The organism is Microbacterium sp., from assembly GCF_047602155.1.
Classification (GTDB): domain Bacteria; phylum Actinomycetota; class Actinomycetes; order Actinomycetales; family Microbacteriaceae; genus Microbacterium.
Genome location: NZ_JASGHZ010000001.1, coordinates 170,569 through 283,230, shown reverse-complemented (window position 1 = coordinate 283,230; position 112,662 = coordinate 170,569). Strand labels below are relative to the sequence as shown.

Genomic DNA, 112,662 nt, shown 5'->3' with positions numbered 1-112,662 from the left:
CACCGTCGTCGCCAAGAGCGGCGCGAACGTCGACATGATCGTGCAGAACGTGTCGGCCGCCGCCACCGGACGCACCGACATCTCCTTCACCCTGCCCAAGCCGGATGCCGCCACAGCCCTGCGCGCCCTCGCCGGGGAACAGGCGGTCATCGGTTTCGAGAGCCTCGTGCACGACGACCAGATCGGCAAGCTATCGGTCGTCGGCGCCGGCATGCGCACCCACTCCGGCGTCTCGGCGACCCTGTTCGAGGCGCTGTCGACGGCGGGCGTGAACATCGAGATGATCTCCACCTCCGAGATCCGCATCTCGGTCGTCGTCCGCGGCGACGAGCTCGCCGAGGCGGCCCGCCTGGTGCACACCGCCTTCGGCCTCGACGCCGAGACCGACGCCGTCGTGCACGCCGGCACCGGCCGCTGACGCCGCATCCGCCACCGCCGGCGTCCGCCACACCCGGCATCCCCACCACCGCCGGTATCCACACCCCGCTCCGCTCGCCGCGAAAAACGGAAATGACGCGAAAAACGGATGTCGCAGCCCCACCGCGTCCGTATCTCGCGATATCTCCGTGTTTCGCGGCGCCGGTAGAATCACCCGAAACCCCAACGCAAGGAAAAGTCATGACCCGCATCTCCGAATCCGGACTCTCCGTCGCCGTCGTCGGCGCCACCGGCCAGGTCGGCACCGTCATGCGCGAGATCCTCGCCGAGCGGTCGTTTCCGGTCCGCGAGCTGCGCCTGTTCGCGACGGCCCGCAGCGCCGGCACGGCGGTGGAGTTCGGCGGCCAGACCGTCATCGTCGAGGACGTCGCCACGGCCGACCCCTCCGGTATCGACATCGCGCTGTTCAGCGCCGGGGCGACCGGCTCGCGCGCGCACGCGCCGCGCTTCGCCGCGGCCGGCGCCGTCGTCATCGACAACTCCAGCGCCTGGCGCATGGACCCCGAGGTGCCGCTCGTCGTCAGCGAGGTCAACCCGCACGCCGCGGTCAACCCGCCGAAGGGCATCATCGCGAACCCGAACTGCACGACGATGGCCGCCATGCCGGTGCTGAAGCCGCTCGACGCCGAGGCGGGCCTGGAGCGCCTCATCGTCAGCACGTACCAGGCGGTCTCGGGCTCGGGCCTGGCGGGCGCCCAGGAGCTGCTCGGCCAGGTCGAGGGCGTGCTCGCCCAGGGCCACACGCTCGACCTCGTGCACGACGGGTCGGCGGTCGAGTTCCCGCAGCCGGAGAAGTACGTCGCGCCGATCGCGTTCGATGTCATCCCGTTCGCCGGCAGCCTCGTCGACGACGGTGACAACGAGACCGACGAGGAGAAGAAGCTCCGGGGCGAGAGCCGCAAGATCCTCGAACTGCCGGATCTGCGCGTGGCCGGAACGTGCGTGCGCGTGCCGGTGTTCACCGGGCACTCGCTGTCGATCCACGCCGAGTTCGCCCGCGACCTCACCCCCGAGCGCGCCCGTGAGATCCTCGCCGCCGCCCCCGGCGTGACCCTCGAGGAGGTGCCGACGCCGCTGCAGGCGGCCGGCAACGACCCGAGCTACGTCGGCCGCATCCGCGCCGACCAGTCGGCGCCGGAGGGTAAAGGTCTCGTGCTGTTCATCTCGAACGACAACCTGCGCAAGGGCGCGGCGCTGAACGCCGTGCAGATCGCCGAACTCGTCGCCGCACGGCTCGGCGCTCCCGCCGTCTGACCGGGGAGGGTCCGGTCGGGGAAGGATGCCGCGGCATCCGCCCGTAGACTGAGACACTGTGAGCGAACCCGTCGACGTCGTCCTGATCGGCGGTGGCATCATGAGTGCCACCCTGGGAACCCTGCTGAAGCAGTTGCAGCCGGACTGGAAGATCGTCGTGATCGAGCGACTGAGCGAGGTCGCCCAGGAGTCGTCGAACGCGTGGAACAACGCCGGCACCGGCCACGCCGCGCTGTGCGAGCTGAACTACATGCCCGACCCCGACGACCCGTCGAAGGCGATCTCGATCAACGAGCAGTTCCAGCAGAGCCGCCAGCTGTGGGCGAGTCTCGTCGAGCGCGGCGTGCTGGACGCGCCGTCGACGTTCATCAACGCGACCCCGCACATGACCTTCGTGCGCGGCGAGGGCGACGTGGCCTACCTGCGGGACCGCTACGAGACGCTGAAGGACCAGCCACTGTTCGCGGGCATCGAGTTCTCCGACGACTCGCGCGTCATCAACCAGTGGGCGCCGCTGCTCATGCAGAAGCGCCGGGCGGGCGAGCCGTTCGCCGCGACCCGGATGCCGGCCGGCACCGACGTCGACTTCGGCGCGCTGACCCGTCAGCTGTTCGACCATCTGCGCGGCACCGGGGTCAAGGTCGTCACCAACCGCGAGGTGCGGAGCCTGAAGCGCCGCCCCGACGGCACGTGGCGCCTGTCGTACCGCAACACCCTGGGCCGCACGCCCGGCAGCATCGACGCGCGCTTCGTGTTCGTGGGCGCCGGAGGCTGGGCGATCAAGCTGCTGCAGTCGGCCGGCATCCCGGAGATCTCGGGCTACGGCGTCTTCCCCATCGGCGGACAGTTCCTCAAGACCACGAACCCCGCGCTCGTCGCCCAGCACCAGGCGAAGGTGTACTCGCAGGCGTCGGTCGGCGCGCCGCCGATGTCGGTGCCGCACCTCGACGCCCGCGTCGTCGACGGGGAGCAGTCGCTGCTGTTCGGCCCGTTCGCGACGTTCAGCCCGAAGTTCCTCAAGCAGGGGCGCCTCACCGACATCGTCGCGCAGGTGCGGTTCGGCAACATCGGCACGATGCTGAAGGTCGGCGTCACGAACCTCGACCTCGTGAGGTACCTCGTCGGCGAGCTGATGAAGACGCACAAGAAGAAGGTGGCATCGCTGCGCGAGTTCATGCCGACGGCGAAGGACGAGGACTGGGAGCTCATCCAGGCCGGTCAGCGCGCGCAGGTCATGAAGCGCGACCCGCAGAAGGGTGCCGTGCTGCAGCTGGGCACCGAGGTCGTCACCTCGGCCGACGGGTCGCTCGCGGGGCTGCTCGGCGCCTCGCCGGGCGCGTCGACGGCGGCATCCATCATGCTGGGCCTGCTGAAAACCTGCTTCCCCGACCGCATCGAGGGGTGGAACCCGGCGCTGCGCGCGCTCATCCCGAGCTACGGCGCGACTCTCAACGACCGCCCCGAGGCCGCCGCGAAGGAGCTCGCCGCGACCGCGGACGCGCTCGCCATCGGCCGCTGAGCACCATCGCCCGGCAGGCCCGGAGAACAGACCCGTAGACTCTGTCGGTGGCCAAACTGTACTTCCGCTACGGAGCGATGAACTCGGGCAAGTCGACGGCGCTGCTGCAGGCGGCGTTCAACTACGAGGAGCGCGGGCAGCGCGTGCTGCTGGCCAAGCCCGCCGTCGACACGAAGGGCGCCGACCGCATCTCCAGCCGGCTCGGCGTGGAGCGCACGGTCGACTTCCTCATCACGCCGGATGCCGACGTGCGTGCGCTCGTCGCCGAACACGTTGCGCGTGAGCCCGGGCACGTCGCGTGCCTGCTGATCGACGAGTCGCAGTTTCTCACCCCGCACCAGGTCGACGACCTGCTGCGGATCGTCGTGGACGACGGCATCCCGGTTCTGGCCTACGGCATCCGCACCGACTTCCAGACGCGCGCCTTCCCCGGGTCGGCGCGGCTGCTCGAACTCGCGCACAGCCTGGAGGAGCTCAAGACGATCTGCCGCTGCGGCAGCAAGGCGCTGTTCAACGCGCGCCTGGTCGGCGGGCGGTTCGTGTTCGACGGCGACCAGGTCGCGATCGACGAGCTGTCGCACGAGCGGGTGACCTACGAGTCGATGTGCGCCGACTGCTACCTCCGCGCCTCCGGCGGACGGCTGTCCTAGATCCGCGCGAAGGTGCTACTGTGGTCTGACCACAATCCATCAAGGACACCGATGACCGATACCACCCCCGCGCGCGCCTGGCGGGTCGTGCTGGAGAAGATCGAGGGCGATCTGCTGAACGGCACGCTCGGCCCGGGCGACCGGCTGCCGCCCGAGCGGGAGCTCGCCGCGGACCTCGGCGTCGGGCGGTCGAGCGTGCGCGAAGCGCTGCGGGTGCTGGAGGTCATGGGCCTCATCCGCACCGCGACCGGCTCGGGCCCGACCGCCGGCGCGATCGTCACGGCGACCCCGCGAGGCGGGCTGGCGCAGCTGCTGCGCCTGCAGGTGGCGGCCCAGGGCTTCCCGATCGCCGACGTCTACGAGACCCGCCTGCTGCTGGAGGAATGGGCCGTCGCCCACCTCGCCGCCCGGGGCGATGCCGACCTCACCGACGCCCGCGCCGCCCTCGCCGCGATGGATGCCGGCGCCCTCGCCCCGGGCGACTTCCTCGCCCTCGACGCCCAGTTCCACCTGCGGCTCGCCGAGGCGAGCGGCAACGCCGTCGTCGCGGCCACGATGGCGGGGCTGCGGACGGCGATCGAGGGCTACATCCGCACCGGAGCCCAGCGGCTGCCCGACTGGGCGGCCACCGCCGACCGGCTGCGGCACGAGCACGCCGCCGTGCTGCACGCCATCGAGACGGGCGACGCCGCCGCCGCGCAGGCGCTCGTGCGCGCGCACATCACCGGGTACTACGCCGACGCGGGCATGCGGGCCCCGTCGGAACGCATCTGAACGAGAACGGAAGACACATGGTCCAGCGCCAACTGCCGAAGATCCCCGAACTGCTCGAGCTCATGCAGTTCAAGAAGCCCGAACTCGACGGCACGAAGCGGCGCCTGGACGCCGCGCTGACCATCGCCGACCTGCGGACCATCGCGAAGCGCCGCACCCCGAAAGCCGCGTTCGACTACACCGACGGCGCCGCCGAGGGCGAGCTGTCGCTGGCGCGGGCCCGCCAGGCGTTCGAGGACATCGAGTTCCACCCCGACATCCTGCGCCCCGCCGAGCGGGTCGACACGTCGGTCGAGATCCTCGGCGGCCGGTCGGCGCTGCCGTTCGGCATCGCGCCGACCGGGTTCACCCGCCTCATGCAGACCGAGGGCGAGATCGCGGGTGCGTCGGCCGCGGGGGATGCCGGCATCCCGTTCACCCTCTCCACCCTCGGCACGACCTCGATCGAAGACGTGCGCGCCGCGAACCCGTACGGGCGCAACTGGTTCCAGCTGTACGTCATGCGCGAGCGCGAGATCTCGTACGGGCTCGTGCAGCGGGCCGCTGAGGCGGGCTTCGACACGCTGATGTTCACGGTCGACACCCCGGTCGCGGGCGCCCGCCTGCGCGACAAGCGCAACGGCTTCTCCATTCCGCCGCAGCTGACCCTGGGCACGATCGTCAATGCGATTCCGCGGCCGTGGTGGTGGTACGACTTCCTCACGACGCCCAAGCTCGAGTTCGCGTCGCTGTCGACGACCGGCGGCACGGTCGGCGAGCTGCTGAACGCGGCGATGGATCCGACGATCAGCTACGACGACCTCGACGTCATCCGCGGCATGTGGCCGGGGAAGATCGTCGTGAAGGGCGTGCAGAACGTCGCCGACAGCGTGCGCCTGATCGACGCCGGCGTCGACGGGATCGTGCTCTCCAACCACGGCGGACGCCAGCTCGATCGCGCCCCGATCCCGTTCCGCCTGCTGCCGCAGGTCGTGCGCGAGGTCGGCCGGGATGCGACGGTGATGGTCGACACCGGGATCATGAACGGTGCCGACGTCGTCGCCTCCCTGGCGCTCGGCGCGAAGTTCACCCTCATCGGGCGGGCGTACCTGTACGGGCTCATGGCCGGCGGCCGGCGCGGCGTCGACCGCACGATCGCGATCCTGCGCACCGAGATCGAGCGCACGATGCAGCTGTTGGGCGTGTCGAACATCGCCGAGCTCGAGCCCCGGCACGTGACCCAGCTCGCGCGGCTGACGCCCGTCGCGCCCGTCGCGCCCGCCACGTCCGTCGCGGCCGCCGCGCCCCGTACCGCCCCGCCCCGCCCCCGCGCGAACGCGTAGCCCCGTCGCCCCGCCGTCCGCCTGCTCGCCCCGGCTTTCGTCCCGCCGCTCGCTCGCTCGCCCGCCCGCCCCGGCTTTCGCCCCGCCGCCCGCCCCGCCTCGCCGCCCGCCGTCGAAACAGCATCCGTGCACCGAGACAGCGGTTGCCAGCTGCAGTCTCGGTGCACCGATGCAGTCTCGCCGAGAGAAGTGGGGAGACGGGGCCGGGAGAAGCGGGGAGACGGGGGAGAGAGGCGGGGTCAGCGCGGGGGGAGAGTGGGGATGAGGGCGTCGAGGTAGGCGGCGGTGTCCTCCCAGCCGTCCACCGCGTGGCAGGCGACGCCCAGGGCGAGCACGGGGTAGTCGTTGCCGTGCTCGTCGAGGCGGTCGCCGACGAACAGCATGTCGTCGAGCGGGATGCCGGTCACCTCCGCGAGCCGCCGCATTCCGTACGCCTTGTCGATGCCGCGGTGGGTGATGTCGACCGACGTCGATCCGCCGGAGCGCACCTCGAGGTCGGGGAGGCGGGCGGCGACCGCGTCGCGCAGCGCGTTCTTCTTCGCCCCGGTCGGATCCCACGCCGTCTTGGCGGCCAGGGGAGCGGACTGCCCGAGCGCCGAGAAGGTGATCTGCGACCCGCGATCCTCCAGGATCTCGCCCCACGGCTCCGGCTCCCACAGGCCCAGGCGCCGGGCCTCCTCCTCGACCGCGGCCAGCGCGCGCCGCTTCTCGTCGTCGGTGAGGGAGTGGGCGTACACCGTGACGGTCGCGCCGTCCTGCACGCGGTAGTACTGGGTGCCGCACGTGGGCATGAGGTGCAGGCGGTCGAGGGTGGCGGCATCCGCCGCCGGCAGCCGGTCGACGACCTGCGTCTGGAACTGCTGCAGCTGGCCGCCGGAGATGATCGCGACCTCGACACGGGCGGCGAGATCGAGCAGCAGCGCGCCGATGCGCGGATCGATGGGGCTCTTCGACGGTGCGAGCGTGTCGTCGAGGTCGAACGCGACGAGGCGGGGCGTGGGCATGCGGGCTCCAATCCGGGGCTGTGTGCCGAAGGGCTCCGCCGGTGTGATTGACCGGCGGAGCCCTTCATGGTCGGGGTGACAGGATTTGAACCTGCGGCCTCGTCGTCCCGAACGACGCGCGCTACCAAGCTGCGCCACACCCCGGTGGCAACCCTCCGAGTCTACCCCGTCGGGCCGCCGCGCGACGAATCGACCGCGCGCAGGGTGATGACCGATGCCTCGGGGCGGCAGCCGAAGCGCACGGGCGCGTAGATCGAGTGGCCGAGCCCCGCCGACACGTTCAGCGGCACCGTGCGGCCGTCGTGCGTCCAGGTGCTGAGACCCCGCGCCTGGTCGAGCGGGATGTCACAGTTGGCGACGAGCGCCGACGGCGAGAACGGGATGCGCACCTGCCCGCCGTGCGTGTGCCCGGCCAGCAGCGCGTCGGCACCGAGCTCGACGAAGCGATCGAGGACGCGTCGGTAGGGCGCGTGCGTGACGCCCAGCGTGAGCGCGGCGGGAACCGTCCGGCGGAACAGCCTCGGCCGGCGGATGCGCGCGATCGCCGCGGGAAGGGCATCGAGGTCGTCCCAGTCGCGGTGGGCGTCGCTGACCCCGAAGGCGTCGAACCGGATGCCGGCGGCCTCGACGACGGCGGCGGTGTTGTTCAGGTCGGTCCAGCCGAGCTCGTCGGCGAAGTAGGCGTTCATCGCCGCCGTGTCGAGCAGGGGCGCCGCGTGCGCGCGTTCGGAAGGCGCCCGGAAGTAGAGCAGCGGATTGCGCGGCGACGGCGCCACGATGTCGTTCGACCCGTGCACGAACACGCCGGCGACACCCCGCAGCGGCGCGAAGGCGCGGCGGATGCCGGCGAGCCCGTCGGCGTGCCCCAGGTTGTCGCCGGTGTTCACGACGAGGTCGGGCTGCACGCGTTCGGCGAGTGCCGCGATCCAGTGCTGCTTGCGGTGCTGCCACGGCGCCATGTGCGCATCGGACAGGTGCAGCACCGTCACGGGCGGCGACCCGGCCGGCAGGATCGCCAGCGCGTGCCGGCGCACCGTGAACAGGTACCGTTCGATGCCGATCCCCCACGCGGCGGCCACCCCGCCCACGGCGACCGCCGCCCAGACGGCGGTGCGGCCGCCGGAGCCTACCCGCGGCACGTCTTTGCGAGGTAGTTGACCGTGATCTGCGTCGTGCGACTCACGACCGTCCCCGCCGCGGGGCTGGTCCCGGTGACGTCGCCGTCGTCCGAGGCGCTGTCCGACTGCGTACACGACGTGGTGACGCTGCTGAAGCCGGCGTTGCGCAGTGTGGACGCCGCCTGGTTCGGCTTGCCGCTGACGGCGGGCACGGTCACGCCGGAGCCGTTGCTCGGGCTGATCGTGACCGTCGTGCCCGCGGCGGCCTTGCCGGCGCTCGGATCCTGCGCGATGACGGTGCCGGCGGCCTCGACGCCGTCGACGGCGTCGCCGACGGTGACGCTGAACCCGGCCGTCTCCAGCGTCGTCTTGGCCTGGTCGACCGTCATCCCGATCACCGACGGCAGGTCGGTCAGGACGCTCTTGGTGAGAGCCGGATCCGGGTCGGGGAACGCGTCGCCGCCGTACTTGGAGTTGGCCGCCCCCTGCATCGCCGGCCAGATCGAGTTGCGGATGCGCGAGAGCACCCACCCGTTCTCGTAGTACTCGTTGAGCAGCGCCTGGCCCTCGACGTTGCCGACCCAGACCACCGTCGTGACCTTCGACGACGAGCCGTCCATCCAGGTGTGGAAGTACTCGTGGATGCCGGTCTTGCCGAACACCGGCACGCCGTCGCCGATGCGGGCGCCGCTGGCGGTGCCGCTCATGACGCCCTGCAGCGTGTACGCGGCGGTCGAGGCGACGCTCTCGCTCATGACCCGTTCGCACGTCGTCGTCGGCGTGATGTCCTCGCCCTCGGAATTGAGCGCCTTGTCGATCGACTTCGGCTGGCACAGGATGCCGTTGGCCGCGATCGACGCGTACGCCTCGGCCATGTCGAGGGGTGCGACGGCCTGGTCGCCCAGCACGTTGTAGGGATAGTTGTCCTGGTCGAGCGCGGTGCCGTCACCGCGCATGACGCCGAGCTTCATCGCGACCTGGTTGGTGCTGCAGACCGAGATCTTCTCGGCCATCGCCATGAAGCCCGAGTTGAGCGAGTCGCGGGTGAAGTTGTAGATCGTGCCGGTGTAGCCGGCGTTGTTCTCGAAATTGCCGACGCCGGTGCCGTCGTTGGAGAGCCGCACGCTCTCGGTGGAGGTGCCGCAGGTGATGACCTTCTTCGTGCCGATGCGGCCGTTGATCGACTCGTTGACCGAGTGGCCCTGCTCGAGCCAGTTGATGAGGCTGAACACCTTGTACGTCGAACCGGCGCTATGGCCGCCGCCGCCCCCGTTGGCGGCACGCACGTTGTAGTTGACCTGCGTCGTCGCGCCGTTCACGTCGGAGTCCTCGATGGAGTACGGGCGATTCTGCACCATCGACAGGATGCGCCCGGTGCCGACTTCGACCTGGATGCCGGAGGAGCCGAGGTTCATGTAGTCCACGCGCGCGGGGACGATCGAGATCGCGCTGTTCGCCGCCCATTGCAGGTCGGCATCCAGCGTCGTGTAGATCTTCATGCCGCCGCGGCGCAGGTTCAGCAGGCGCGCGTCGTCGTCTTCGCCGAACGCCGGGTCGTCGAGCAGGATCGACCGGACGTACTCGCAGAAGAATTCGGCGCCGGTGGCGGTCTGACAGCCCTGCGTGCGCTCGGAGATGTGCGGCTCGATCGGCGTCGCCTTGGCCTCTTCGTACTCGGCCTTCGTGATCTTGCCGTCCTCGTACATGCGCCCCAACACGTAGTTGCGGCGCTCGAGGGTGTTGGCGTAGCCGTCGGCCTCACCGTTGACGGGATTGCCGTCCTTGTCGGTCGAGGTGCCGCCCGGCAGGTCGATGCGCAGCGCGTTGGGCTCTTTGACCATGCCGGCGATCGTCGCGGCCTGCGCGATCGTGAGATCGGCCGCCGACACGCTGAAGTAGCGCTCCGCGGCGGCGCCGATGCCGTAGACCGTGCCGCCGAAGTTCGTGATGTTGAGGTAGCCGATCAGGATGTCCTGCTTGGAGTACTCCTTCTCCAGCTGGATCGCGTACCGCATCTCCTGGAGCTTGCGCTGGTAGCCCTCCGAGCCCTTCGAGACGGTCGTCGTCGTGTAGCAGTCTTCGACCTCGTCCTGGCTCTTCGCCTTCGACTCGCAGTTCTGCTGCAGCACGTTCTTCACGTACTGCTGCGTGATCGACGAGCCACCGCGGTTCGAGCCGCTGGAGGAGTTGTCCAGAAGCGCCTTGACGGTGCCGAGCAGGTCGACGCCGCCGTGCGTGAAGAAGTTCTTGTCCTCGCTGGAGACGATCGCGTCGAGCATGGCGGGGTTCACCTGGTCGAACGTCACCGGGATGCGGTTCTGGTCGTAGAACTCCGCCATCAGGATGTCGTTGCCGGAGCTGTCCTTGCGGTACAGCTCGGTCGGCAGCATGAGCGGATCGATCTGCAGCCAGCTGGGCATGGCCTCGAACGAGTCGAGTGCGCTGGATGCCGCGTAGCCGGAGACGGCGATGGCGGGGGTGACGGTCGCCGTCACGAGGATGCCGGCGATGGCGCTGAGGCCGACCAATCCCGCGAGGCCGCCGAGCACGCCGGTGGCCGTCCGTTTGTTCTGGGGCATATCGTTGATCGTAGGGGAGAACCCTGGGCGAACCCTTGAGAACGCCTGGTGTGCCCCCGCGCGCACCACATCTCGAACGGAGTCCCGATGACCACGTGGGAATACCTCACCACCCCTCTCCTGATCCACAACACGGCCGCGATCCTCAACAACTGGGGCAAGCAGGGCTGGGAGCTGGTGCAGGTGGTGACCGGGCCCGAGGGCGGGCTCGTCGCCTACTTCAAGCGCCCCGCCGGGGCGAGCGGGGCGGCGAACGCGGGCCTCGGGGCGGCGGCGGTCGCCGCGCAGCAGTTCGAGGAGGGGCGGGCATGAGCGTCTCGGCACGTCTGAGCGAGCTCGGCATCGCGCTGCCGGCGGTCGTGCCGCCGGTGGCGGCCTACGTCCCTGCCGTCGTGCACGGCGACCTCGTCTACACTGCCGGCCAGCTGCCGATGGTCGCGGGCGCGCTGCCCGCCACCGGCAAGGTGGGCGAGGGCGCCGGGCTGGTCCCGGCATCCGACGCGTACGGCTATGCCCGTCAGTGCGCCCTCAACGCGATCGCCGCGGCCGCCGCCGCGGTGGGCGGCGTCGACCGCCTCGCCGGGGTGCTCAAGGTGACGGGCTTCGTCGCCTCGGTGCCGGAGTTCACCGGGCAGCCCGGCGTCGTCAACGGCGCGAGCGAGCTGCTCGGCGAGGTGTTCGGCGAGGCCGGGCGCCACGCACGCTCGGCCGTCGGGGCGCCCGTGCTGCCCCTCGACAGCCCCGTCGAGGTCGAGGTCGTCTTCCGCTTCGTGTGACCGCCGCCCCGGGCTACTTCACCTGCGCGCTGATGACGCTCATGACGGCGGTGTCGGCGAGGGTCGTCGTGTCGCCGACCTCGCGGCCCTCGGCGACGTCGCGCAGCAGCCGCCGCATGATCTTGCCCGAGCGGGTCTTGGGCAGCTCTCCCACGATGTAGACGTCGCGGGGGCGCGCGATCGGGCCGATCTGCTCGCCGACCCACCGGCGCAGCTGCGCCGCGAGGCCGTCGGGGGTGTGCTCGGCGAGATACGACTCCTTGATGATGACGAACGCGACGACGGCCTGACCGGTCGTCTCGTCCGACGCGCCCACGACGGCGGCCTCGGCGACCGCCTCGTTGCCGACGAGCGCCGACTCGATCTCGGTGGTCGACAGCCGGTGGCCCGACACGTTCATGACGTCGTCGACGCGACCGAGGAACCACACGTCGCCGTCGTCGTCGAGGCGGGCGCCGTCGCCGGCGAAGTAGAAGCCCTGCTTCTGGAACTTCTCCCAGTACGTCTCCACGAACCGCTCCGGGTCGCCCCAGATGCCGCGCAGCATGCTCGGCCACGGCTTCGTGATGACGAGCAGCCCGCCGTTGCCGTTGCCGACGTGCGTGCCGTCCTCGTCGACGACGTCGACCGAGATGCCCGGCAGCGGCACCTGGGCCGACCCGGGCTTGGTCTCGGTGACGCCGGGCAGCGCCGACACCATGATCGCGCCGGTCTCGGTCTGCCACCAGGTGTCGACGATCGGTGCGGTCTTGCCGCCGATGATCTTGCGGTACCACATCCATGCCTCGGGGTTGATGGGCTCGCCGACCGAGCCGAGCAGCCGCAGCGACGACAGGTCGAACTGCTTCGGGATGCTGCGCCCGAGCTTCATGAAGGATCGGATCGCCGTCGGCGCCGTGTACAGCACGGTCACGCCGTACTTCTGCACGATCTCCCACCAGCGGCCGGGGTGCGGCGTGTCGGGCGTGCCCTCGTAGAGCACCTGGGTCGCGCCGTTGGCGAGGGGACCGTACGTGACATACGAGTGGCCGGTCACCCAGCCGATGTCGGCCGTGCACCAGAACACGTCGGATGCCGGGTGGATGTCGTGCACGACCTTGTTCGTGAACGCAGCCTGCGTGAGGTATCCGCCCGAGGTGTGCAGAATGCCCTTGGGCTTTCCGGTCGTGCCCGACGTGTACAGGATGAACAGCGGGTTCTCGGCCGGGAACGGTGGGGCCACGTGCTCTGCGGATGCCGCGGGCACGACGTCGTGCCACCACAGATCGCGGCCCTCGCGCCACGACACCTCGTTGCCGCCGCGCCGCACGACGAGCACGTGCTCCACGGTCTCCTGCGGGCCGGCGCCGCGGTCGCCGAGCGCCTGGTCGACGGCGGGCTTGAGCGGCGAGACCTTGCCCTTGCGGTAGCCGCCGTCGGCGGTGATGACGACCTTCGCGCCGGCGTCGTCGATGCGCGCGCGCAGGCTGTCCGCCGAGAACCCGCCGAACACGACGGAATGGATCGCGCCGATGCGGGCGCAGGCGAGCATCGCGGCGATGGCCTCGGGGATCATCGGCATGTAGATGGCGACGCGGTCGCCGTGGGCGACGCCGAGCCCTTCCAGCACGTTCGCGACGCGCTTGACCTCGTCGGTCAGCTCGCCATAGGTGACGCGACGCTCGTCGCCGGCCGGCTCGCCCTCCCACAGCAGGGCGACGCGATCGCCGAGGCCCGCCTCGACATGACGGTCGAGGCAGTTGTAGGCGACGTTGAGCTCGCCGTCGGCGAACCACTGCGCGAACGGTGGGTTCGACCAGTCGAGCACCTGCGTGAACGGCGTGTGCCAGTGCAGCGCGCGCGCCTGCTCGGCCCAGAATCCGTCGCGGTCGGCGTCGGCCTGCGCGTACAGCTCGGCGGTCGCGACGGCATTCGCCGCGAACTCGGGCGACGGGGCGAACCGGCGGTTCTCGTTCAGCAGGTGGTCGATCTGGCTGCTCATGCGCGCTCCTTTGCGAGCCCCTCGCGGGGAGAGACGGGGAATCCCCGACGATTCAGGAAATCTAGTGCGCCGCGCGCCGTCGCGCCACCTCCGAAAGTGGGTGGTGCGGGGCCGGCCGGCCGCCGCCCCGATATATCGCTGGCGACACGCGAGAATGCCTGGATTGCGGATCGCCTGGCACGTAGGCTCGGTCGCGCCGAACTCAGATTCTGGCGTCACGGTGCCCCGGCCACCCCCGACTGCGGGGCCCCGTGGGGCGGCATCCCATTTCTCCCCAAAGTGGGATGCCGCCCTCTCCCTGATGGGGGCGCTTCGGGCTGGTGGGAGCGCTCCGGGCTGGTGGGAGCGTTCCGGGGCCGCCGCGTTGTTGCCGGCATCCCGCGCGCAGCGCGTAGTTGGCGCAATCCGGGCTCATTTCCCGGGATGACCCCGGATACCGCCAACTCCGTCGTGCGCTCTGGCGCGTTGTTGGCGCAATTCGGGCCGAAACGGTGGGTTGACCCCGGATGCTGCCAACTCTGTCGTGCCCCGGCATCCCACGCCGGTCTCCCGGGCGCCGGCATCCCGTGCGTGGCGCGTTGTTGGCGCAAGTTGGGCTTATCTCCCGGGATGACCCCGGATGCTGCCAACTCTGTCGTGTGCTCTGGCGCGTTGTTGGCGCAATTCGGGCTCATCTCCCGGGGTGACCCCGGATGCTGCCAACTCTCTCGTGCCCCGGCATCCCGCGCCGGTCTCCCGGGCGTCGGTATCCCGCGCGCAGCGCGTAGTTGGCGCAATCCGGGCTCATTTCCCGGGATGACCCCGGATACCGCCAACTCTGTCGTGCGCTCTCGCGCGTTGTTGGCGCAATTCGGGCCGAAACGGTGGGATGGGCCCGGATGCTGCCAACTCTGTGGTGCGCCGGCATCCCGCGCCGGTCTCCCGGGCGTCGGTATCCCGCGCGCAGCGCGTTGTTGGCGCAAGTTGGGCTTATCTCGCGGGATGACCCCGGATGCTGCCAACTCTGCCGTGCGCTCTGGCGCGTTGTTGGCGCAATTCGGGCCGAAGCGGTGGGATGGGCCCGGATGCTGCCAACTCTGTGGTGCGCCGGCATCCCGCGCGCGGCGCGTTGTTGGCGGAAACTGGGCTCATCTCCCGGGATGAGCCTGTCGTCATTTCCTCCTGCACAGGTGGGCAATTTCGCGATCTGTCCACGGATCGGCACTTTCGGCCGCCACGCGCCGCCGCCGCGCTCTAGCGTCGTGGCATGTCTCAGCCGTTCGTCGTCCACCCCCGCCGCCACGTGGAAGCCGTGCGCCGCGATGCCGCGGCATCCGTCGACGCGGCACCGCGCCGGCTGCCGGATCATCCCGCACTCGAGCCGCTGCGGTCGGTGCTGAGCGATCCGCAGGTCACGGATGTGGTCATCAACGGCGCCGACGGGATGTTCGTCGATCGCGGGCGGGGCATGGAACCCGTGCCGGGTTGGCGCGCCGGGGCCGACGAGCTGCGGGCGCTCGCCGTCGCGCTGATCGGCATCGGCGGGCGACACCTCGACGATGCCGCGCCCCTCGTCGACGTGCGCTGGGAGCACGGCGCGCGCGTGCACGCGGTGCTGCCGCCGGTCGCCTGCTCGGGCCCCGCCATCTCGATCCGCCTGCCGCCCCGCGACCTGCCCGACCTCGACGAGCTCGCCCGTCGCGGGATGTGCGATGCGCCCACGCTCGCCCGCCTCGACGGGCTCGTCGCCGCCCGCGCGAACCTGCTCGTGTCCGGCGCGACCGGCGCCGGCAAGACGACACTGCTCTCGGCGCTGCTCGCCCGGGTCGGCCCGCACGAGCGCATCGTCACGATCGAAGACGTCGCCGAGCTGCGCATCCGCCACCCGCACCACGTGCGCCTCGAGGCGCGTCAGCCCAATCTCGAGGGCGCCGGGGCGGTGTCGCTCGCGCGGCTCGTGCGCGAAGCACTGCGGATGCGTCCCGATCGACTCGTCGTCGGCGAATGCCGCGGCGAGGAGGTGCGCGAGCTGCTGACGGCGCTCAACACCGGCCACGACGGGGGAGCGGGCACCGTGCACGTCGGCAGCATCCGCGACCTCCCGGCCCGGCTCGAGGCGCTCGGCGCGCTCGCGGGCCTCGACGATCACGCCGTCGCACGCCAGGTCGTCAGTGCCATCGGCGCCGTCGTCCACGTCGAACGCGGGGCCGACGGCATCCGTCGCGTCACCGGGTTCGCGCGGCCGACGCTCCACGACGGGCGGCTCGCGATGGAGGCGCTGCCATGAGGGCGACCGATGCCACGGATGCCACGGATGCCACGGATGCCGCAGCGACGGTGCAGCGGCTGGCCGTGCTGCTGGAGGCGGGCATCGCCCCGCCGCGCGCATGGCGGCTGCTCGCCGAGTCGGGGGACGCGGTCGCCGTGGAGGTCGCCGCGGATCCGACGCGAGGGGCGGGAGAGGTGCTCGCCGCGCGCGGCGGCGCCTGGTGCGACGTGGCGACGGCCTGGCGCGTCGCCGAGGCCGTCGGCGCTCCGCTCGCGGCGAGCCTGCGCGGCTTCGCCGAGGCATTGCGTGAGGCGCAGGCGACCCGCGACGACATCGCGGTGGCGCTCGCCGACCCCGCCGCGACGGCGCGGCTGATCGCGTGGCTGCCGCTGGTCGCCATCGGGCTGAGCCTGATGCTCGGCTTCGACGTCGTCGCGGTGGTGACGCAGCCCGTCGGCATCGCACTGGTGGCGGCCGGGCTCACCCTGATGCTCGTCGCGCGACACTGGACCGCCCGGCTCGTCGCCCGCGCACAGCCCGACGGGCGCCTCGCCGGCGTACAAGCCGACGTCGTCGCGATCGCCCTGTCGGGCGGTGTGTCGATCGAGCGGGCGCTCGCCGTCGTCGGCGCGGCCGGGGGCGGCCCGCTCGAGACCGACACCGCCGCCGTGCTCGACCTGTCTGCACGTGCCGGAGCCCCGGCCGCCGATCTCCTGCGTGCGTCGGCGGCCGAAGCGCGCCGGGTCGCGCGTGCCGACGGCCGACTGCACGCGGCGCGACTGGGCGCGCGGTTGCTGGTGCCGATGGGCCTGTGCACGCTGCCCGCCTTCCTGATGCTCGGCGTCGGGCCGGTGCTGCTCTCGGTGCTCGCCGGCTCCGCCTCCCTGATCACCTGATTGTGCCGAACACCCACCGGCCCTGTCTCGCGCAGCGCCATCCATCCCAAAGGAGCACCTCATGTCCGACCCGCATCTTCCCTCCCCGCACGGCGCCGTGAATCCGCACGACCCGGGGAATCTGCACGCCCGGCTGCCGCGACTGACCCGTCGCCGCGCCGCCGCACTCTTCGACGACGACACCGGCTCCGCCACCGCCGAATACGCCGTCGCCACGATGGCGGCGGTGGCCTTCGCGGGCCTGCTCGTCCTGATCATGCGCAGCGACGAGGTGCGCGGCATCCTCACCGATCTGGTCCGCCGCGCGCTGACCGTCGCGTGACGGGACGCCCGACATGATCCGCCGGGGCGACGACGCCGGCACGGCCACGGCCGAGTTCGCCGTCGTGGTGCCCGCCGTCATCCTCGTGATCGTCCTGACGGCCGGCACGCTTGTGGCCGCGGGGCGCCAGGTCCGGCTGGAGCACGCCGTCGCCCAGGCGGCGCGCCTGGCCGCTCGCGGCGAGGGCGACGACCGGCTCGTCGTCGTCGTCGACGCCATCGCGGGCGGGCGCGTCGAGGCGGTCACGGCCGCGGGCGACCTCGTCTGCGTCGAGGCCTCGGCCGCCGCGCCGCCGCTGCCCGCGTTGCGGGCGCGGTCGTGCGCGCTCGCCGGAGGCCGCTGATGGCCGCGGTCGCGCTCGCCGCCGGCGCCCTCGCGGTGGCGGCCGCAGTCGCCGTGGGCTGCGGGGCGTCGGGGGCCGCGGCCATCCTGTCGGCCCGCGCGGCCGGGGCCGCCGATGCCGCAGCCCTCGCCGCCGCCGACGCGGCCACGGGCGCGGTGCCGGGCATCCCGTGCGATCGCGCGGCAGAGGTGGCGGCATCCGTCGGGGCGGAGATCACGACGTGCGACGTCGACGGCGCCGTCGCGACGGTCGCGGTGCGGATCGGTTCCGGAGCGCTCGTCGCCCATGCCCGCGCCCGCGCCGGACCGCCGTAGCGCCACGATCCCGCGGCTTTCAGCTTTCTCTGTATGAGGCGGTGTGTATGGTGTGCATCGAAGGAAGGATGCCAGTGGCACAGGGCACGCAGGGCAAGAAGCTCGTCATCGTCGAGTCTCCGACGAAGATGAAGTCGATCCAGGGATACCTGGGCGACGGGTACGAGGTTCTCAGTTCGGTCGGTCACATCCGTGATCTCGCCGAGAAGAAGGACATCCCGGCCGAGTTGAAGAAGACCTCGGTCGGCAAGTACTCGATCGACATCGAGAACGGGTTCACTCCTCTCTATGTGGAGAGCGAGCGCGGCAAGAAGACCGTCGCCGAGCTCAAGCGCGCCCTGCGGGGCGCCGACGAACTGCTCCTGGCCACGGATGAAGACCGCGAGGGCGAGGCCATCGCCTGGCACCTGCTCGAGGCGCTCAAGCCGAAGGTTCCGGTGCGGCGCATGGTGTTCCACGAGATCACGAAGGATGCCATCCGCGCCGCCGTCGACAACACCCGCGAGCTCGACCTCGCGCTCGTCGACGCGCAGGAGACCCGCCGCATCCTCGATCGTCTCTACGGCTGGGACGTCTCCGACGTCACCCGCCGCAAGGTGGGCCAGGGCACGTCGGCCGGTCGGGTGCAGTCGGCCGCGACGCGTCTGGTGGTCGATCGTGAGCGCGAGCGCATGGCGTTCGTGTCGGCGTCGTACTGGGACGTCGAGGCCGTCGCGGCCGCCGTTGGACAGGCAGCCCGGGGACAGGCGGCGGGGTCGTTCGACACGCGTCTGGCGCGTCTCGACGGCGCACCGCTCGCGCGCGGCACCGACTTCGACGACGCCGGTCAGCTGCGCAAGGCCGTCGTCGTCCTCACCGAGGACCGGGCGCGCGAACTGGCCGCCGCGATCGAGCAGCGCGGCCAGGCGTCGGTCACCGCGATCGAGGCCAAGCCCGGCACCCGCAGCCCCAAGCCGCCTTTCACGACGTCGACGATGCAGCAGGAGGCCGGACGCAAGCTCTCGATGAGCGCCAAGCACGCCATGGGCGTCGCGCAGCGGCTGTACGAAAAGGGCTACATCACCTATATGCGCACCGACTCGACGGCGCTGTCGACGCAGGCCGTCGCCGCCGCGCGGGCGCAGGCGGTCGCCCTCTACGGTGACCGCGCGGTGCCGGCGAACCCGCGCAGCTACCGCAACAACGCCAAGAACGCGCAGGAGGCGCACGAGGCGATCCGCCCGTCGGGCGACGCGTTCCGCACGCCGTCGTCGGTGGCATCCGCGCTCGACCGCGACGAGCTGCGGCTGTACGACCTCATCTGGACGCGCACCGTCGCGTCGCAGATGTCCGACGCGAAGTACGAGACGACGACGGTGACCCTGGAGGCGGATGCCGGCGGCCACACCGCCGCATTCACGGCATCCGGAACCGTCTACACCTTCAAAGGCTTCCTCGAGGCGTACGAGGAGGGGCGCGACGAGAAGCGCAGCGATGCCGACAAGGCCGACGACCAGTCGCTGCCGCAGCTGACGGTCGGCGAGGTCGTGAGCCTGCGCGACGTGGAGCCCAAGGGCCACGCCACGAGCCCCAAGCCGCGCTACACCGAGGCGTCGCTCGTGAAGGCGCTGGAGGAGAAGGGCATCGGCCGGCCCTCGACGTTCGCGTCGATCATCGACGTCATCATCAACCGCGAATACGTCAGCAAGCGCGGCCAGGCGCTCGTGCCGAGCTGGCTCGCGTTCAGCGTCGTGCGGCTGCTGGAGCAGCACTTCGCCGACCTCGTCGACTACGACTTCACCGCCGCGCTCGAAGACGACCTCGACGCCATCGCCCGCGGCGAGCAGCAGCGGGTGGCGTGGCTGAACGACTTCTATTTCGGGTCCGACAGTCACGTGGGGCTGCGCAACATCGTCGACAATCTCGGCGACATCGACGCGCGCGAGATCAACTCGACCCCGATCGGCGACGTCGCGGTGCTGCGGTTCGGCCGCTACGGGCCGTATCTCGAAGTCCCGGGCGAGGAGGGGGCGACGCGCATCGTCAACGTGCCGAGCGACCTCGCGCCCGACGAGCTCACGCCCGAGAAGGCACGGGAGCTGATCGACGCGCCCGTCGGCGGTGCCCGCATCCTCGGTCAGAACCCCGAGAACGGCCGCGATATCGTCGTGAAAGACGGCCGCTTCGGGCCGTACCTCGAAGAGGCGCTGCCGCCCGAGCCGGTCGCCGAGGCCGGGGCGCCCACCGAGGGCGCGCCGGCGCCGAAGAAGCGCGCGGCGAAGAAGGTCGAGGCGCCCAAGCCCCGCCGCGCGTCGCTGTTCAAGAGCATGTCGCCCGACACGATCGACCTCGACACCGCGCTGAAGCTGTTCGCGCTGCCGCGCGTCGTGGGCGTCGACCCCGAGACCGAGGTGCCGATCACGGCGCAGAACGGTCCGTACGGTCCCTACCTCAAAAAGGGCACCGACTCGCGGTCGATCGGCAGCGAGAAGCAGATCTTCGACATCACGCTCGAGCAGGCGCTGGAGATCTACTCCCAGCCGAAGTACGCGAACCGCGCGGCGTCGTCGCTGAAGGAGTTCGAGGCCGACCCGGTCAGCGGCAAGCCGATCCGCATCAAAGACGGCCGTTTCGGAGCCTACGTCACCGACGGCACGACGAACGTGACGATCCCGCGCGGGCAGACCGCCGACGACATCACGTTCGATATCGCCGTGCAGATGCTCGCCGACAAGCGCGCGAAGGGCTCCGCTCCCACGCGCACGACCCGGCGGGCGCCGGCGCGCAAGCCGGCCGCGAAGAAGAAGTGATGGCCGCCCCCGTCCCCGAGCCGGGGGTCTGGATCACCTTCGAGGGCGGCGACGGCTCGGGCAAGACGACGCAGGCGACCCTGCTCGAGCAGTGGCTGCGCGAACGGGGCCGCACCGTCGTGCGCACGCGCGAGCCCGGCGGCACCGAGGTGGGGCGGCTCATCCGCGACATCGTCCTGCATCACCGCGGCGAGGTCGCCCCGCGCGCGGAGGCTCTGCTGTACGCGGCCGACCGCGCGCAGCACCTCGCGACGCTCGTGCGTCCGGCGCTCGCGCGCGGGGAGGTCGTCGTCCAGGACCGCTATCTCGACTCGTCGGTCGCCTACCAGGGGGCGGGCCGGGTGCTGGATGCCGATCAGATCCGTGACCTGTCGCTGTGGGCCACGGAGGGCGCGCTGCCGGATGTCACCGTCCTCCTCGACCTCGAGCCCGCCGCCGCGCGGGCACGGCTCGACGCGGACGACAAGCCGTTCGACCGGCTCGAGGCCGAGAAGGCGGAGTTCCACGAGCGGGTACGTGCCGCGTTCCTGCAACTGGCGGCCGCGGAGCCGGACCGGTTCCTCGTGCTCGACGCATCCCGTCCCGCGGGCGAGATCGCCGCCGCCGTCCGCGCCCGCGTCGCCGCCCTCCTCGGCTGAGACGTTTCGTCTCGGTCGCCGCGCTCCCTCGCCGGGCGCCCGGCCCGGTCCGCCTCCTCGCGCTGTCGAAATCGGCACGCGCTGTCGAAATATCAGCAGCGCGTGCAGGATTCGGCAGCGCGACGGGGATACGCCCGCTCTGTCCGCAGCCTCCGCACGGGGGTGTCGGCGCCACGTCGTAGGCTGGGGAGCATGACCGCCGCGACCGTGCCGCCGCACGCGTTGCCGTGGGGCGAGGTGTGGGGCCAGGACGAGGCGCTGCGGCAACTGCAGGCGGCGGCATCCGACCCGGCCCAGCTCGCGCATGCGTGGCTCATCACGGGCCCCGCCGGTTCGGGGCGGTCGACGCTGGCGTACGCCTTCGCGGCGGCGCTCATCGCCGAGCCCGGCGACGAGGCCGCCATGCGGCAGGTGCGCGCGGGCACGCATCCCGATCTCACGGCGCTGCGCACCGAGGGCGTCATCATCTCCATCAAAGACGCGCGGGCGCTCGTCGAGCGCTCGTACTTCTCGCCGTCGCTGGGGCGATACCGGGTGATGGTGATGGAGGATGCCGACCGCATGGTCGAGCGCACGAGCAATGTGCTGCTGAAGGCGCTGGAAGAGCCGCCCGAGCGCACCGTGTGGATCCTGTGCGCGCCGAGCGAGGCCGATCTGCTGCCGACGATCCGCTCGCGCGTGCGCACGCTGCGCCTGCGCGAGCCCGACGTCGACGACGTGGCCCGGCTGATCGTCACCCGCACCGGCGTCGACGAGGCCACGGCCGAGCAGGCGGCGCGCCTGTCGCAGCGCCACATCGGCATGGCGGTGCGCCTCGCGACCGACGAAGCCGCGCGGCAGCGCCGCGACGAGACGCTGCGCGCCGTCCTCGCCGTGCGCGGGGTCGGCGGCGCCGTCGAGACCGCGGCCCGCATCGTGCAGCTGGCCACCGACGACGCGAAGGCGCTCACCGCCGAACGCGACGAGGCCGAGCGCGAAGCGCTGCTGCGCACGCTCGGCATCGCTCCCGGCGCGGCGGTGCCGCCGGCCGTGCGCAGCCAGCTCAGCGCCCTCGAAGACGATCAGAAGCGCCGCGCGACGCGGAGCCTGCGCGACGGCATCGACCGGGTGCTCACCGATCTGGAGTCGATGTTCCGCGATGTGCTCATGCTGCAGTTCGGCCGCACGGGCGAACTCATCAACCGCGAGCTCGGGGCCGAGCTGTCGGCTCTCGCCGCCGCCTGGGAGGCGCCGCGCACCCTGACGGTGATCGACGCGATCGCCACGACCCGCACCAACCTCGAGGGCAACGCCGCCCCCGCCCTGGCCCTGGAGAGCATGCTCGTGACCGTCGCGAGCGGGAGGATCCTGTGAACAGCACCCCTTACCCTCGTCGCGTCCGCCGCGTCTTCGCCGTCGTCGCCGGCCTCGCCGTCGTCACCGCGATGCTGTCCGGCTGTCTGTACGCCATGATCCCGGCCGCGTCGTCCGCGACCCCCGCGCCGAGCCGCGAACCCGTCCTCGACGGCGTTCCGGCCGGGTTCGAGGAGTTCTACAGCCAGACGCTCGACTGGAGTGCGTGCACCGGCACCGATCCCGGCGACTACGACTGCACCGAGGTCACCGCCCCGCTGGACTGGAGCGACCCCGACGCCGGCACGATCGAGCTCGCCGTCATCCGGCGTGCGGCATCGGGCGGCGACGCGATCGGATCGCTGCTGACCAACCCGGGCGGTCCCGGCGCCAGCGGCTACGACATCATCGCCGAGTCGGCGTCGTACGCCGTGGGCACGGCGCTGTCCGACGCGTACGACGTGATCGGGTTCGACCCGCGCGGGGTGGGGCGCTCCACCGCCGTGAAATGCCTCGATGCGAAGGCGATGGACGCGTACCTGTTCGACATCCCCGCCGACCCGCGCGGCAGCGCCGGATGGGAGGCTGAGCTGACGGCGCGCAACGAGAAGTTCGTCGACGCGTGCGAGGCGAACAGCGACGGCATCCTCCCGTACGTCACGACCGACAACGCGGCCCGCGACATGGATCTGCTGCGCGGTGTGCTCGGCGACGCGAAGCTCAACTACCTCGGCTACTCGTACGGCACCTTCCTCGGCGCGACGTACGCGAAGCTGTTCCCGGAGCGCGTCGGCCGGCTGGTGCTCGACGGCGCGATCGACCCGTCGATCCCCGCGCTCGAGGTCGGCACGACGCAGGCGCTCGGGTTCGAATCGGCGCTGCGCGCCTACATGGCCGACTGCCTCGGCGGCAGCGACTGCCCGTTCTCGGGCACGGTCGACAGCGCCATGAAGGACCTCGGCACCCTGCTGGCCAGCGTCGATGCGGCGCCGTTGCGCGCCTCGGACGGGCGGATGCTGGGTGCCGATTCGCTGATGACCGGCATCATCGCGGCCCTCTACTCGCAGGAGAACTGGACGTACCTCACGCGGGCGCTGAGCGAAGCGCTCGCGGGCGACCCGGAGTGGGGGTTCATCCTCGCCGACTTCTACTGGGGCCGCGAGAACGGTGCGTATCTCGACAACTCCACGGAGGCGTTCAACGCCTACAACTGCATGGACTACCCGGTCGACACGAACCAGGCCGATCAGGATGCCGCCGACGCCCTCGTGGCCGAGAAGGCCCCGACGATCGCGCCGTACTGGCAGGGCGTCGACGTCTGCACCACCTGGCCGTATCCGCCCACCGGCGTGCGTGAGCGGATCACCGCCGACGGGGCCGCGCCGATCGTCGTGGTCGGCACGACCAACGACCCGGCGACGCCGTACGCGTGGTCGGTGTCGCTCGCGGAGCAGCTGTCCTCCGGCGTGCTCGTCACCCGCGAGGGCGAGGGGCACACGGGCTACAACAAGGGCAACAGCTGCGTCGACGACGCGGTCGAGGCCTACCTCGTGCAGGGCACCGTCCCGGAGGACGGCCTCGTCTGCTCGTAGGCCGTCGCCGGTTCGCGGCGGGGGGTGTCGACCCTGTAAGATCGTTGATCGTGCGTGGAGCGATCCGCGGCACGCCACCTTAGCTCAGTGGTAGAGCATCCCACTCGTAATGGGAAGGTCGTCAGTTCAATCCTGACAGGTGGCTCATACCGAAAGGCCCGCCAGGGCCTTTCGTCGTCGTGGGCCTGCGGCGGTGGAGAGGCGGCTCTGGATGGACCACGCAGCGGATGCCGTGCTGGAGATCCTCACCTGGGTGGGGCTGGGCGGAGCCGTGCTGCTGGGCGTCGTCGCGGTCGCGATGTGGGCGGCCGACGGCACGTGGCTGCCCGCCGACGCGATCATCGATCGCGAGGGCGACGCCCCGACGGCGCGTTGGTTCGACGCCGACGGCGACGCCAACAGCGCCGTGCTGAACGCCGCGCAGGCAGAGACCCTCGCGGGGAAGGACACGGCATCCCTCTGGTACCGCCACGGCTGGCGCGGGCGGATCCGGCTCGCCCGGCGCGCGCCCGGACTGCGCGCCGCGACCTCGATGGCGGCGGGCCTGCTGCTGCTCGCCGTGGTGGCCCAGGCGATCTCCTGGGTCCTCTACTTCGCACGGGGCTGACGCCGGCCGCGCTTCGTCGGCCGTTCGCGAGGGGCAGCCCGCGGGGCGCATCGTCGGGGGCGTCGCCGCGTCGGATGCGCCACACCCCGGCATCCGGGCTAGCCTCGAAGCATGACCAGAGCACTGTTCATCGTGGATGTGCAGAACGACTTCACCGAGGGCGGCGCCCTCGGCGTCGACGGCGGCGATGCCGTCGCGGCGGGCATCAGCGACCACCTCGTCGCGCACGCGGGGGAGTACGCGCTGATCGTGGCATCCCGCGACTGGCACGATCCCGACGGCGACAACGGCGGCCATTTCGCGCTCGGCGACGCTCGGCCCGACTTCGTCGACACCTGGCCGGTGCACTGCGTGGCCGGCACCGAGGGGGCCGCCTACGACCCCGCGCTGCGGACGGATGCCGTCACGCACCACGTCAAGAAGGGGCAGGGCGTGCCCGCCTATTCGCTGTTCGAGGGCACGACCGATGCCGGGGAGAAGGTCGGCGACCTCCTGACGGCGCACGGGGTCACAGGCGTGGATGTGACCGGCATCGCCACCGACTACTGCGTCCGCGCCTCGGCGCTGGACGCGATCGCGCACGGGCTGCACGTGCGCATCTTCACCGACCTCGTCGCCGGCGTCGCGCCGGCGTCGTCCGAGGCCGCACTGGCCGAGCTCGCCCACGCGGGCGCCGAACTCACGGAGGTATCCGCATGAGCGGACAGATCCCCGCCGGGTGGTACCCGGACCCGTCCGACCCGTCGCGCGCTCGCTGGTGGGACGGGGCGGCGTGGGCCGAGCCGTCGCCGCACGCGCCGGCCGTTCCTGCCGCGCCGTCCGCACCGGCCGGGTACGCGCCCGGCGGCTACGCGGCGGCTTCCGCCTACACGCCCGCGCCGCCGGTGCCGCAGGCGCCGCTGCAGACCGGCATCGCCACTCACACGGTGTGGATCTGGCTCGCGATCGTCGCGTCGACGCTGCCGTTGTTCTCCGTCTTCCTGCTCGACTGGGACACCTATCTGCAGGTGGCCATGGCGGATGCCGCGGGCCGCGACGTCGACGCGGCGCAGGTGGCGCCGTTCGTCGTGCAGAGCCTGGTGCTCGGCGTGGCCGGGTGGGGCCTGTTCGCGGCATCCATCGTCTTCAGCTGGCTCGACTGGCGCGAACTGGGGCGGCGCGGCGTCGTCCGGCCGTTCCACTGGGCGTGGTCGTTCTTCGTGCTGAGCCAGGTGACGCTGCTCGGCGTCTACGTCATCGGGCGCTCGGTCGTCTTGAAGCGGCGCACCGGCGACGGCGGCTGGGCGGCACTGTGGGTGTGGATCGGGGTGACGGTCGTGGGCTTCGTCGTCCTCACGATCTGGACCGTGCAGTTCGTCTCGGTGGTCCTCCAGGAACTGCTCGCGACCCTGCCGACCACGTGAAGGGTGCCCCCGGAGAATTACGATATCTCGACCCACGGATTAAAAGTCCGTTGCTCTGCCTCTGAGCTACGGGGGCGCACCTCCAGCGTACTTGGCGCGCGGCGTGCGCGCGTCGCGTGGCGGATGCGGCATGCTGAGAACGTGCGATACGGCGCGAGGCACGGGGGAGTGCGATGAGCGAGAACGGTGACGACGCGGCATCCGAGGCGGCGCCTCCGACGGAGGTCGTGCAGACCATCCAGCGGCGCAACTGGACCCTCATCATCGTCGGCATCACGGCGGTGATCGTGGGGCTGGTCGGGCTGGGGTGGATCGCGGGCGCCATCAGCAACCTGCTCGGGTGATGCGGCCCCGACCCGCAGCGCGCGGGTAGCCTTGAACGGGTGAGCGAGTCCCGCGACTTCCATCGCCCCGTGCGGCGCCCCGGCGAGGTGTTCGACCGCCAGGTCTCGGCGAACGATCCGGCCGAGGTCACCCGCATCGCGCACACGACGGCCGCCGCGCTGGTCGGGCGCGTGCGTGAGCAGCCGACCGACGACCTCGTCGAGCGCCTCGTGACCTTCACCGACACGCACGGCATCGACACGATCGCCGAACTGTGGTCGAACGCGCCGGCGCTGTCGCTGCCGGGGACGCTGTGGCGGCTGTACCTGCTGCGGCTCATGGTGCGCGGCGATGCCCGCACCGCGGCCCTGCTGTACGAGCGCGGACGCGCCGTGCGCCACACCGTCGACGTCGTCGTCGCGGGCGCCCCGAACCCTGCCGGTCCCGAAGAGCTGACGGCCCTCGTCGACGAGATCCTGCGCGGAGCGTTCACCGGCGACTTCGCCGTGGCGCTGGAACGGACCGCGTCGTTCTGCCGCGTCGAGGCGGCCGGGGCCGCCGACCTGGCCGACGACTACGACACGAGCGAGCCCGAGCGCTCCAGCGCCCTGACCACGCGCGCTCTGCGCCTGGACACCTACGCCCGCGACCTCACCGCCTGCGCCGGCCTGTGGCGCCGCGACAGCCTGACCTAGTCGCGTTCGGGGAGCGCGAATGGCTCTCGAAACAGCGAGATCGGGACCATTTGCGCTCCCCGAACGCTGAGGATGCCGGGCCGCAGAACGCCTCTCGGCGCGTGTCCGCTCGCAGCGGCAGAAGATGGAGCCCGGGGTTACTGCGGCCCGGCGGTACGAGTCTAGCCGACCTCCGCCGCGTAGGCTCGGCGTATGGCCTGGCACTTCGCGCTCATGATCGACCCCGCCGCGCACGACGACGCGCGCACCGGCTTCGGCGACACGTTCACCGAGGTCGACCCGGCGGCGCCGGCGCTGACGGTGGGGGAGCTGAGCACGCAGCGCGGCGACGGCATCTTCGAGTCGATCGGGGTCGTCGACGGCCACGCGCAGGAGGTCGAGGCGCACCTGCAGCGGCTGGCGCACTCGGCGCGGCTGTGCGACCTGCCCGCGCCGAACGCCGAGCAGTGGCGTCAGGCGGTGGCCCTTGCGGCGGCCGCGTGCGGGCCCGGCGAAGCCGTGATCAAGCTCATCCTCAGCCGCGGCATCGAACACGGCCCGACGCCGACCGCCTGGGCGACCGCCGCCCCGGCCGCGGATTTCACCGCGGTGCGCGTCGGCGGCATCCGGGTCGTCACGCTCGATCGCGGCTACGCGCTCGACGTCCCCGCCCGTGCGCCGTGGCTGCTGCTCGGGGCGAAGACGCTGTCGTACGCCGTCAACATGGCCGCGATCCGCGAGGCCCGGCGCCGCGGCGCCGACGACGCCGTCTTCACGACGAGCGACGGCTACGTGCTCGAGGCGCCGACCGCGTCGCTGATCCTGCGACGCGGCGACACCTTCGTCACGCCCGCGACGAACGCCGGCATCCTGCACGGGACGACCCAGCTCAGCCTGTTCGACCACCTCGAGCGGGAAGGATTCGCGACGGCCTACGAGGCGATCCCGGTCGTCGACCTGGCGCGAGCGGATGCCGCCTGGCTTGTCTCCAGCATCCGGCTTGCGGCTCCCCTCACCGCGATCGACGACGTGGAACTGCCGCACGACGCCGAGCTGACGGCATCCATGAACGCCTACCTGCTCAGCCCGCGCGACTGACCCGCCCGGGCGCGCGCACCAACTCCGCAGAATGCCGCGTACTCCGCACCGGAAAGCGGTTTCGGATGCGGAGTACGCGACACGTTGCGGAGTTCGTGTCGGCGCGGCGGCGCGGCGGCGCGGCGGCGCGGCGGCGGCGACCGACCGGCGGCCCTACCCGAAGCGTCCCGAGACGTAGTCCTCGGTGGCCTGCTCGGCGGGCGTCGTGAAGATCGTGTTGGTGTCGTCGTACTCGATGAGCTTGCCGGGCTTGCCGGTGCCGGCGATGTTGAAGAACGCCGTCTTGTCCGACACGCGCGAGGCCTGCTGCATGTTGTGGGTGACGATGACGATCGTGTAGTCCTGCTTGAGCTCCTGGATGAGCTCCTCGATCGCGAACGTCGAGATCGGGTCGAGGGCCGAGCAGGGCTCGTCCATCAGGAGCACGTCGGGCGCCACGGCGATCGCGCGCGCGATGCACAGGCGCTGCTGCTGGCCGCCGGACAGGCCCGAGCCGGGCTTGTCGAGGCGGTCCTTGACCTCGTTCCACAGGTTCGCGCCCTGCAGCGAGCGCTCTACCAGGGCGTCGGCGTCGCTCTTGGAGATGCGCTTGTTGTTGAGCTTGACGCCCGCCAGCACGTTCTCCTTGATCGACATCGTCGGGAACGGGTTGGGGCGCTGGAAGACCATGCCCACCTGGCGTCGCACGAGCACCGGGTCGACGCCGGGAGCGTAGAGGTCGTCGCCGTCGAGCAGCACCTCGCCCTCGACGCGGGCGCCCGGGATGACCTCGTGCATGCGGTTGAGGGTGCGCAGGAAGGTCGACTTGCCGCAGCCGGACGGGCCGATGAAGGCCGTCACGCTGCGCGGCTGGATCTCCAGCGACACGCCTTCGACGGCGAGGAAGTCGCCGTAGTAGACGTTGAGGTCGTTGACGTCGATGCTCTTGGACACGGGTGGTTCCTAACGGGGCCTAGCGGCCGGTCTTGGGGGCGAACACCTTCGCGACGATGCGCGCGACGAGGTTGAGGGCCATGACGATGAGGATGAGGGTGAGGGCGGCGGCCCACGCGCGGTCGATGTATGCCTCGGGCGGAATGCCCTTGTAGGCGTACTGCGAGTAGATGTACACCGGCAGCGTCTGCATGCGCCCGTCGAACAGATTCACGTTCATCGCGTCGGTGAACCCGGCGGTGATCAGCAGCGGCGCGGTCTCGCCGATGACCCGGGCGATCGACAGCATGACGCCCGTCGTGATGCCGGCGATCGAGGTGGGCAGCACGACTTTGACGATCGTGAGCCACTTCGGCACGCCGAGCGCGTACGACGCCTCGCGCAGTTCGTTGGGCACGAGGCGCAGCATCTCCTCGCTGGAGCGCACGACGACGGGGATCATCAGCACCGACAGGGCGATCGCGCCGGCGAATCCCAGGCGCACGCCCGGGCCGAAGATGAGCGCGAACAGCGCGTACGCGAACAGACCCGCGACGATCGACGGGATGCCGGTCATCACGTCGACGAGGAAGGTGATGGCCTTGCCGAGGCGCGAGGTCTGCCCGTACTCGATCAGGTAGACGGCGGTCATGAGCCCGATCGGGATGGAGATGATCGCGGCGGCGCCGGTGATCAGCAGCGTGCCCCAGATGGCGTGGACGGCGCCGCCGCCCTCGCCGAGGATGCCGCGCATCGAACTGCTGAAGAACGTCGCGTCGAAGCGGGCGACGCCGTTCGCGACGACCGTCCACGCCACCGATGCCAGCGGCACCATCGCGATGGCGAAGGCGCACGAGACGATGCCGGTGACGAACCGGTCGAACGCGCGGCGCGCGCCCTCGACGATGCGCGAGATCGCGTAGATCAAGGCGAGGAACGCGATGACCGACAGGACGATCCATCCGCCGATCGAGAACTCGGCCCCGCCGGCGGCGGCGAGCATGCCGAAGATCGCGCCGAAGACGGCGAGCGAGCCGGCCAGGACGGCCCAGGGCGTCCAGCGGGGGAGGTGCCCCGAGGTGAGGGGGACGTGCGCGCCGACGGAACGGGCGGGAGCAGGTGCGAGGGTCATGTCAGTTCGCTCCGGAGAATTCCTTGCGGCGGCTGACGATCCAGCGGGCCACGGCGTTGACGGCGAAGGTGACGACGAACAGGATGAGACCCGTCGCGATCAGCACGTTGATGTTGAGGGCGTACGCCTCGGGGAAGGTGAGGGCGATATTCGCCGCGATCGTCGAGGGGTTCTGCGATGTCAGCAGCTGCAGCGTGACGACGTTCGTGGCAGAGAGCACCATCGCGACGGCCATCGTCTCGCCGAGGGCGCGTCCGAGGCCGAGCATGGATGCCGACACGATTCCGGAGCGTCCGAACGGCAGCACCGCCATCCGGATCATCTCCCAGCGGGTGGCGCCGAGGGCGAGGGCGGCTTCCTCGTGCAGGCGCGGGGTCTGCAGGAAGATCTCGCGGCAGATGGCGGTGATGATGGGGGTCACCATGACGGCCAGCACGAGCGCCGCGGTGAGGATCGTGCGGCCGGAGTTGAGCACCTGACCGGAGAAGAACGGCAGCCAGCCGAGGTTCTCGCCCAGCCACTTGTACGTCGGGACGACCGACGGTGCGAACACGAGGATGCCCCAGAGGCCGAACACGACCGAGGGCACCGCGGCGAGCAGGTCGACGATGTAGCCGAGACCCTGCGCGAGCCGGCGCGGCGCGTAGTGCGTGATGAACAGGGCGATGCCCAGCGACAGCGGCACCGCGACGAGGAGGGCGAGGAACGCCGCCCAGATCGTGCCGAACAGCAGCGGCAGGACGTAGTCCCAGAAGCCTGTCTTCAGCAGTGAGGCGTCGTCGGAGGTGAGGCCGAAGGCGGGCAGCGACTGGACGACGAGGAAGATCGCGACCGCGGCGAGCGTGACGACGATCATCGAGCCGGCGAACACGGCGGTGCCCGAGAACCACAGGTCGCCGGGACGCTGCGTGGCGGCGATGCGCGCGGGTGCCGCGGGTGCCGAGGTGGGTGCTGTCAACGCGCTGTCTCCTGGTTCGGGACGGTGGGGTGGCTCCGCGCGAGGCGGAGCCACCCCGTTCCGCTTACTTGATGAGGGCGATCGCCGCGAGCGACTGCTCGCGCAGGTCGTCCGAGATGGGCGCGCTGCCCGCGTTGGTCGCGGCCGAGGCCTGACCGGCCTCGCTGACGGCGGTCTCGAAGAAGCCCTTCGCCAGCGCGGCGACGTTCGCGTCGTCGTACTGCTCGCAGCCGATGAGGTAGCTCACGAGGAACACCGGGTAGGCGCCGGCCGCGGTGGTGGTGCGGTCGATCGCGAAGGCGAGGTCGCCGGAGGTGCGGCCCGACTCGATCTCCGAGGCGTCGAGGGCGATCGCGGCGCCCTCGGGGGAGTGGTCGACGAAGTCGTCGCCCACCTTGACCGCCACCGACGAGAGGTCGGCGGCCTGTGACGAGTCGGCGTAGCCGATCGAGCCCTCGCCGGCCTTGACGGCCTCGACGACGCCCGAGGTCTTCTCGGCGGCCTCGCCGACGACGCCGGTCGGCCACTCCTCGACCGAGCCCCAGGTCCACACGTCAGGCGCGTTCGCCGACAGGTAGTCGGTGAAGTTGGCCGTGGTGCCCGACTTGTCGGAGCGGTGGACAGGGTTGATCGCGAGGTCGGGCAGGTCGACGCCGGAGTTGGTGGCGGCGATCGCCGGGTCGTTCCACGTGGTGATCGTGCCGGCGAAGATGCCGGCGACGGTCTCGGCGTCGAGGTCGAGCCCGTCGATGCCGGGGACGTTGAAGATGATCGCGATGGGCGACACGTAGGCGGGGATCTCGACGATGCCCGAGCCCTCGGTGCAGGCGCCGAAGCCGCCCGCGGCGATCTCGTCGGTCTTGAACGCGCGGTCGGAGCCGGCGAAGTTCACGGCGCCGGCGAGGAACGACTCGCGGCCCGTGCCCGAGCCGGCCGGGTCGTACTCGATGAGCGCGTCGGGGTTCGACTGGTTGAACGCCGCGGTCCACGCCTGGATGGCGACCTGCTGTGACGAGGCGCCCTGGCCGACGAGGCTGCCGCTGAGGGCGGCGGTGGTCTCGGTGTCGCCGGTGGGCTGCGTGGTGCCGCCTTCGTTCGCGGCACAGGCGGTGAGGGTGAGGGCCGCGACGGCGGCGACAGCGCCCAGCTGGGCGATGCGGGTGAGCTTCACTGTGAGTCCTTCACATTGTCAGGGATGTGCGGCCCGGTGCAGGGCACGCCCCGACGGTAGACACCGACTCTTACGAGAGTGCGGTGCGCGGGTGAACGACTGGTGAACGCGGGCGGTGCCCGCGAGGCTCACAGCTTCGGGTCGTGGGTCTCGATCGCGACGATCCCCGAACCGGGGTTGGTCGCCGACAGGTGCACGACCGAGAACGACCCCACCGCCAGCGCCGACGCGCTGCCGAGGTACGAGCCGCGCAGGGTCCCGGTGGCGAGCGCCAGTTCGGTCAGGATGCCGGGGAGCACCGGCCCGTGGCTGCACACGACGGCGGGCTTGCGTGCCCGCACGCGCTGGCCGATCACCTTGCGGACGTCGGCGGACCCGTCCTCCCACGCGTCCTGGCCGATCAGCGGGGTGCGCTCGATGACGCGCCCGAGGGCGGCGGCCAGGGGGGTGACGGTCGTGACGCAGCGCACGGCGTCGCTGGAGACGACCTTGCGCACGCCGAACGCGCGCAGCGGCCCGACGAGGGCCTTGGCCTGCCGCGTGCCGCGACCGGTCAGCGGGCGGGCGGCATCCGGCCCCTCCCAGCCCTCCCTGCCCACGGCCTTGGCGTGGCGCAGCACGACGATCGGGAACGTGCCGAGCACGCCGTCGTCGACGTACCGCAGGAAGTGCTCCAGGATCTCGACGTCGACGGGGTAGGAGAGGTAGCTCAGCGCCTTGCGCGGCGAGATCCACTCGATCGCGGCGATCTCCTTGTTCGGCACGAACGCCGACGCGCGGATGGCGGCATCCGTCGCCTCGGCGGCCCAGTAGTGCACGATCTTCTGCCGCTTGCTGGGCATGCGGTACCGCGAGACGCCCACGGGGATGCCGAGGGCCACCCTGATGCCGGTCTCTTCGAAGATCTCCCGGGCGGCCGTCTGGGCGAGGGTCTCGCCGGGGTCGACCTTGCCCTTGGGCAGGGTCACATCCGCGTACGCGGTGCGGTGGATGACCAGCACCTTGAGCTTGCCCTCGACCAGACGCCAGACGACGCCGCCGGCTGCGTAGACGGCAGTGTCGGTCATCGCACCGCCCGTGCTCGGCGGCGGCGCTGCACCTGCGCCATGGTGTCGTCCTGCAGGTCGGTCAGGGGCTCGCCGGCCGCGTCGAGGCTGTGCCGCACCCACCCGTCGGGTTCCAGGTGCCACGAGCTCGTCTCGTCGCTCATCGCGATGTCGAACAGCGCGACCAGCTCTTTCGCGTGCGGGGTCGAGGCGACGCGCACGAGCGCCTCGACGCGGCGGTCGAGGTTGCGGTGCATCATGTCGGCGCTGCCGATGTACACCTGCGGGTCGCCGTCGTTCCAGAACGCGAAGATGCGCGAGTGCTCGAGGTAGCGGCCGAGGATCGAGCGCACCGTGATGTTCTCGCTGACGCCCTCCAGGCCCACCTTCAGCGCGCAGATGCCGCGCACCCAGACGTCGACGCGGACCCCGGCCTGGCTCGCGCGGTACAGGGCGTCGATGATCTCCTCGTCGACCATCGAGTTCACCTTGATGCGGATGTGCGCGGGCTTGCCCTCCAGCGCGTTCAGGCGCTCCTTGTCGATCTGCCGCAGCAGACCCTTGCGCAGGTGCAGCGGAGCGACCAACAGGCGCTTGAACTTCTTCTCGATCGCGTAACCGGAGAGCTCGTTGAACAGGCGGGTCAGGTCGCGGCCGACCTGCTCGTCGGCGGTGAACAGGCCGAAGTCCTCGTAGAGGCGGCTGGTCTTCGGGTTGTAGTTGCCGGTGCCGATGTGGCTGTAGCTGCGGAGGGCACCGTCCTCCTCGCGGATGACGTGCAGCAGCTTGCAGTGCGTCTTCAGCCCGACGAGGCCATACACGACGTGCACGCCGGCCTTCTCGAGCTTGCGCGCCCACACGATGTTGGCGGCCTCGTCGAAGCGCGCCTTCACCTCGACGAGGGCGAGCACCTGCTTGCCGCGCTCGGCTGCGTCGATGAGGGCCTTCACGATCGGGCTGTCGCCCGACGTGCGGTACAGCGTCTGCTTGATGGCCAGCACGTGCGGGTCGCGCGCCGCCTGCTCGAGGAACGCCACGACGCTCGTCGTGAACGACTCGTACGGGTGGTGCACGAGCACGTCGCCCTTGCGGATGGCGGCGAACAGGTCGGCGCGGCCGTTCTGCTCGGCGGGCTGGAAGGCAGTCGCCGTCGTCGGCACGTGCGGCTGGTAGTGCAGCTCGGGGCGGTCGATGCGCGACAGGTCGAACAGGCCGCGGAGGTCCAGCGGCCCCGGCAGCCGGTAGACCTGCTGCTCGGTGATGTCCAGTTCGGCGATGAGCAGATCGAGGGTCACATCGTCCATCTGCTCGGTGACCTCGAGACGGATGGGCGGCCCGAACCGGCGCCGCAGCAGTTCGGCCTCGAGCGCCTGGATGAGGTTCTCGGTCTCGTCCTCCTCGATCACCATGTCTTCGTTGCGGGTGAGGCGGAAGGTGTGGTGCTCGATGACCTCCATGCCCGGGAACAGCTCGCCCAGGTGATTGGCGATGAGCTGCTCCAGCGGCAGGTAGCGCGACGTGCCGTCCGTGCTCGGCACCGCGACGAAGCGCGGCAGCATCGGCGGCACCTTCAGGCGCGCGAACTCCTGCCGGCCGGTCTTCGCGTTGCGGATGCGGATCGCGAGGTTCAGCGACAGCCCGGAGATGTAGGGGAAGGGGTGGGCCGGGTCGACCGCGAGCGGCATGAGCACCGGGAACACCTGAGCGTGGAAGTAGTCCGACAGGCCCTCGCGGTCGGCGGCATCCAGGTCGTCCCACGACACCACCTGGATGCCGGCGGCGGCCAGCTCCGGCTGCACGAGATCGGCCCAGGCGCGGGCGTGGCGCAGCTGCAGCGCGTGCGCGGCCTCGGAGATGTCGGCGAGCACGTCCTGCGGCGCGCGGCCGACGTTGGTCGGCACGGCGAGACCGGTGAGGATGCGACGGCGCAGCCCCGCGACGCGCACCATGAAGAACTCGTCGAGGTTGCTCGCGAAGATCGCGAGGAAGTTCGCCCGCTCCAGCAGCGGCAGGGCGGGATCCTCGGCGAGCTCCAGCACGCGCTGATTGAACGCGAGCCAGCTGAGCTCGCGGTCCATGTAGCGGTGGTCGGGCAGCTGCGAATCGACGACTTCGACGGCCTCGTCGAAGTCGTCGTCGTCGGCGTCGCCCAGTCCGGTGTCGAGAACGTCGGTGTCGATCATCCCCTCATCATGTCAGGCAGAGGCGGCGTGTGCGTTAACAGTTCACCCAGGAATGTCGGGCGGGCCGTCAGCGGGTGGCGGGCACCTGGTCGTCGTCGTACACGTTGAAGCGGTAGCCGACGTTGCGGACGGTGCCGATGAGCTGCTCGAGGTCGCCGAGCTTGGCGCGCAGCCGCCGCACGTGCACGTCGACGGTGCGGGTGCCGCCGAAGTAGTCGTAGCCCCACACCTCGGAAAGCAGCTGCTCGCGGGTGAAGACGCGCGAGGGATGCGTGGCGAGGAAGTGCAGCAGCTGGAACTCCTTGTAGGTGAGGTCGAGGGGCCGCCCGTGCACCTTCGCCGAGTACGACGACTCGTCGATCGTGATGCCCGACGTCTGCACCCGGCTGGAGACGTGCTCGGCCGTGTGCCGGCCGATGGCGAGGCGGATGCGGGCATCGACCTCGGCGGGGCCGGCGCTGACCAGCAGCACGTCGTCGACGCCCCAATCGTGCGACACGGCCGCCAGACCCCCCTCGGTGACGATGAGCAGCAGCGGGGCATCCAGTCCCGTGGCGGTGAGGATGCGGCACAGCGACTTCGCTCCGACGAGATCGCCGCACGCGTCGAGGAAGATGACGTCGGCGCTCGGCGCGTTCACCAGCTGGGCGGGCTCGGCGGGGATCTGGCGCACGCGGTGGCTCAGCAGTTCCAGAGCGGGCAGGGCAGACCCCCCGCCTGCGGCGGAACTCAGAACGAGCAGGTGAGCCAATGCGGTCCCTTCCGGCTGATCCAAAAGCCGTGGCCATCATTCTATGACCTCGCGCTGCGGGGCACGGTCTCGCGGTGCGGGGCACAATGCCGTCACAATGGAGCCATGACCCTTCCCGCCGCTGCCGCACGTTCGTCCCTCGCCGGCGTCGTGGCGGTCTGGATCGCCGCCGCCGTCGTCGCCGTCACGATCGGGATCGTCGCTCCCGACGGGTGGCGTGCCGCCTGGATGCCGGTGGGGATGGCGGGCTGCCTCGTCCTCGCGTTCGTCATCCAGCTCGTGCAGGGGCACGCCGACGGGTTCCTGCAGCGCGTCGCCGCCAGCGCCGTGGGGGCGCTCGTCGTCATGGGGCTGATCGGTCTGGGGCTCGGGCTGTCGAGCCTGTTCTCCGGGTAGAGTATCGGCATGGACCTCGTCGCACTCGAATTCTTCTTCGTCGGGTTGCTCGCGCTCGCCTCGCTCGCCATCGTGTTCGTCTCGGGCGTCGTGATCAAGAACCTCTACCGCGGCCAGCGCTGAGCGCCGTGTTCGACCTTCCGACCGATCTGCCGGCGGACATCGTCCCGCTCTCCTGGCTGCTCGGCGTGTGGGAGGGCACCGGCGTCATCGCCTACGAGGCGGGCGGCACCTCCTTCTCGGGCGAGTTCGCCCACCGGGTCAGCTTCAGCCACGACGGCGGCGACTACCTCGGCTACACCGGGTCGGCCTGGCTCCTCGGCGATGACGGCGCGCGGACGGCGCTGGTCGCCGAGACCGGATACTGGCGGCTGGCGCGCCCGGCGGGCGCGTTCGAGGCCGGACCGGGGTTGCTGCCGGCATCCGAAGCGCGTCCGGCGCCGCGCACGGCCGACGACGTCGAGGCGCTGCGAGGCGCCGAGGGCGGGTTCGACCTCGAGGTCGCGATCGTGCACTCCGACGGCATCAGCGAGCTGTACCTCGGGCAGGTGCGCGGTGCGCGCATCGACCTCGCGACGGATGCCGTCATCCGCCCGGCCGGGGCGAAGCCCTACACCGCCGCGACCCGCATGTACGGGTACGTCGACGGCCACCTGCTGTGGGCGTGGGACATCGCCGCGCTCGGCGGCGAGCTCGCCTCGCACGCCTCGGCGCGCCTGGCGCGCGCGGAGTGACCGTGGGTTCCGATCCGTTCGCGGCGGTGCCCGGCGCGGTGTTCGACGGCGCCGTGCTCAGTGGTGCGGGGCTCGTGCATCTCGGGGAGCCCCTGCGCGAGCAGCGCGAGCTCGCCGCCGGCCGCGCCCTCGCCCCGCTGGGCGACCGCGCCGTGCTGACCCTCACCGGTCCCGACCGGCTGTCGTGGCTCGACGCGATCACGTCGCAGGCCGTCGCCGCCCTCGCGTCGGGGCAGGGCAGCGAGCTGCTGGTGCTCGACCCGCAGGGGCATGTGGAGCACGCGGCATCCCTCGTCGACGACGGGCTCACGACGTGGCTGATCGTCGACCGCTCGCACGCCGAGACCCTGCTGAGCTGGCTGACCCGGATGCGGTTCCGCCTGCGCGTCGAGCTCGCGCTGCGGGATGACCTGCGGGTCGTGGGCGGGACGTCGGATGCCGTGGCGGCGCTGCCCGCGCTCGCCGTCTGGCGCGACCCGTGGCCGCACGTCGCGGCGGGCGGCTGGGGGTACGCGGCCGTCGACCCGCATCCGGGCGCGGAGCGCGATTGGGCCGAGGCGGTCATCGACCTCGCCGGGTACGAAAGCCTCGCCGCCGCGGCCGCCGCGGGGGCGCAGCCGGTCGCGGGCCTGCTCGCCGCCGAGGCGCTGCGGGTGGCCGCGTGGCGCCCGCGCGCCGCGCGCGAGGCCGACGGGCGCGCGCTGCCGCACGAGGCCGACTGGCTGCGCACGGCGGTGCACCTCGACAAGGGGTGCTACCGCGGGCAGGAGACCGTCGCGAAGGTGCACAACCTGGGCCATCCGCCGCGGCGGCTCGTCGCGCTGCAGCTCGACGGCAGCGACGCCGAGCTGCCCGCACCGGGCGCCGAGGTGCGCGTCGGGGACGACGTCGTCGGGGCGGTGACCTCGGTGGCGCGCCACCACGAGGAGGGCCCGATCGCCCTCGCCTACGTCAAGCGCACCGTCCCGCCGGACGCCGCGCTCACGGTGGCCGTCGCGGGCGGCACCGTCGCGGCGGCGCAGGAGACGATCGTCCCGCCGGATGCCGGGCGCACCGCGAACGTGCCCCGCCTGCCGCGTCTTTCCCGCCGCTGACGATGTCCGCCGCGCCTCCGACCACGCCGATCCCCACGGGGTGGCGCTCGCGCGTGGACCCGCGGCCCGGGCTGCGCCGCGTGGCCGACTCGGCGGTGGCGATCGCGCAGGTGGTGATCGCCGCGACCGCGGCGTACGCGTTCGCGACATCGGTGCTCGGGCATCCCGTGCCGCTGCTGGCGGTGACGATCGCCGTGTCGAGCCTGGGCCTGGTCCGCGACACCCGCCCCCGGCGGGTGCTGGAGACGGTGATCGGGATGGTCGTCGGCATCCTCGTCGCCGAGACGATCGTGCTGCTGGCGGGCACCGGCTGGTGGCAGTTGGCGACGACGCTGGCGGCGAGCCTGGTGATCGCCCGGTTCCTGTCCGTGCAGCCGGCGCTCGCGGTCGCGGCCGGCATCCAGTCCGCGATCGTCGTCATCATGCCCAGCACGCCGTTTCTCCGGCTGCTCGACGGCATCGTCGGCGGGGTCGCGGCGCTCGTGGTCATGGTGCTCGTGCCGCGCAGCCCCCTGCGCACGGTCGCCCGCGACGGGCGGGCGCTGCTGACGGCGTTCGACGGCACGGTGGCGACCCTGGTCCAGGCGTTGCGCCGGGGCGACCGGCTGCGGGCCGCGCGGGGGCTGGAGAAGGCGCGGGCGCTGCAGCCGCTGGTCGACGCGTGGCACGCCTCGCTCGCGGCGGGGCTCGCGACGGCGCGGATCTCGCCGGTGCTGGTGCGCCAGCGCAGCGAACTGGAGCGGCAGCAGCGGGTCAAGACGAACCTCGACCTGGCCGTGCGCAATCTCCGGGTCATCGCCCGACGGATCGTGTACCTCTGCGACGACGGCGAGCCCCGCCCCGTCGCGGCCGAGCTGCTGGCCGAACTCGGCGCCGGCGCCGCGCTGGTCGCGCAGTCCCTCGACGACATCTCGATGGAGCCGCCGGCCCGCGAGGCCATCCGCGCCGTCGCCGCACGGCTCGACCCGGCGGCGCTGGCGGCGGGCCGCTCGAGCGTCGACCAGAACCTGATCGGCGCGTTGCGCCCGCTGGCGGTCGACCTGATGATCGCCGCCGGCATGCCGCCCGCCGACGCGCGTGCCGCCCCGCCCCGCGTGTAGGCGCGGGCCGCGTCAGGACGCGGGCGCGACGAGCGCCCAGGGCACGGTGACCTCGCCGAGGCGCCAGCGCGCGCGGGCCTGCAGCGGCCAGCCGGCGGCGGTCAGGGCGCCCAGCGCGGTGCGCCAGCGCTGCACCGGGCCGAAGGCGGAGGCGGGGGCGGCGCGGATCCACTCGGCATCCAGCGCGGCGATCAAGGCGTGCACCGGCTCGCCGGGGACGTTGCGGTGGATGAGCGCCTTCGGCAGCCGCTCGGCCGCGACCGCGGGGGAGCCGAGCTCGGCGAGCCGCAGCGAGACGGTCAGCGTGCGCGGCACGGCGTCGGCGCCGACCTCCACCCACGTGCAGATGCGTCCCAGTTCGTCGCACGTGCCTTCCACGAGGATGCCGCCGGGCTGCAGCCGGGCAGCCATGCGCTGCCACGCGGCATCCACGTCGGCCTCGTCGTACTGGCGCAGCACGTTGAAGGCGCGGATGACGGCCGGATGCCGCTCGCCCGGCACCTCGAACCCGCCGCGCGCGAACGACACCCGCGCGTCCTGCGCGAACGGCGTGCGGCCGGCGCGCACCTCGGCCAGCTGCGCCTCGGCGCGGGCGACGCGGGCGGGGTCGATCTCCAGGCCCCGCACCTCGACCCCGGGCCGGGCGCGGCGCAGGCGCGCCTCGAGCTCGAACGCGGTCACCCCGCTCGCGCCATAGCCGAGGTCGACGACGAACGGGTCGGGTGTGCGACGCAGCGCCGGATGCCGGGCGATCCAGCGGTCGACGCGGCGCAGGCGGTTGGTGTTCGTGGTGCCGCGGGTGATCCGGCCGACGGCACCGCGGGTGCGGGCGGGCTCGGCGGGCATGGACCCATGATGCCAGCCGCCGCATGGCTACGATGGGAGCATGACCGCTCCCTACACGCTGATCCTCCTCCGCCACGGGCAGAGCGAGTGGAACAAGACCAACCAGTTCACCGGCTGGGTGGACGTGCGCCTCACCGAGCAGGGCCGCGCCGAGGCGACGCGCGGCGGTGAACTGCTGAAGGAGACCGGCCTGCTTCCCGACGTGCTGCACACGTCGGTGCTCAGCCGGGCGATCCAGACCGCGAACCTGGCGCTGGATGCCGCCGACCGTCTCTGGATCCCGGTCAAGCGCTCGTGGCGTCTCAACGAGCGTCACTACGGCGACCTGCAGGGCAAGGACAAGGCGCAGACCCTGGAGCAGTTCGGCAACGAGCAGTTCATGCTGTGGCGCCGCTCGTTCGACGTGCCGCCGCCGCCGCTGCCCGACGACTCCGCGTACAGCCAGGTCGACGACCCGCGCTACGTCGGCATCGACGGCGAGGTGCCGCGCACCGAGTCGCTGAAGATCGTCATCGACCGGATGCTGCCCTACTGGGAGAACGACATCATCCCCGACCTGAAGGCGGGTAAGACGGTGCTCGTCACGGCGCACGGCAACTCGTTGCGCGCCCTCGTGAAGCACCTCGACGGCATCAGCGACGCCGACATCGCCGAGCTGAACATCCCGACCGGCATCCCGCTCGTGTACCGCCTCGGCGAGGACTTCATGCCCCTCGGCCCCGGCGAGTACCTCGACCCCGAGGCCGCCGCCGCCGGCGCCGCCGCGGTCGCGAGCCAGGGCAAGGGCTGACGCCGAGAGGCGGCTCAGCCGTCGGTGCCCGCCCTGCCAGGATGCAGAAACACTCGTGACAAAACACGCCGCAGGGGCGGGCCGGGGCAACTTCTGTCACGCCCGGTCCTGCATCTTGGCGCGTCCAGGTCAGCCGTCGGTGCCCGCGGCGATGACGGCGATCGTGTCGGTGTCGGGGGTCCAGTCGCCGGTGGCGAGGTAGGCGACCTTCTTGCCGACCGATACGGCGTGGTCGGCGAAGCGTTCCAGGTAGCGGCTGGCGAGGGTCGCATCGACGGTCGCCGAGGCCTCGCCCTTCCAGGCCTCGCTGAGCACCTTCTCGAAGACAGCGATGTGACGGTCGTCGAGCTGGTCTTCGAGGCCCCGCAGGGTCTCCACGAGTGAGAGATCCTCGGTGCGCAGCAGCTCGGTGAGCGTGCGCGCCACCTCGACGTCGAGTTCGCCCATGCGGGTGAAGGTGCTCTTCAGCCCCTTCGGGATGGCGCGCTCGGGGAAGCGCATGCGGGTCAGCTGCGCGATGTGCTCGGCGATGTCGCCCATGCGCTCCAGCGATGCGCTCACGCGCAGGGCCGCGACGACGATGCGCAGGTCGCGGGCGACCGGCTGCTGCCGGGCGAGGATCTGGATCGCCAGCTCGTCGAGCGCGATCGCCTTGTCGTCGATCACCTGGTCGGCCTCGATGACCTCTTCGGCCAGCGCCACATCGCTCGTGCCGAACGCACGGGTCGCCTTGTCGATGGCGACGGTGACGAGCTCGGAGATCTCCACGAGACGCGACTGCACGTCTTCGAGCGACTGGTGGAACACTTCGCGCATCAGGGGCCTCTTTCGGGGTGTCTTCGGGGGCGTCGGCCGATCCTCACCCGCGAAGGTTAACGAACGGTGCCACAACGGTGAACACTGACGGTGGGAGTGCTTGCGGGACGCCAAACCGCGATAACCGGGCGTCACCCACCCTACGCTGGAGTGCATGGAACCGACGCAGTTGGCGCTCGTCGCGCTCGCGATCGGCCTCCTGATCGGCGCCGCGCTGATGGGGGTGCTGCTGCTCGCCCTGCGCGCGCGCGATCGCGCCCGGGTGCAGGCGTCGACCCTGCTGCCCGACGGCACGCGCGCCGTGCTGCAGGGGATGGACGACGTCGCGGTCGTCGTCGACACCTCGCTGCACGTCGTTGCCGCCTCGGCGCCCGCCGAGCTGTTCGGCATGCGCGCCGGCAGCGCGCTGCCCGGTGGTGATCAGGGCAGCGACGGACTGCGCGCCCTCGCCCGCGCGGCCCGCCGCGCCGAGCGCACCGAGACCGAGACGCTGGAGCTGCGACGCGGCGTCGAGCCGCGGCTCGTCGTCGCCCGCGCCAGCGTCATCACGCCGCGGCTCACGCTCATCGTCATCCGCGACATCACCGAGCGTGAGCGCATCGAGCAGATGCGCCGCGACTTCGTCGCCAACACGAGCCACGAGCTGAAGACGCCGGTCGGTGCCGTGAGCCTGCTCGCCGAGGCGATCGAGTCGGCGGCCGACGACCCCGACCAGGTGCGCCGGTTCGCCGGCCGGCTCACGGCGGAGGCGGCGAGGCTCGGCCAGCTGACCTCGCGCATCATGAACCTGTCGCGGCTGCAGGCGGCCGACGAGCTCACCGAGCTGCGCGACGTCTCGGTCGATGAGATCGTCGCGGCGGCCATCGCGTCGCAGGCGGTCGCGGCCGAGGCCGCGGGCATCGAGATCGTGCGCGGCGGCACCCGTCGCACCTACGTGCGCGGCGATGCGCAGGTGCTGACCGAAGCCCTCGCGAACCTCCTCGCGAACGCGGTCGCGTACTCGCCGCGGGGCGCGAAGGTGGGCGTCGGGGTGCGCGTCGCGGCATCCCTCGGCGGCGAGGTCGTCGAGATCGCGGTGAGCGATCGCGGGATCGGCATCGCCGAAGCCGATCAGCAGCGCGTGTTCGAGCGGTTCTACCGGGCCGACCACGCCCGGTCGCGCCGCACCGGCGGTACCGGCCTCGGCCTGTCGATCGTCAAGCACGCCGTGCAGCGCCACGGCGGCGAGGTCGAACTGTGGTCGCGGCCCGGTCGCGGGTCGACGTTCACCGTGCGTCTGCCCGCCGTGGCGGCCCCCGACGACATCCCGGGCGCGCGCACGAAGAAGAGCAGGAAGAAGATCGCCCGCGACCGGGCGAAGGGAGAGATGAGACGATGACCCGCGTGCTCTTGGTCGAGGACGAGCCCGACCTCGCCGACCCGCTCGCCTACCTCCTGCAGCGGGAGGGGTTCGAGGTCGAGATCGCCGAAGACGGCCCCGCCGCCCTCGAGGCCTTCGCCGCGCGCGGTGCGGAGGTCGTGCTGCTCGACCTCATGCTTCCCGGGATGCCGGGCACCGAGGTGTGCCGCACCATCCGCGCGACATCGCGCGTGCCGATCATCATGCTGACCGCGAAGGATTCCGAGATCGACATCGTCGTGGGACTCGAGCTCGGCGCCGACGACTACATCACGAAGCCGTACTCGTCGCGAGAGCTGCTGGCGCGCATGCGCGCCGTGCTGCGTCGCAGCGACACGGCCGATCCCGACCTCGACGAGCGCGTCCTCGACGGCGGCCGCGTCGTGCTCGACCTCGACCGGCACACGGTCGCGGTCGAGGGAAAGGTGATTCCCATGCCGCTCAAGGAATTCGAGCTGCTCGAGTTCCTCATGCGCAATGCCGGCCGGGTGCTCACCCGCGGCCAGCTCATCGACCGGGTGTGGGGGAGCGACTACTTCGGCGACACGAAGACGCTCGACGTGCACATCAAGCGCATCCGCTCGCGCATCGAGCAGAACCCGGGCGAACCGGTCATGCTGCTGACGGTGCGCGGGCTGGGGTACCGCTTCGAGCCGTGAGTCCGGGCGTCAGTCGGCGGGGACGAAGTCGGCCAGGTAGTCGAGCGTGCCGTCGAGCACCGGGATGCGGTAGGCCACGGCCTCGCCCGTGCCCGACTGGAAGGTCAGCTCGACATCGGTGCCGGGCTTCGCGTCGAGGCCGGTGAACAGCAGCGGCTCGGCGCCGTCGTACCCGAGGCTGACGGCCGAACGTGCGGGCACCTTGACGCGCTGCGTGTCGCCGTCGAGGCCCACGAGGAGGGTGAGGTCGTCGTCGGTGTCGTTGACGACTGCGGCGAGGAAGTTCGCCGACGTGCCCGACTCGTCGGCCACGAGCAGGGCGTTGCGCACCTTCAGCGGCTCGGACGAGAAGACGGTCGCGCCCTCGGCAGGTGAGTACGTGATCGTGGTGGCCTGCGGGGCCATCATGTTGCACCCCGCGGTGGTGAGGACCACGGCGGCGGCCAGGGCGACAGCGGCGAGACGGCGCGATTTCACAGATCCTCCTGAGGCGAGTCGATGCAGGCTCATTCTATGCCGCACGGGCACGCGATTCCGGCGTTTCTCGCTGCACCCGGATGCCGCGCGCCTGCGCCGGCGAACCTTAGCGTATTCCCCCTGTGGTATTCTTAAGGTTGCCGAAAGGACACAACTGCATGCTTTTTGAGGTTGGCGAGACCGTCGTCTATCCGCACCACGGGGCCGCGACGATCATCGAGGTCAAAGACCGCGTCATCAAGGGCGAGACGAAGAAGTACCTGAAGCTGAATGTCACGCAGGGCGACCTCATCATCGAGGTTCCGGCCGACAACGTCGACCTGGTCGGTGTGCGTGACGTGATCGGCAAGGACGGACTCGAGCGCGTCTTCGACGTGCTGCGCGCGCCCTTCACGGAAGAGCCGACGAACTGGTCGCGCCGCTACAAGGCGAACCTCGAGAAGCTCGCGTCGGGCGATGTCATCAAGGTGAGCGAGGTCGTGCGCGACCTGTGGCGCCGCGACCAGGACCGCGGTCTGTCGGCCGGCGAGAAGCGCATGCTCGCCAAGGCCCGCCAGATCCTCGTCTCCGAGATCGCGCTCGCGCTGAAGGCCGACGAAGACCACGCCTCGGGCGTGCTCAGCGAGGTTCTCGCCTCCTGAGGCGGCACAGCTAAGCGCTGAGGCAGCACAGCGCAGCGCTACGCTCGGAGCCATGAGCATCCTGCCGGTTCCGCGCGTCGCGATCGTCGTCGTGGCCGCCGGTTCGGGTATCCGGCTGGCGGCGGGGGCGCCGAAGGCGTTCGTCGGTCTCGACGACCACACCGTGCTGCGGCACGCGCTGAACGGCGTGTTCGCGGCTCCGCCGGCGCAGGTCGTCGTCGTCGCTCCGGAGCGCCACGTCGGCGATGCGCTGACCGAGGTGCGCGTGGCGGCCGAGCGCCCCGGCGACGACCGCCGCGACCTCGCCGGCGTCGTGGCGGGCGGCGCGACCCGACAGCAGTCGGTGGCCGCGGGGCTTGCCGCCGTCTGGCCCGATGTCGACCTCGTGCTCGTGCACGACGCCGCCCGTGCGCTCACGCCGCCGGCGGTCTTCGAGCGCGTCATCGCCGCCCTGGATGCCGGCGCCGATGCCGTCCTGCCGGTGCTGCCGGTCGTCGACACGATCAAGCGCGTCGCGGGCAGTGCCGTCGTCGAGGCCGTCGACCGCTCGGATCTCACCGCGGCGCAGACGCCGCAGGGGTTCCGGCGCAGGATCCTGGATGCCGCGTATGCCGCGGCATCCATCGACCACACCGACGACGCCGCGCTCGTGCAGGCGGCGGGGGTGCCGGTGACGACCGTGGTGGGCGACGAGCGCGCCTTCAAGATCACGACGCCCGCCGACCTGGAGCGGGCGCGGCTGGTGAGTCGGGCCGCGCCGGTGCTGCCGCGGGTGGGGATCGGCACCGACGTGCACGCGTTCGGCGGCGAGGGCGCGCTGTGGCTGGCGGGCCTGGAGTGGCCGGGCGAGCCCGCGCTGCACGGGCACTCCGACGGCGATGCCGTCGCGCACGCGATCGTCGACGCCGTGCTCGCTGCGGCCGGGCTCGGCGACATCGGCACGCACTTCGGCACGTCGCATCCGGAATACGCCGGCGCGCACGCCGCGGTCTTCCTGGCTCGAACCCGGGAGCTCGCCGCCGCGGCGGGGTTGTCGATCGGCAACGTCTCGGTGCAGGTGCAGGCGAACCGCCCGCGTTTCGCGGCGCGGCGGGCCGAGGCCGAAGCCGTGCTGTCGGCGGCGCTGGGTGCGCCGGTGTCGGTGTCGGCGACGACGACCGACGGGTTGGGTTTCACCGGCGCGGGCGACGGCATCGCCGCCTTCGCCGTCGCGCTGGTGTTCCCGGCGTGACGCGCCGCGCGCCGGAACCCGGCGTCGACCCGGCCGCTTAGTGTCGACCAGGCCGGTTGCGTACGGTTCGCAAGGGGCCGGGTCGTGCGCAACCGGCGGGGTCGACGGGGGTGCCCTCGCTCACACCCGGGCGCGGGTGTGAGCGAGGGCGAGCAGGACGAGGCCGGCACCGAGGACGAGGAGGCCCGCGACGGCCGGGCCCGACAGCTGCTCGCCGAGCACGACGACACCGAGGATGCTGGCCGTCAGCGGCTCGCCGAGGGTGAGGGTCGCGGCGGTCGCCGCCGACACCCCCTGCAGCCCCCACGTGAACAGCACGTACGCGACGGCGGTCGTCGCCAGGCCCAGCCACAGCGCCATCGCGAGCCCGCGCGGGTCGGCGAGCCAGCTCACGTCGACGAACGGCAGCGCGGCCAGCGCGACCAGCGCCGCGCTGGCACCCATCCCGCCGACGACGGTGAACGGATCCCACCCGGCATCCAGCAGTCGGCGCTGGATGTTCGCGAACACGGCGAACGCGGCCCCCGCGCCGACGGCGCCCGCGATGCCGAGCGGGTCGGCGCCGCCACCGGTCGCCGAGCCCCCGGCGCCGAGCAGCACGACGCCGACGGTGGCGAGCGCGGTCGCGGCGACCCAGGTGCGGGTCGGGAGCCGCCGGGTGAGCGCCCACTCGACGAGCCCGGCGATGACCGGCGCCGAGCCCAGCGCGATGACGGTGCTCACCGCGACGCCGTTGCGCTGCGTGCCGAGGAAGAACAGCGGCTGATACACCGCCAGGCACACGCCGGTGAGGGCCATGAGCAGCACCGGCTTCGCCATCCACGACGGCCGGGCGGCGTCGGGGCGTTCGCGGCGCTGCACACGCGCGTGCCGCCACGCCAGCAGAGAGGCGATCAGCGCGAGCCCGGTGCCGCCGACGATCATCCGCATGACGCCGACCGACAGGGGCGTCGTACCCTCGGGTCCGAGCGCCTGCGCGGTGCCCGTCGTACCGAACAGCAGCGCGGCGGCGAAGACGGCGAGCACGTGCAGCATGTACCCGTTCTACCGGATGCCGGTCGCCGGGCGCGCTGCAACATCACTGAGCTGTCGGCGACGCGCGGGTAGGCTGGTGCGGTGACGGTCCGGCTCTACGACACCCAGACGCAGACGCTGCGCGATTTCGCGCCGCTGGACCCCGCAAACGTCACCGTGTACGTGTGCGGGCCGACGGTGCAGTCGGCGCCCGGCATCCATCATCTGCGTGCCGCCCTCGCGTTCGACCTGCTGCGGCGGTGGCTCACCCGCCGCTACGGGCGCGTCACGTTCGTGCGCAACGTCACCGACATCGACGACAAGGTGCTGCTGAACGCGACGGAGCGCGAGCCCTGGTGGGCGCTCGCGTACCGCATGGAGCAGGAGTTCAACCGGGCATATGCCGCAATCGGCATCCTTCCCCCGACGTATGAGCCGCGGGCGACGGCGTCGATCCCGCAGATGCAGGAGCTCATCGCTCGGCTGATCGACCGGGGGCACGCCTATGCCGAAGGCGGCGACGTCTACTTCGACGTCCGGTCGTGGCCGGCCTACGGGGCGCTCACGCATCAGTCGATCGACGCCATGGAGCCTTCGGCCGACTCGGATGCGCGCGGCAAGCGCGACCCGCGCGACTTCGCGCTGTGGAAGGGCGCCAAGCCCGATGAGCCGGCGGATGCCGTCTGGCAGTCGCCGTGGGGACCGGGCCGCCCGGGCTGGCACATCGAGTGCTCCGCGATGAGCGCGCGGTACCTCGGGGCAGAGTTCGACATCCACGGCGGCGGCCTCGATCTGCGCTTTCCGCACCACGAGAACGAGCTCGCCCAGTCGGCCGCGGCGGGCGACGCGTTCGCGCGCTACTGGGTGCACAACGGGCTCGTCACGGTCGGCGACCAGAAGATGTCGAAGTCGCTCGGCAACCACCTGCTCGCCGGCGACATCCTCGCGCAGCACGACCCCCTCGTCGTCCGCTACGCGCTCGGCGCCGCGCACTACCGCTCGAACCTCGATCTGACGCCGGCCTCGTTCGACGAGGCGAGCGCCGCCCTCGAGCGCATCCGCACGTTCCAGCAGCGCGCCGCGCGCACGCTCGGCACGGCCACGCCGCTCGTGGCCGCCGACCTGCCGGAGGCGTTCGCGGCCGCGCTCGACGACGACCTCGGGGTGCCGCAGGCGCTCGCCGTCGTGCACGAGACGGTGCGCGCCGGAAACGCCGCGCTGGATGCCGGCGATCGCGACGCGGCGGCACGGGCGCTCGTCGAGGTGGGCCGGATGACCGGCATCCTCGGAATGAACCCCGCCGACCCGCAGTGGCAGAACGACGGCGACGCGGGGCAGACGCGAGCGCTCGACGCCCTGGTCCACACGATGATCGCGCAGCGCGCGCAGGCGCGCGCCGACAGAGACTGGGCGGCGGCCGACCGCATCCGCGATGCGATCGCGGCGGCGGGCATCGTGCTGGAAGATTCCGCCGACGGAACGTATTGGAGCTTGAGCGATGGCTAAGCCGGGAAACCCCTCCGCGGGCAAGGGCAAGAAGAAGGGGCCGATGAAGGGCACCGGCGGCAACGGCCGCAAGGCGCTGGAGGGCAAGGGGCCGACCCCCCGGGCCGAAGACCGCGCCTGGCACGTCGCCGGCAAGCGCAAGGCGGCGGCCGAGCGCTACGCCGCCGCGGGCGGCAAGGGCCGCCCCGGGGCGCGCCCGCAGGGCGGCAACCCGAACCGCGCGCCGAAGGCGAAGGCCGGCGACGACACCGAGAACGTGACGGGGCGCAACTCGGTGCTCGAGGCGCTGCGTGCGAAGATCCCCGCGACGGCGTTCTACATCGCCCAGCGCGTCGAGATGGACGACCGCGTCAAGGAGATGCTGGCGATCGCGACGCAGCGCGGCATCCCCGTGATGGAGGTCACCCGCCCCGAGCTCGACCGCATGGCCGGTTTCGACGGCGTGCACCAGGGCGTGGCGCTCAAGGTGCCGCCGTACGAGTACGCCCACCCGCAGGATCTGCTCGAAGACGTGCTGGGTGCGGGAAAGACTCCGCTGCTGGTAGCCCTCGACGGCGTGACCGACCCGCGCAACCTCGGCGCGATCATCCGCTCGACGGCGGCGTTCGGCGGCCAGGGCATCATCGTGCCGCAGCGCCGCTCGGCGGGCGTGAACTCCGCGGCCTGGAAGACGAGTGCGGGAGCGGCCGCCCGCATCCCGGTCGCCGTCGCCCCGAACCTCACGACGACGCTCAAGGAGTTCAAGAAGCAGGGCGTGTTCGTGCTGGGCCTCGACGGCGGGGGAGACGTGTCGCTCCCGCGGCTGCAGCTCGCCGACCGTCCCGTCGTCATCGTCGTCGGCTCGGAGGGCAAAGGCCTGTCGCGCCTCGTGACCGAGACGTGCGACCAGATCGTGTCGATCCCGATCTCGTCGGCCACCGAGTCGCTCAACGCCGGCATTGCGGCATCGGTCGCGCTGTACCAGGTGGCGACGATCCGCGCGGCGTCGGCGGAGCGCAGCGCTTAATGTAGACTGATTGATCTACATCGGGCTATGCTGGCGATCATGAGCGATACGACCACCATCCGTGTGACGCGCTCCACGCGTGACGCGTTGAACGACCTGGCGCTGAGGCGCGGTGAGACTCTCCTGCAGACGACCGCGCGAGCGACGCGCTTGCTCGAACAGGAAGTGCTCGCCCGAGACCTGTCGACTCCTCTGCGTGATGATGAGATCGAGTGGCTCGACGGTGACGCCGGGTGACATCGTCCGGATCGATCTCGGGGTACCTGCCGGGTCTGAAGCCGGTCTCGAGCGGCCGGCCGTGGTCATCACCGCCGAGTTGATCCTTCGTGGCCGACCCAATGTCATACAGGTGGTTCCGCTGACCCGCACGCTGCGCGACAGCGCTACCGAAGTGACCATCGAGCCCGATCTCCACAACGGCTTGGATGCGGTTTCCGCGGCACAGTGCCAGCACATTCGCTCGGTGGCTGCGACACGAGTGCGCACGCGGCTCGGCAATGTCGGCCCCGTTGCGCTTCGGCAGATCAGAGACACCGTCGCACTCATCATCGACGCCTGACGGGGAATGGATGCCGCCGACCAGCGTTGCAGATAGACGAAACCGCACCACTGTGAAAGGAACACCCATGGCTCGCATCGTCGTCATCGGAGGCACCGGCTACGCCGGAGGCAACATCGTCGCGGAGGCCGCCGCGCGCGGCCACGAGGTCGTCGCCGTCTCGCGCAAGGCTCCGGAGGCGCCCGTCGAGGGTGTCGCCTACGTCGAGGGGTCGGCGCTCGATCTCGATGCGCTCGCCGACGCGCTCGCCGGTGCCGACGCCGTCGTCTCGGCGATTTCGCCGCGCGGCGACATGACCGACCGCGCCATCGAGGCGCTGCAGGGCCTGGCCGACCGGCTCACCGGCACCGGCACGCGCCTCGGCGTCGTCGGGGGTGCGATGGGGAGCCTGTCCGCCCCCGGCGGCCCCCGCCTGTGGGATCTCGGCGTGCCCGAGCAGTACCGCCACGAGGCGCAGGTCGGCATCGACGGCCTGGAGCTGCTGCAGGCCTCGGATGCCGGGCTGGACTGGTTCCTCGTGCACCCGCCCAAGGTGTTCGGCGCGTGGGAGCCCGGCCAGCGCACCGGTTCGTACCGCGACGGCGGCGACGTCGTGGTGGAGGATGCCGAGGGCAACTCGTTCATCTCCGGCGCCGACTTCGCCGTCGCCGTCGTCGACGAGATCGAGAACCCGAAGCACCGCCGCGAGCGCTTCACCGTGGGGTACTGACCCTCACACGAGGTCGCGCCAGTCGATGCTGCCGGTGTCGGTCTCGGCATCCTCGTCGTTCTCGATGATGGGCAGCGCCGTCGTCTCCAGCGTCCCCGTCGGCGGCCCCATGAGGGTGGCCTCGTCGCGGCGGTGACGCAGCTCGTTGTCGATGTACGACGCGAGCACCTCGGCGAGGGGCACATTGCGGCCCTGGGCCTGCGACAGGTACCAGCGGTGCTCGAGCACCTGATGGAACACCTCGGCGGGCTCGAGCTTGGTGCGCAGGTCGAACGGGATGGCCTTCACGACCGGCTCGAACACGCGGGTGAGCCACTCGTGGGCGACCATCTCCTCGTCGGTGCCGAGGCGTGAGATGCGCGCGCGGAACTCGTCGAGGTCGTTGAGCAGGCGTCGTGCCTGGTTCTCTTCCACGTCGAGGCCGGTCAGCCGCAGCAGGCGCCGCTGGTGGTGCCCGGCGTCGACGACCTTGGGCTGGATCGACACGCTCGTGCCGTCGGGCGTGGTCTGGATCGACATCTCGCCGATGTCGAAGCCCAGCTCGTTCAACCGCTGCACGCGTTCGGTGATGTGCCACGCCTCGCTCGCGGCGAAGCTCTCCTGGTCGGTCAGCGCCGCCCACAGCGAGTGGTACGACGAGACGATGCCGTCGGCGATGGCCACGGCATCCATCCCTCCCTCCAGCCGCCCGCCGGCCTCGAGATCCATGATCTCGCCGGCGATGTTGGTGCGGGCGACGTCGAGGTCGTGGGCGCGCTGCCCGGGGGTCAGGCCCGACTCGTGCAGCTCGCCCGTCTCGGCGTCGACGAGGTACGCGGCGAAGGCTCCGGCATCCCGTCGGAACAGGGTGTTCGACAGCGACACGTCGCCCCAGAAGAAGCCCACCTTGTGCAGGCGCACGAGGAGGACCGCGAGGGCGTCGACGAGGCGGCCGGCCGTGTCGGGGCGCAGCGTCTGGGTGAACAGGGCGCGGTAGGGGAGCGAGAACTTCAGGTGCGCCGTGACGAGGGCCGCCGGCAGCGGTTCGCCCTTCGGCGTGTGCCGGCCGTCGACGACCGCGACGCGTTCGACGCAGGGGACGTCCAGGCGCGCGAGAGATCCGAGCATCTCGTACTCGCGGCGGGCCATCGCGGCCGTCGTCTCCTTGACCGCCACGACCTTTCCCGACAGGTCGGCGAAGCGCACGAGGTGCCGCGACAGACCCTTCGGCAGCGAGACGATCGTGTCTTTGCTCCACTCGTCGAGAGGGGTCGACCAGGGCAGAGCCAGCAGCCCGGCGTCGACGCCGGTGGCCGTGATCGTCAGGGAGTCCATCTCTTGAGTTCCGTGTCGGGGAAAGACAACGGCGCGGGGGCCTGAGCCCACCCGCGCCGTTGCGAATCGATCAGGCCGAGGCGGCGATCGCCTTGTCGGTCAGGCGCTCGCCCGACTCGATGTCGAAGACGTGCACGTGGTGCGGCACCGGGGCCAGCACGACCGTCTCACCCGCGTTGGGGTGCTTGCGGCCGTCGACGCGGGCGACGATGTCGGTGCGCTTGCCGCCGACCTCGGTGTGGCCGTACAGGTAGCCGTCGGCGCCGAGCTCCTCGACCAGGTCGACCGCGACCGACAGACCCTTGCCGTCGGTGGGGTTGACGACGATGTCTTCGGGACGGATGCCGGCGGTCACCTCGGTGCCGTTGGCCTTGCCCATCGTCTCGGAATCGATTCCGACGACGGCGGTGCCGAACTGCACGCCGCCCTCGACGAGGGGCACCGGGAACAAGTTCATCGCGGGCGAGCCGATGAAGCCGGCCACGAAGACGTTCTCCGGCTTCTCGTACAGGTCGCGCGGGGTGCCGACCTGCTGCAGCAGGCCGTCCTTGAGCACGGCGATGCGGTCGCCCATCGTGAGCGCTTCGGTCTGGTCGTGCGTGACGTAGACCGTGGTGACGCCGAGGCGGCGCTGCAGCGAGGCGATCTGCGTACGGGTCTGCACGCGCAGCTTCGCGTCGAGGTTCGACAGCGGCTCGTCCATGAGGAACACCTGCGGCTGGCGCACGATCGCGCGGCCCATCGCGACACGCTGACGCTGGCCGCCCGAGAGCGCCTTCGGCTTGCGGGTCAGGTACTCCTCGAGGTCGAGGAGCTTGGCCGCCTCCAGCACGCGCTGGGCGCGCTCTTCCTTGCCGACGCCGGCGATCTTCAGGGCGAAGCCCATGTTCTCGGCCACGGTCATGTGCGGGTAGAGCGCGTAGTTCTGGAACACCATCGCGATGTCGCGGTCTTTCGGCGGGACGTCGGTGACGTCGCGGTCGCCGATGAGGATGCGGCCCGAGTTGACCTCTTCGAGGCCGGCCAGCATGCGCAGCGTGGTGGACTTTCCGCAACCGGAGGGGCCGACGAGAACCAGGAACTCGCCGTCGGCGACCTCGAGGTTGATCTTGTCGACCGCGGCGCGGGTTCCGCCCGGGTAGAGGCGGGTTGCGTTGTCAAACGTGACGGACGCCATGTTTTCTTCTCCTTCACCGGCAGGTACGTGCCGGACGATCCGTAGTGATGGAATGAGCGGGGGCTTGGCCCGCACGCCCGAGGTGGGCGCAGTGCCATTGTGGCACGCCGCCCTGGGCGATGTATATGAGGATCGGGGGAGATTTCTGGCCGATCCGTGCCAGGTGGTCTCGACACGGGAAGGGCCGGCGGCGTCCGGGGCATTTCCCAGACTGCCTGGCTAGCATCGTCACCGTCGCGCTCCATCACCCGCGACACCCGTTGCACCCCGACCCGTGGGCGCATCCGCTGCTTTCCCAGAGGTTCTATGTCCGAGGACGACACCCCGAATGCGCCCGTGCCGCGCGACCGCCGCGAAGCGGTGCGCGAGAAGGCGCAGCAGGTTCACGCTCAGCAGTCGCGCGCGCGGCTGGTGCGCCGCACCGCGCTGATCTCCGGCGTCGTCGCGGCCGTCGCCGTCGTGGGCATCGTCGTCGCCTGGACGGTCGTCTCGACCGCGAGCCGACCGCAGCTGCAGCCGGCAGGAGCCAGCAACGACGGCTTCCTCGTGACGGCGGTCGCGCCGGGACAGGTCGCGGGTGCGATCGACGGCACCGATGCGACGCCGGTTCCGACCGAGGATGCCGCGCCGCAGGGCGAGGCGACCGCGACACCCACGGAGGCTCCCGCGGTGGAGATCCACGTCTATGTCGACTACCTGTCGCCCGGCGCGCGCGAGTGGCAGCTGGCCAATGCGGCGCAGTTGTCGTCATGGGTCGAAGACGGAGCCGTCACCCTCACCTACCACCCGGTGTCGATGCTGACGGCGAAGTCCAACGGCACGAAATATTCGCTGCGCGCCGCGAGCGCCGCGGCATGCGTCGCGACCTACTCGCAGGCTTCGTTCTTCGCGTTCAGCAACGATCTGCTCACCCGCCAGCCCGCGGTCGACTCCGACGGGTTCTCCGACAAGGAACTCGCCGACATGGCCATCGCCGCCGGCAGCGACGACCCCAAGAAGCTGCGCGAGTGCATCGAGACCGAGGCCTTCTCCGGGTGGGTCAAGGCGGCCACCGAGCGGGCGATCACCGGCATCCCGGGTACCGACGACCTGTCGTTGACCGGCACCCCGATGATCATCGTGAACGGTGAGCAGTACGTGGGCGTGATGACCGACCCCGCCGAGTTCTCGCAGTTCGTGCTGACCAGCGCCAGCGGCGTGTTCTACAAGTCGCAGACCGCGGTCCCCACGCCGACCGCGACCCCGTCCGAGACGCCGACGCCGTAGGCGGGGCGCTCGCGGTCTGCGTCGGTAGACTGGACGCTCTGCCGGCTTGGCGCAATTGGTAGCGCACCGTACTTGTAATACGGGGGTTGCAGGTTCAAGTCCTGTAGCCGGCACCGTCTTCCGCCCGCCGACCGCGCCCCGCGGCCGCCGAGACCGCGTCAGCGCATCGAGACCCACGCCGGCGTCGCGGGTCTCGATGCGCATCCGGGGTTTCGACGAACACCCCGCACCTCAAAGCGAATGCGGAGGATGCCGTTCATCGACGCGACGTCAGGGCCGAGGAGGCGCAACCAACGGCTGCCGCAGGTGCTTCAGACGGGGGCGCAGGCGCTCGGAGCGTGCCGGGTAGCCTCAGTTCATGCCTCTCGATCTCGGTGTGATACTTCGGCTCCGAAGCTCTCGCACACAGTGACGTGCTGGTCATCCGGCATGCCTACCGGGCGGAGCCTGCGGGGAGCCCGCTGGAGGGCATCCGCGCGGACTCGACAGACGACGAGATCCTTCTCTCCACCCGCCAGTAGTCGGCCGCGGGTCGCGTCTTCCCGGCGTCACCGCCTCGGTTCTGGGTGGTCATGATTCCCGAGGGTGGCGGTCGGGCTCGCCTCTGGGGCGTCGTAGAGAACCACGGTGAGTCCTCGAACGACGGCGTGGTGCGCCGGTTCGATCTGGTGATGACCGGTCACATGGCCGAGCTGCGGAACCGGCTTGTGATCGGATGGCGTGCCCCGCGATCGTGGTGGCTGTACGGGCAACGGCTGCGGCATACCCGGTGGTGGAGGTCGCTGACGCGAAGCCCGAGCCCTTCCCCGGGTTCGACGGGCTGATCCTGGACTACGCGCAGCTGCAGGCGGTGATGCGTGAGCATCGCTACGCGTCCTGGCGGACGGTGTTGTCGTCGGTCGTCGGCATCTCCCTGATCACCGACACGCGTGACGGCCGACACGACGTCGGCAAGGCTGATGGCGCGCAGAACATCCTCCAGAGGTGGGGCACGTACGCAGCGAATGGCCACGGTGGCAACGTCGAGTTGCGCGGCCTCGACCCGTCGACGCCGACTCCGCTCGTCAATGCGACGGAGCCCCACGACCTCCTACGCCCGACGGCCCGGCTGTGCGCCATTGACCCCGCCGGTTGCGCACGACCCGGCCGCTTGCGAAGCGTGCGCATCCGGCAGGGTCGGCAGCAAGCGGCGGGGTCAACGAGGCGACGGGGTAGCTTGGAACGCGCCGGAGCACTTGACGGGGAGGAGTCGCCGACGTGCGATTGAAGCTGACGCTGGGAGGCGTTTCGCCGCGGGATGTCATTGTCACGTGTGAGTCGTCGGCGTCGGTGGGGGATGTCGCCGCGCGGCTTGCGGGTTTCGGTGGACGCAGTCGGGCGCGTGCGTCGTTGACGTTGAAGGCTCGGGTGGCGGGGGAGCACGCGGCTCGGCTCCTCAATCCGCTGCTGCCGTTGCATGATTCGGGACTGCGTTCGGGCGCGGTCGTGGAGTTGGCCGAGTTCAGGCCACGGGATGTTCCTCTGCCCAGGCGTCGGGCTGTCGTCGAGGTCATGTCTGGCCCCGATGCGGGGATGCGTGTTCCGTTGGGGCCGGGGCTGAGTTTCATCGGTCGTGACGTGGCGGCGCATGTGGTGCTGTCGGACGGTCTCGTGTCGCGTCGTCACGCGAGCGTGCATGTGGGTGCGCAGACGGTGGTGACCGATCTGAACTCGGTCAACGGCGTTGAGGTGGATGGTGTCGCCGTCGACCGGGTGATCGTGACGGGTCGTTCCCTCATCCGGGTGGGGGACACGGTGGTGCGCATCGAGCCGGTTGCTGACGGGGATGTCGTTGAGGGCGCCGACCGTGACTTCACGCGTTCGCCGCGAGTGTCGGCGCAGTGGGTCGGCGAGGTGCTGCCGGCGCCGGCTCTGCCTCGTGCGGGGGAGAAGCCGCGGCTGCCGTGGATCGCGCTGGCTGCCCCGGTGGTGGCCGGTGTGGCGCTGTTCGCGTTGACGCGGAACCCACTGATGCTGCTGTTCGTCGCGCTCAGCCCGGTGATGATGCTGGGGTCGTGGATCGATCAACGGGTGCGGCATCGTCGTCAGCGTCGGGACGAAGCCGAGCGCTTCCGCACCGGTTTGGCGGGGTTGCGTGCGGATCTGGTGGGGCGGAGGGATTCGGAGCGGAAGGGGCGGCTGGATGAGGCGCCCGCCGTAGCGGAGGTCGTGGGGGCGATCCGGTCCCGCAGCCCGCTGCTGTGGACGCGGCTGCCCGAGCACGCGTCGTTCCTGGCGTTGCGGCTCGGCACGGGCACGTTGGACAGCCGCACTCGCGTTCAGCTGCCCGGTCGCCAGCTCGACGGCGGTGACGAGTGGGAGCGTCTGAACGCCCTGGTGGGGGAGTTCTCGACGATCGATGACGTGCCCGTCGTTGAGCGGCTCGCGGATGCCGGAGCGGTCGGGGTTGCGGGCCGGGACATGTTCGCGCCGGATCTTGCCCGTGCCCTGATGCTTCAGTCGGCTCCCTCGGCGGGGTCTCGCCGGTCGCCCGGGCCGCAGCGAACCGGCTCAACGCCGCCACTCGTATCGCCGAGATCGACGCGCGCCTGGCTGAACTGCGCAGCATTCCCACATCCGGTGGGTTCTCCACCCCCGCCTACGGTTACGAGGCCGGCACGTTCGACGCGGAGATCGCCAAGCTCATCGCCGAACGCGGGTATCTGCAGAAAGCGGTCGACGGGAAGGTGCAGCTCTACCTGTACGACCACACCACGGACAGCATCATCGAGATGATCGGCACCCCCGGCCCAGACACCACCGCCATCAACACCTACGTCCCGGGTACCTACACCAGCGTGTTCAGCTTCTACAACAGCGGAGTGCAGCAGGTCGGGCAGTGGCTGAACACTGACCCGGGCGTGGTGACGTTCGTGTGGAAGGTGGGGGCGTTCCCGGGCGAGAATCCCTCCGACGGTGGGCAGGATCTCACTCGTATCCTGGAGGCCAACGACGAGACCTTCACTCTCGGCAAGGGTCAGCAGATCGCGGCGTTCGACCGAGAACTCCGCACCGCGGTCGGAACCTCCACCAGTGCCGAGTTCAACGGCATCGGTCATTCCTGGGGGCTCGCCGCGATCACGTCCGCGGAAGTGGCGGGTTCTGATTACGCGAACGTCGTCTCCCTTGCCGGGGCGGGGATGCCGGAAGGTTGGGTGAAGCACGAGGGGACCGTCTATTCCCACTTCTCGTACCGTGATGCTCTCAGCATGGCGCAGCAGTCGGGCGTGGTGTGGGAGGGAAATAACCCTGGTGCCAGTGCCGACTTCGTTCAGCACCAGTACGCCCGTGACGGGGACTACCGGCTTCTCCTTCCGACCAGCACGGCCCCGTACGCTGGGGGTGTGAGCGTGACGCCTCCGGCAGAGTTCCTTGGCTCGACCCACGCCCTCGACAACCACAACCTCATCGCCAGTGACGACCCTGAGAACGCACGGGTGCTTCGAGATGTGAGAGACACGCTGAAATGACCTGGCTGCGAGTTGTCAGAGTCGTCGTCGGCGGCGTGCTGGCGGTGGCTCTGGTGGGGTGTGCGGCGGATAAGCCGGAGGTGGCGGATGTGACGATCATGGAGGCGAAGGCCATGACGCAGGCGGTGGAGCTCGAGGTGGCGCGTCGGGTGCCGGCGGAGCTGGTGGCCTCCATCGATCAGTCTCCCACCGGGTCGTTGCTCAGTTGCGAAGGGGAACGCAACTACAACTGGGCCGGAGGCATCACGGTCTACCTGACCGAAGGGGCCGACCTCGACGCCGCCATTCAAGGTTTCACCGACGCGAACGCGGACGGCTGGACCATCGAGCGTGAAACCAGCGCGGCCGGCAATCCCAGGTTCGCGATCAGAAGCCCCGACGGCGTCTTCATTCTTGCGGATGCCTATGCCGATCATCCGGTAAGTCTTGAGGCGTCGTCGTTCTCACCGTGTTTCCATCTTCCCGATGATGAGAGCCCACTCGGCCGGTTCTAGTGGAATGTCGGGCCTCTGCAGACCCTCTCCGCCATCGAGTTGCAGCTCGACCGGTACGCACTCACGCTCGACCCAGCCCGAAGCCCGTGCTCGTCGGTGCGGGGGCGTGCCGGCGGACATCCCATGCCGTCGGCATCCGGTTCCGCGTCGGCGAGACGGAGCGCCGGTGCTGGGTGTGGGTGAACGCGCTGGGGCCGGGGGCCGACTGAGCGCGGCTGTGGCGGTCAATAGGCAGGCAGGAAGCCGAGACGATTTCCCGCGGCAGATCGTTCGTCCGGGCGCGCGTTGCCCGCAGCGGCATGAGTGATCTTTCGGGCATCGTCGCCAGGGGCGGGCTCTCGGAGGCTCGCGCGGGTCGGATAGCGCTAAGTTGAACCCACAAATCGTTTTGCGAGGCGACGGGAGCAAGGATGGCATCCGCATCGGACCCGCGCTCGCGCGTCGGCATCGCCGACGTGGCGCGTGAAGCGGGGGTCTCCATCACGACCGTCTCGCACGCGTTCAGCGGACGCGGCCATCTGGCGGAGAAGACGATGGTTCACGTCAAAGGGGTCGCCGCGCGCCTCGGCTACGTGCCGAACCGGGCGGCCAGCGCTCTGCGCGGGCGGCGATCGAACATCGTGGGGTTCGTCTCCGACGACATCGCCACGACGCCCTACGCGGGCCGGGTCATCCTCGGTGCGCAGGATGCGGCGACCGCACACGGGCAGTTGCTCGTCCTCGTCAACTCCAACAACGACGACACGATCGAGGCCGCGCAGATCTCCGCGCTGCGCGCCCAGCAGGTGGATGCGGTCGTCCTGGCGCACGTGTCGCACCGGGAGAGCACCGTGTCGGAGGCGCTGAGCGGGATCCCCGCCGTTCTCGTCGACTCGGTCGACCCGTCCGATGCGCGCGTCTCGGTCGTCCCGGACGAGACGCAGATCGCGCGCCTGGCGACCCAGACCCTGATCGCCGCCGGCCACCGGGCGATCGCTCACGTCACGGTGGACGCCTCCGGCGTCGCGCGCGACGGCCGGGTGCTCGGGTATCGAGAGGCCATGCTCGAGGCCGGCTTGCAGCCGTTGATCGTGGAAGGAGGCAGTGAGGGCCGCGCCCTCGCGGGGCGTGCGGCCTTCGCGCGGATGATCGGTGCGTGCGCGGAGCTTCCGACAGCCGTCTTCTGTTTCAACGACCAGATGGCGATGGGGGTGTATCAGGCGACGCAGGCGCTCGGGCTCGGCATCCCGAACGACATCTCCGTCGTGGGCGTCGACGATTTCGAACCGGTCTCTGCCGAGCTGCTGCCCGGGTTGACGACGATCGCCCTGCCGCACTATGAGATGGGCCGGTGGGCGGTCGAGACGGCGCTGGCCATCGTGAACGATGGCGCCGATCGCCCGTCGGGCGTCACGCGGATGCCGGGGCGTCTGGTGGTCCGCGGGTCCGTCGGGCCGGCACGGGGCGCCTGACGCCCGCGGGTGTTGTTATCGACTTGTAATGCGGATGCGATGACGTCGGGTGTCCGAGTGGCATACCGTGGACCTGGAAAAACGTTTTGGACACCTTCCAGAATCGAAAGGACGAAGTAATGACGCTTCACAGGAAGATCGTGGGATTCGGCGCGATCGCCGCGGTCGCGGTCGGTATGGCCGGCTGCGCCGGCGGCACGAGCGGCGGTGACGCCACCGGCGACGCAACCGTCACGATCATGGGCGCGTTCACCGACGCTCAGGCCGAGGCCTTTCAGGCAGAGCTCGACGCCTGGTCGAAGGAGAGCGGGATCGCGGTCACCTACGACGGAAGCACCGACTTCTCGACAGCGGTCGTCGCGCGGGCCACCGCGGGCAACCCCCCGGACATCGCCATCTACCCCCAGCCCGGCGTGCTGCTCAACCAGACGCAGAGCCTCTACTCGCTGGAAGACCTCGGGATCGACGTCGACACGATCATCGCGGACGAGGCGACCGGTCTCGGTGACATCGTGAAGCAGGACGGCAAGACCTACGGTCTGCCCTACTCGGTGAACGTCAAGTCCCTGGTCTGGTACAACCCCGCCGCGTTCGCCGCCGCGGGCCTCACGGTGCCCACGACGGATGCCGAACTGACCGCGCTGGAGGACAAGATCGTCTCCGACGGCCTGGGCTACCCCTGGTGCGTCGGCCTCGAGTCCGGCGGGGCCACCGGCTGGCCGGCGACCGACTGGCTGGAGGAGTACGTCCTGCGCTACGGCGGCCTGGACGGCTACAAGTCGTGGATCGCGGGAGAGACGAAGTTCGACAGCGATCTCGTGAACGAAGCCGGTGACAAGGTTGCGGACATGCTCCTCACCGACGGGCACGTCAACGGAGGCGGACCCGCCGCGGCGACGACGTCGTTCCAGACCGCCGGCAACCAGCTGTTCGTCGAGGGCAAGGACAACGGACAGTGCTTCATGATGCGTCAGGGGTCGTTCATCGCGGACTTCTTCCCCGATGACATCAAGGCGGAGATCGCCGACGCCGACTTCACGAACGTCGACGCGTTCCAGCTGCCGTCGCCCGAGGGCACGGACTCGGCCATGCTCGGTGGCGGCGACCTCGTCGCGGCCTTCACCAACAGCGACGCGACCAAGGAGGTCGTCGAATACCTGGTGGGCTCCGAGTTCGGCACGCGTGGCTATGCGGACCAGGCCATCTTCATCTCGCCGCACAACGACTTCGACACGTCTTACTACAGCTCCGAACTGCAGAAGAAGTTCTCCGGGATGCTCTCCGAGTCGGAGCTGTTCGGGTTCGACGCCTCCGACCAGATGCCTGGTGAGGTCGGCGCAGGCACCGAGTGGACGCACCTGACCAGCTGGTTCGCCGGTCAGGAGACGATGGAGCAGGCCTTCCAGGCGATCGACGCCAGCTGGCCCAGCGAGTGATGCACGGCCGCGTCACGCGGCCGGGCTCTCTCATCCGCTGAGGGTGGGGCGGTGCCGACGGCACCGCCCCACCACCACCCCATCCACCTCACAACGACGTCTGGCGGTCATCAATGCCCATCATCAGCGCTGTCATCTCCGTTGTCCTCGGACTCGGAGTCTCCTTCCTCATCTTCTTCTTCTTGAACTGGCTGGTCGAGCGCACCGGCGACAGATGGAAGGCGAGGCTGCTGCCCTACGTGTTCCTCGTCCCGGTCATCGTGCTCGTCGGCGTCTTCCTGCTCTACCCCGCCGTCCGCACGCTCATCGAGAGCTTCATGAAGGCGAGCCAGCGCCGCGGCGAGGCCGCGACGTGGGTGGGCCTGCAGAACTACGCCGAGCTGTTCACCGACCCGGAGTTCCTGGGCGTTCTTCGCAACAACCTGCTCTGGGTCGCGGTCGTTCCCGCCCTCGCCGTCGTGATCGGGTTGCTCGTCGCGGTCCTGACCGACAAGCTCGGTCGTCGGCGCGAGACGGCCTTCAAGTCGATCATCTTCCTGCCGATGGCCATCAGCGGTGTCGCCGCGGCCGTCGCCTGGCGTTTCATCTACTTCTACGCGCCGCCGGGAAACCCGCAGATCTACGCGCTGAATGCCTTCTGGACGACGGTGACCGGCCAGGACCCCGTGCCGTGGCTCACGCTGGACACCGGGAGCCTGAACAGCTTCCTCCTCATGGTGATCGCCATCTGGCTGCAGGTGGGTTTCGCGATGGTGCTTCTGTCCGCCGCGATCAAGGGGGTTCCCGAAGAGACCATCGAGGCGGCGCGCCTGGACGGTGCCAGTGAGCGGCGGCTGTTCTTCAGCGTCATCGTCCCGCAGATCCGCGGCACGATCCTCGCCGTCCTGGTCACGGTCGTGATCTTCGTGATGAAGGCCTTCGATATCGTGTACGCGATGACCGGAGGACAGTACAAGACGAGCGTGCTCGCCGTCGAGTTCTACACCCAGTTGTTCAGCTTCCAGAACCCCGGCAAGGCCGCCGCCGTCGTCATGATCCTCATGGTGGCCGTGGCACCTCTGGTCGTGTACCAGATCCGCAGCTACAAGAGCCAGGAGGAACTCCGATGACCGCGACCACCACCATCACGGCCGTCAACCCGACGGCGAAGAAGAAGCGCAAGCCGCAGAGCACCGAGCAGCCCAAGCCGCGGGTGCTCACGACGATCCTGATGGGCATCATCTCGGTGGCCTGGCTCGTTCCCGTCGCGGGGCTGCTGGTCACGAGCTTCCGCTCCAAGGCGGATGTCGACGCGTCGGGCTGGTGGACGGTGTTCGGCGACTTCTTCGGCCAGGCGTGGACGACGGCGGCATTCGGCGAGGCGTGGGAGTCCCTGGATGTCTCGCGCAGCTTCTGGAACTCCCTCGCGGTCACCCTGCCGGCCACCATCCTGCCGGTCATGATCGCGGCGATGGCCGCCTACGCCTTCACGTTCTTCCAGTTCCGGTTCAAGGAAGGCTACTTCGCGATCGTGCTCGCCCTCATGGTCGTGCCGGTGCAGATCGTCATCGTGCCGGTGCTCCAGCTGTTCGTGTGGTTCGGCAAGACCACCGGCATCCAGATCATCGGGCAGTATCCGGCGGCATGGATCGTGCACGCGACCTTCGCGCTGCCGTTGGCGATCTACATCCTGCGCAACTACATGCAGACGCTGCCGTACTCGCTGATCGAGGCGGCGAAGATCGACGGGGCGAGCCACTTCCAGATCTTCTGGCGGCTCGTCGTGCCGATGTCGGTGCCGGCGCTCGCCTCGTTCGCGATCTTCCAGTTCCTCTGGGTGTGGAACGACTTCCTCGTGTCCTACATCTTCATCCAGACCGGGCCGAACGCGGTGATGACCCAGGGTCTGTACACGCTCCTCGGGCAGTACGGGCAGGGGTGGCAGCAGGTCGCGGCCGGCTCGTTCATCACTCTCGTGGTGCCGCTGGTGATCTTCTTCAGCCTGCAGAGGTTCTTCGTTCGAGGACTGACCGCCGGTTCGGTGAAGTAGGTGATCCCAGCTCGTCCGAATCTGCACTTCACGCCATCGCACAACTGGATGAACGACCCCAATGGACTCGTGTTCCATCGTGGGCGTTACCACCTCTTCTTCCAGCACAATCCGTACGGGATCACGCATGCCAACATGAGTTGGGGGCATGCCTCCAGCACGGACCTGGTCTCGTGGGAAGAGCATCCCGTGGCGATCGCCTGTGACGACGACGAGTTCATCTTCTCCGGGTCGGTCGTGGTCGACGAGGCCGGCACGAGCGGGTTCGGGGAGCCGGGAGAGTCGCCGATGGTGGCGGTGTACACGACGGTCGCGGCAGCCACCGGCATCCAGGCTCAGGCGCTCGCCTACAGCACCGACGAGGGGATGACGTGGACGAAGTACTCCGGAAATCCGGTCCTGGATCGCGGGTCGAGGAACTTCCGCGACCCCAAGGTGTTCCGCTACCGGGGTGAGCACTCCGAATATTGGGTGATGACCGTCGTCGAGGCCGACGAGCACGAAGTGCTGTTCTACCGCTCCGACGATCTGCGGTCGTGGTCGTATCTGTCCTCCTTCGGCCCCGCCGGGGCGGTCGGCGGCGTGTGGGAGTGCCCGGACCTCTTCCCGCTCGCGCTGGACGGCGAGGTGCGGTGGGTGCTGCTTCTGTCGCTGAACCCGGGCGGCGTCGCCGGCGGCTCCGGCACCCAGTACTTCGTCGGGCAGTTCGACGGCGAGCGGTTCGTTCCGGATGCGCCCGTTGCGCTGGCCGTCACCGCCGTCGAGCTGTCCGCCCTGGGGTGGGTGGACCACGGGCGCGACTGCTACGCCGGCGTCACCTTCAACGGACTCGACGACGACCAGCGCACCCTCATCGCCTGGATGGACAACTGGGACTATGCCCGTGAGCGTCCGGCGACGCGGTGGCGCGGCGCGATGACGATGGCGCGTCGGCTGACGCTGCGTCGCGCACAGGGCCGGCCGCAGCTGTGTTCCGAGCCGATCCTCCCGGTCGGACAGGACGTCGTGCACCTTCGCGCGCAGCCGTCCTTCCCGGCATCCGTCGCCCTCCCGTCGACGTGTCGGCTGGACATTCGGCTGTCGACGTCGTCGACGTTTCGCATGGCACTGACAAGCGGCGCGGACGGCGATGTCGCGGTCGTGGACTACTGTGCACGGGAGCGCACGCTGACGTTCGCCCGGATGGTCGTGGGCATGGACGGCGACGATGCCGCCGGGTCGTTTCCCAGCCAGAGCCGCGTCGTGCTCCCGGGAGACGAGGGATCACTGGATGTGCTCATGGTGATCGACCGCGCCAGCGTGGAGATCTTCGCCGCGGGCGGAGCGCGGGTGCTCACGCATCTGCTGCCGCAAGAAGTGGATCGGATGCGCTTCGCCGCCGACGGCGACGCCTGGCTCGATCACCTCGTCGTGCAGGATCTGTGCGGCACGCGGTGACGGGCCGTTCGTGCCCGCCCGCCCCCACGACCTCTCATCAGATCGGAGAAATCAACCTGTGACGCGTTTCGTGATCGGCGACACCGACTTCTTGCTCGACGGCACGCCGCACCGCATCCTCTCCGGCGCGATCCACTACTTCCGGGTCCACCCGGACGACTGGGCGGACCGCATTCACAAAGCCCGCCTCATGGGGCTGAACACGATCGAGACCTACATCGCGTGGAACGCGCACGAACCCGTCCGCGGGGCGTGGGATGCGACGGGCGCGAACGACGTGGGCAGATTCCTCGACCTCGTGGCCGCCGAGGGGATGCACGCCATCGTGCGGCCCGGCCCCTACATCTGCGCGGAGTGGCACAACGGCGGCCTGCCGGTGTGGCTGACCACGATTCCCGGGATCGGATTGCGCCGCTCGGAGCCGCAGTATCTGGCCGCCACGACCGCGTACCTGAACCGCGTGTACGAGATCGTCGCACCCCGGCAGATCGATCGCGGCGGCAACGTCATCCTGGTTCAGATCGAGAACGAGTACGGCGCTTACGGAGCCGACAAGGACTATCTCGCCGAGCTCGTGCGGATCACACGGGAGGCGGGCATCACCGTCCCGCTGACGACGGTCGACCAGCCCCAGCCGCAGATGCTGCGCGACGGGTCGCTGCCCGGGCTGCACCTCACCGGGTCTTTCGGATCGCACGCCGCCGCGCGACTGGCGACCCTCCGTCAGCACCAGCCCACGGGCCCCTCCTGTGCGCGGAGTTCTGGGACGGCTGGTTCGACTGGTGGGGCGGCGTGCACCACACGACCGATGCGGATGCCGCCGCCGGCGAACTCGACGCGCTGCTGGCCGCCGGCGCCTCCGTCAACATCTACATGTTCCACGGCGGCACGAACTTCGGTCTGACCAACGGCGCGAACCACAAGGGCCGCCACCTGCCGATCACGACCTCGTACGACTACGACGCTCCGCTGGACGAGGCCGGTGACCCCACCGAGAAGTACGCCGCGTTCCGCGAGGTGATCGCGCGGTACCTGCCGGTGCCGCACGAGACCCCGGCGGCATCCGCCGATCGTCCGGAGTTCTCGGTGCCGCTCGTGGCGACGGCGGTGTCGCTGGGGGATGCCGCGGCCCTCGTCGCACACGATGCCGACGAGCCGCCCACCTTCGACGAGCTCGGCCTCGATAGCGGCCTGATCCGATACGCGGCTGCCCTGCCCGCCGGCGGCGTGCTGGTCTTCGGCGAGGTCCGCGACCGCGCGTGGGTCTGCGTCGACGGCGTGCGCGTCGGGTCGCTGTCGCGCACGCACCACCAGCGTGCGATCACCGTCCCGCCCGGCAGCGTCCTGGAGATCGTCGTCGAAGAGCGCGGGCGTGTCAACTACGCCGACCGGATCGGCGAGCCCAAGGGGCTCATCGGCGGGGTGACCCTCGACGGCACGCCGCTGCGCGGGTGGTCGGCGGCCCCGGTCGATCTGGATGCGCTGATCGCGCTGGCGGCCGATGCGCCCCCGTCGGCGGGCGGCGCGGTGATGCGCGCGGAGTTCTCGCTCGACCACCCCACGGATCTGTTCCTCGACACCTCCGGGTGGGGGAGCGGCTTCGCGGCCCTCAACGGCTTTCTCCTCGGCCGCTACGGAGCCACCGGCCCGCAGCGCACCCTGTACGTGCCGAGGCCGGTCGCCCGGGCCGGGGCGAACACGCTCGTCGTCGTCGAGGTCGAGGCCATGGCCGACGCGGTCGCCTCCTTCGTCCCGCGTGCGCTCCTCGGACCGCGCGAGGAGTAGCTGGCTCCGACCGCGGCGTCCGATGATCCGAACCTCGTGCCGACTGCGGGACTGATCACGAGGATGCGCCCTGCGTCATCGACCCCGCCGGTTGCGCACGACCCTGCCCCCTGCGAAGCGTGCGCAACCGGCAGGGTCGGCAGCAAGGGGTGGGGTCAACGAGTCGAGCTACTTCTTCTTCGCGGCCTTCGGCATCCGGCTGACGAGCGTGCGGGCCTCGACGGCCTTGCGGCGGCCGCCGCGGGCACCGGCGGGCTTGCCGCCGACGTAGAGCCAGCCCAGCAGCTCCTCGTTCTTACCCAGGCCGTGCGCCTTCGCGACGGCCTTCGACCGCGTGTAGTGACCGGTGCGCCAGATGACGCCCCAGCCGGCCTCGTCGAGCAGCAGGCTCAGCACGTGCGCGACGCCGGAGGCGACGGCCTCCTGCTCCCACCGCGGCACCTTGTCGCTCTTGCGGTAGCTGGCCACGACGGCGATCAGCACGGGAGCGCGCAGAGGCTTCGTCGACGGCTTGCCGTCGCCCTCGGCCTTCGCGATCGCCGCGCCCAGGCGCTCACGATCGGCGCCACGCAGCTCGATCAGCCGCCACGGGCGCAGCGACGAATGGTCGGCGACGCGGCCGGCGGCGGCCACGAGGGTGAGCAGTTCCGCGCGGGTGGGAGCGGCATCCGTCACCTTCGACCACGAGCGCCGCGCGCGCACCGCCTCCAGGGCCGGGGACGCGCTCATGACTGCGGCGTGAACGACAGCGACAGCGAGTTCATGCAGTACCGGTCACCGGTCGGCGTGCCGAATCCGTCGGGGAACACGTGCCCGAGATGGCCGCCGCAGTTCGCGCACCGCACCTCGGTGCGCACCATGCCGTGCGAGACGTCATCGAGCAGTTCGACCGCCTCGGGGCGGACGGACTCGTAAAAGCTCGGCCATCCGCAGTGCGAGTCGAACTTCGTGCCGCTGCGGAACAGCTCCGCCCCGCACGCGGCGCACGTGTACAGGCCGGCGCGGTGCTCGTCGAGCAGCTCGCCCGTCCACGCGCGCTCGGTGCCGGCCTGCCGCAGCACGGCGTACTGCTCGGGGCTCAACTCGGAGCGCCACTGCTCGTCGGTCTTGGTCACGCGATAGCTCATGCTCCTATTCAACCCGACGGCGGGCGCGGGTGTTCCTTCTCGCACGCGAGAGCACGGGCCACAATGGACCGATGGATGCCGACACCACCACGATCGCCGAGCGTTACGCCCGGTTCGCGCGCGACGAGGCGCCCGGGCGGTCGGAGGTGTACGCGCAGTGGGCGGCGGGTGTCGCCGCCGACCCGGAGGCGCTGCGGGTGCTCGCCCGCATCCCGGCGCCGCACCGGCAGCCGCCGCTCGTGTTCGCCGTCACCCGCATGCTCGGCGCCGCCGACGAGCTGACCTCCGCGCAATGGCGCGGCTGGCTGCGCGCCCACGCCGACGCGGTCGTCGCGGAGTGCGAGGCCCGCTCGCTGCAGACGAACGAGCCGTTGCGGTGTGCGGCGCTGCTGCCGGCGCTCAGCCGCGTCGCCGGCCCGATCGCGCTGCTGGAGATCGGTGCGAGCGCGGGGCTGTGCCTGTACCCCGACCGGTACTCGTACCGCTACCGCACCGGAGCGACGACCCGAGCGCTCGACCCCGCCGACGGCCCCAGCCCGGTCGTGCTCGACTGCGACCTCCGCGGCGAGCGGATGCCGCCGCCCGCCCTGCCCGACATCGTCTGGCGCGCGGGGATCGACCTGGCGCCGCTCGACCCCGCGGCCCCGACGACCGCGGCGTGGCTCACCGGGCTCGTCTGGCCCGGTGAGACCGGGCGTGCCGACCGGATGCGCGCCGCGCTGGGGATCGCGGCCGCCGATCCGCCGCTGCTCGTCGCCGGCGACGGCGCCGCGACGATCGCGGAGGTCGCGGCATCCGCCCCCGCAGAGGCGACGCTCGTCGTGCAGACCCCCGGAGTGCTGGCGCACCTGCCTTGGGCGGCCCGGCACGACCTCATCGCCGCCGCCCGCGCAGCCGGTCGGTGGATCACCCTCGACGCGCCGACGCTGCACACCGGCTGGACCGATCCGCCGGACGCCTGGCCGGGCGGATTCGCCCTCGCCCTCGACGGCGAGATCCTCGCCGCCGCCGACCCGCTCGGCGGATGGCTGGAGTGGCGCGCGGGCGCGGCGGCGCCGCGGGGTTAGCGTGGAGGTGTGCCACTGAACGATCGCGACCGCGCGCTGCTCGACTTCGAGTCGCGTCATCCGCGGCACGACGCGGTCAAGGAAGAGGCGGTGCGCACCGAGCTGGCGATGACCCCGGCGCGGTACTACCAGCTGCTCGGACGGGTGATCGACACGGCGGATGCCGCGGCCTACGACGCGCTCCTCGTCCACCGCCTGCGGCGACTGCGCGATGCCCGGGAACGCGAGCGTGCGGCGCGGGCCGCGATTCCCACAGCCGCGGCCCGGTAGCATTCTCTGGTGCCGAAGACCCACCCTCCGAAAGACCGATTCGACGAACTGCCCGCCGATCACGGTCGCATCGGTGCCCACCGGGCGGAGAATCCGCGCATGCGGGGCGGCGCGATCTTCCTCTGGTCGGCGCTGGCGACCATCGCGCTGATCGCCGCCGGGATCTTCGGCACGCTCATCGCGACGGGCCGCGTCACGCTGTTTCCCACGCCGACGCCCACGCACTCCGTCGTCCCGACCGCCACACCCGTCCTGGACACGACCTACAAGGTGACGATCCTCAACGCGACACCCCAGGAGGGGCTCGCGAGCACCTACAGCGACAAGCTCGTCGCGGCGGGCTGGTCGGCCGACGACGTGACCGCCGGTGAGGCCGGATCGGACGATTTCGCGAAGACGACGGTGTACTACTCCGACGCTGCCGACGAAGGCGCCGCCCGGGGTCTTGCCGAGGCGATCGGCGGCGCCGAGGTGCTGCTCAGCGACGCCTACGAAGGGCTCACCGGCGACGGCGACACCAAGCAGCTCGTGCTCGTGATCGGTCTCGACCGCACGGATGCCGCGGCCACGCCCGCATCCTGACGACACCCTCCCCGCGGCTCTCGCCGCCCCTGTGTTTCGGGCGTGTGAACTCTTCTATGCGGGCCTGTCAACAGTTGCTGGAACGGCCGTTTCGCGGCGCAAACGCTGATTAGCATGGCCGAGTCTCACCGCTCCAGATAGAGAAGACAGTCATGGCACAGGGCACCGTCAAGTGGTTCAACGTCGAGAAGGGCTTCGGCTTCATCACGATCGCCGAGGGAGAGGACGTGTTCGTCCACTACTCGAACATCGACCTCCCGGGCTTCCGCGTGCTCGAAGAGGGTCAGCTCGTCGAATTCCGCGTCGGCGTCGGCGCGAAGGGTCCGCAGGCCGAGGAGGTCCGCCCGGTCGCCTGAGCCGGCACCGTCGTCCCCGCCGCGCGCTGCGCGCGCAGCTTGCACTCGCCATGCCAGAGTGCCAGAATGGGTTAGCACTCGATCATCGTGAGTGCTAACAGACTCATTCTCACGTTCCCACGTGGTGGAAGAAGGACGACACACTTATGGCAAAGATCATCGCTTTCGACGAGGAGGCCCGCCGTGGCCTCGAGCGTGGCCTGAACATCCTGGCCGACGCCGTCAAGGTGACCCTCGGCCCGCGCGGCCGCAACGTCGTGCTGGAGAAGAAGTGGGGCGCCCCCACGATCACCAACGACGGTGTTTCGATCGCCAAGGAGATCGAGCTTGACGACCCGTACGAGAAGATCGGCGCGGAACTCGTCAAGGAGGTCGCCAAGAAGACCGACGACGTCGCCGGCGACGGCACGACGACCGCGACCGTGCTCGCCCAGGCGCTCGTGCGCGAGGGCCTGCGCAACGTCGCGGCCGGCGCCGACCCGATCTCGCTCAAGAAGGGCATCGAGAAGGCCGTCAAGGCGCTGTCCGACGAGCTGCTCGCCTCGGCCAAGGAGGTCGAGACCAAGGAGGAGATCGCGGCCACGGCATCCATCTCCGCCGCCGACACCGAGATCGGCGAGCTCATCGCCGAGGCCATCGACAAGGTCGGCAAGGAGGGCGTGGTCACCGTCGAGGAGTCGAACACCTTCGGCACCGAGCTCGAGCTCACCGAGGGCATGCGCTTCGACAAGGGCTACATCAACCCCTACTTCGTCACCGACCCCGAGCGCCAGGAAGCGGTCTTCGAAGACCCGTACATCCTCATCGCGAACCAGAAGATCTCCAACATCAAGGATCTGCTGCCGATCGTCGACAAGGTGATCCAGGAGGGCAAGGAGCTCGTCATCATCGCCGAGGACGTCGAGGGCGAGGCCCTGGCGACCCTGGTGCTGAACAAGATCCGCGGCATCTTCAAGTCGGTCGCCGTCAAGGCCCCCGGCTTCGGCGACCGTCGCAAGGCGCAGCTGCAGGACATCGCGATCCTCACCGGCGGCCAGGTCATCACCGAAGAGGTGGGCCTCAAGCTCGAGAACGCGACCACCGACCTGCTCGGCAAGGCGCGCAAGGTCATCGTCACCAAGGACGAGACCACGATCGTCGAGGGTGCGGGCGAGAGCGCGCAGATCGAGGGCCGCGTGACCCAGATCAAGCGCGAGATCGAGAACACCGACAGCGACTACGACCGCGAGAAGCTGCAGGAGCGCCTCGCCAAGCTCGCCGGCGGCGTCGCCGTCATCAAGGCGGGTGCGGCCACCGAGGTCGAGCTCAAGGAGCGCAAGCACCGCATCGAGGACGCCGTCCGCAACGCGAAGGCCGCCGTCGAGGAGGGCATCGTCCCCGGTGGTGGTGTCGCCCTCATCCAGGCCGGCAAGAAGGCGTTCGACACGCTCGAGCTGACTGGTGACGAGGCCACGGGCGCCAACATCGTCAAGGTCGCCATCGAGGCTCCGCTCAAGCAGATCGCCCTCAACGCGGGCCTGGAGCCGGGCGTCGTCGCCAACAAGGTGTCGGAGCTGGCCGTCGGCCAGGGTCTGAACGCCGCCACCGGCGAGTACGTCGACATGTTCGCCGCGGGCATCATCGACCCGGCCAAGGTCACCCGTTCGGCGCTGCAGAACGCCGCGTCGATCGCGGGCCTGTTCCTCACCACCGAGGCCGTCGTCGCGGACAAGCCCGAGAAGGCCGCCCCCGTCGCCGACCCCTCGGGTGGCATGGACTTCTGAGCCGCACGCTCCGAACCGCAACAGAAGGCCCCTCCGCGGAGAGGTTCTTCGTTGGCATCAGCGGAACAGGCCCGCGGCGGCCAGCTCGGTCTGGGCGTACTGGTTGCCGGCGTGGCCGAGCGCGGTGCCGATGTCGGCGAGCGCGGCTTCGAGCTCGGTCTGCGTGGCGCGCCAGCGGTCGACGACGCCCTGGAAGGCGACGGCGGCGGTGCCGGTCCACGACCCCTGCAGCGCGGTGAGCTGGCCGAGCATGGCGGCGGTCTCGCTCTGCAGGCGGTCGGCGGTGCCGCGGATGGCGGCTGTGGCGGTCAGGACGGCGTCGGAGTCGACGGTGAAGACGGTCATGAGAGTGCTCCTTCGGTGTGGATGGGGTGCCCACGCTACGACGGTCGCCACCGCCGTGGAGCCGGAAATGCCCGATCTGTGGAGAGATCGGCGAATTCGCCGGTTGGGGAGGAGGTTTCGTCCGTCACTCCTCCAGCCGCAGGCGCGGCAGCGGCTGGGTCTCGATGAAGAGGTGCTCGGCGGCATCCCGCGGCTGTGCGAGGGGGAACGCGACGCGGAAGGTCGCCCCGCCGCCCGGGGTGTCGCTCACCTCGATCGCGCCGTGCAGCGCCTCGACGATGGAGGCCACGATCGACAGGCCCAGGCCCGACCCTCCCGTCTCGCGCGTGCGCGACGTGTCGGCGCGCCAGAACCGCTGGAAGATCTTCTCGCGGATCTGCGGCGGGATGCCGTCGCCGTGATCGATGACGGCGATCCAGCCCATGCCGGCGCCCTCGTCGACGCCGACCGCGAGCTCGATCGGCGACCCCTCGGGCGTGTAGCGGCGCGCGTTGCCGAGGAGGTTGGCGACGACCTGGCGGACGCGGTTCTCGTCGCCCAGCACGACGGGTTCGCGTCCGAACGGCGCGGGCAGCAGGTCGGTCGGCTCGGTCGGCGGCGCCTGAACGCCATCGGCGGCGGTGCGCGGCTTGCGCCGCAGGCGTGAGAGGGTCGCGCCGATGGCGGCCGGTCGGCGGCGCCCGGGCGGCAGAGTGCCGGACGGCGAGGGGGAGACCTGCGCGATCGCGCCGGTGTAGGGCGCATCCGCGTCGTCGACGACGCGCACGGTGCGCTCGGGCGCGGTCGCCCGGGCGTCGAGGGCGGCATCCCGTGCGATCGGCCGCAGGTCGACCTCGGTGACGACGAGGTCGCGACGCTCGTCGAGGCGGGCGAGGGCGAGCAGATCCTCGACCAGCACGCCCATGCGGATCGCCTCCTTCTCGATGCGCTCCATCGACTGGGCGGTCTGCTCGTCGCCCGAGATCGCGCCCATCCGGTACAGCTCGGCGTAGCCGCGGACGGTGACCAGCGGCGTGCGCAGCTCGTGGCTGGCGTCACCGATGAAGCGGCGCATCTGCTGCACCGTCGCGTCGCGCTGGCCGAGAGCCTGGTCGACGCGGTCGAGCATCGCGTTGATCGCCGTCTTCAGGCGTCCGACCTCGGTGCCGGGGGAGATGTCCTCCATGCGCTGGCCGAAGTCGCCCTGGGCGATGGACATGGCGGTCTGCTCGACCTGGCCGAGGCTGCGGAACGTGAGCGTCACGAGCCACCGCGTCAGCAGGGCGCCGGCGAGGATGACGAGGAGGGCCAGGATCGTGTAGATGCCGATGAAGTTCGTGACGGTCTGGTTGACCGGGGTCAGGGGCAGGGCGAGCAACTGCACGTTGTTCGCGAGCGCGTTCGGCACCTGCAGCAGATCCACGGCGGCGTGGAACTCGGTCTTGCCGTCCGCCGACTGCAGGCGGAACGGCGTCGTGCCCTGGATGTAGGCGCGGTCGAGCGGGTACGTCGTCGGGAACTCGGGGGCGTCGCCACCGGTCGGGCCGCTCGTGGCCAGCAGCGTGCCGTCGGGCGCGTAGACGGCGAGGTAGAACGACGTCAGCGGCGCGACGGCGCGGCCAGTGAACTGGGCGACGCCGTCGACGACCTTGACATCGAGCAGGCTGCTGGCCTGGTCGAGGGTCACCGTCTGGGTGATGGTCTGGTCGCGCTCGCCGACCAGCGTCTGCCGCAGAAAGACCCCCGTGCCGAGCCCCGCCGCGAGCAGCCCCGCCGCGAGGACGGCGACGGTGACGCCGGTGACCTTCGCGCGCAGGCTGATGCCGCGCCACCAGGTCGTCACCCGGTCGTTCTTCTTCGCGTGCGCGGCGCGCACCCCGGTCGGCGTCACGGCGACGTCAGGACGACTTGCCGGCCTTCAGCATGTAGCCGAATCCGCGCTTGGTCTGGATCAGCGGCTCGGACGAGTACGGGTCGATCTTGCGGCGCAGGTAGGAGATGTAGCTCTCCACGATGCCGGCATCGCCGTTGAAGTCGTACTCCCACACGTGGTCGAGGATCTGCGCCTTGCTGAGCACCCGGTTGGGGTTGAGCATGAGGTAGCGCAGCAGCTTGAACTCGGTGGGCGACAGGTCGATCGACACGTCGCCGATGACGACATCGTGCGTGTCCTGGTCCATCGTGAGCTCGCCGGCGCGGATGGCCGACTCTTCGTCGGCCTGCATCGTGCGGCGCAGGATCGCCTGCAGGCGCGCGACGATCTCGTCGAGCGAGAAGGGCTTCGTGACGTAGTCGTCGCCGCCGGCGTTGAGGCCCTCGATCTTGTCTTCGGTCTCGTCCTTCGCCGTGAGGAACAGGATCGGCGCGGTGTACCCGGCGCCGCGGAGGCGCTTGGTCACGCTGAAGCCGTTCATGTCGGGCAGCATGACGTCGAGGATGATGAGATCGGGCTCCTCCTCCAGCACGGCGGAGATGGTCTGAGCCCCGTTGGCGACGGCTCGGACCTGGTAGCCGGCGAAGCGGAGGCTCGTCACGAGCAGATCCCGGATGTTCGGCTCGTCGTCCACGACGAGGATGCGCGGTGCGGTCATAGGCCCATCCTGGCACCGGTAACCCTCGATTCGCTGGAAATCGGCGAAGATGGACGCATGACGATGCCCCCCGCGCCGCCGCTTCCGCCGCTTCCGCCCGTTCCCGCGGGGGATGTTCCCGCCGGAGGCGGGATGCCGGCATCCCCCGCGTACCCGCCGGCATTCGTGCCGGTCGTCCCCCCGCAGCAGGTCGTGCTCCCACCGCTGCCGCGCGACGCGACCACCGGCGGGCTCGCCTTCCATCGCCTCGTGTTCGCGCGGCGGCGCTGGGGATGGTGGACCCCGCTGGCCGTCGGCGGGCTGGGGCTCGCGTTCTACCTGGCGCTGACCATGGTCCTCGTCGCCGTGATGGTGGTCGCGATGCTGAACGATCCCACGGCGTTCGACAGCCTGGAGACGTTCACCCAGACCATGACGATCGACACGAGCGACCCGTTCATGCTCGCCATCGCGCTCGGTTCGATCGCCCTCATGCTGCCGAGCTATCAGCTGGCCTCGCTCATCGTCAACGGCACGCGGCTCGGCCTGATCTCGTCGGCCGCCGGGCGCCTGCGCTGGGCATGGATGCTGCGCTGCGGCGTCGTCGCCCTGGTGGTCGCCATCGTGCTCACCGGCCTCATGCTCCTCATCCCGGGTGAGGCGCCCGGCGGCGCGCTCAGTCCGCTCTGGGCCGTGTCCCTTCTCATCGTGCTGCTGCTCGTGCCCGTGCAGGCCGCGGCGGAGGAGTACGTCTTCCGCGGCTACCTGGCACAGGCGATCGGGCGCTGGCTGCGGCATCCGGCGTTCGCGATCCTGCTGCCGGTGCCGCTGTTCATGCTGGGGCACCTTTACGACTGGGTCGGCCAACTGGGCGTCGGGCTGTTCGCGGTCGCGGCGGGCTGGCTGACGTGGCGCACCGGCGGGCTCGAGGCGGCCATCGCCCTGCACGTCGTCAACAACACGGTGGCCTTCGTGCTCGCCGTCGTCACCGGCAGCGACCCGACCGAGACCGACACCAGCGTCGTGAGCTTCCTGTGGTCGCTGCTGCTGATCGGCTGCTACGTCGGCATCGTGGAATGGATGCTGCGCCGCCGCCCGCTCGCGCGCACCGTCGTCATCACCCCGCCGCTGCCGGCCGCACCGGCGTTCCCCGCCGCGGTGAGCTCGTCGGCATCGTAGGTTTCGACGCGCTGCGCGCGCTCACCCGTGACCCGGATCGCCTCGACGTCGCTACGCGGCGTCGAGGCGATCCGCGTCAAGGATCGTGTAGCTGTAGCCCTGCTCGGCGAGGAAGCGCTGACGGTTCTGCGCGAAGTCCTGGTCGACGGTGTCGCGGGCGATGAGCGTGTAGAAGCTCGCCGTGTGCCCGCTCGTCTTCGGCCGCAGCAGCCGCCCGAGGCGCTGCGCCTCTTCCTGGCGCGACCCGAACGACCCCGACACCTGGATCGCGACGGATGCCTCGGGCAGATCGATCGAGAAGTTCGCCACCTTCGACACCACGAGCACCGGCACCGTGCCCTCCCGGAAGGCCTGATACAGTTGCTCGCGTTCGTCGACCGGCGTCGCGCCGGTGATCTTCGGCGCATCCAGAGCCTCGGCGAGGGCGTCGATCTGGTCGAGGTACTGCCCGATCACGAGGATCTGCTCGCCGGCGTGCTTGGCGACGAGATCCTGCACGACCCGGATCTTGGCGTGCGCCGTCGCCGCCAGCCGGTAGCGGTCGTCGTCGGCCGACGCCGCATACTCCAGTCGATCGGACGGCGGCAGGTCCACGCGCACCTCGTAGCAGACGGCGGGGGAGATGAAGCCCTGCGCCTCGATCTGCTTCCACGGCGCGTCGAAGCGCTTCGGCCCGATGAGGCTGAACACGTCGCCCTCGCGGCCGTCCTCGCGCACGAGCGTGGCCGTCAGGCCCAGCCGCCGCCGCGCCTGCAGATCGGCGGTGAGCTTGAACACCGGCGCCGGCAGCAGGTGCACCTCGTCGTAGACGATGAGGCCCCAGTCCAGCGCGTCGAGGAGGGCGAGGTGGGCGTACTGACCCTTCCGCTTCGCCGTGAGGATCTGGTACGTCGCGATCGTGACCGGTTTGATCTCCTTGGCCTGGCCGGAGTACTCGCCGATCTCCTCCGGTGTGAGCGAGGTGCGCCTGAGCAGCTCGTCGCGCCACTGCCGGGCGCTCACGGTGTTGGTGACGAGGATGAGCGTCGTCGTCTTGGTCTCGGCCATCGCCGCGGCGCCGACGAGCGTCTTGCCGGCGCCGCAGGGGAGCACGACGACGCCCGACCCGCCCGCGCTGAAGATGTCGACGGCGTGGCGCTGGTAGGGGCGCAGCGCCCAGCCGGTCTCGTCGAGGTCGATCTCGTGCGGGGTTCCCGGCGTGTAGCCGGCGTGGTCTTCGGCGGGCCAGCCGATCTTCAGCAGCTCCTGCTTGATGTGCCCGCGCGCCCAGGCGTCGATGGCGTACGCGTCGGGGGAGGGGTGGCCGATCAGCAGCGGCTGGATGCGCTTGTTCTTGGCGACCTCGGCGAGGACGGCGGCATCCGTCGCGCGCAGGATCAGCACGCCCTCCGCGTCGCGCTCGATCACCAGGCGCCCGTACCGGCCGACGGTCTCGCGGATGTCGATCGAGACGGATGCCGGCACCGGAAAGCGCGACCAGCGGTCGAGCGTCGCCAGCATGTCGTCGGCCTCGTGCCCCGCGGCGCGGGCGTTCCACAGGCCCAGGCGGGTGATGCGATACGTGTGGATGTGCTCGGGAGCCCGCTCCAGCTCGGCGAAGATCGCGAGCTCGTGCCGCGCCGTCTCGGCCTGCGGGTGGGCGACCTCCAGCAGCACGGTGCGGTCGCTTTGCACGATGAGGGGGCCGTCAGCCATAACGGGAAAGTCTACCGGGTGCGTTCTGTCGCGGCTCAGCCCGGCAGCCCGCCGTGCCCGTGATGCGCCCCCGCCCGCCCGCCGCCGCCCCACCGCCCCACCGCCCCACCGTGCTGAGAAACCACTTTCTGCGTGAGAAACCACCGCAGATGTGGTTTCTCACACAGAAAGTGGTTTCTCGCGCCGGTGGACATTTGTGAGGTCTCGCGAGACCTCACAAATGTCCGCGACACGCCGTGACCCGCCGTGCAAGAACGGACATTTGTGAGGTTTCGCGGGGTGGGTGGGGCGGGCCCGGACGCCGCTCCGCGAGTGCGCCGCCGATCGGCGGGACGCGGGCTCAGCTCGGCGGGATGCGGGGCGGCTCGGCGGGGTGCGGGCTCAGTCGGACCGGACCGACACGATGCTCGACACCGGCAGGGTGCGCTCGACATCGACCTGCTTGTCGCGCCCGCGCAGCCGCCCGCCGCCGAGGCCCGTCGCCTCGATCGTGAAGGCGCGTTCGGCGCCGTCGGGCAGCCGCACGGTGACGACGATGGTCGCGCGGGCGCGCACGGCGTGCTCCAGTTCGCGGCCGAGCCAGGCGGCCTCGGCATCGGCGGCGTTGCCCGAGCGCAGGCGCGCGAGAAGCGGTGCGTACAGCTGGACCGGGTCGGGCGGCGGCGCCGGCTCGTCGGCGAGCCGATGCCGGTCCAGACCGCGCCGGTTGCCGTCGGCGTCGACGGCGACGACGGGGTAGCGGGCGTCGGCGAGCATCCAGAACGCGGTGTCGGCGCCGGTGCGGCTGAACAGGCTGTGCGGCGCGGAGCCCGCCTCGCCGTCGTACACGAGCCCGAGCGGGCGCAGCGCCTGGTCCACCGCGACCGTGCGCAGCAGGGCCTCGTCGTCGCTCGACACCCGGGTCCGCCCCCGCCCGTCGGGGCCGACGCGCAGCGCCCCGTGCCGGCCCGCGGTGCGCTCGATCTCGTAGGCGAGCGGCTGCGGCAGCCCCGTCAGCGACAGCTCGAGCAGGAACTCGCGCAGGCTCTCGGCGGTCTCGCCCGACGTGAGTGCGTCGCCGAGGGTCTCCGCAGTGAACCGGTAGCTGGATGCCTGAGCCCCCGACTCGCGGCGCGCCATCGAGCGCAGGCGTATGTCCAGGTGCGGGGCCAGAGAGCCCGGTGCGATCGCGGTGAGGTCGTTCTGCAGGTAGACGCGGTCGACCTCGGGCGGCAGCAGTGCGATGAGCGCGTCGGCGTCGAAGAAACCACCCGCTGCGGCCGGCCGCGCCCAGGCGGTCGGCCGTCCCGCCCCGTCCAGCAGCGTCCAGCGTCGCAGCAGGGCCGCCGTGGCCGTCGCGCGGGCCGGCCACGCCGGGTCGAACGGGTGGGCGCCCGGCCAGTCGTCGAGCGGCAGCCAGCCGCCGTCCGGGCGGCGCAGCGCCGCCGGCAGCCCCGCGACGAGCGCGGAGGCGACCTCGACCCATCGCGCGATCGTGCTGCTGTGCAGCCACGTGTGACCGCGCGCGGTCAGGAGCCACGCCCGGTCCACGGCCGCGAGCAGGCCCGCGCGTGCGGCGATCTCGACGAGTTCGTCGGCGGTCGCGGCATCCGCGGCGGCGCCCGACTCGATCAGCCGCCGCCGGTCGGCGGCTCCGAGCGTGCCGGCGCCGATGCGCGACAGCGGCGTCGTCAGCGCGGTGTAGAGGATGTCGGCGAGCGAGCCGATCGCCGCGAACGCGCGCTCCGCCTCGTGCGCGTCGCCCGCCTCGTGCGCGTCGCCCGTCGCATCCGCGACCGCCCCGACCGGGGTCAGCGCCCGGAACGCGTCCGCCACCGCGCCGTACGGCACGCCGTCCGCGTCGACCAGCGCACGCTCGAACAGGGCGGTGCGCACCGGGCCGGGCGGCACGGCGCCGGCCGCGGCCTCCATCGCGTCGGCCTCGCCGGCGGTCAGGCCGGTCAGCGCCCGCTCCACCGCGGCGGGCTCGAGCAGCGCCTCGGCGGCGTCGAACGCGTCGTGCCAGTCGGCCGTCGGCGGCACCTGGCGGGCGGCCAGCAGCGCACTCAGCTCGGCGTCGCTGCGCTGCCGCAGCAGGTGCGCGAGCGTGCGGGCGTCGGTGGCGGCCACGTCAGCGTCCCTTGCCGACCCGGGCCTTCCGCACGAACGTCATGACGAGCACCGCCATCAGCAGGCCGAACGCGACGACCGGTGCGATGTACACCGTCGTGCCGATCGTGGGCCAGATGCCCGTCCCCATGTTCGCGCCCGACCACGAGCCGACGATGATCGCGAGGAAGCACACGATCGACAGCAGCAGCAGACCGAGCGACATGAAGGCGAGGATGCGGTCGATGCGCCGCACCGGGACATCGACATCCGGGCGGCGCGGGCCGCGCGGATCGGGCGTGGAGGAAGACGAAGGGGCCATCGCCACCAGACTACTGCCGTAGGCTTGATCCGGGGCATCCGCCCCGTCGACATTGCGCCCGGAACAGGGCGCTGATCAGCGAGGTTGAGATGCCCACCGGCAAGGTCAGGTTCTACGACGACGAGAAGGGGTTCGGTTTCATCACGGGAGATGACGGCCAGGACGTCTTCCTGCACGCCACGGCGCTGGCCGCCGGAACCCAGGTCAAGGCCGGTGCGCGCGTCGAGTTCGGCGTCGCCGACGGCAAGCGCGGCCTGCAGGCTCTGGCCGTGCGCGTGCTCGACGCGCCGCCGAGCCTCGCCAAGCGCAACCGGATGAAGCCCGACGACATGGCGATCGTCGTGGAAGACGTCGTGAAGCTGCTCGACGGCGTCGGCGGCGACCTGCGCCGCGGCCACTATCCGAATGCCGGGCAGAGCAAGAAGGTCGCGGCGATCCTGCGCAAGGTGGCCGATGAGCTCGACGCCTGAGCCGGATGCCGCCGATCGGTCGGACGTCGCCCGCCTGATCGGCGCGCACGACCTCGCGCTGGCGGCGCTGCACGAGATCACGCCCGACACGACCGTCGGACCCGCCGCCGGGTACACCCTGGAGGAAGGCGGCGTCGTCTCGCTGCGCTTCGAGAACACCATGCCCGGCTACCCGGGCTGGTTCTGGACCGTGAGCGTCGCCGTCGTCGACGACGCGGAGCCGACCGTGCTGGAGGTCGAGCTGCTCCCGGGCGACGGGGCGCTGCTCGCGCCCGACTGGGTGCCGTGGGCCGTGCGCCTGGCCGAGTACCACGCGGCGCAGGCGCTGCTGGCCGCCGAGGCGGAGGCTCTCGACGACGACGCCCTCGAAGACGACGACGACGCCGACGACGAACTGGATGCCGAGGACGACCTCGACGACATCCTCGATCTGGATGCCGTCGACTTCGATCAGGACGGCTCGCCCATCCTGCACTCCGGCGACCTCGACGGCGTCGACATCGACGAGCTCGACGACAGCGCTGCGGACGACGAGGACTGACTACCGGGTCGCGTCGATCGTGTAGTCGATGCAGCGGATGAGCCGGCGCACGTCGTCGGGCTCGATCGAGACGAACGTCGCGATGCGCAGCTGGTTGCGGCCGAGCTTGCGGTAGGGCTCGGTGTCGACGATCCCGTTCGCGCGCAGGCTCGCGGCGATGGCCGCGGCATCCACCGACTCGTCGAAGTCGATCGTGACGACGACCGGCGACCGGTCGGCCGGGTCGGCGACGAACGGCGTCGCGACCGACGACGCCTCGGCCCACGCGTACAGCGCAGCCGACGACTCGGCCGTGCGCGCGGCGGCCCACGCCAGCCCGCCGCTGGCGTTGATCCACTCCAGCTGCCCCTCCAGCAGCACGAGGGTCGCGACAGCGGGCGTGTTGAGGGTCTGGTTCAGGCGCGAGTTGTCGACCGCGTTCTTCAGGCTCAGGAACTCGGGGATGTAGCGGCCCGAGGCGGCGATGCGCTCGATGCGCTCGATCGCGGCGGGCGAGACGGCGGCGAACCACAGGCCGCCGTCGGAGCCGAGGTTCTTCTGCGGGGCGAAGTAGTACACGTCGCACTCGGACACGGAGAAGTCGATGCCGCCCGCGGCGCTGGTCGCGTCGATCACCGTCAGCGCGCCGTCGTCGCCGGCGACGCGCTGCACGGGCGCCGCCACGCCCGTCGAGGTCTCGTTGTGCGGCCACGCGTACACGTCGATGCCCGCGGTGGCCGCAGGCGTCGAGCGGGTGCCCGGCTCGGCCTTGCGGACGTCGGGAGCCTGCAGCCACGGGGCCGCGACGGCGGCGGCGAACTTGCCGCCGAACTCGCCGAAGACGAGGTTCTGCGCGCGGTTCTCGACGAGGCCGAAGGCGGCGGCATCCCAGAACGCGGTCGACCCGCCGTTGCCGAGGATGATCTCGTAGCCGGCCGGTAGGCGCAGCAGCTCGGACAGGCCCGCGCGCACCCGGCCGACGAGGTTCTTGACCGGCGCCTGGCGGTGCGACGTGCCCATCAGGATCGCCCCGGGGCCGGCGAGGCCTCCACCTGCGCGGGCCGGATCTTCGACGGACCGCATCCGAAACGTCCGTCGGCGGGCAGGATCTCGCGCGGCAAGGTCACATGGGGCATGAACAGATTCTAGGCTGGGTGGCATGACGGATCTGATCGACACCACCGAGATGTACCTGCGCACGATCCTCGAGCTCGAAGAGGAGGGCATCGTCCCTCTGCGCGCGCGCATCTCCGAGCGTCTCGGGCACTCCGGCCCCACGGTGTCGCAGACGGTCGGACGGATGGAGCGCGACGGGCTCGTCGTGGTCTCGGACGACCGCTCGCTGGAGCTGACGACGGCGGGGCGCAAGAAGGCGATCGACGTCATGCGCAAGCACCGGCTCGCCGAGCGACTGCTCAGCGACGTGATCGGCCTGGACTGGGCGTACGTGCACGAAGAGGCCTGCCGCTGGGAGCACGTCATGAGCGAGCTCGTCGAGCGGCGCCTGATCGAACTGCTCGGACACCCCACCGAGTCGCCCTACGGCAACCCGATCCCCGGCCTCGATCAGCTCGGCGACGCGCCCGCGCACACGTTCGACGAGGGCGTCGTGGGGCTCGTGCGGGCGCTGAACGCGGCCGACGGTCCGCTGCGCGGCACCGTGCGGCGCCTCGCCGAGCCGATGCAGGTCGACCCGGAGCTGCTCGGGCAGCTGCGCGACGCGGGCGTCGTGCCCGGGGCATCCGGCGACTATCGCTTCAGCGAGGGCTACGTGCTCGTGCAGATGGACGGGCAGGACGAGGGGCTGGAACTGCCGGTCGAGGTCGCCTCGCACATCTTCCTGGTGGATGCCGCGCCCCGGCCGTGAACCTGGATATCGCCCGGGAAGCACCTGAGTGCGCAGACCCTGACGTGACTTATTCGTTACCTTCCGGTAGCCTCAAGGAGTCCACCTGGCGAGAAGCCCGCCACCGGATCTCCGCACGAATTGCCTCATCGGCTCGTCGTTCGCGCGGTGAAGCCCGTACATCTGTGCCCTGACACTGAGTGCCGACGAGCCAGTACCCTCCCCGGAGTGCGTGCAGAGGCGCCGGAGGACCATTGGCTGAACAGTTCGACCCGTCGCACGAGACACCCGAGTCCGTCGCGACGACACCCGCCCTGAACGGATCGACACCGCGCGGGCGCATGCGCCGTCTTGCGCTCGTGAAGCCCGCCGCGAAGCAGGCCTCGCGTCGTGCCACGCGCCGCGCCGCAGGCAAGCCGCACCCCCTGCGCAGCTTCGTGACCCTCGCCGCCGTCGCCGGCATGGTCGCCGTCGTCGCGATCCCCGCGATCACGACCGCGACCGGCAGTTCGGCCTCGGCCGTGACGCTGCAGCAGGTCGCCGCCAAGAACGCCCAGGCGCTCGTCGTCGCCTCGGAGACCACCACCACCGCGCTCGACCGCGGCGGCTACTCGGCCACCACGCCCGAGGAGATCCAGGCCAAGAAGGATGAAGAGGCCGCCGCCGCGGCCGCCGCCGCCCGCATCGCCGGCGATGTGACGACCTACAGCGGGTCCGTCGCCCTGTCGATCGCCCCGGCCGGCTCGGTGACCCGCCCGCTGACCTCGTTCAACAACTTCGGCACGCCGTACGCCGGTCACAAGGGCACCGACTACATGGCCGACCGCTACACGCCGATCTACTCGATCGCCGACGGCGTCGTCATCGAGTCGAGCGAGACCAGCAACGGCTGGGGCGTCTACGTCAAGATCGCCCACAACATCGGCGGCAACACCGTCACCTCGCTCTACGCGCACATGAGCTACGGCACGCGTCGCGTCGTCGTCGGCGACACCGTGACGGCGGGCCAGCTGATCGGCCAGGTCGGCGACACCGGCCGCGCCTACGGCACGCACCTGCACCTGGAGATCTACGTCAACGGCTCGTGGGTCGACGCGGAGAGCTGGCTCGTCGCCAACGTCGGCTGATCGGGCGACACGCGGCATCCGTTCTCTGTCGCTTCGCCGTCTCGTCACGCGGCTGTATTAGCCTGATCCCGACGCCCGCGTGAGCGAGGGGGAGCCGATGGACGCAAGGCCCGGCATTCGAACCGTGAATGCCCTAGGTCGCTATGTGCTTCGGCATCGTGTGCACGACTGCCGCGACATTCGTCGTGGAACCAAGGCGCTGTCTTCGTGACAGCGCCTTTTTTCGTGCCTGCGCCACCTCGACCACGCGACGTCGACACCGAGAGACCGTGAAGCCGTCACGGCCGTTCGAGAGGATGAGCATGCGCACCCTGGTGTTGAACGCAGGATACGAACCGCTGGCCGTCGTCTCGTTCAAGCGAGCCCTCGTGCTCGTGATGAACGAGAAGGCCACCGTCATCGAGAGGATCGACGAGGATCCGGTGTGGAGCGTGTGCGGATCGCACGACAGACCCGCCGTGATCGTGCTCACCCGATACGTCCGGATGCCGGGGACGCGTCGCGTTCCGGCGACCCGGCGCGGGGTGCTGCGGCGCGACGGGTACCGGTGCGCCTACTGCGGCAAGGGCGGCACGACGATCGACCACGTGCTGCCGCGCTCGCGCGGCGGGGCGGATACCTGGGAGAACCTCGTCGCCTGCTGCCTGCGCTGCAACAACGTGAAGGGCGACCGCACCCCGCAGGAGATGGGGTGGGAGCTGCGCTGGATTCCGCAGCAGCCGCGCGGCCCGCAGTGGACGGTGCGCGGCACCGAGCGCTCGGAACCGGCCTGGGAGCCGTATCTGTCGCTTGCCGCGTGAGGTCTCCCGACCTGTCGGCGGCGATGTCACCGGCAATGTCGGAGCTCGTCGCTATCTTCGATCTCGACGGGTTGAGTTCATAGAACAAACGTTCTAGCCTGTCGTGGTGAGGTCGATCATGGGGCTGGATGCCGGGCGCAGCCGCGCGAACCGCGGCGCCGCGGACGTCGCGGCCACCGTGCACGATCTGCGCGCGCAGGTGGAGCGCCTGCAGGGGCGGCGCCTCGACGCGCCCGTGCTTCCGGTGGCCTCCGCGCTGGCGCGGCTGCTGCCCGGCGGCGGCCTGCAAACGGGGGCGGCCTACACGCTCGGCCGGTCGACGTCGCTGCTGTTCGCCCTGCTGGCGCGCCCCTCGCGGGAGGGGTCGTGGTGCGCCGTGGTCGGCGTGCCGCATCTCGGCGCCGAGGCGGCGCTGAAGGCCGGGGTCGACCTGTCGCGGCTGGTGCTGATCCCCGATCCGGGGGAGCGGTGGTTGGCCGTGACCTCCGCCGTCGCCGATGTGCTGCCGGTCGTGGTGGTGCGCCCGCCCGCGCGAGCGAGCGGCGGCGAGGTGGCGCGTCTTGCCGCGCGCCTGCGCGAACGCGAGGCGGTGCTGCTGGTGCAGGGGGCGTGGCCGCAGACCGAGGCGACGATCGAGGCGGCCGACCCGCGCTGGTCGGGCCTGGGCCACGGGTGGGGCATGCTGGCGGAGCGTGAGCTCACCGTGACGGTGACGAGTCGTCGCTCGCCGGTGCCGCGCACGGGACGGATGCTGCTGCCGGATGCGACCGGCGGCACGGGTGGTACCGGGCGGGCGATCGTGTCGCCGTTCGCGGAGCCGCTGTCGATGCGGGAGGCGGTGTGAGATGGATGCCGTCCCGACGCGCAGCATCGTCGTGTGGGTGCCGGACTGGCCGGTCGTCGCGCTCATCCGCTCGGCCGGAGGTGAGGACGGCGAGCCGCTCGATCCGCGGTATCCGATCGCCGTGTTCGACAAGGGCGCGGTCGTGGCCTGCTCGCCGGCGGCACGCGCCGCGGGCGTGCGCCGCCGGCAGCGACGTCGCGACGCCCAGGCACGATGCCCGCACCTGATCGTCGCCGACGCCGACCCGGTGCGCGACCACCGCGTGTTCGCCCCGCTGATCGCCGCGCTCGAAGAGCTGGCGCCGGGCGTGCAGCTCGCACAGCCCGGGTTGTGCGTGCTGCACGCGCGCGGCCCGGCCCGGTATTACGGGGGCGAGGCCGCGGCGGCGACGGTGCTCGCCGGGGCGATGGCCAGCGCGGTGGCCGCGGACGGTGTGCGCGATGTGCGGGTGGGCATCGCCGACGGGCCGTTCACGGCCGAGCAGGCGGCGCGGGCGGGCACGACCCGGGACGACCCGGTGCGGATCGTCCCGGCGGGCCGGGCGGCGGGGTTCCTGGCACCGCTGCCGGCCGCGGTGCTCGACGACGACGTGGTGCATCTGTTCGCGCGGCTGGGCATCCAGACGCTGGGGCAGGTCGCAGCACTCGGCCGTGACCGGCTCGTGGAGCGGTTCGGGTCACGCGGAGCGCGCCTGTATGCGCTGGCGGCGGGGCTCGATCCGCGGCCGGTGCAGGCGCGCACGCCGCCGCCCGAGCTGCACCGTGAGACGGTGTTCGAGCCGCCCGTCGAGATCGCCGACCAGGTGGCGTTCGGGCTGCGGGTGCCGGCGGAGGAGTTCGTCGCGCAGCTCGGCGCTCGGGGTCTCGTCTGCACCGAGCTGCGCGTCGTGCTCACGGGCGAGCGCGGGGAGCGCAGCGAACGGGTGTGGCGGCATCCGGGGGTCTTCGACGCGGCGGCGATCGTCGACCGGGTGCGCTGGCAGCTGGCCGAGCAGGGGGGTCTGCGCAGCCGGGTCGTGCGCGTGCGGATGGAGCCCGAGGGGGTGGATGCCGCCGCCCACCACACCGCGCGCCTGTTCGGTGCGGCGCCGGAGGAGCGCGTGCATCGCGCCCTCTCGCGCGTGCAGGCGATGCTCGGCCACCGCGGCGTGCTCACGCCGCAGGTCGGCGGCGGCCGCTGGCTCGCCGAGCGGCAACTGCTCGTGCCCTGGGGGGATCAACGGGGAGCCGGGGGATCGGCCGCGGCGCCGTGGCCGGGGAGCCTGCCCGGTCCGCTGCCGGCCACGGTGTTCGCCGAGGGGATGCCGGTGGACGTGCTCGACGTCGACGGCGACCTCGTCGCCGTCGACGCGCGAGGCGAGCCGACCGGGGAGCCGGCCTCGCTCGAGGTGCGAGGCCGGCGGCGGGCGATCCGGGAGTGGGCGGGGCCGTGGCCCGTCGTCGAGCGCGGGTGGGATGACGCGCGGGCGCGCCGTGCGCACCGCTTCCAGGTCGTGGACGACGGCGGGTCGGCGTGGCTGCTCGTGTGCGAGGATGGGCCTCTGGCGGGTGGAGGGGGTGTACGACTGATGGGCTTCAACAATCCGTCCGTGCCGTGGTCGGAGATGGCGCGGCTGCTGGGGGCGCCATCCCGGCCGGGCTCCAAGCCCGACCCCGCCGCGCCCGAGGCGCCGCTGTCGCGCAAGCGCGGAGCGTATGTTCCGGCATCCATCGTGCGGCCGGCCGATGCCGTGCCGTACGCCGAGCTGCACGCGCACTCGTCGTTCTCGTTTCTCGACGGGGCGTCGTCGCCGGCGGCGCTCGCCGAAGAGGCCGAGCGGCTGGGGCTGCACGCCCTGGCGCTCACCGACCACGACGGGTTCTACGGCATCGTGCGCTTCGCCGAGGCGGCCGAGAACCTGCAGGTGAAGACCGTCTTCGGGGCCGAGCTGTCGCTGCACCTGCCGGCCGCGCAGGCGGGCGTCGTCGACCCCGCCGGGTCGCATCTGCTCGTGCTCGCCCGGCAGGAGGAGGGCTATCACGCCCTTGCCGCCGCCCTCACGCACGCTCAGCTCGCCGGGGGCGAGAAGGGGCGCCCGTGGTACGACCTCGACGACCTCGCAGAGCGGGCAGGGGGAAACTGGGCGGTTCTCACCGGATGCCGCAAGGGCGCCGTCCGCCGGGCTCTCGCCACCGGGGGCTCGAGCGCCGCGGCGGCCGCGCTCGACCGCCTGGTCGCGCTGTTCGGGCGCGATGCCGTCAACGTCGAGCTGATCGACCACGGCAGCCCCACCGACACGCGCGACAACGACATCCTCGCCGCGCTCGCCGCCGAGCGTTCGCTGCCGGTGCTGGCGACGAACAACGTGCACTACACCGTGCCCGACAAGGCGCGCCTGGCCGCGGCGATCGCTGCGGTGCGGGCGAACCGGGGGCTCGACGAACTCGACGGGTGGCTGCCCGCGCACGCGAGCGCGCATCTGCGCTCGGGGGCGGAGATGACGCGGCGGTTCCGCCGCTATCCGGGCGCGATCGCGCGCACCGTGACGCTCGCCGACGAGCTGGCGTTTCCGTTGCGGCGGGCCAAGCCCGCGCTGCCGAAGCTGCCGTTGCCCGAGGGGCACACGCAGATGTCGCACCTGCGGGAGCTGGTGTGGGCGGCGGTGCCGGGGAAGTATCCCGACCTCGACGATGCCGGGCGGGCGCGCATCGAGCGCGAGCTGTCGATCATCGAGCAGAAGGACTTTCCGGGCTACTTCCTCATCGTGCACGGGATCGTCGCCCGGGCTCGTGACCTCGGCATCCTGTGCCAGGGGAGGGGGTCGGCGGCCAGCAGCGCCGTCTGCTATCTGCTGGGGATCACGGCGGTCGACGCGATCGCCTACAACCTGCCGTTCGAGCGCTTCCTGTCGGCGCTGCGCGACGAGGAGCCCGACATCGACGTCGACTTCGATTCGGGGCGGCGCGAGGAGATCATCCAGTGGGTGTACACGCAGTACGGGCGCGAGCGGGCGGCGCAGGTGGCGAATGTCATCCAGTACCGGCCGCGCAACGCCGTGCGCGACATGGCGAAGGCGCTCGGACATTCGCCGGGGCAGCAAGATGCCTGGTCGAAGCAGGTGGAGCGCGGCGAGATCGTGCCCGGGGCGCATGACATCCCGGGCCGCGTCCTGGAGTATGCGGGCGAGCTGATGAAGGCGCCGCGGCATCTCGGCATCCATTCCGGCGGGATGGTGCTCACCGAGCGTCCGGTGGGTGAGGTCGTGCCGATCGAGCACGCGCGCATGAAGGACCGCACCGTCATCCAGTGGGACAAGGACGATGCGGCCTGGATGGGGCTCGTGAAGTTCGACCTGCTCGGGCTCGGCATGCTCGCCGCCATTCAGCACTGCTTCGACGCGATCGAGGGGGCGACGGGGGAGCGCTGGCGGCTGGACACGATCCCGAGAGAGGAGGCGGGGGTCTACGACATGCTCTGCCGGGCCGATTCGATCGGGGTGTTCCAGGTCGAGTCGCGCGCGCAGATGGGGCTGCTGCCGCGGCTGCAACCGCGGGAGTTCTACGAGCTGGCGATCGAGATCGCGCTGATCCGGCCGGGGCCGATCCAGGGGGGAGCGGTGCACCCGTACGTGCGGCGCAAGCTCGGGCTGGAGAAGGTCACCTACGCCCACGAGAAGCTCGAGCCCGTGCTGAAGCGGACGCTCGGGATCCCGGTGTTCCAGGAGCAGCTGATGCAGATGGGCATGGCTGTGGGGAATCTGTCGGGGGAGGATGCCGATGTGCTGCGCCGCGCCATGGGCTCGAAGCGCGGCATCGAGCGGATCGAGTCCGTCAAGGCGAAGCTGTACGCGGGAATGGCGGCGCATGGGCTGGTGGGAGAGGCGGCCGACGACATCTATGCGAAGATCCAGGCGTTCGCGAACTTCGGCTTCGCCGAGAGCCATGCGCTGTCGTTCGCGCAGCTCGTGTACGTGTCGTCGTGGCTGAAGCTGCACTACCCGGCGGCGTTTCTCGCGGCGCTGCTGCGGTCGCAGCCGATGGGGTTCTACTCGCCGTCGACCCTCGTCGCCGATGCCCGCCGCCACGGCGTGACCGTGCTGCGCCCCGACCTCCACGCCTCCGGCGTCCACCCGGGCGTTGCGCCGCGCGCACCGGGCGCGCCGGGTGCACCGCGCGCGCCGCGCGCACGAAAACAGGACATTCGGCGAAAACAGGACGTTTCAGCCCCGGATCGTCCTGTTTTCGGTGAATCTCCTGTTTTCGGTGAAGGGGTGGATGCCGGTGAGGGGAGGGATGCCGGTGAAGGGATGGACTCCTGCCTCGACCGCCGCCAGCCCCCGGTCGCCCCGTTCGACCCCACCGCGCCCGACACCTCCGCCGCGCATCGCCGCGACGGCGCCTTCGCGGTTCGGCTGGGGCTTGCCGTCGTCATCGGAGTCGGCGAGGCGCTCGCCGAGCAGATCGTCGCCACGCGTGAGCAGGACGGTCCGTTCGCGGATCTCCGCGACCTGGTGCGGCGCACCGGGGCGACGGTGACGCAGGTCGAGGCGCTGGCGTCGGCGGGGGCGTTCGAGAGCATGGGCATCGACCGGCGCAAGGGGATCTGGCTCGCGGGGGATGCCGCCCTCGATCGCGCCGAGTTCCTCGCCGGATCCCTGGTGTCGGTGCAGCCGCCGCTGTTTCCCGATCCGACGAGCTACGACATCCTGGCGGCGGATCTGTGGGCGACCGGCATCTCGACCGATGACCATCCGCTGGCGCACTATCGCGCCCAGCTCGATGCGCGGGGCGTGCTCACCTCGCGGGAACTGCGCACGCACGAGGTGGGGCGACGGGTGGAGGTGGCGGGGCTGGTGACGCACCGGCAGCGGCCGTCGACGGCATCCGGGATCACCTTCCTCAACCTCGAAGACGAGCACGGGCTCATGAACATCGTGTGCTCGCGGGGCGTGTGGGACAGGCACCGCCGGGTGCTGCGCAACGCGCCGGCGTTGGTTGCGCGCGGGATGCTGGAGCGCTCGCCCGAGGGCATCGTCAACCTCGTCGCTGACGCGTTCGACGACCTGCGGGTGACGGTGCGCCACCACTCCCGCGACTTCCAGTGACGTCGTTGCCTCAGGGGAGCTTTTCGAAGACCATCGTCGCCTGGATGCGGTCGCCTCCGCCGAATCCGGTGCTGCCCGAGGAAGCGGTGGAGATCGTGTGCAGGCGGTATCCGAGCGCGGCCTGCGCGTTGATCGCCCGCTCCAGTTCGGTCAGGTTTCCCGACCCCGTGCCGAAGAACTTCTCCTTGAGGACGACCTGCAGGACGACATAGCTCATGCCCGTGGGAGCGGGGCGGGGCTGCGCACCCGAGACGGCATCCGCCTGGGCGCGGCTGATCATCCCGGCGACGCCGGGTTCTCGCGGCGGCGCCGGTTGCACGGAGTCGGTCCATTTCTGGCCGTCCCACCACCTCATCGTCCCTGAACCGTCGTCGTACCAACCCGCTTGCGTGTCTGTCATCGTGCCCCTTCCGAGTGCCGCCCGAGACCCGGATGCGGCGAGAAGAGCCTAGGGGAGGCTGGCAGTTGGAGCGATGTCATGGCTTCGCGGCGAATAGACTCGACGTGCCTGCCTCTGTAGCTCAGTGGAAGAGCCACTGCGTCCTAAGCAGCGGGTCGGGGGTTCGAATCCCTCCAGGGGCACAGTTTTTTGTATATCTGACCAGGAATTTATTCCGAGGTCAGATCTCACGTAGATGCGTTTGCGTGCGAGGCTGCCAACCCGGAGCGATAGCGTCAACAGCATCGATCCAGTTGTCGGCAACTCCTGGGCGGCTCGACCCCACGGGGCTCAAGCGTATGAGTTGCGACCGGGTCGTGAGGGCTTCTCCAGTCACCCGTCACCGATACCTGTGAGCCGTGTCCGCATCGCCCTCGACTGGCCGACCACCAACTGGATGCGCACCGCGAGACAATGGTGTGCTATCTTCTGCAAAAATGAGAAAGCTCTCATGTTGCCGCCTCTGAAGGACTCCGATGCCGAAGCCACTCTTCATAACCCTGCTCATTGCGCTCCCAATCATCCTCGGCGGCGCCACGCAGAACGGTTGGGTCATCATTATCGCGGCTCTTCTTGTGCTTGCCGCCAATCCGATCGTCCGCACGATCCGGAAGAATCGATACTTCGGATCCGAGCAGTTCAGTGCGCTGAAGTCGCAGGTCGCGTCGGTCGTCGCCGAGCACAACGACGTCGTCAACTACGTCGCTGAAATCCGGTCGCGAGGCTCCTTCGAACTCGGTGCCTCGTCCACTGGGCAGCATGCTCATTTGGCGACGTTTGAGAACACTTCAGCCTGGAACAACCGGCGAGACCGAAACGTCGCGGAGTACGCACCCCACATTCACAATGCCTCTCTGCAAGTGATTCGCAACGCGAGCCAGGAACCCATTAAATACCTCATGAAGTACTTCGGCATCAAAGCAGACCCGGCTACGCTCGCCGATGTACAGCGGGTCGCGGATGACATCGCTCGGCTCGAGCAAGCTGTCGGCAATGTCGCTGAGCGCGAGACTGATATCGCGCAGATGATCAACCCGCCGAAGTTCATCATGCAGCACTACGCCGCCGAGTTCTGGAGTCAGGTGGGAGTCCACCTGTCTCCCATCGACGTGCCCTACCCGCGCTACATCTTTCAGTACACCTCCGCGGGTGGAAACACGGGGCAGAGTTCACGTATCGATCTCAACACGCCAACCCTCGAAGCACTGTCGGAAATCCTCGTTGAGAAGATCCGATGGACGAAGTCCGCTGCGGGTCAGCGAGCGCTCATGACGGCCCGTCTCCGCAAGCACATCAAGCACCGCGACAACTACACCTGTCTGCAATGTGGAGTTTCGCTCGATGCCGAGCCGCATCTGCTGCTGGAGGTAGACCACATCATGCCGGTCTCCAGAGGCGGGCTTAGCGTGCCGGAGAACTTGCAGACGCTGTGCTGGCGATGCAACCGAACCAAGGGCGCGAAGGTCGTGGCCTGAGCGGGCACACCCTGTTCGCGGATCACCCGTGCCTGTTCAGCTTGGGCCGGCTGCAGTCAGCGGTTTCGGGCGGCCGGGACACGGCCCGCAGGCCTGGACGCGAGATGGGGATGTGCCTCGCGCACCCGCTACCGTCAGAAGCGTCCGTGGGGTCGCAGTTGAGAGGAAGCACGTGTCGGGTATTTGGGATCGTTGGGGAGCACTGACACGCTCAATGATCAGCACGCGCGTCGCGGTCGCTCGAGAACGCGCTTTCTGGGACCAGCTTGATTTCACCAATCGATCAACCTTGAAGCTCAAGGCAGCGGTCGGCGAAACCAAGTACCCCATCCGACTCGTCGATCACGTCAGTGCTCTGGAAGACGAGGGGACACTGATGGCCGCGACGCTTGTGCTCTCATACGCGCTGGCGGAGTCGGCCGTGGTCGATCGTCTGTGCCTCGACTCTAGGTCCGTCGCGGGGATCGAAGACTGGGGCGGAAGGCTCCTGCGCACTACGGGCGGGAACTGGTCCAGTGTCACGGGTGGGCTCGCCGGCGCCGTCGAGGTCGGAGTTGTGCGCAATGTCATCGTTCACGGACAGAGCACCATCGACGAGAAGAACTACACGAGGCTCGAGAAGGCTGGCAGCCAGGCTTTCGCGCTCGGCGATGTTGTCGAGCTCACCTACGAAAGCGTGGTCGCCTACCGGGCGCGGCTCAAGAGTCTGCTGGCCGTCGGCGGCTTGAGCGCCGACGGTTCGCCGGCACCAGGCGGTAAGTGATCAACGCTCGGAAGGTGGTTACTCGAACCAACCGGTTCCGGCTACAGCAGATAGGCGGCGATGTGGCTACTGGCGACGATCAGCCTCGCGACCGGGCTTCGGATCGTCCCGCGCGTCACCGACGTCCATGAACAAAGGATCCGGATCGTCTTCGGAGACATCGACCGTGGCGTACAGGTCGAGCGCGTTCAGCAGGGCGATCACGTTGTCGAGGCTCGCGCTCCCGGCGTGACCCGACTCAAAACGCACGACCCACTGACGGGCGCGCCCGATGCGCTGGGCGAGTTCGTCCTGCGTGAGTCCAAGGTCAGAGCGGCGATCCCGGACGATGTTCGCCCAGTCGCGTGGGCCGCTGAGCAGCAACAGGTCGATCCCTTCGTCGCGCAGAGTAGGTACGAGAAACCAGACACCCTTCTGCCTGTACGAGAAGTGTGACACGGGGAGAAAAGTACGTCAATGCGTACATCTGTCGGATCTTGGGCTCAGCTGCCGAACGCATGACCGTAGAACTCGATCAAAGCAGACGCGGCGACGCCGAGGATCGCAATCAACAGCGCAGCGCCCCACAGCATCCGAACCTGTTTCGCGCCTACGACTTCGCGATGCAGTTCTGCGAAGCCGGAGACATCGGACTCGTGCTGCGGCTCGTCCGTCCACGTCGCGGCATCGCGGACGAGCGCTGACAGCGCGGCCGTCTGCGCCCGATCGATCCGAGGCCTCTGCTTCTTCAGCCAATGGGTGAGCCGCGCTGCATCCAAGACGGCGACGTCCGTGGGCTGCTCTCGGATGGTGATCTGCTTGGCGCCGACGATGGCGATGACTCCGGTCGCGGGAACCTCCGTTCCCACGGCGGCCGACAGGAGTTTCCGCGTTCTGGTCGCCTCGTAGCGAGCGTTGCGCAGATGGTCCTTCGCCTGTCCATTGACGAGCAGCCTGCGACTGCCCACCCACACGCGTGCGCCCTCGTGGAACTTCGTGTTGATCGTGAACACGCCTGCCTCGCTGACGACGACGTGGTCGATATCGCTGCCACGCGTTCCGATCGGTACCGAATGCAGGACGGTCCAGCTTTCGCCGAGCGAGTCAAGACGCTTAGCGACGTCGAGTTCACCGAGAGCACCGAGGTACCAGGGCAGCGATTCCTCGGACAGCGGTGATCGTCCGAAGGTGCGCGCGAGTGGGCCGCGCCGCGGTACGCCAGCTTGGACGCGCAAGCATTCGGTCATGACGGATGCCGCAGCGACAGTCCCGAACGTCGACAAGGTCAAAGCGGGGGAGTCGAGCGGCAACTGAGGGGGGATTTCAGATGGCATCGGGTTGATTCTAGGGGGGCTGCGTTCTGCCCGCGCACGTGGGTCGGCGAGCGATTGCGCGACGTCGCCCCATCGGGCTTCCCGCCGGGAGAGTCTTGCGCACGTGACATCGGACGGTGTGCCGGTATCAAGCCATGCTTGAGCCATGGCCCAACCCGCTGATCTGCTCGCCGTGCTCATCGACGCCGACAACGTCTCAGCCTCCAAGATCGATGCCGTGCTCTCGGAAGTCGCTCGCTTCGGCACGGCATCCGTCAAGCGCATCTACGGTGACTGGACGAACACGCAGCTGAGCACCTGGAAGCAGGCGGCGAGCGAGCACGTCATCCAGCCTGTGCAGCAATTTGCCAACACCGTCGGCAAGAACGCCACGGACAGCGCGTTGATCATCGACGCGATGGATCTGCTCTACACGCGTCGCTTCAGCGGGTTCTGCGTCGTCTCTTCCGACAGCGACTTCACGCGCCTCGCGACCCGCATCCGGGAAGAGGGTGTCACGGTGCACGGGTTCGGAGAGCGAAAGACTCCGGTTGCCTTCCGCAATGCCTGTGGCACCTTCACCTACCTCGATGTGCTGGAGGAGCCTCAGGCGGAGCCCGCCGCGACGGCGCCCTCGCGCAAGCCGACGCCGGAGCTCCGGAAGGACACCAAGCTCGTCGCTGGTCTTCGCGCTTGCATCACCACGGCATCCGGTGAGGACGGCTGGGCGAAGCTTTCTGCGGTCGGCTCTCTCATGCGCAAGCAGCAGCCCGACTTCGACTCCCGCAACTGGGGCTACGCGAAACTCTCCGACCTCGTGAAGGCGATCGGCTTGTTTGCTGTCGAACCACGACCGGGCGGCGGCCTGCAGATTCGTAATAGGGCGAAGTAGTTCCCGCGCTACAGCACGTAGGCGGCGAAGTAGGTGCCGCCGACGATCAAGACCGCCAGCGCGCCGACGCTTGACCAGGCGATGACGCGTGGCCAGTCGATCCAACGGCGCGTGCGTGGCCCGGGGCCGAAGCCTTCGGCATCCGATGAAAACCATCGGCGTTCATTGGGTCGACCCCGACCTCTTGTGTTGCGGTGAGACGTCTTGGGCTCTGCCGCAGGGGGTTGCCGTTCGCGCGCAGCCGCCGGGCCGAGTACCAATTCTTGGTACCATCAGTCATGGCTGCCAACACGTCGATCAGTCTCGATGATCACTTCACCGACTTTCTTGCTCGCGCGGTGTCCACCGGACGCTATCGGTCCGCGAGCGAGGTCGTGCGCGCAGGTCTTCGGCTACTGGAAGACCAGGAGACGCAGATGACCGCGCTGCGAGCGGCACTGGTCAGCGGTGAAGAGAGCGGTGCTCCGGAGCAGTTCGACTTCGACGCTTTCATCGCCTCCAAGAGGCGGTGAACGTGGGGTTGTACCGGCTTACTCCGGCAGCTCAGCGCGATCTCTCTTCGATCTGGGACTACACCTTGGAGCGGTGGGATGCGGATCAAGCCGAGACCTATGTGCTAAAGATGCGGAGCGCGATCGAGCGGATCGCGGATCAGCCAGATCGCGGCCGCGCAGTCGATGAGATTCGCAAGGGATATCGTCGGTACGCGATCGGAAGCCACCTGATCTTCTTTGTCGAGAGCGACGACGGCGTCGATATCATCCGCATCCTTCACCGACGGATGGATCCAACGCGACACCTATAGTGGCTCTGCGTATTTCAGGTGGGGGTGGTGGGGTCGAGGCCGCCGGCGATTCGGCGGGTGAGTTCGATGAGTCCGTTGATGGCTTCGGTGCCGCCGTTGGATGATCGGTTCGTGGTCCAGTAGGCCAGGAACGCGTCATGCCACTGGGTCAGCGTGAACCGTCCCGGGTTCTCTGCCGATTCGTGCGGGGAGCGGTTCTCGGGTGAGGGCCGCGTAGTCGGCAGCCACGGCACCCTTCATGCGCTTCCCTGGTTCACGCCCAGCCGCAGGGCCACCTCCAGCAGCGTCAGCCCCATCGTAGAGCCGCACCGTCTGGGGAGTATCCCATGCCGCCGCAGCGGCACCGAGGAGCGGGCAAGGGGCAAGTCGAGCTACGGCCGTTCGGGCGTAGATGCCGAACTTCCGGGGCGACCCATCACCAACTACATTGACGGCGTCGGTGTGGGCGTCGACGTCGGGATGAGAGTCTTGAACCAGTGGGCGAAAGCTTCGCCGCCGTCGAATGCCATCCCGCTCGTGCACACGAGGGCGAGGACTCCGATCGCGACGGCGACGATCCACACCCAGAGGCGGACGGCCCACGCGTTTGTCCAGAAGAGAGCGAGCCAGAACCATCGTGGGCGACCATAGGACGCGATGTATACGCCGGAGATGCTCGCCAAGCACAGCGCGATGAAGACGACAAGCATCAGGACGCACAGAAATGCTCCGATCATCTGGTTCGCGACCTGCTGAAACTCGCCAGGAGGCGCCTTGAAGAACGCGCCGATGGGGCCGTGGCGGTCGACAAGTCCGCGAAAGTGCCCTACTGCGTCGCCATGGAGGGGGGCGTTCTGGAGCCAGTACGCGTTGAACAGTCCCGTAGTCCAGAGCACCAGACTGAGCAGGATGCGCCACGCAATCGATCCTCCGTCAACGCACTTCTTGGCCCAGAAGACGATGAACGACAAGAGTGTGCCTGCGAAGACGATGGCGGAGAACAGCACAAGCGCGTATGCAATCTCGCCTACGTATTGCGAGTACCTGGCGACCGCGACGACCACGGCAATCACCAGGAGCGCGATCATCACCTTCTCGGTGTCTGGGTCGTTGCTCGTGCGTTGCGGGCGAGACGGAAGCCGTATCCGCCACGGGGTTGCCTCACGTGCGATCGCCAGCGCGTCATTGAGCGAGCGCCGATGCCCGGCAACGGGAAGTGCAACCATGTCGGCGAACGCTGATCCCACGATCGCCCCTGGGACGACGAGAGCGAGAGCGAACACCACCGCGAACCATGTTGGCGGTGTCACCAGTCCTGCCCTCCGCCTCGTCGGACGAGGTTCAGAAGGAACGAAGCGACAGCGCTCAACGCCAACCCTCCCACGCCGATCACGATGTCCCACGTGTGTTCAGCCAGAAACGCTTGCAACTTTCCCCTCTCGACTTCGCGCGATGGACGCCATGCGTCCATGCCCTCAGTATCGCGGGTAGGGCGGACATTGCGCCGAGCCGCCAGGCCGGGGCGACGCGGGGGTGCCGGACCTACTGAATGCCCTCCTTGACGAGACGCCATTGCTGGCAAGTGCACCCATTGGACGTGTACTGCTGGGCGATTGCTCCATCCGCGGTCGATGCGCCCGTGACTTCGAGGAGCTTAAGACTGTTGGCGTTCTGTAACGTCCACCAGCCGCCGCTGGTCGTGGCAATCCAGTTCTGGGTCGTGCTGCCGGTCGGACCCCACTGGGCGGCGTCGACTCCATCCGCGGTCTGAGCGTAGGGTATCTCCAGCAGCTTGCCGCTGTTCACGTTCAGCAACTGAACCGTCGAACCGCTCACGGTTCGCACGTTCCAACGCTGCGTGGCATTCCCCGTAGATCCCCACTGGCCCGTCGCAGCGCCATCGGTAGTCAGGGCGCTCAGGATTTCGAGCAGCTTGCTGCTGTTGCGATTGACGATACGGAATTGGGGATCCGTCGCGGTAGACCGGTACAGGTGGATGACATCCAATTCTGCGTACGAGGTGTTGCGCGAGAACCGGATGGTGTTCGCACCCGCGTTCAGAGTGACGTTCATCTGCACCCAGCGGAACCGACTCCAGTCGTATGTCGCCGGGTAGGTGAGTGTCGTCGCCGACCCGCCGTTGACGCTCACCGAGTGGCTCGAGTTCGCGCCCGTGCCGTTGTCGTACCGCACGTTCATCGTGTAGGTGCCGGCAGCGGGCACGTTGACCGCGAACTGCACGTAGTCGCCGTCGACATTGATGTTGCCGACCTTTGAGCCGTTCGAGGCCTGCACGTGCGTCACGAGGGAAGGGTTGCCGTTGCGGGTCGCGAGTTCGGCCTCGTACTGCTGGGCGTCGAGCGGGATCGATCCCACCCGGACGTCGTTGTACGTGGTCGTGAGGTTTTCGACGTTCGCCGCTTGGTAGAGCGTGCGGCCGTCGACGCTCACGTCGAGCCCCTGGGCGAATCCGCTGAAGTTGCCGCCCTGAGTGTCGGTCGCGTCGTAGGTGACCGCCATCGGCAACCGCTCCCACGGTCCTTCGCCGAGGTTGTAGTTGACGTAGAAGTTCTGGCCGCCGTCGATGACGCCGCCCGAGGTGAGCGACCACTTCGACGTGACGATCACCATGCCCTTCGGGCCGCCGCCCGGAACCCATTTCACGAAGGGCGACGACCCGATGCCGCGGCCGTTCGCCAGCGCGACCTTCGTGCCGATGCTGGTGGTCGTTCCCCAGTTGAGCCCGTCGTTCGAGATCTTGAAGTAGACCGGGGCGGTGTTCTGCGCCTGGCTCGGCCGGTTCACGACCTCCCAGGTGCCCAGGTAACGTCCGTCCGGCAGCTTCGTGACGGTGATCATGCCGGGCCGATCGCTGGAGTTGTTCGGCGCCGAAACGTTGACGAGCGACCCCCAGGTCGCGCCGCCGTCAGTGGATCGCCGGTACGAGACCGCCTGCAGAACGCCCGACGCCTTCTGGCGCTCGTCCGAGAAGTAGGCGACGAGACCGCCGCTGCCGTCGATCGCCAGCGACGGTTCCCACACGGTTGTGGTCGTCGACGACGGCGTCGGGTCGTAAGTCGCGGGGGCCCCGCTGTCGATGGTGCTGACGTACGACCAACTAGTCCCCCGGTCGGTGCTCTTATAGAGCACCAGGCTGCTGCTGGAGCGATCGGCCGGCATGATCATGCCGGCCAGCAGGATGGTGCCTGCCGTCAGCGTGCCCGTGGTCTGCGTGACCTCGAACAAGAACGGCTGGGCCGTGCGAGTCATGGTGGGGAAGGTCGCGCTGGGGTTCACGTCGGCGACCTTGGTCCAGCTCGCCCCATCGTTGGTGCTGCGGTAGATCGGATAGACCTGCACGCCGCCGACCAGCACGAGCTGGTCAAAGGTGACGAGTTGCGTACCGTTCCCCGACGACTGGTTCTTCAGCACCACGATCTTGGGATAGGTGGTGCCGGCGGGAACTCCGCCTTCGGGGTTGAACGAGGTTCCGGCAGCGGGGGAGTAGACGAGTGCCCCGTTTCCGGTCGTGACGGCCCAGGCGGGCGCAGATGCCGTGATGCCCGCCGCGATCAGCGCGGCTGCGGCGAGCGCGGCAATGACGGCTCGGTGCCGCAGCGTCGTGCGGGTGCCATTCATCTGTTCTTCTCTCCTTCGAGGGGGGCGTCCGACCTCCGGAATCTACAACGTTGTAGAACCCTGGATGCGCTTACCGTACGGCGTGCCTGCGCCGGTGTCAATCGGTGCGTTACGGTGGCATGATGACGCCAACCCTGCGGGATGTCGCTGACGCTGCGGGCGTCTCGTTCAAGACGGTCTCCAACGTCATCCACGACTATCCGCATGTGACCGAGGCCACGCGCGCCCGCGTGCTCGCCGCGATCGAGCAACTCGGCTACCAGCCCAACCGGTCGGCGCGCAGCCTGCGCTCCGGCCGCACCGGCGCCATCGGTCTCGCCGTGCCGGAGTTGAGCCTTGCCTACTTCGCCGAACTCGCGGACGAGGTCATCCGCGTCGCCGAGGAGCACGACCTCGTCGTCCTGATCGAGCAGACCGGTGGCGATCGGCGCCGCGAACTCGATGTGCTGCACGGCTCCCGCCGCCAGATGACCGACGGCGTGCTGTTCAGCCCGCTCGCCCTGGGCAACGACGATGCCTCCGAGCTCGACGGCGTCGATTTCCCGCTCGTGCTGCTCGGCGAGCGCATCTTCGGCGGCCCCGTCGACCACGTGACCATGGAGAACGTCGACGGAGCCCGAGCCGCCACCGAGCACCTGCTCGAACGGGGACGCCGCCGCATCGCGGTGCTCGGTGCGCACCAGGGCGAGGTCATCGGCACCGCCGGGCTCCGTCTTGCCGGCCACCGGACGGCGCTGGAGGCGGCCGGCTTGCCGTTCGACGATTCCCTGATCGTGGATGCCGGTCCCTGGCACCGCGCGAACGGCGCCGAGGCGATGCGCGATCTTCTGGATCGCGGGGTCGTGTTCGATGCCGTCTTCGCGCTCAACGACGAACTCGGGCTCGGCGCATTGCGCGTCATGCAGGAGCGTCGCATTCGCGTCCCCGACGAGGTTGCGATCATCGGATTCGACGATGTGGACGAGGGGCGGTACTCGCTTCCCAGCCTGTCGACGGTCGATCCCGGTCGGCGCGAGATCGCGCGCCTGGCCGTGCAGTTGCTGGTCGAGCGCATGTCCGGCGCCGATGCCGCCGCCTCCCGGCGCGAGGTGCGGTCCGGCTTCCGCATCGTGGAACGCGAGTCGACGGCGACGACACGCTGAACGACGACCTGCTTGACAGGATCGCCGGCCGCCCGCATGATGTCTTTTACAACGTTGTAAAACTCGGTTCGACAAGAGGCGTCAGCGTTGACCCACCCCTAATGCACACATCGCAGTCCTGCAGACAAGGAACCCACACATGACACGCAAGCGCCTTATCCTGGGTGCCGGCATCGCGGCCGCCGCCCTCGTTCTCGCCGGTTGCGGTTCGACCGAGAGCAACTCGGACGAGCCCCTCGAGCTCACCTTCTGGCATGGCTACACCGAAGCCGACGGCGATGTGCTCGAGCAGATCGTCTCCGACTTCAACGACTCCCAGGACGGCATCGTCATCAAGACCGAGGTCAACCCGTGGGCGGTGATCGATGACACGTTGCTGCCGGCCCTCTCTGCCGGGAACGGCCCCGACATCGTCGCGATGCCCGCGGAACGTCTGCCGGTCTACGCCGACAAGGGCGCGTTCGTGTCGCTCGACGACTTCTACGCCGACCCCGCCAACAATGCCTCCGCGGTCAACGACGGCGCGGTCGAGATGATCACCGTCAACGACACCAAGTACGGCGTCCCGACCGGCTTCGTCCCGCTCGCCGTCTACTACAACAAGGCGCTGTTCGAGGCTGCCGGCATCACGGATGCGCCCGCCACCTGGGACGACTGGGTCGAGGTGGCGAAGCAGCTCACGGTCGACGAGAACGGCGACGGGACGCCCGAGCAGTACGGCGTCGTCCTGCCCGACCATGCGACAGTTGCCAACGGACTGTGGCCGGCCCTGTTCTACGGCAACGGCGGAGGCATCGTCGACGGCGGCGACACCGCGGTCATCGACTCGCCCGAGAATGCCGCGACCCTCGAGTTCTGGCGCGACGCGATCGTCGGCGACAAGATCTCGCCCACGGGCGTCGACGGCATCGGAGCGGACGAGCTCTTCAGCAGCGGCAAGGCCGCGATGACGGTCGGCGGCCCCTGGATGGTGTTCATCGCCGCGGACAACGACATCGACTACGGCATCGCACCGATCCCGGCCGGCCCGGTCGAGCAGGCGTCGTCGGCCATCGGGGTCTCGATGGCCATCACCGAGCAGGAGGACGCCGCCAAGCAGGCTGCGGCCGAGAAGTTCTTCGCGTACTTCCTGAACGACGAGAACTCGGTGACGTGGTCGCTGGGCTCGGGATGGCCGCCGCTGCGCAGCGACATCCCCGCCGACGCCGTCGCCGAGAACCCGACAGTCGCCGCGCTCACCGCGCAGTCCGCGTTCGCCAAGCCCCTGCTGCCCGGCGTCGTGAACAGCACCGACGTGCTGACCGCGGTCGATGAACTGACCCAGAGGGCACTGGCCGGCGAAGACATCGCCGCGCTGCTGGCCGAGGCGCAGACCTCGATCCAGTCGGCTCTGGACAAGTAGGCACGAACAACCACACCGGCGGCGCCCCGGATCCCGTTGCGGGGCGCCGCCCGTGTCGACACGGCAGGAATCATGAGCACATATCGAGCACCCGCTCCACTGGGCGGACGTGCGGGCGTACGTACGGCCGGACGTCGTCGCGGCGCAACGGCGGCGGCCTTCCTCGCCCCGGCGCTCGTGATCCTCGCCGTCTTCGTCGCCTGGCCGATGGTCTCTGCCCTGAGGCTCTCGTTCACCGATGCCAGCGGCTTCGGCGCGGAGAACTTCGTCGGTCTCGAGAACTACATCCGGGTGTTCTCCGATCCCGACATCCTCAACGCGGTCGGCAACACGTTGCTCTACACCGCTCTGTTCACCCCGACCGCGGTGGTGGTCGCGCTCGCGCTCGCGCTGGTGCTCAACAGCCCGCGGCTGCCGTTCCGGTCGTTCTTCCGGACCGCGCTCTTCCTCCCGTTCGTCATCTCCCTGGCCGTGGCCGCGTTCGCCTGGAGCTACCTGATCGACCCTCAGGTGGGTCTGCTGAACTATTGGCTCGGCGGCGCAGGCATCCGCCTCGGCAACGTCCTCCAGGATCCGGTGCTGGCCATGCCGGCCGTGGTTGTCGTCGCCGTCTGGAAGAACTTCGGCTTCTACCTCGTTATCTTCCTGGCCGGGCTGCAAGACGTTCCCGGCTCGCTCTACGAAGCCGCCCGTGTGGACGGAGCCGGACCGTGGACCCGATTCACCAACGTCACGCTCCCGCTGCTGTCGAACACCCTCGCATTCGTCCTGATCTTCGCGATGATCGCGGCCCTGCAGGCATTCGATCAGATCTATGTGATGACCGGCGGAGGGCCGTACGGCCACACGCAGACGGTCGTGATGGAGATCTACGAATCGGGCTTCCGCAATCTTCGAGCTCGGATTCGCCTCGGCCTTGTCCTACGTGCTGCTGCTGGCGACGCTGCTGCTGAGCGTGATCCAGTTCGTGTTCTTCGGTCGCCGCGAGGAGGACGTCGCATGAGGCGCCGTCGACTGCGGCCCGGCACGGTCTTCGGCACCCTCGCCATGCTGGTCGTGACGGCGGCGGTGCTGCTGCCTCTCGCGATCATCGTGTTCACGGCGTTCAAGCCGGTGTCCGAGGTCAACGCCTACCCGCCGACGCTGCTGCCGCAGCAGTGGACCCTGGACAACCTCGCACGGATCGTTCAGGAGCTGCCGTTCGCCCGGCTCGTCGCCAACAGCTTCCTCTTCGCCGGCGGCGTGACCGTCTTTGCACTGGTGTTCGACTCCCTCGCGGCGTACGCGCTCGCCCGCATCGACTTCCGGGGGCGCCGGGTGCTGCTCATCGCGATCATCGCGAGCCTGATGATCCCGTTCCAGGCGACGCTGATCCCCGTCTACCAGCTGGTCAGCGACCTCGGCTGGGTGAACACGTTCGCCGGCCTGATCGCCCCGCGCGCGGCCGACGCGTTCGGCATCTTCTTCCTGCGGCAGTTCTTCCTCGCCCTGCCGCGCGACATCGACAGCGCCGCCCGCATCGACGGCGCCTCCGAGTTCCGCATCTTCCGCAGCATCGTGGTCCCCAACGCGGTTCCCGCGCTGCTCACCCTGGCGATCTTCACGTTCGTGAACAACTGGAACGACCTGCTCTGGCCGCTCGTGTTCACCACCGAACGCGAAATGGGCACGATCACGTCGGGACTCACGCTGCTGACCGGCCCCGGCGGCATCATCCCCTACGGCGTCATGATGGCCGGCGCGCTCGTGGCGGTTCTGCCGCTCGTGATCGCCTTCCTGCTCGTGCAGCGCCGGTTCATCGAGAGCATCGCGACGACGGGGCTGAAATGAGCATCGGAACAGACGGCTGGCACCGCGACGGGCGGGTGCACTTCGCCCTCGGCGTCGAGGACACCTTCGTGCCGCAAGAGCGGCCCGGCGAGCGCGCGATCGACGAGTACGCGCTGACCGAGCACTACGACCAGTGGCACGGTGATCTGGCCCTCGCGCGCGACGCGGGCGCCGAACTGCTGCGCTGGGGCATCCCGTGGTACCGCATCAACCCCGAGCCGGGCCGGTGGGAGTGGTCGTGGCTCGACCGCGTCGTCGACCGGTTCGCCGAGCTCGGCCTGCGGCCGATCGTCGACCTCATGCACTACGGCACCCCGCTCTGGCTCGACGGCCAGTTCGCCCACCCCGACTACCCCGCGCGGGTGGCCGAGTACACGGCGCAGGTCGTCGAGCGCTATGCCGACCGCATCACCGACTACACGCTCGTCAACGAGCCCATCATCCACGCACTGTTCTCGGGTGACTACTCCTACTGGCCGCCCTACCTCAGCGGCGATCGCGGCTTCGTCACGATGGTGCGTCAGCTGGCGCGCGGGTTCGTCCTCGCCCAGCAGCGTGCCGCCGGCATCCTCGGCGACCGGGCCACGTTCGTGCACGTGGATGCCGGCATGCGGTTCTCCGGAGACGTCGATGCCCCCGAGCACCGCGACCTCGCCGCGCGTCTCGGCGAGCAGGTCTGGCTCGTCGAGGATCTGGTGACCGGGCGGGTCGACGCCGCGCACCCCCTCGCGGACTGGCTCGCCCGTAACGGTGTCGGTGACGACGACCTCGCTTGGTTCGCCGCCGACCCCGTCCATCCCGACGTCGTGGGGGTCAACTACTACCCTCGCCATTCCACCGAGCTGTTCGAGACCGGCATCCACCACCGCGGGGGCTTCGCCGACCCGCGCCCGACTCGCGACGACGGGGTCGAGGGTCTCGAAGAGCTGCTGCGCGCCGCAGCCCAGCGCTACGGGGCGCCCGTGATGCTGACCGAGACCGCCGTCACCGGCACCGTCGAGGAGCGGATGCGATGGCTCAGCGAGTCTGTCGCGTGCGTGCGCGCACTGCGCACGGCCGGTGTCGATGTCGTCGGGTACACCTGGTGGCCGGTCTTCGACATGTACGAGTGGACGTATCGGCACACCACGGCGCCGCGCTCCGACCACCTTCTGACCATGGGACTGTGGCACCTCGTCGAACGCGACGGCCGGCTCGACCGGGTGCCCACCGCTCTCGTCGAGCGATTCCGTCGGCTTGCCACATGACCGCCTCCCACCGCACCCCTCACGCCGCACCCCTCATCACCGCATCAAGGAGACACGAGTGCCCACCGCATCCCTGACCATCGATCCCGCAGCACGTGTCGGCCCGATCAACCGGCGCCTGTTCGGATCGTTCGTCGAGCACCTGGGCCGTTGCGTGTACGACGGCATCTACGAGCCCGGTCACCCGACGTCGGATGCCGACGGCTTCCGCACCGATGTGCTCGAACTGGTCCGCGAGCTCGGCATCTCGACCGTGCGCTATCCGGGAGGGAACTTCGTCTCCGGGTACCGCTGGGAAGACGGCGTCGGCCCGCGCGAGCAGCGCCCCCGTCGGCTGGATCTGGCCTGGCATTCGCTCGAGACCAACGAGGTCGGCCTCGACGAGTTCGCCCGATGGTCGGCCCGCGCCGGCACCGAGCTGATGCTCGCCCTGAACCTTGGCACCCGGGGCGTGCAGGAGGCACTCGACCTGCTCGAGTACGCCAACATCCGCAGCGGGTCGGCGCTCGCCGAGCAGCGGATCGCGAACGGCACCCCCGAACCCCACGGTGTGCGGATGTGGTGCCTCGGCAACGAGATGGACGGGCCGTGGCAGATCGGGCACCGCAGCGCCGACGACTACGGCAAGCTCGCCGCGCAGACCGCCCGCGCGATGCGCATGATCGACCCCGACCTGGAGCTCGTCGCATGCGGCAGCTCGAGCCGTGCCATGCCGACGTTCGGCGAGTGGGAGCGCGTCGTGCTCGAGCACGCCTACGACGAGGTCGACTACATCTCCTGCCACGCCTACTACGACGAGAAGCCCGGCGACCTGGGCAGCTTCCTCGCGTCGCCGGTGGACATGGACCTCTTCATCGAACAGGTCGCCGCGGTCATCGACGACGTCGCCGCTCGGCGCGGCACCGACAAGCGCGTCGCGATCTCGTTCGACGAGTGGAACGTGTGGTACCTCGACCGCTATCACGACGAGGACAAGGTCACCGATCCGCAGAGCTGGCCGATCGCGCCGCGCCTGCTCGAGGATTCCTACACGGTCGCCGACGCCGTGGTGGTCGGCGGGCTGCTCATGTCGCTCGTGCGTCACGCCGATCGCGTCACGTCGGCCAGCCTCGCGCAACTCGTGAACGTGATCGCCCCGATCATGACCGAGCCGGGGGGAGAGGTCTGGCGGCAGACCACCTTCTTCCCCTTCGCCATCACGTCCCGGCTGGCACGCGGGTACGCGCTCGCCGTCGCAGTCGACACCGGCGACTACGACTGCGCGGCATATGGATCAGTGCCGCTCGTGGATGCAGCGGCGACGCACGATCCCGAACTGGGGACCGGCCTCTTCCTGGTCAATCGCTCTCAGTCCGAGGCAGTGGAGGTGTCCGTCGACGTGTCGGCGTTGGGCCCGGTCGCGGTCGCCGAGGCATTGACGCTGTCTGACCCCGACCCGCACGCCCGAAACGTGCACGGGGACAGCTCGCGGGTGGCGGCAAGGGTGAACACGACGGCATCGCTGGAACAGCGATCTCTGAAGATCACCCTCCCGCCTGTCTCGTGGACTGCCGTCCACCTTCGATCGGTGGCGTGAGAGGACACGCCTCGCTTTGTCATCCCGCTGGCGGTGGACGGGGCTGACCGCGATGGCCCGGTGCGTCGCCTCGGCAACCTCACTCTCCTCACCGGTTCGCTCGCTCCGGTCACGGGAGCCTCCGCTCCCGCAGCTGAGGGCGGATCTCAGATGGCATCGGGTTGAGCCTAGGGAGGCTGCGCGGGTCGCGACGTCAACAGTCACTCAGCGAACTGGCGGAGCGCCTTCATCGGAATCATGAGATGCAACTCCTCGACCGGGGACTGAAGGAAGTCGCCATGGTGGAGGTAGAAGATCTTCGCGTTCTCGTCACGACAGTGGATCAGGACGGCGGCCGCTCCAATGCTTCCGCTGATGTGGAAAGAACGGATGAGCGCGTCCCTGAGCAAGGCCCACCCGAGGCCAGTCCCTGTGAACTCATCGTCGACCGCGAGTCGCGCGAGAAGGATGCACGGAATCTGAGGCGGTCGACGCTCAGCGAGTCTTGCAGGAGCCTCTCCAACAGCGACGGCCGCCATGGCGATCGAGTAGAACCCGGCCACTCGATCCCCATGGTGTGCAACGTATGTTGTCGCATTGTGTGCAGCTTGGTTCTCCCAAGCGAAGCGGATAAACCAGTCGTCGAGCTCGGTCGTCCCGCTGTGAAACGCGCTTCGGTCGTCGCTCTTCTCAAGTTTGCGCGGCGCGGTGAAGATCGTCACGCCTCGTCCGAGAACACAGATGGCCGAGCAAACAACTTCTCGAACCTTGTCGTCGAAGGCAGGGGTGCGTCAAGGAGTCGCTTGAACTCCTCGAACTGGTCTTCGGTGGCAATGAACCAGCGACGATCAGCCATGACCCTCTCCGCATGCTCCACGGCGCTTCCAAGGATGAACTCGGTCAGCGTGTGATCGGTAGCCTCGGCGGCGCGACGAAGCAGCGACTCTTGGCGGTCCGTGGCGCGCAGGTTGATTCTTTGATTTTTGGCGAGTCGAGTATTTACTGCAGATTCAGGCATCGGGATCTCCTTTTTGTACATACAGAGTACGTACGCCACCCGTTCTCGTCAACGACTTAGCTTGAGTTCGCATGGTACGTCGATACGGCGCGGCACCCGACGGGGCCGTTCGTGCGCGACAACCCGGCAGAGGCGGCGATCTACGACTGGTTCGCCTTCGGCACCGGCAACCACGGTGACGGCGACGGACTCGCCTGCGAGTAGGTGCGGGGCTGGTCCGCATGGCAGAGTGACACCGTGGCCACTGACGCCGACTCCGAACTCGCGCGGCTGCGGGCGCGTGCCTACGGCGCGGATGCCGACATCCATGACGACCCCGCAGCCCTCGCTCGCCTGACCGAGCTCGAGCACCAGCACCGCGCGGCGCTCGCGCAGCCCGCGCCCGAGCCGCCGGTCCCGGTGCGGCCCGTCCCCGGCATCCCGCCGTACATCACGGAGCCCACGGCCTCCGCCGGCGAGGCGACGGAGGCCGCCACTCCCGCGAACGACGCCGGCCCCGCGCGGCGATCGCGCCGCCGGCTGCTGCTCGCGTGCGCGATCACGGCGGCCGCGTCCGCCGCCGTCGCCGTCCCCGTGACGCTCTGGGCGCAGGAGCTGGGCGACCGGCCCTCCGCGGTGCTGCGCCCGGTCGGCGAGCCGGCGGCATCCACCCTGCCCGGCTACGGCGCCGAACTGCGCGACGACACCAGGTTCTACGGCGAGTTCTCCGGGCTGCAGGTCGTCGTCGGCGGGTTCGAGGGTGACGAACAGGACTGTCTCTTCATCGTTCCCGACTCGGGAAATCTCGATTCCGGCCTGATCGGCAACTGCGCCCCGCTGCCCTTTGCGCCCTGGATGGACGTTCGGCTGTCGGACTACGCGGCGGGGCAAGCGGTCGAGGAGTTCGGCCCGCGCGCGGTGCTGCGCTTCGAGGTCGTCGGCGACGAGGTGCACGTGTTTGTGCGGCAGGCCCCGACCGAAAGTGCGACCGGCGCGGGCTGAGCGGATCAGTGCGCGGCGTCGTACGCTTCGAGCACCGCGGCCGGCACGCGGCCGCGCTCCGACAGCGTGTAGCCGTGCTGCGCGGCCCACTCGCGCACCGGGGCGTAGTCGCGCTGTCCGGCGCGACGCTGCACCCGCTTGCCGGCCTCGCCCCCGCCGGTGCCGCGGCGGGCCGACGCCCCGCCCCGCGCCGACCTCGAACGCGCCGATACCGTTCGCGCCGCCGCGATGAACGGCGCGAACGCGGCGCGCAACGCCGCGGCGTTGTCGTCGGTGAGGTCGATCTCGTAGGCGGTGCCGTCGAGCGAGAACAGGACGGTCTCGCCCGCACCTGCCTCCAGGACGGTGCCGTCCAGGTCGTCCACGAGCTGATGCACGATTTTGCGGGCCATGGTGAGAGCCTACGGGAGGAGCCCCGCGCGGCGCGCCCTGGCGACGGCGGCATGGCGGGTGGTGGCATCCAGCTTCGACATCGCGCCCTGCAGGTACGACTTGACGGTTCCCTCGCGCAGCCCCAGGGCCGCCGCGACCTCGGCGTTGGTCTGCCCGAGCGCCGCGCACGCGAGCACGTCGGTCTCGCGCGGAGACAGTCGCACATCGAGGTCGGATGCCGGCTCGCTGCGGTCGTGCGACAGCGCGGCCAGCCGCCGCTCGATGGCGGCCAGGCGTTCCCGGATGCCGACATCCGCCACCTCGGCGCCGATGCGGCGCAGTTCGACGTAGGCCTCGCGCAGCTCCTCGCGGGCCGCGACGTCGACCGTCGCGACATCACCGGCCGCTACATCGGTGTGCGGCAGCAGCGCCAGGCGCCGGCTCACCTCGTCGCGCACGCGCAGCTCGGTGGCGAGGTCGGCAGCGACCTGCAGCGCGGTGCGCGCCGTCGCCTCGCCGAACGGCGACCGCGCGTACGAACCGCAGTACAGCACCCCGCGCGCCCGACCCGAGACCAGCACCGGCACGGCGAACAGCGTCGAGATGCCCTCGCCGAGAATCGCCCGGTCGTAGTCGTGCGTGATGTTGCGCGACGAGCGGTAGTCGAGCGCGAGGCGCGGCCGGCGCTCCACGAGCGCCTTGCCGCCGAGCCCGCGGTCGGCGTGCACGACGAGCCCGGCCAGATGCGTCGTGCGATTGCCGACCACCGAGGTGACCTCGACGGCGTTCGAGCGCTCGAACCCGCCGAAGGCCACCGGCAGCCCGGTGCGCGTCGCGAGATCGCCCACCGCGCGGGCCAGCAGATCGTCCTCGGCGGCGAGGCTCGCTGTCGTTGACATGGCGTCTCCGGAATCGTCACGACGATCTTACGCCGGGGATACGGCCCCGGGCGCTGTGCCGGGCGCCCGGGGCCGTGCGGGTTCCGCGGCCGGCCTACACGGCCGCGGAGTTTCGGATGACGGAGGCCTCGAGGTCGAGCAGGTGGCGCTTGCGCTCGGGATGCCCGCCGTACTCGCCGACCGACCCGTCGCTGCGCACCACGCGATGCACCGGGACGACGATCGAGATGGGCGTGCGCGCGCACGCCGACCCGGCGGCGCGGTGCGCGCCGGGAGAGCCGGCCATGATCGCCACCTCGCCGTACGACGCGGTCTCGCCGTACGGGATCTCGCCGATCGCCTCCAGCGCGCGCCGCACGAAGCCGTCGACCGTTCGCAGATCCAGCGGCACGTCGAACGCGCGCCGGTCGCCGGCGAAGTACTCGTCGAGCTGACCGGTCACGGCCGCCGCGACGGGGGAGGGGTCGTCGGCATCCGGAGTGGGCACGTCCCGCAGCAGCAGGCCGATCTCCTCGAGCGCGCGCTCACGCGACCCCACGGAGACGTCGAGCACGTCGAGGAAGGCGAGGCCCTCGGCCGTCGTGACGACGAGTGCGTCGCCCAGCGGCGTCGGGTGCACCGAGTAAGTCGGGTGCACCGAGTAAGAGGAGTGGGTCATGCGATCCATGATGACCGAGCCCGCGGCGCCCGTGGCCGCGAAAGGGGCGATCGGTGGACAGATCCCGAAATTCGCCACCTGTGCAGGAGGCTATGATGTGCGCCGCGTGCCGAATCCTGCGAAACCCGCCGCGCCAACGCGGTTCGACGCGCCCCGGAGCCTATGGTGGCCAGTGTGTGGCGAACAGATGGCAGCGCCGTGCGCGGCATGAGCGACGATGTCGAGCACCTCAGCTCGGTGACCCCGGCAGACCTCGACCTGTCCGAACCGGATGTCGTCGTCCGCCACGTCGCGAGCGAGGAGCGCAGCCGGTTGCGTGAGGAATCGGCCCAGCTCGGCGGCCGCTCGACGCTGTTGCACTACACGGATGCCGGTGACGCGGGCATCGACATCACGAAGGCGCACCCGGGGAGCCTGCCCCAGTTCATCACCGGCCGTTCCACGCTGCTGTCGAATCTGTTCCGCGACGAAGTGGCCCTGCGCACGGCGCGGCTCGCGGCCGAGCGCATCGCCGCGAAAGACGTCGAACTGCGCACCACGCGGGGCCTGGACACCGTGCACCTCGCCGTGGCCATCGCCGCGTGGCGCATCGGCGGAGTCGCCTACGCGGCACCCGTGCTGCTGCGCCCGCTCGCGATCCGGCGCCACCACTCCGACTTCGACCTCAAGCTGCACGGCGCGTTCACGATCAACCCCGAGCTCGTGAACGCGGCGCGCACGCACTTCGGCCTCTCGCTCGACGGCCGCGCGCTCGCCGAGCTGGCCTACGACCAGGGCGTGTTCAAGCCGCAGCCGGTCATCGACCACCTGCGCGCCCTCACCGCCCACGTCGACACCTTCACGGTGCAGCCGCGCCTGGTCGTCTCCACCTTCGCGGGGGTCGCCGCGGCGATGGAGCGCGACGCGGTCGACCTCGACCACCCCACGCTCAACGCGCTGGCCGGGCACGACGCCGACCGCGAGGCCCTCGCCTTCGTGCGCCCGCTGCCGCCGCTCGCCGGCGCCGACGAGCGCCCGCCCGCCGCCGACCGGCTGCTGCTGGACGCCGACGCCGAGCAGGAGGCGGTGCTCGCCCGCATCGCCGCCGGCCAGTCGCTCGCCGTGCACACGATGCCGGGCACCGGCGGCACCCAGACCGTCATCAACGCCGTCGGCGAGCTCGTCCGCGGCGGCAAGCGCGTTCTCGTCGTCAGCGCGCGCCGCTCGACGCTGGAGGGC

The 112,662-nt window shown here is 70.2% G+C and carries 107 protein-coding genes, 5 tRNA genes and 4 pseudogenes (2 of these 116 cut by a window edge); 77 read left to right on the top strand and 39 right to left on the bottom strand.

Annotated features, from left to right (window positions below):
• The 6 genes from QM720_RS01355 to QM720_RS01330 form a co-directional block, all read left to right on the top strand.
• Positions 1–418, top strand: partial view of an aspartate kinase gene (locus QM720_RS01355; RefSeq protein ID WP_415124344.1) — the final stretch only. It extends 881 nt beyond the left edge of the window; the window shows 418 of its 1,299 coding nt (coding positions 882–1,299); its start codon lies off the left edge, out of view; its stop codon occupies positions 416–418.
• A gap of 200 nt (positions 419–618) precedes the next feature.
• Entirely contained in the window at positions 619–1,692 is a 1,074-nt protein-coding gene (locus QM720_RS01350) for an aspartate-semialdehyde dehydrogenase (RefSeq protein ID WP_415124342.1), read from the top strand.
• A gap of 58 nt (positions 1,693–1,750) precedes the next feature.
• The gene (mqo, locus tag QM720_RS01345; RefSeq protein ID WP_415124340.1) at positions 1,751–3,211 is read left to right on the top strand and encodes a malate dehydrogenase (quinone); all 1,461 of its coding nucleotides are present in this window, start codon (positions 1,751–1,753) and stop codon (positions 3,209–3,211) included.
• A gap of 47 nt (positions 3,212–3,258) precedes the next feature.
• Positions 3,259–3,861, top strand: a complete 603-nt coding sequence (locus tag QM720_RS01340) for a thymidine kinase (protein ID WP_415124338.1) — start codon at positions 3,259–3,261, stop codon at positions 3,859–3,861.
• Between the two features lie 51 nt (positions 3,862–3,912).
• The gene (locus QM720_RS01335) at positions 3,913–4,635 is read left to right on the top strand and encodes a FadR/GntR family transcriptional regulator (RefSeq protein ID WP_415124336.1); all 723 of its coding nucleotides are present in this window, start codon (positions 3,913–3,915) and stop codon (positions 4,633–4,635) included.
• A 17-nt stretch (positions 4,636–4,652) separates the two neighbouring features.
• Positions 4,653–5,957: an alpha-hydroxy-acid oxidizing protein gene (locus QM720_RS01330; RefSeq protein WP_415124334.1), complete on the top strand. Its 1,305-nt coding sequence runs from the start codon at positions 4,653–4,655 to the stop codon at positions 5,955–5,957.
• A 239-nt stretch (positions 5,958–6,196) separates the two neighbouring features.
• Here QM720_RS01330 and QM720_RS01325 read toward each other — a convergent pair whose 3' ends face one another.
• The 4 genes from QM720_RS01325 to QM720_RS01310 form a co-directional block, all read right to left on the bottom strand.
• A complete protein-coding gene (locus QM720_RS01325) occupies positions 6,197–6,961 on the bottom strand; it encodes an HAD-IIB family hydrolase (protein ID WP_415124332.1) in 765 nt (254 codons plus the stop codon).
• A gap of 67 nt (positions 6,962–7,028) precedes the next feature.
• A tRNA-Pro gene (locus QM720_RS01320) sits at positions 7,029–7,105 on the bottom strand.
• A 17-nt stretch (positions 7,106–7,122) separates the two neighbouring features.
• A complete protein-coding gene (locus tag QM720_RS01315) occupies positions 7,123–8,100 on the bottom strand; it encodes a metallophosphoesterase (RefSeq protein ID WP_415124330.1) in 978 nt (325 codons plus the stop codon).
• Complete coding sequence (locus tag QM720_RS01310; protein ID WP_415124328.1) at positions 8,088–10,658, bottom strand: transglycosylase domain-containing protein; 2,571 nt, start codon at positions 10,656–10,658, stop codon at positions 8,088–8,090. The genes QM720_RS01315 and QM720_RS01310 overlap by 13 nt, the downstream gene beginning before the upstream one ends.
• A gap of 87 nt (positions 10,659–10,745) precedes the next feature.
• Here QM720_RS01310 and QM720_RS01305 point away from each other — a divergent pair, with 87 nt between their 5' ends.
• Positions 10,746–10,970 (top strand): hypothetical protein, encoded by a 225-nt coding sequence (locus QM720_RS01305; RefSeq protein ID WP_415124326.1) that lies wholly within the window; start codon positions 10,746–10,748, stop codon positions 10,968–10,970.
• Entirely contained in the window at positions 10,967–11,434 is a 468-nt protein-coding gene (locus QM720_RS01300) for a RidA family protein (RefSeq protein ID WP_415124324.1), read from the top strand. Before QM720_RS01305 ends, QM720_RS01300 begins: the two co-directional genes overlap by 4 nt.
• Positions 11,435–11,447: 13 nt before the next feature.
• On the opposite strand, the gene acs is transcribed toward QM720_RS01300, so the two are convergent.
• On the bottom strand, positions 11,448–13,415 hold the full coding sequence (gene acs, locus QM720_RS01295) for an acetate--CoA ligase (RefSeq protein WP_415124322.1): 1,968 nt from the start codon (positions 13,413–13,415) through the stop codon (positions 11,448–11,450).
• A 1,246-nt stretch (positions 13,416–14,661) separates the two neighbouring features.
• Here acs and QM720_RS01290 point away from each other — a divergent pair.
• The 13 genes from QM720_RS01290 to QM720_RS01230 all read left to right on the top strand — a co-directional run bounded on the left by QM720_RS01290 (position 14,662) and on the right by QM720_RS01230 (position 25,899).
• A complete protein-coding gene (locus QM720_RS01290; RefSeq protein ID WP_415124320.1) occupies positions 14,662–15,681 on the top strand; it encodes a TadA family conjugal transfer-associated ATPase in 1,020 nt (339 codons plus the stop codon).
• Complete coding sequence (locus QM720_RS01285; RefSeq protein WP_415124318.1) at positions 15,678–16,559, top strand: pilus assembly protein TadB; 882 nt, start codon at positions 15,678–15,680, stop codon at positions 16,557–16,559. The genes QM720_RS01290 and QM720_RS01285 overlap by 4 nt, the downstream gene beginning before the upstream one ends.
• Positions 16,560–16,680: 121 nt before the next feature.
• The gene (locus QM720_RS01280) at positions 16,681–16,881 is read left to right on the top strand and encodes a DUF4244 domain-containing protein (RefSeq protein WP_415127765.1); all 201 of its coding nucleotides are present in this window, start codon (positions 16,681–16,683) and stop codon (positions 16,879–16,881) included.
• A 13-nt stretch (positions 16,882–16,894) separates the two neighbouring features.
• Complete coding sequence (locus tag QM720_RS01275) at positions 16,895–17,224, top strand: TadE/TadG family type IV pilus assembly protein (RefSeq protein WP_415124316.1); 330 nt, start codon at positions 16,895–16,897, stop codon at positions 17,222–17,224.
• Positions 17,224–17,538, top strand: coding sequence for a helicase (locus tag QM720_RS01270; protein WP_415124314.1), 315 nt, complete (start codon positions 17,224–17,226; stop codon positions 17,536–17,538). Before QM720_RS01275 ends, QM720_RS01270 begins: the two co-directional genes overlap by 1 nt.
• Positions 17,539–17,612: 74 nt before the next feature.
• On the top strand, positions 17,613–20,327 hold the full coding sequence (gene topA, locus QM720_RS01265; RefSeq protein ID WP_415124312.1) for a type I DNA topoisomerase: 2,715 nt from the start codon (positions 17,613–17,615) through the stop codon (positions 20,325–20,327).
• The gene (tmk, locus tag QM720_RS01260; protein ID WP_415124310.1) at positions 20,327–20,965 is read left to right on the top strand and encodes a dTMP kinase; all 639 of its coding nucleotides are present in this window, start codon (positions 20,327–20,329) and stop codon (positions 20,963–20,965) included. Before topA ends, tmk begins: the two co-directional genes overlap by 1 nt.
• A gap of 192 nt (positions 20,966–21,157) precedes the next feature.
• Positions 21,158–22,318, top strand: coding sequence for a DNA polymerase III subunit delta' (locus tag QM720_RS01255; RefSeq protein ID WP_415124308.1), 1,161 nt, complete (start codon positions 21,158–21,160; stop codon positions 22,316–22,318).
• Positions 22,319–22,389: 71 nt separating this feature from the next.
• Positions 22,390–23,889 (top strand): alpha/beta hydrolase, encoded by a 1,500-nt coding sequence (locus tag QM720_RS01250; protein WP_415127763.1) that lies wholly within the window; start codon positions 22,390–22,392, stop codon positions 23,887–23,889.
• 73 nt (positions 23,890–23,962) lie between these two features.
• Positions 23,963–24,034 (top strand) — tRNA-Thr (locus QM720_RS01245).
• Positions 24,035–24,100: 66 nt separating this feature from the next.
• On the top strand, positions 24,101–24,496 hold the full coding sequence (locus QM720_RS01240) for a hypothetical protein (protein ID WP_415124306.1): 396 nt from the start codon (positions 24,101–24,103) through the stop codon (positions 24,494–24,496).
• A gap of 111 nt (positions 24,497–24,607) precedes the next feature.
• Complete coding sequence (locus QM720_RS01235; RefSeq protein ID WP_415124304.1) at positions 24,608–25,195, top strand: isochorismatase family protein; 588 nt, start codon at positions 24,608–24,610, stop codon at positions 25,193–25,195.
• Complete coding sequence (locus tag QM720_RS01230; protein ID WP_415124302.1) at positions 25,192–25,899, top strand: DUF2510 domain-containing protein; 708 nt, start codon at positions 25,192–25,194, stop codon at positions 25,897–25,899. Before QM720_RS01235 ends, QM720_RS01230 begins: the two co-directional genes overlap by 4 nt.
• A gap of 4 nt (positions 25,900–25,903) precedes the next feature.
• Here the strand turns inward: QM720_RS01230 and QM720_RS01225 are convergent.
• Positions 25,904–25,975: transfer RNA gene (locus QM720_RS01225), tRNA-Lys, on the bottom strand.
• Positions 25,976–26,072: 97 nt separating this feature from the next.
• Here QM720_RS01225 and QM720_RS01220 point away from each other — a divergent pair.
• The 3 genes from QM720_RS01220 (at position 26,073) to QM720_RS01210 (ending at position 27,995) form a co-directional block, all read left to right on the top strand.
• A complete protein-coding gene (locus QM720_RS01220) occupies positions 26,073–26,243 on the top strand; it encodes a hypothetical protein (protein WP_415124300.1) in 171 nt (56 codons plus the stop codon).
• A 39-nt stretch (positions 26,244–26,282) separates the two neighbouring features.
• A complete protein-coding gene (locus tag QM720_RS01215) occupies positions 26,283–26,918 on the top strand; it encodes a DNA-directed RNA polymerase subunit beta (RefSeq protein ID WP_415124298.1) in 636 nt (211 codons plus the stop codon).
• 192 nt (positions 26,919–27,110) lie between these two features.
• A complete protein-coding gene (locus QM720_RS01210; RefSeq protein WP_415124296.1) occupies positions 27,111–27,995 on the top strand; it encodes an aminodeoxychorismate lyase in 885 nt (294 codons plus the stop codon).
• Between the two features lie 153 nt (positions 27,996–28,148).
• On the opposite strand, the gene pstB is transcribed toward QM720_RS01210, so the two are convergent.
• The 7 genes from pstB to QM720_RS01175 all read right to left on the bottom strand — a co-directional run bounded on the left by pstB (position 28,149) and on the right by QM720_RS01175 (position 36,148).
• Complete coding sequence (gene pstB, locus QM720_RS01205; RefSeq protein WP_415124294.1) at positions 28,149–28,928, bottom strand: phosphate ABC transporter ATP-binding protein PstB; 780 nt, start codon at positions 28,926–28,928, stop codon at positions 28,149–28,151.
• Positions 28,929–28,947: 19 nt separating this feature from the next.
• Positions 28,948–30,039 carry a phosphate ABC transporter permease PstA gene (gene pstA, locus QM720_RS01200; RefSeq protein WP_415124292.1) on the bottom strand — a complete coding sequence of 364 codons (1,092 nt, stop codon included), beginning with the start codon at positions 30,037–30,039 and terminating at the stop codon, positions 28,948–28,950.
• A gap of 1 nt (position 30,040) precedes the next feature.
• On the bottom strand, positions 30,041–30,997 hold the full coding sequence (pstC, locus tag QM720_RS01195; RefSeq protein WP_415124290.1) for a phosphate ABC transporter permease subunit PstC: 957 nt from the start codon (positions 30,995–30,997) through the stop codon (positions 30,041–30,043).
• Between the two features lie 64 nt (positions 30,998–31,061).
• Positions 31,062–32,168 carry a phosphate ABC transporter substrate-binding protein PstS gene (gene pstS / locus QM720_RS01190; RefSeq protein WP_415124288.1) on the bottom strand — a complete coding sequence of 369 codons (1,107 nt, stop codon included), beginning with the start codon at positions 32,166–32,168 and terminating at the stop codon, positions 31,062–31,064.
• A 128-nt stretch (positions 32,169–32,296) separates the two neighbouring features.
• On the bottom strand, positions 32,297–33,235 hold the full coding sequence (locus QM720_RS01185; RefSeq protein WP_415124286.1) for an NUDIX hydrolase: 939 nt from the start codon (positions 33,233–33,235) through the stop codon (positions 32,297–32,299).
• Positions 33,232–35,397: an RNA degradosome polyphosphate kinase gene (locus QM720_RS01180; protein ID WP_415124284.1), complete on the bottom strand. Its 2,166-nt coding sequence runs from the start codon at positions 35,395–35,397 to the stop codon at positions 33,232–33,234. The genes QM720_RS01185 and QM720_RS01180 overlap by 4 nt, the downstream gene beginning before the upstream one ends.
• A 67-nt stretch (positions 35,398–35,464) precedes the next feature.
• Positions 35,465–36,148, bottom strand: coding sequence for a response regulator transcription factor (locus QM720_RS01175; RefSeq protein WP_415124282.1), 684 nt, complete (start codon positions 36,146–36,148; stop codon positions 35,465–35,467).
• A gap of 105 nt (positions 36,149–36,253) precedes the next feature.
• Here QM720_RS01175 and QM720_RS01170 point away from each other — a divergent pair, with 105 nt between their 5' ends.
• The 4 genes from QM720_RS01170 to QM720_RS01155 all read left to right on the top strand — a co-directional run bounded on the left by QM720_RS01170 (position 36,254) and on the right by QM720_RS01155 (position 39,472).
• On the top strand, positions 36,254–36,544 hold the full coding sequence (locus tag QM720_RS01170) for a hypothetical protein (protein WP_415124280.1): 291 nt from the start codon (positions 36,254–36,256) through the stop codon (positions 36,542–36,544).
• Between the two features lie 128 nt (positions 36,545–36,672).
• On the top strand, positions 36,673–37,278 hold the full coding sequence (locus QM720_RS01165) for an FABP family protein (protein WP_415124278.1): 606 nt from the start codon (positions 36,673–36,675) through the stop codon (positions 37,276–37,278).
• Positions 37,279–37,280: 2 nt separating this feature from the next.
• Positions 37,281–38,372, top strand: coding sequence for a YgfZ/GcvT domain-containing protein (locus tag QM720_RS01160; RefSeq protein WP_415124276.1), 1,092 nt, complete (start codon positions 37,281–37,283; stop codon positions 38,370–38,372).
• Positions 38,373–38,425: 53 nt separating this feature from the next.
• Positions 38,426–39,472, top strand: a complete 1,047-nt coding sequence (locus tag QM720_RS01155) for an FUSC family protein (protein WP_415124274.1) — start codon at positions 38,426–38,428, stop codon at positions 39,470–39,472.
• Between the two features lie 12 nt (positions 39,473–39,484).
• Here QM720_RS01155 and QM720_RS01150 read toward each other — a convergent pair whose 3' ends face one another.
• On the bottom strand, positions 39,485–40,318 hold the full coding sequence (locus QM720_RS01150; RefSeq protein WP_415124272.1) for a class I SAM-dependent methyltransferase: 834 nt from the start codon (positions 40,316–40,318) through the stop codon (positions 39,485–39,487).
• Positions 40,319–40,358: 40 nt separating this feature from the next.
• Between QM720_RS01150 and QM720_RS01145 the strand changes: the two genes are divergently transcribed.
• On the top strand, positions 40,359–41,108 hold the full coding sequence (locus QM720_RS01145; protein WP_415124270.1) for a phosphoglyceromutase: 750 nt from the start codon (positions 40,359–40,361) through the stop codon (positions 41,106–41,108).
• Positions 41,109–41,237: 129 nt separating this feature from the next.
• Here the strand turns inward: QM720_RS01145 and phoU are convergent, their stop codons facing one another.
• Positions 41,238–41,924 carry a phosphate signaling complex protein PhoU gene (gene phoU / locus QM720_RS01140; RefSeq protein ID WP_415124268.1) on the bottom strand — a complete coding sequence of 229 codons (687 nt, stop codon included), beginning with the start codon at positions 41,922–41,924 and terminating at the stop codon, positions 41,238–41,240.
• Between the two features lie 154 nt (positions 41,925–42,078).
• Between phoU and QM720_RS01135 the strand changes: the two genes are divergently transcribed.
• Positions 42,079–43,302 carry a sensor histidine kinase gene (locus QM720_RS01135; RefSeq protein ID WP_415124266.1) on the top strand — a complete coding sequence of 408 codons (1,224 nt, stop codon included), beginning with the start codon at positions 42,079–42,081 and terminating at the stop codon, positions 43,300–43,302.
• The gene (locus QM720_RS01130) at positions 43,299–43,982 is read left to right on the top strand and encodes a response regulator (RefSeq protein ID WP_415124264.1); all 684 of its coding nucleotides are present in this window, start codon (positions 43,299–43,301) and stop codon (positions 43,980–43,982) included. The genes QM720_RS01135 and QM720_RS01130 overlap by 4 nt, the downstream gene beginning before the upstream one ends.
• 9 nt (positions 43,983–43,991) lie before the next feature.
• Here the strand turns inward: QM720_RS01130 and QM720_RS01125 are convergent, their stop codons facing one another.
• Positions 43,992–44,459, bottom strand: a complete 468-nt coding sequence (locus QM720_RS01125; protein WP_415124262.1) for a DNA modification methylase — start codon at positions 44,457–44,459, stop codon at positions 43,992–43,994.
• A gap of 158 nt (positions 44,460–44,617) precedes the next feature.
• On the opposite strand from QM720_RS01125, the gene QM720_RS01120 reads away from it, so the two are divergent.
• Both QM720_RS01120 and ispD read left to right on the top strand, forming a co-directional pair.
• On the top strand, positions 44,618–45,100 hold the full coding sequence (locus QM720_RS01120) for a CarD family transcriptional regulator (RefSeq protein ID WP_415124260.1): 483 nt from the start codon (positions 44,618–44,620) through the stop codon (positions 45,098–45,100).
• Between the two features lie 52 nt (positions 45,101–45,152).
• Positions 45,153–46,331, top strand: coding sequence for a 2-C-methyl-D-erythritol 4-phosphate cytidylyltransferase (gene ispD, locus QM720_RS01115; RefSeq protein ID WP_415124258.1), 1,179 nt, complete (start codon positions 45,153–45,155; stop codon positions 46,329–46,331).
• 120 nt (positions 46,332–46,451) lie between these two features.
• Here the strand turns inward: ispD and QM720_RS01110 are convergent, their stop codons facing one another.
• Positions 46,452–47,366 carry a DMT family transporter gene (locus QM720_RS01110; RefSeq protein ID WP_415124256.1) on the bottom strand — a complete coding sequence of 305 codons (915 nt, stop codon included), beginning with the start codon at positions 47,364–47,366 and terminating at the stop codon, positions 46,452–46,454.
• Between the two features lie 81 nt (positions 47,367–47,447).
• Here QM720_RS01110 and cysS point away from each other — a divergent pair, with 81 nt between their 5' ends.
• The 5 genes from cysS to QM720_RS01085 all read left to right on the top strand — a co-directional run bounded on the left by cysS (position 47,448) and on the right by QM720_RS01085 (position 51,125).
• Entirely contained in the window at positions 47,448–48,851 is a 1,404-nt protein-coding gene (cysS, locus tag QM720_RS01105; RefSeq protein ID WP_415124254.1) for a cysteine--tRNA ligase, read from the top strand.
• Positions 48,844–49,857 carry a 23S rRNA (guanosine(2251)-2'-O)-methyltransferase RlmB gene (gene rlmB, locus QM720_RS01100; protein WP_415124252.1) on the top strand — a complete coding sequence of 338 codons (1,014 nt, stop codon included), beginning with the start codon at positions 48,844–48,846 and terminating at the stop codon, positions 49,855–49,857. Before cysS ends, rlmB begins: the two co-directional genes overlap by 8 nt.
• 39 nt (positions 49,858–49,896) lie before the next feature.
• Positions 49,897–50,094: a hypothetical protein gene (locus tag QM720_RS01095; protein ID WP_415124250.1), complete on the top strand. Its 198-nt coding sequence runs from the start codon at positions 49,897–49,899 to the stop codon at positions 50,092–50,094.
• Positions 50,057–50,416 carry a type II toxin-antitoxin system PemK/MazF family toxin gene (locus QM720_RS01090; RefSeq protein WP_415127761.1) on the top strand — a complete coding sequence of 120 codons (360 nt, stop codon included), beginning with the start codon at positions 50,057–50,059 and terminating at the stop codon, positions 50,414–50,416. Before QM720_RS01095 ends, QM720_RS01090 begins: the two co-directional genes overlap by 38 nt.
• A gap of 67 nt (positions 50,417–50,483) precedes the next feature.
• Positions 50,484–51,125 (top strand): NAD(P)-dependent oxidoreductase, encoded by a 642-nt coding sequence (locus QM720_RS01085; RefSeq protein WP_415124248.1) that lies wholly within the window; start codon positions 50,484–50,486, stop codon positions 51,123–51,125.
• 3 nt (positions 51,126–51,128) lie between these two features.
• Here QM720_RS01085 and QM720_RS01080 read toward each other — a convergent pair whose 3' ends face one another.
• Both QM720_RS01080 and QM720_RS01075 read right to left on the bottom strand, forming a co-directional pair.
• A complete protein-coding gene (locus tag QM720_RS01080) occupies positions 51,129–52,439 on the bottom strand; it encodes a DUF4032 domain-containing protein (RefSeq protein ID WP_415124246.1) in 1,311 nt (436 codons plus the stop codon).
• A 70-nt stretch (positions 52,440–52,509) separates the two neighbouring features.
• Positions 52,510–53,616 (bottom strand): ABC transporter ATP-binding protein, encoded by a 1,107-nt coding sequence (locus tag QM720_RS01075; protein WP_415124244.1) that lies wholly within the window; start codon positions 53,614–53,616, stop codon positions 52,510–52,512.
• A 306-nt stretch (positions 53,617–53,922) separates the two neighbouring features.
• Between QM720_RS01075 and QM720_RS01070 the strand changes: the two genes are divergently transcribed.
• The 12 genes and pseudogenes from QM720_RS01070 (at position 53,923) to QM720_RS01015 (ending at position 67,023) form a co-directional block, all read left to right on the top strand.
• Positions 53,923–54,882, top strand: a complete 960-nt coding sequence (locus QM720_RS01070) for a DsbA family protein (protein ID WP_415124242.1) — start codon at positions 53,923–53,925, stop codon at positions 54,880–54,882.
• A gap of 40 nt (positions 54,883–54,922) precedes the next feature.
• Positions 54,923–54,995, top strand: a tRNA-Thr gene (locus tag QM720_RS01065).
• 656 nt (positions 54,996–55,651) lie between these two features.
• Complete coding sequence (locus QM720_RS01060) at positions 55,652–56,149, top strand: hypothetical protein (protein WP_415124240.1); 498 nt, start codon at positions 55,652–55,654, stop codon at positions 56,147–56,149.
• Entirely contained in the window at positions 56,140–57,657 is a 1,518-nt protein-coding gene (locus QM720_RS01055; RefSeq protein ID WP_415124238.1) for an FHA domain-containing protein, read from the top strand. Before QM720_RS01060 ends, QM720_RS01055 begins: the two co-directional genes overlap by 10 nt.
• Positions 57,609–58,391, top strand: coding sequence for a hypothetical protein (locus QM720_RS01050; RefSeq protein WP_415124236.1), 783 nt, complete (start codon positions 57,609–57,611; stop codon positions 58,389–58,391). The genes QM720_RS01055 and QM720_RS01050 overlap by 49 nt, the downstream gene beginning before the upstream one ends.
• The gene (locus QM720_RS01045; protein WP_415124234.1) at positions 58,388–58,885 is read left to right on the top strand and encodes a hypothetical protein; all 498 of its coding nucleotides are present in this window, start codon (positions 58,388–58,390) and stop codon (positions 58,883–58,885) included. The genes QM720_RS01050 and QM720_RS01045 overlap by 4 nt, the downstream gene beginning before the upstream one ends.
• 410 nt (positions 58,886–59,295) lie before the next feature.
• Entirely contained in the window at positions 59,296–60,336 is a 1,041-nt protein-coding gene (locus tag QM720_RS01040) for a LacI family DNA-binding transcriptional regulator (protein WP_415124232.1), read from the top strand.
• 119 nt (positions 60,337–60,455) lie between these two features.
• Positions 60,456–61,772 carry an ABC transporter substrate-binding protein gene (locus QM720_RS01035; RefSeq protein ID WP_415124230.1) on the top strand — a complete coding sequence of 439 codons (1,317 nt, stop codon included), beginning with the start codon at positions 60,456–60,458 and terminating at the stop codon, positions 61,770–61,772.
• Between the two features lie 113 nt (positions 61,773–61,885).
• Entirely contained in the window at positions 61,886–62,881 is a 996-nt protein-coding gene (locus tag QM720_RS01030; protein ID WP_415124228.1) for a carbohydrate ABC transporter permease, read from the top strand.
• Positions 62,878–63,801, top strand: coding sequence for a carbohydrate ABC transporter permease (locus tag QM720_RS01025; protein WP_415124226.1), 924 nt, complete (start codon positions 62,878–62,880; stop codon positions 63,799–63,801). Before QM720_RS01030 ends, QM720_RS01025 begins: the two co-directional genes overlap by 4 nt.
• On the top strand, positions 63,802–65,238 hold the full coding sequence (locus QM720_RS01020) for a GH32 C-terminal domain-containing protein (RefSeq protein ID WP_415124224.1): 1,437 nt from the start codon (positions 63,802–63,804) through the stop codon (positions 65,236–65,238). It abuts the gene before it with no gap.
• A gap of 58 nt (positions 65,239–65,296) precedes the next feature.
• Positions 65,297–67,023: pseudogene (locus tag QM720_RS01015) on the top strand (glycoside hydrolase family 35 protein).
• Between the two features lie 168 nt (positions 67,024–67,191).
• On the opposite strand, the gene QM720_RS01010 reads toward QM720_RS01015, so the two are convergent.
• On the bottom strand, positions 67,192–67,752 hold the full coding sequence (locus QM720_RS01010; RefSeq protein WP_415124222.1) for a nitroreductase family protein: 561 nt from the start codon (positions 67,750–67,752) through the stop codon (positions 67,192–67,194).
• Entirely contained in the window at positions 67,749–68,150 is a 402-nt protein-coding gene (gene msrB / locus QM720_RS01005) for a peptide-methionine (R)-S-oxide reductase MsrB (RefSeq protein ID WP_415124220.1), read from the bottom strand. Before msrB ends, QM720_RS01010 begins: the two co-directional genes overlap by 4 nt.
• 71 nt (positions 68,151–68,221) lie before the next feature.
• Between msrB and QM720_RS01000 the strand changes: the two genes are divergently transcribed.
• From QM720_RS01000 to groL, 5 genes are all read left to right on the top strand, one after another.
• On the top strand, positions 68,222–69,217 hold the full coding sequence (locus QM720_RS01000; RefSeq protein WP_415124218.1) for a DUF2332 domain-containing protein: 996 nt from the start codon (positions 68,222–68,224) through the stop codon (positions 69,215–69,217).
• Between the two features lie 9 nt (positions 69,218–69,226).
• Positions 69,227–69,487, top strand: coding sequence for a DUF3263 domain-containing protein (locus tag QM720_RS00995; RefSeq protein ID WP_415124216.1), 261 nt, complete (start codon positions 69,227–69,229; stop codon positions 69,485–69,487).
• 9 nt (positions 69,488–69,496) lie between these two features.
• A complete protein-coding gene (locus QM720_RS00990; protein WP_415124214.1) occupies positions 69,497–70,069 on the top strand; it encodes a LytR C-terminal domain-containing protein in 573 nt (190 codons plus the stop codon).
• A gap of 152 nt (positions 70,070–70,221) precedes the next feature.
• Entirely contained in the window at positions 70,222–70,425 is a 204-nt protein-coding gene (locus QM720_RS00985) for a cold-shock protein (RefSeq protein ID WP_415124212.1), read from the top strand.
• 146 nt (positions 70,426–70,571) lie between these two features.
• Positions 70,572–72,188 carry a chaperonin GroEL gene (groL, locus tag QM720_RS00980; RefSeq protein WP_415124210.1) on the top strand — a complete coding sequence of 539 codons (1,617 nt, stop codon included), beginning with the start codon at positions 70,572–70,574 and terminating at the stop codon, positions 72,186–72,188.
• Between the two features lie 57 nt (positions 72,189–72,245).
• Here the strand turns inward: groL and QM720_RS00975 are convergent, their stop codons facing one another.
• From QM720_RS00975 to QM720_RS00965, 3 genes are all read right to left on the bottom strand, one after another.
• Positions 72,246–72,533: a WXG100 family type VII secretion target gene (locus QM720_RS00975; RefSeq protein WP_415124208.1), complete on the bottom strand. Its 288-nt coding sequence runs from the start codon at positions 72,531–72,533 to the stop codon at positions 72,246–72,248.
• Between the two features lie 124 nt (positions 72,534–72,657).
• Complete coding sequence (locus QM720_RS00970; RefSeq protein ID WP_415124206.1) at positions 72,658–74,403, bottom strand: sensor histidine kinase; 1,746 nt, start codon at positions 74,401–74,403, stop codon at positions 72,658–72,660.
• Positions 74,404–74,410: 7 nt separating this feature from the next.
• On the bottom strand, positions 74,411–75,103 hold the full coding sequence (locus tag QM720_RS00965; protein ID WP_415124204.1) for a response regulator transcription factor: 693 nt from the start codon (positions 75,101–75,103) through the stop codon (positions 74,411–74,413).
• Between the two features lie 57 nt (positions 75,104–75,160).
• Between QM720_RS00965 and QM720_RS00960 the strand changes: the two genes are divergently transcribed.
• Positions 75,161–76,261, top strand: coding sequence for a lysostaphin resistance A-like protein (locus QM720_RS00960; RefSeq protein WP_415124202.1), 1,101 nt, complete (start codon positions 75,161–75,163; stop codon positions 76,259–76,261).
• 51 nt (positions 76,262–76,312) lie between these two features.
• On the opposite strand, the gene QM720_RS00955 is transcribed toward QM720_RS00960, so the two are convergent.
• From QM720_RS00955 to QM720_RS00945, 3 genes are all read right to left on the bottom strand, one after another.
• Positions 76,313–77,956 (bottom strand): DNA repair helicase XPB, encoded by a 1,644-nt coding sequence (locus QM720_RS00955; RefSeq protein WP_415124200.1) that lies wholly within the window; start codon positions 77,954–77,956, stop codon positions 76,313–76,315.
• A gap of 381 nt (positions 77,957–78,337) precedes the next feature.
• Positions 78,338–80,065, bottom strand: a complete 1,728-nt coding sequence (locus QM720_RS00950) for a helicase-associated domain-containing protein (RefSeq protein WP_415124198.1) — start codon at positions 80,063–80,065, stop codon at positions 78,338–78,340.
• A gap of 1 nt (position 80,066) precedes the next feature.
• Positions 80,067–80,366, bottom strand: a complete 300-nt coding sequence (locus QM720_RS00945; protein ID WP_415124196.1) for a multidrug ABC transporter ATPase — start codon at positions 80,364–80,366, stop codon at positions 80,067–80,069.
• 89 nt (positions 80,367–80,455) lie between these two features.
• On the opposite strand from QM720_RS00945, the gene QM720_RS00940 reads away from it, so the two are divergent.
• Both QM720_RS00940 and QM720_RS00935 read left to right on the top strand, forming a co-directional pair.
• Positions 80,456–80,836 carry a cold-shock protein gene (locus QM720_RS00940; protein WP_415124194.1) on the top strand — a complete coding sequence of 127 codons (381 nt, stop codon included), beginning with the start codon at positions 80,456–80,458 and terminating at the stop codon, positions 80,834–80,836.
• The gene (locus QM720_RS00935; protein WP_415124192.1) at positions 80,820–81,377 is read left to right on the top strand and encodes a DUF3027 domain-containing protein; all 558 of its coding nucleotides are present in this window, start codon (positions 80,820–80,822) and stop codon (positions 81,375–81,377) included. The genes QM720_RS00940 and QM720_RS00935 overlap by 17 nt, the downstream gene beginning before the upstream one ends.
• Here the strand turns inward: QM720_RS00935 and serC are convergent.
• Positions 81,378–82,492 (bottom strand): annotated as a pseudogene (gene serC / locus QM720_RS00930) (phosphoserine transaminase).
• A 23-nt stretch (positions 82,493–82,515) separates the two neighbouring features.
• On the opposite strand from serC, the gene QM720_RS00925 reads away from it, so the two are divergent.
• From QM720_RS00925 to QM720_RS00900, 6 genes and pseudogenes are all read left to right on the top strand, one after another.
• Entirely contained in the window at positions 82,516–83,223 is a 708-nt protein-coding gene (locus QM720_RS00925; protein WP_415124190.1) for an iron dependent repressor, metal binding and dimerization domain protein, read from the top strand.
• 233 nt (positions 83,224–83,456) lie between these two features.
• Complete coding sequence (locus QM720_RS00920) at positions 83,457–84,329, top strand: M23 family metallopeptidase (protein WP_415124188.1); 873 nt, start codon at positions 83,457–83,459, stop codon at positions 84,327–84,329.
• Between the two features lie 302 nt (positions 84,330–84,631).
• Positions 84,632–85,129, top strand: a complete 498-nt coding sequence (locus QM720_RS00915; protein ID WP_415124186.1) for an HNH endonuclease — start codon at positions 84,632–84,634, stop codon at positions 85,127–85,129.
• Between the two features lie 118 nt (positions 85,130–85,247).
• Complete coding sequence (locus QM720_RS00910; protein WP_415127759.1) at positions 85,248–85,973, top strand: hypothetical protein; 726 nt, start codon at positions 85,248–85,250, stop codon at positions 85,971–85,973.
• A pseudogene (locus QM720_RS00905) lies at positions 85,891–86,397 on the top strand (hypothetical protein); the annotation flags it as partial. The gene QM720_RS00910 and the pseudogene QM720_RS00905, both read left to right, overlap by 83 nt.
• Before the next feature lie 1,143 nt (positions 86,398–87,540).
• On the top strand, positions 87,541–91,056 hold the full coding sequence (locus tag QM720_RS00900; RefSeq protein WP_415127757.1) for an error-prone DNA polymerase: 3,516 nt from the start codon (positions 87,541–87,543) through the stop codon (positions 91,054–91,056).
• A 10-nt stretch (positions 91,057–91,066) separates the two neighbouring features.
• Here the strand turns inward: QM720_RS00900 and QM720_RS00895 are convergent, their stop codons facing one another.
• On the bottom strand, positions 91,067–91,456 hold the full coding sequence (locus QM720_RS00895) for a DUF2510 domain-containing protein (protein ID WP_415124184.1): 390 nt from the start codon (positions 91,454–91,456) through the stop codon (positions 91,067–91,069).
• Positions 91,457–91,566: 110 nt separating this feature from the next.
• Here QM720_RS00895 and QM720_RS00890 point away from each other — a divergent pair.
• From QM720_RS00890 to QM720_RS00880, 3 genes are all read left to right on the top strand, one after another.
• Positions 91,567–91,638, top strand: a tRNA-Arg gene (locus QM720_RS00890).
• Positions 91,639–91,971: 333 nt separating this feature from the next.
• Positions 91,972–92,970 (top strand): HNH endonuclease, encoded by a 999-nt coding sequence (locus QM720_RS00885; protein ID WP_415124182.1) that lies wholly within the window; start codon positions 91,972–91,974, stop codon positions 92,968–92,970.
• A 214-nt stretch (positions 92,971–93,184) separates the two neighbouring features.
• Positions 93,185–93,733, top strand: a complete 549-nt coding sequence (locus QM720_RS00880) for a hypothetical protein (protein ID WP_415124180.1) — start codon at positions 93,185–93,187, stop codon at positions 93,731–93,733.
• A gap of 66 nt (positions 93,734–93,799) precedes the next feature.
• Here QM720_RS00880 and QM720_RS00875 read toward each other — a convergent pair whose 3' ends face one another.
• Together QM720_RS00875 and QM720_RS00870 are read right to left on the bottom strand one after the other, a co-directional pair.
• Entirely contained in the window at positions 93,800–94,171 is a 372-nt protein-coding gene (locus QM720_RS00875; protein WP_415124178.1) for a helix-turn-helix transcriptional regulator, read from the bottom strand.
• 44 nt (positions 94,172–94,215) lie between these two features.
• On the bottom strand, positions 94,216–95,046 hold the full coding sequence (locus tag QM720_RS00870) for a nuclease-related domain-containing protein (RefSeq protein WP_415124176.1): 831 nt from the start codon (positions 95,044–95,046) through the stop codon (positions 94,216–94,218).
• A 145-nt stretch (positions 95,047–95,191) separates the two neighbouring features.
• Between QM720_RS00870 and QM720_RS00865 the strand changes: the two genes are divergently transcribed.
• The 3 genes from QM720_RS00865 (at position 95,192) to QM720_RS00855 (ending at position 96,722) form a co-directional block, all read left to right on the top strand.
• Positions 95,192–95,917, top strand: a complete 726-nt coding sequence (locus QM720_RS00865; RefSeq protein WP_415124174.1) for an NYN domain-containing protein — start codon at positions 95,192–95,194, stop codon at positions 95,915–95,917.
• A 278-nt stretch (positions 95,918–96,195) separates the two neighbouring features.
• Positions 96,196–96,429, top strand: a complete 234-nt coding sequence (locus tag QM720_RS00860) for a type II toxin-antitoxin system ParD family antitoxin (RefSeq protein WP_415124172.1) — start codon at positions 96,196–96,198, stop codon at positions 96,427–96,429.
• Positions 96,426–96,722, top strand: coding sequence for a type II toxin-antitoxin system RelE/ParE family toxin (locus QM720_RS00855; protein WP_415124170.1), 297 nt, complete (start codon positions 96,426–96,428; stop codon positions 96,720–96,722). The genes QM720_RS00860 and QM720_RS00855 overlap by 4 nt, the downstream gene beginning before the upstream one ends.
• Before the next feature lie 14 nt (positions 96,723–96,736).
• On the opposite strand, the pseudogene QM720_RS00850 reads toward QM720_RS00855, so the two are convergent.
• From QM720_RS00850 to QM720_RS00840, 3 genes and pseudogenes are all read right to left on the bottom strand, one after another.
• Positions 96,737–96,877 (bottom strand): annotated as a pseudogene (locus QM720_RS00850) (transposase); the annotation flags it as partial.
• Positions 96,878–97,144: 267 nt separating this feature from the next.
• Complete coding sequence (locus QM720_RS00845; protein WP_415124168.1) at positions 97,145–97,987, bottom strand: hypothetical protein; 843 nt, start codon at positions 97,985–97,987, stop codon at positions 97,145–97,147.
• A gap of 256 nt (positions 97,988–98,243) precedes the next feature.
• Positions 98,244–100,340 carry an RICIN domain-containing protein gene (locus QM720_RS00840; RefSeq protein WP_415124166.1) on the bottom strand — a complete coding sequence of 699 codons (2,097 nt, stop codon included), beginning with the start codon at positions 100,338–100,340 and terminating at the stop codon, positions 98,244–98,246.
• A gap of 122 nt (positions 100,341–100,462) precedes the next feature.
• Between QM720_RS00840 and QM720_RS00835 the strand changes: the two genes are divergently transcribed.
• From QM720_RS00835 to QM720_RS00815, 5 genes are all read left to right on the top strand, one after another.
• Entirely contained in the window at positions 100,463–101,482 is a 1,020-nt protein-coding gene (locus QM720_RS00835) for a LacI family DNA-binding transcriptional regulator (protein ID WP_415124164.1), read from the top strand.
• Between the two features lie 139 nt (positions 101,483–101,621).
• Positions 101,622–102,884: an ABC transporter substrate-binding protein gene (locus QM720_RS00830; RefSeq protein WP_415124162.1), complete on the top strand. Its 1,263-nt coding sequence runs from the start codon at positions 101,622–101,624 to the stop codon at positions 102,882–102,884.
• A 72-nt stretch (positions 102,885–102,956) separates the two neighbouring features.
• Positions 102,957–104,714, top strand: a complete 1,758-nt coding sequence (locus QM720_RS00825; protein WP_415124160.1) for an ABC transporter permease subunit — start codon at positions 102,957–102,959, stop codon at positions 104,712–104,714.
• Positions 104,711–105,961, top strand: a complete 1,251-nt coding sequence (locus tag QM720_RS00820) for a family 1 glycosylhydrolase (RefSeq protein WP_415124158.1) — start codon at positions 104,711–104,713, stop codon at positions 105,959–105,961. Before QM720_RS00825 ends, QM720_RS00820 begins: the two co-directional genes overlap by 4 nt.
• 58 nt (positions 105,962–106,019) lie before the next feature.
• Entirely contained in the window at positions 106,020–107,537 is a 1,518-nt protein-coding gene (locus QM720_RS00815; protein WP_415124156.1) for an alpha-N-arabinofuranosidase, read from the top strand.
• A gap of 200 nt (positions 107,538–107,737) precedes the next feature.
• On the opposite strand, the gene QM720_RS00810 is transcribed toward QM720_RS00815, so the two are convergent.
• Complete coding sequence (locus QM720_RS00810) at positions 107,738–108,238, bottom strand: GNAT family N-acetyltransferase (protein ID WP_415124154.1); 501 nt, start codon at positions 108,236–108,238, stop codon at positions 107,738–107,740.
• Positions 108,235–108,534 carry a DUF1778 domain-containing protein gene (locus QM720_RS00805; protein WP_415124152.1) on the bottom strand — a complete coding sequence of 100 codons (300 nt, stop codon included), beginning with the start codon at positions 108,532–108,534 and terminating at the stop codon, positions 108,235–108,237. The genes QM720_RS00810 and QM720_RS00805 overlap by 4 nt, the downstream gene beginning before the upstream one ends.
• Positions 108,535–108,771: 237 nt before the next feature.
• On the opposite strand from QM720_RS00805, the gene QM720_RS00800 reads away from it, so the two are divergent.
• A complete protein-coding gene (locus QM720_RS00800; RefSeq protein WP_415124150.1) occupies positions 108,772–109,515 on the top strand; it encodes a hypothetical protein in 744 nt (247 codons plus the stop codon).
• A gap of 5 nt (positions 109,516–109,520) precedes the next feature.
• Here QM720_RS00800 and QM720_RS00795 read toward each other — a convergent pair whose 3' ends face one another.
• From QM720_RS00795 to QM720_RS00785, 3 genes are all read right to left on the bottom strand, one after another.
• Positions 109,521–109,907, bottom strand: a complete 387-nt coding sequence (locus QM720_RS00795) for a histone-like nucleoid-structuring protein Lsr2 (RefSeq protein WP_415124148.1) — start codon at positions 109,905–109,907, stop codon at positions 109,521–109,523.
• 9 nt (positions 109,908–109,916) lie between these two features.
• Positions 109,917–110,786, bottom strand: a complete 870-nt coding sequence (locus QM720_RS00790) for a LuxR C-terminal-related transcriptional regulator (RefSeq protein WP_415124146.1) — start codon at positions 110,784–110,786, stop codon at positions 109,917–109,919.
• A 94-nt stretch (positions 110,787–110,880) separates the two neighbouring features.
• Positions 110,881–111,444: a methylated-DNA--[protein]-cysteine S-methyltransferase gene (locus tag QM720_RS00785; protein WP_415124144.1), complete on the bottom strand. Its 564-nt coding sequence runs from the start codon at positions 111,442–111,444 to the stop codon at positions 110,881–110,883.
• A 207-nt stretch (positions 111,445–111,651) separates the two neighbouring features.
• Here QM720_RS00785 and QM720_RS00780 point away from each other — a divergent pair, with 207 nt between their 5' ends.
• Positions 111,652–112,662 carry the start of an AAA family ATPase gene (locus QM720_RS00780; RefSeq protein ID WP_415124142.1) on the top strand. Its footprint extends 2,679 nt past the window's final position, so only the first 1,011 of its 3,690 coding nucleotides appear in the window; the start codon lies at positions 111,652–111,654; its stop codon lies off the right edge, out of view.

What these genes read in the sequence shown, in the direction of transcription:
- QM720_RS01350 (WP_415124342.1), top strand. Translation starts at nt 619, where the DNA reads ATGACCCGCATCTCCGAATCCGGACTCTCCGTCGCCGTCGTCGGCGCC.
- QM720_RS01335 (WP_415124336.1), top strand. Translation starts at nt 3,913, where the DNA reads ATGACCGATACCACCCCCGCGCGCGCCTGGCGGGTCGTGCTGGAGAAG.
- QM720_RS01330 (WP_415124334.1), top strand. Translation starts at nt 4,653, where the DNA reads ATGGTCCAGCGCCAACTGCCGAAGATCCCCGAACTGCTCGAGCTCATG.
- QM720_RS01325 (WP_415124332.1), bottom strand. Translation starts at nt 6,961, where the DNA reads ATGCCCACGCCCCGCCTCGTCGCGTTCGACCTCGACGACACGCTCGCA.
- QM720_RS01310 (WP_415124328.1), bottom strand. Translation starts at nt 10,658, where the DNA reads ATGCCCCAGAACAAACGGACGGCCACCGGCGTGCTCGGCGGCCTCGCG.
- QM720_RS01305 (WP_415124326.1), top strand. Translation starts at nt 10,746, where the DNA reads ATGACCACGTGGGAATACCTCACCACCCCTCTCCTGATCCACAACACG.
- QM720_RS01300 (WP_415124324.1), top strand. Translation starts at nt 10,967, where the DNA reads ATGAGCGTCTCGGCACGTCTGAGCGAGCTCGGCATCGCGCTGCCGGCG.
- acs (WP_415124322.1), bottom strand. Translation starts at nt 13,415, where the DNA reads ATGAGCAGCCAGATCGACCACCTGCTGAACGAGAACCGCCGGTTCGCC.
- QM720_RS01290 (WP_415124320.1), top strand. Translation starts at nt 14,662, where the DNA reads ATGTCTCAGCCGTTCGTCGTCCACCCCCGCCGCCACGTGGAAGCCGTG.
- QM720_RS01285 (WP_415124318.1), top strand. Translation starts at nt 15,678, where the DNA reads ATGAGGGCGACCGATGCCACGGATGCCACGGATGCCACGGATGCCGCA.
- QM720_RS01275 (WP_415124316.1), top strand. Translation starts at nt 16,895, where the DNA reads ATGATCCGCCGGGGCGACGACGCCGGCACGGCCACGGCCGAGTTCGCC.
- QM720_RS01270 (WP_415124314.1), top strand. Translation starts at nt 17,224, where the DNA reads ATGGCCGCGGTCGCGCTCGCCGCCGGCGCCCTCGCGGTGGCGGCCGCA.
- tmk (WP_415124310.1), top strand. Translation starts at nt 20,327, where the DNA reads ATGGCCGCCCCCGTCCCCGAGCCGGGGGTCTGGATCACCTTCGAGGGC.
- QM720_RS01255 (WP_415124308.1), top strand. Translation starts at nt 21,158, where the DNA reads ATGACCGCCGCGACCGTGCCGCCGCACGCGTTGCCGTGGGGCGAGGTG.
- QM720_RS01250 (WP_415127763.1), top strand. Translation starts at nt 22,390, where the DNA reads ATGCTGTCCGGCTGTCTGTACGCCATGATCCCGGCCGCGTCGTCCGCG.
- QM720_RS01240 (WP_415124306.1), top strand. Translation starts at nt 24,101, where the DNA reads ATGGACCACGCAGCGGATGCCGTGCTGGAGATCCTCACCTGGGTGGGG.
- QM720_RS01235 (WP_415124304.1), top strand. Translation starts at nt 24,608, where the DNA reads ATGACCAGAGCACTGTTCATCGTGGATGTGCAGAACGACTTCACCGAG.
- QM720_RS01230 (WP_415124302.1), top strand. Translation starts at nt 25,192, where the DNA reads ATGAGCGGACAGATCCCCGCCGGGTGGTACCCGGACCCGTCCGACCCG.
- QM720_RS01220 (WP_415124300.1), top strand. Translation starts at nt 26,073, where the DNA reads ATGAGCGAGAACGGTGACGACGCGGCATCCGAGGCGGCGCCTCCGACG.
- QM720_RS01210 (WP_415124296.1), top strand. Translation starts at nt 27,111, where the DNA reads ATGGCCTGGCACTTCGCGCTCATGATCGACCCCGCCGCGCACGACGAC.
- pstA (WP_415124292.1), bottom strand. Translation starts at nt 30,039, where the DNA reads ATGACCCTCGCACCTGCTCCCGCCCGTTCCGTCGGCGCGCACGTCCCC.
- QM720_RS01185 (WP_415124286.1), bottom strand. Translation starts at nt 33,235, where the DNA reads ATGACCGACACTGCCGTCTACGCAGCCGGCGGCGTCGTCTGGCGTCTG.
- QM720_RS01180 (WP_415124284.1), bottom strand. Translation starts at nt 35,397, where the DNA reads ATGATCGACACCGACGTTCTCGACACCGGACTGGGCGACGCCGACGAC.
- QM720_RS01170 (WP_415124280.1), top strand. Translation starts at nt 36,254, where the DNA reads ATGACCCTTCCCGCCGCTGCCGCACGTTCGTCCCTCGCCGGCGTCGTG.
- QM720_RS01150 (WP_415124272.1), bottom strand. Translation starts at nt 40,318, where the DNA reads ATGCCCGCCGAGCCCGCCCGCACCCGCGGTGCCGTCGGCCGGATCACC.
- QM720_RS01145 (WP_415124270.1), top strand. Translation starts at nt 40,359, where the DNA reads ATGACCGCTCCCTACACGCTGATCCTCCTCCGCCACGGGCAGAGCGAG.
- phoU (WP_415124268.1), bottom strand. Translation starts at nt 41,924, where the DNA reads ATGCGCGAAGTGTTCCACCAGTCGCTCGAAGACGTGCAGTCGCGTCTC.
- QM720_RS01135 (WP_415124266.1), top strand. Translation starts at nt 42,079, where the DNA reads ATGGAACCGACGCAGTTGGCGCTCGTCGCGCTCGCGATCGGCCTCCTG.
- QM720_RS01130 (WP_415124264.1), top strand. Translation starts at nt 43,299, where the DNA reads ATGACCCGCGTGCTCTTGGTCGAGGACGAGCCCGACCTCGCCGACCCG.
- QM720_RS01120 (WP_415124260.1), top strand. Translation starts at nt 44,618, where the DNA reads ATGCTTTTTGAGGTTGGCGAGACCGTCGTCTATCCGCACCACGGGGCC.
- ispD (WP_415124258.1), top strand. Translation starts at nt 45,153, where the DNA reads ATGAGCATCCTGCCGGTTCCGCGCGTCGCGATCGTCGTCGTGGCCGCC.
- QM720_RS01110 (WP_415124256.1), bottom strand. Translation starts at nt 47,366, where the DNA reads ATGCTGCACGTGCTCGCCGTCTTCGCCGCCGCGCTGCTGTTCGGTACG.
- rlmB (WP_415124252.1), top strand. Translation starts at nt 48,844, where the DNA reads ATGGCTAAGCCGGGAAACCCCTCCGCGGGCAAGGGCAAGAAGAAGGGG.
- QM720_RS01095 (WP_415124250.1), top strand. Translation starts at nt 49,897, where the DNA reads ATGAGCGATACGACCACCATCCGTGTGACGCGCTCCACGCGTGACGCG.
- QM720_RS01090 (WP_415127761.1), top strand. Translation starts at nt 50,057, where the DNA reads ATGATGAGATCGAGTGGCTCGACGGTGACGCCGGGTGACATCGTCCGG.
- QM720_RS01085 (WP_415124248.1), top strand. Translation starts at nt 50,484, where the DNA reads ATGGCTCGCATCGTCGTCATCGGAGGCACCGGCTACGCCGGAGGCAAC.
- QM720_RS01080 (WP_415124246.1), bottom strand. Translation starts at nt 52,439, where the DNA reads ATGGACTCCCTGACGATCACGGCCACCGGCGTCGACGCCGGGCTGCTG.
- QM720_RS01075 (WP_415124244.1), bottom strand. Translation starts at nt 53,616, where the DNA reads ATGGCGTCCGTCACGTTTGACAACGCAACCCGCCTCTACCCGGGCGGA.
- QM720_RS01070 (WP_415124242.1), top strand. Translation starts at nt 53,923, where the DNA reads ATGTCCGAGGACGACACCCCGAATGCGCCCGTGCCGCGCGACCGCCGC.
- QM720_RS01045 (WP_415124234.1), top strand. Translation starts at nt 58,388, where the DNA reads ATGACCTGGCTGCGAGTTGTCAGAGTCGTCGTCGGCGGCGTGCTGGCG.
- QM720_RS01040 (WP_415124232.1), top strand. Translation starts at nt 59,296, where the DNA reads ATGGCATCCGCATCGGACCCGCGCTCGCGCGTCGGCATCGCCGACGTG.
- QM720_RS01035 (WP_415124230.1), top strand. Translation starts at nt 60,456, where the DNA reads ATGACGCTTCACAGGAAGATCGTGGGATTCGGCGCGATCGCCGCGGTC.
- QM720_RS01030 (WP_415124228.1), top strand. Translation starts at nt 61,886, where the DNA reads ATGCCCATCATCAGCGCTGTCATCTCCGTTGTCCTCGGACTCGGAGTC.
- QM720_RS01025 (WP_415124226.1), top strand. Translation starts at nt 62,878, where the DNA reads ATGACCGCGACCACCACCATCACGGCCGTCAACCCGACGGCGAAGAAG.
- QM720_RS01010 (WP_415124222.1), bottom strand. Translation starts at nt 67,752, where the DNA reads ATGAGCGCGTCCCCGGCCCTGGAGGCGGTGCGCGCGCGGCGCTCGTGG.
- msrB (WP_415124220.1), bottom strand. Translation starts at nt 68,150, where the DNA reads ATGAGCTATCGCGTGACCAAGACCGACGAGCAGTGGCGCTCCGAGTTG.
- QM720_RS01000 (WP_415124218.1), top strand. Translation starts at nt 68,222, where the DNA reads ATGGATGCCGACACCACCACGATCGCCGAGCGTTACGCCCGGTTCGCG.
- QM720_RS00985 (WP_415124212.1), top strand. Translation starts at nt 70,222, where the DNA reads ATGGCACAGGGCACCGTCAAGTGGTTCAACGTCGAGAAGGGCTTCGGC.
- groL (WP_415124210.1), top strand. Translation starts at nt 70,572, where the DNA reads ATGGCAAAGATCATCGCTTTCGACGAGGAGGCCCGCCGTGGCCTCGAG.
- QM720_RS00975 (WP_415124208.1), bottom strand. Translation starts at nt 72,533, where the DNA reads ATGACCGTCTTCACCGTCGACTCCGACGCCGTCCTGACCGCCACAGCC.
- QM720_RS00965 (WP_415124204.1), bottom strand. Translation starts at nt 75,103, where the DNA reads ATGACCGCACCGCGCATCCTCGTCGTGGACGACGAGCCGAACATCCGG.
- QM720_RS00960 (WP_415124202.1), top strand. Translation starts at nt 75,161, where the DNA reads ATGACGATGCCCCCCGCGCCGCCGCTTCCGCCGCTTCCGCCCGTTCCC.
- QM720_RS00955 (WP_415124200.1), bottom strand. Translation starts at nt 77,956, where the DNA reads ATGGCTGACGGCCCCCTCATCGTGCAAAGCGACCGCACCGTGCTGCTG.
- QM720_RS00945 (WP_415124196.1), bottom strand. Translation starts at nt 80,366, where the DNA reads ATGGCCCCTTCGTCTTCCTCCACGCCCGATCCGCGCGGCCCGCGCCGC.
- QM720_RS00940 (WP_415124194.1), top strand. Translation starts at nt 80,456, where the DNA reads ATGCCCACCGGCAAGGTCAGGTTCTACGACGACGAGAAGGGGTTCGGT.
- QM720_RS00935 (WP_415124192.1), top strand. Translation starts at nt 80,820, where the DNA reads ATGAGCTCGACGCCTGAGCCGGATGCCGCCGATCGGTCGGACGTCGCC.
- QM720_RS00925 (WP_415124190.1), top strand. Translation starts at nt 82,516, where the DNA reads ATGACGGATCTGATCGACACCACCGAGATGTACCTGCGCACGATCCTC.
- QM720_RS00915 (WP_415124186.1), top strand. Translation starts at nt 84,632, where the DNA reads ATGCGCACCCTGGTGTTGAACGCAGGATACGAACCGCTGGCCGTCGTC.
- QM720_RS00910 (WP_415127759.1), top strand. Translation starts at nt 85,248, where the DNA reads ATGGGGCTGGATGCCGGGCGCAGCCGCGCGAACCGCGGCGCCGCGGAC.
- QM720_RS00900 (WP_415127757.1), top strand. Translation starts at nt 87,541, where the DNA reads ATGGGCTTCAACAATCCGTCCGTGCCGTGGTCGGAGATGGCGCGGCTG.
- QM720_RS00895 (WP_415124184.1), bottom strand. Translation starts at nt 91,456, where the DNA reads ATGACAGACACGCAAGCGGGTTGGTACGACGACGGTTCAGGGACGATG.
- QM720_RS00885 (WP_415124182.1), top strand. Translation starts at nt 91,972, where the DNA reads ATGCCGAAGCCACTCTTCATAACCCTGCTCATTGCGCTCCCAATCATC.
- QM720_RS00880 (WP_415124180.1), top strand. Translation starts at nt 93,185, where the DNA reads ATGATCAGCACGCGCGTCGCGGTCGCTCGAGAACGCGCTTTCTGGGAC.
- QM720_RS00870 (WP_415124176.1), bottom strand. Translation starts at nt 95,046, where the DNA reads ATGCCATCTGAAATCCCCCCTCAGTTGCCGCTCGACTCCCCCGCTTTG.
- QM720_RS00865 (WP_415124174.1), top strand. Translation starts at nt 95,192, where the DNA reads ATGGCCCAACCCGCTGATCTGCTCGCCGTGCTCATCGACGCCGACAAC.
- QM720_RS00860 (WP_415124172.1), top strand. Translation starts at nt 96,196, where the DNA reads ATGGCTGCCAACACGTCGATCAGTCTCGATGATCACTTCACCGACTTT.
- QM720_RS00840 (WP_415124166.1), bottom strand. Translation starts at nt 100,340, where the DNA reads ATGAATGGCACCCGCACGACGCTGCGGCACCGAGCCGTCATTGCCGCG.
- QM720_RS00835 (WP_415124164.1), top strand. Translation starts at nt 100,463, where the DNA reads ATGACGCCAACCCTGCGGGATGTCGCTGACGCTGCGGGCGTCTCGTTC.
- QM720_RS00830 (WP_415124162.1), top strand. Translation starts at nt 101,622, where the DNA reads ATGACACGCAAGCGCCTTATCCTGGGTGCCGGCATCGCGGCCGCCGCC.
- QM720_RS00825 (WP_415124160.1), top strand. Translation starts at nt 102,957, where the DNA reads ATGAGCACATATCGAGCACCCGCTCCACTGGGCGGACGTGCGGGCGTA.
- QM720_RS00820 (WP_415124158.1), top strand. Translation starts at nt 104,711, where the DNA reads ATGAGCATCGGAACAGACGGCTGGCACCGCGACGGGCGGGTGCACTTC.
- QM720_RS00805 (WP_415124152.1), bottom strand. Translation starts at nt 108,534, where the DNA reads ATGCCTGAATCTGCAGTAAATACTCGACTCGCCAAAAATCAAAGAATC.
- QM720_RS00795 (WP_415124148.1), bottom strand. Translation starts at nt 109,907, where the DNA reads ATGGCCCGCAAAATCGTGCATCAGCTCGTGGACGACCTGGACGGCACC.
- QM720_RS00790 (WP_415124146.1), bottom strand. Translation starts at nt 110,786, where the DNA reads ATGTCAACGACAGCGAGCCTCGCCGCCGAGGACGATCTGCTGGCCCGC.
- QM720_RS00785 (WP_415124144.1), bottom strand. Translation starts at nt 111,444, where the DNA reads ATGACCCACTCCTCTTACTCGGTGCACCCGACTTACTCGGTGCACCCG.